The sequence below is a fragment of the Streptomyces calvus genome, assembly GCF_006782915.1.
Taxonomy (GTDB): domain Bacteria; phylum Actinomycetota; class Actinomycetes; order Streptomycetales; family Streptomycetaceae; genus Streptomyces; species Streptomyces calvus.
Genome location: NZ_VCNP01000027.1, coordinates 1 through 85,421, shown reverse-complemented (window position 1 = coordinate 85,421; position 85,421 = coordinate 1). Strand labels below are relative to the sequence as shown.

The window sequence follows — 85,421 nt, the reverse complement described above, 5'->3', positions numbered from 1 at the left end:
TGTATCGACCCGCAGCGTTGTTCACGCGGCTGATGGGTGGCTGGCCGCCGAGTGCGGTGTGGCAGCGGTGGTGGTTGTAGGTGTGGAGGAAGTCTGCCAGGGCGTCGGTGCGTTCGGTGTTGCTGGTGTAGGGCCGCAGGTAGGCCCATTCGTCGAGCAGGGTGCGGTTGAAGCGCTCGACCTTGCCATTGGTCTGCGGCCGGTATGCGCGAGTGAGCTTGCCGGCCGCATCCAGGTCGGCCAGGGCCTGCTGCCAGGCGAGGCTTTTGCGGTAGGGCCAGGCGTTGTCGGTCAGGACCCGCTCGATGCGGTCGATGCCCGACGCTGCGAAGAAGGCGGCGGCCCGGCGCAGAAAGGCCGCGCAGGTGGCGGCTTTCTCATCCGGGTGGACCTCGCTGTAGGCGAGGCGGCTGTGGTCGTCGACCGCGGAGTGGATGAAGTCGAAGCCCATGCCGTTGCGTGTGGCGCGGCCGGCCTGGCGGCCCAGGACCCTGTGGCCGCCGCCGTCGGGGATGCGGCCGAGCTTCTTGACGTCCACGTGGACCAGCTCGCCGGGGCGGTCGCGTTCGTAGCGTCGGATGACCTGGCCGGTGGGCCGGTCCAGGAAGGACAGGCGGTTCAGGCCGTGACGGACCAGGACGCGGTGCACGGTCGAGGCCGGCAGGCCCAGGATCGGACCGATGCGGGCCGGGCCGAGCTTGCGGTCCTGGCGAAGACGGCACACGCGGGCCTCGATCGCCCCCGCCGTGCGGTGCGGTGTCGTGCGCGGACGGCTGGACCGGTCGTGCAGTCCCTTCTCGCCTTCGGCCCGCCAGCGACGCACCCACTTGTGAGCGGTGACGCGGGAGATGCCCATCTCGGCGGCAACATGGGCGACAGGGCGTCCGGTGCGGACACGTTCAACCAGCAGCCGCCTGCCGTGAAGGGTCAGCCGGGCATTACGGTGGGACACGAAGGCCTCCGTGCGGTGAAGATTCGACACCTCCACCACACACGGAGGCCTTCGCCATGATCAAGCCCGGCCAGCGTTAACAACGCTCGTGATCAATACACCTAGGCGCTGTACGGGGCACGGTCGGCCGCGGCTGCTTCGTTCACGGGGTTACCCACCCGCCCCCTCACGGGTAGGACCACCGCCATGACCACACTCGGCGCAGTCTTCCGTCCCCAGCTCGCCCCCGAGCGGCTCCGGTCCGTCGCGCGGCTCGCCGACGACGTCGGCCTGGAGGAACTCTGGCTGTGGGAGGACTGCTTCCGGGAGGGCGGGATCTCGACCGCGGCGGCCGCGCTGGCATGGACCGAGCGGGTCCGGGTCGGAGTCGGGCTGCTGCCGGTGCCGTTGCGGAACGTGGCGATCACCGCGATGGAGGCCGCCGGACTGCACCGCATGTTCCCCGGGCGCGTCGTCCTCGGCGTCGGACACGGCGTACAGGACTGGATGGGGCAGGTCGGGGCGCGCGCCCAGTCGCCGCTGACGCTGCTGCGGGAGCATCTCGTCGCGATGCGCGCGCTGTTGGCCGGAGAGCGCGTCACCAGCCGGGGCCGGTACGTCACGCTCGACGACGTCGCCCTCGACTGGCCGCCCGAGACCCCGGTCGAGGTGCTCGCCGGCGCCACCGGGCCCCGGACCGTACGGCTCACCGGCGAGGCCGCCGACGGGACCATCCTCACCTGCGCCACCTCACCCGACGGGGTGCGGCGGGCGCGCCGGCTCATCGACGAGGGACGGGCCGCGGCGGGCCGCGACGACCGGCCGCACAAGGTCGTCGTCTATCTGCTCGCCGCCACCGGTGCGGGCGCCGAGGAGCGGGTGCGGGCCGACCTGATCGCCGAAGGCGCGGGCGACGAGCCGGGGGCCGGGGTCACCGGGGACGCCAAGGCCGTCGCCGAGGCGGTGCAGCGGCTGGCCGAGGCCGGGGCCGACTCGGTCATCGTCCAGCCGACCAGCGACGAGCCGGACCCCGAGGGCTTCGTACGGTTCGTGGCGGAGGACGTACGGCCGCTGGTGTCCTGAACGGGCCGCACCGGGCGCGGGCGGAAAAGCGGGCGACGGGAGCGGGCACCGTCCGGCATCGTCGACCCATGTCCGACAGGCAGACACGCACCTTCGAAGACCTCATCGCCGAAGGCGCCTCGGTGCCGACCGAGGGATGGGACTTCTCCTGGTTCGAGGGGCGGGCCACCGAGGCCCGGCCCTCCTGGGGGTACGCCACCGCGGCGGCCCGGCGGCTGGGCGAGGCACGGGCCGCCCTCGACCTCCAGACCGGGGGCGGGGAGGTCCTGCACTTCGCCCTCGGCCGAGCCCCCCGGCGCCCGCCGCTCCTCGCCGCCACGGAGGGCTGGCCGCCCAACGTCCGCAAGGCCACCGAACTGCTCCGGCCGCACGGCGTCGCCGTCGTCGCCACGCCCGAGGACGCGCCGCTGCCGTTCGCCGACGGCGCCTTCGACCTCGTCGTCAGCCGGCACCCCGTGCGGCCGCACTGGACGGAGATCGCCCGCGTCCTGGAGGACGGCGGCACCTACTTCGCCCAGCACGTCGGTCCGCAGAGCGCCTACGAACTCGTCGAGTACTTCCTCGGACCGCAGCCGGACGCGCAGCGCACCGCGCGGCACCCGGACCGCGAGCGGCGCGCCGCCGAGGCCGCCGGGCTGGAGATCATCGACCTGCGGGCCGAGCGGCTGCGCATGGAGTTCCACGACATCGCCGCGGTCGTCCACTTCCTGCGCAAGGTGATCTGGATGGTTCCCGGGTTCACCGTCGAGGCCCATCTGCCGCGGCTGCGCGCGCTGCACGAGCGGATCGAGAGGGAGGGGGCCTTCGTGGCCCACAGCACCCGGCACCTCTTCCACGCCCGCAAGGCCACGGCCGTCGGCGCCGCCCGTCCGTGAGCGACGCCGCGCGGGGCGGTAGCGCGGGGAGGGGCTGCGCGGTGCCCGGGACGTCCCGCTCGCCTCGTCCGCCGGGTCAAGCGGACGATGACGTCGGCGTCACCCGTCGGAGGGATGACCGGAAGAGTGCGGTCGTGTCGGCACGACCGTGTCACATCCTGCACAGCGTCCCCTCGACGCACTGACGGAACGCTGTTTCGCCGTATTTCGGCCATGCCGACACCCGGAATCGCACGTTCCAGGGCCCTCGGGGCGTTGCCGGGTGAATCCGGAGAGTAATTGTGGCCCGCCAATGCGCGCACCATCCCTCACGAAGGGTTATGGTGGAAACCCCCCCTCGGGCCGGTCCGTCTCCCCCCCACGGACCGGCCCGTTTTTTTGCCCGCCGACCGGCCCGCGCTCCGCCGCCCCCGCTCCGGCCCCGTCACCGGCACGCCATAGGGTCCCGTGCATGTCGAACGAGCACCCGACACCGCCCCACCAGCCCCCCGCACCGGGCCCGTACGGCCCGCCCGTGTCGCCCTCCGCACCGGGCCCGTACGGCCCGCCCGTACCGCCTCCCGGCCCCGCCGCCCACGGCGGCCAGCCCCACGGCCAGGCCCCCGCCGCCCCGGCACCCCACCCGCCGTACCCCGCGCCTCCGCCGGCGCCGCAGGGCGGCACGCCGTACGCCCCGCCCCACCCCGACCCGTCCTGGCCGCAGTACCAGCCCCAGCCCCAGCCCCCGTACGCGTCCCCGTCTCCGTACCCGCCTCAGTTCCAGGCCCAGCCGCCGGCCATGCCCGGCCCGGTGCGCGCCGCGCAGATCGTGATCTTCGCGACGACGGGGCTCGCGGTACTGCTCACCGTCCTGGTCGCCGTCGCCGCCGGAGCCGAGGCGTCCGGACGGTTCTTCGCCACGTATCTGATGTCCGCGGTGCTCTGCGTCCTGGCCTTCCGGTACCCGACGGCCGGAAACGGCGTGCGCGTCACCTCCCTCGTGCTGGCGTCCGTTCAGATCCTGTTCGCCCTCGGTGCGACGGCACGTGGTGTCCCGTTGGGCATCCTGCCGCTCGGCAGCGCCGTCGCCGTCGTCGTCCTGCTCTCCCAGGGCTCGGCGGGCCAGTGGTTCCGGCGCCACCGCACGAACGCCGTGCCGCCGCCGCACTTCTGACACTGCCGACAAACGCACCACCCCGGACTTTGGGGACCCCCGCCCCGGCGGGGGTACGCTTCGGCTTTCGGGGACCGCCACACGGACGGGTGCCGCCCGCGGCCGAGACCGGGCCGCTCGCCGCGCGAACGCGGCCGGGTGCCGCGCCTGTCCGATCCGTACGGAGGGGCTGACGATCACGTGAACCTGCGCGACAAGCTGCGGAGCCTGCTGGTCAGGCTGTACGCGCGCCGGGTGGAAGGCCACCTGGACACCGCTCAGGTGCCCAAGCACATCGGCGTCATCATGGACGGCAACCGGCGCTGGGCCAAGGCCGCCGGCTCCAGCACCGTCCACGGCCACCGGGCCGGCGCGGACAAGATCGAGGAGTTCCTCGGCTGGTGCTCCGAGACGGACGTCGAGGTCGTCACCCTCTGGCTGCTGTCGACGGACAACTTCGACCGGCCCAAGGAGGAACTGGTCCCGCTGCTCGGCATCATCGAGGACGTGGTCCGCACCCTCGCCGCCGACGGCCGCTGGCGCGTGCACCACGTCGGCACGCCCGACCTGCTGCCCTCCGGGATGCAGACCACCCTGAAGGAGGCCGAGGCGGCCACCGCGCACGTCGACGGCATAGTGGTCAACGTCGCCATCGGGTACGGCGGGCGCCAGGAGATCGCCGACGCCGTGCGGTCCATGCTCTTCGAGGCGCACGAGAAGGGCACCTCGATGCAGGAGCTCGCCGAGGCCGTCGACGTCGACATGATCGGGCGTCACCTCTACACCCGCGCCCAGCCCGACCCGGACCTCGTCATCCGCACCAGCGGCGAGCAGCGGCTCTCCGGCTTCATGCTCTGGCAGACCGCCCATTCGGAGTACTACTTCTGCGAGGTGTTCTGGCCGGCCTTCCGCAAGGTCGACTTCCTGCGCGCACTGCGCGACTACGCCGCCCGCCACCGGCGCTTCGGCGGCTGAACCCGCCCCGGCCTCCCCCTCTCCGCCCCGGTCGTCACGCGCTGTTCACCGGGGCGCCGTCATATGCCGTGGCATGGCCGCCCTCCATCGAGGGAATAAGCCAGGCAGGTCGACGCCCGAACCACGGGCGTCGGATCTCAGCGGGCGGCATCGGAGCCGTCCGCCCGGGAGGCCCTTTGCACCAGCCCCACCGTGCGGTCACGGCACGGAAGAAGCGGCACAGGGCCGGTCCCCGGCCCGCGGTGCACGGGGGCCGTCGACCGGTCCAGCTCCGCCTCGTCGCTCCCCGACCTCATCCGAGGGGGTACGTCCTTCCGTGGTGACCAGCGCAAAGCGCCACAAGCCCGACCGGCGCACCTATGTTCTCGACACCAGCGTCCTGCTGGCCGATCCCAACGCCCTGAGCCGCTTCGACGAGCACGAAGTGGTGCTTCCCGTCGTCGTGGTCACGGAACTGGAGGCCAAGCGGAACCATCCCGAACTCGGCTACTTCGCCCGGCAGGCGCTGCGCCTGCTGGACGACTACCGGGTGCGGTACGGCCGTCTCGACGCCCCCATCCCGACCGGGGACCTCGGCGGGACCGTCCGGGTCGAGCTCAACCACTCGGACCCCAGCGTGCTGCCCAGCGGCTACCGCCTGGGGGACAACGACTCCCGCATCCTCGCGGTCGCCCGCAACCTGCAGGCCGAGGGGTTCGACGTCACCGTCGTCTCGAAGGACCTCCCGCTCAGGATCAAGGCGTCCTCCGTCGGCCTCCTCGCCGAGGAGTACCGCGCGGAACTGGCCATCACGGACGCCTCCGGCTGGACCGGGATGTCCGAACTGACCCTGCCCGGCGAGCAGGTGGACGTCCTCTTCGAGGAAGGGCACGTGTACGTGCCCGAGGCCGCGCACCTGCCCGTGCACACCGGGCTCACCATCCAGTCCGAGCGTGGCAAGGCGCTCGGCCGGGTCACCGCCGAGGGCAATGTGCGGCTGGTGCGCGGCGACCGGGAGGCGTTCGGCATCAAGGGCCGCAGCGCCGAGCAGCGGATCGCGCTCGACCTGCTGCTCGACCCGGACGTCGGGATCGTGTCCATGGGCGGCCGGGCCGGCACCGGCAAGTCGGCGATGGCGCTGTGCGCGGGCCTGGAAGCCGTGCTGGAGCGCCGGCAGCACCAGAAGGTGATGGTCTTCCGTCCGCTGTACGCGGTGGGCGGGCAGGAGCTCGGCTATCTGCCCGGTACCGAGGCCGAGAAGATGAGCCCCTGGGCGCAGGCGGTCTTCGACACGCTGTCGGCGGTCACCAGCCGTGAGGTCATCGAGGAGGTCACCGCGCGCGGCATGCTGGAGGTCCTGCCGCTCACCCACATCCGGGGCCGCTCGCTGCACGACGCGTTCGTGATCGTGGACGAGGCACAGTCACTGGAACGGAACGTCCTGCTGACCGTTCTGTCCCGGATCGGGGCCAATTCGCGGGTCGTTCTGACCCATGATGTCGCCCAGCGCGACAATCTGAGGGTCGGCCGGTATGACGGTGTGGTCGCCGTCGTCGAGAAGCTGAAGGGCCACCCGCTCTTCGCGCACGTCACCCTGACCCGGTCCGAGAGGTCCCAGATCGCCGCCCTTGTGACGGAAATGCTCGAGGACGGGCAGATCTGACCCGACCGCACCAACAAGGATCGGTTACGCAAGAGTTGGCGCCGTCCGGAAAAGGCGAAAAGCCTAGCCGGGCGGCGTCGGCACGTGTGCGGATTTCCGGGAATCCCATGGGCCAAACGAGATGTGAGCTTTCACACGCAACGGGGAATTGCCTTGCACCGCCGGGTTGCGGCAGAGTCTCACTCCTGTCAGGCCCCGCATACGACACAGCCGTGCCCCTGGGGGCACCTCCCGCGCTCTTGAGGCAGTGGGGGATGTACGGCGCCACAGTGAGCACAGTTCCAACTCCATAGCGTCGTCGTATGCCGCCCGAGCTGTACGCGGCGCTCCCCTCGCGGGAGTTGCCCACCGGGCCCGTGCCTCCCGTGACCCGTAGTTGGGGAGGCCAGTGCCAGGGGCACGATTGCGTCCGCGAGGGTCACCGAAGCGGGCGATGCTGGAAGGAAACCGTGTGAGCCGGATCTCGGTCCGGGGATTCGCAGTGGCCTCGGCCACGGCGGTCACCGCTGTCGGAAGCGTCGTCGGCGTTGCCTCGGGCAGCACCGCGCAAACGAACGACGCCGAAGCGACGGCAAACGGCACCACGCTGCTCGCGGACATCCCCGCGGGCCAGCAGGCCCAGGTGCAGACCGCGTCCCTGACGCAGCAGGCCGAAACGATGGCCATCGCCGCGGACGCGACCGCGAAGAAGGACGCGGAGGAGGCCGCTCGCAAGGCCGCCGCCGAGACCGCCATCGCGAAGAAGAAGGAAGCCGCCGAGAAGGCGGAGCGTGAGGCCAAGGAACGCGCCGAGGCCAAGGCCGCCGCCAGCCGCGACGCGGCCCGGGACGCCTCCGAGATCGCCGTCCAGGCTTCGTACACGGTCGCCGAGGTCCAGGCGATCGCGCGCCAGATGGTGCCCGCCGACCAGTTCCAGTGCTTCAGCAACATCGTGAACCACGAGTCCACGTGGAACTACCGGGCCGTCAACCCCTCCTCGGGCGCCTACGGTCTGGTCCAGGCACTCCCGGGCTCCAAGATGGCCTCCGCCGGTGCCGACTGGCAGACCAACCCGGCCACCCAGATCAAGTGGGGCCTCAACTACATGAACGACCGCTACGGCAGCCCTTGCGGCGCCTGGTCGTTCTGGCAGGCCAACAACTGGTACTAGGCTGTTTCGTTTGGATCAGTCGGTCGTTGGTCCGGGTGTGCCGTTGACTGATGCGCAGTGGGCGCGGATCGAGCCGTTGCTCCCGGACCGGACACCGAAGCGTGGTGGTCGCTGGCGGGACCACCGTGAGGTGATCGACGCGATCGCCTACAAGTTCCAGACCGGGACGCAGTGGGTGCACCTGCCGGAGAAGTACGGCAACTGGCGGGGTGTCTACAACCGGTTGCGGATGTGGGCCGTCGACGGCACCTGGGAGCGGGTGTTCACCGCCCTGGTCGCCCAGGCCGACGCGGACGAGGACCTGGACTGGGCCGTCTCGGTGGACTCCACGATCGTGCGGGCTCACCAGCATGCGGCGGGGGCCCGCAAAAAGGGGCCCCGGCCGGCGAGCCGGGTGACCATGCCATCGGCCGATCCCGCGGCGGACTGACCACGAAGATCCACCTCGTGGCCGACGGCCGGTGCCGACCACTCGCGTTCGTTCTCACCGCCGGCCAAGCCGGCGACGCTCCCGCCTTCACGGACGTCATGGCCCGCTTGCGCGTTCCCCGACCTCGCGGACGGCCTCGCACCAGGCCGGACCTGGTCCTGGCCGACAAGGCGTACTCCTCCCGCGAGATCCGTGACCACCTGCGCAAACGCGGCATCCGCGCGGTGATCCCGGAACGGGCCGACCAGCAGGCCAACCGGAAACGGCGCGGACAGGCCGGCGGCAGACCACCGGCCTTCGACCGGGAGGCATACAAGCAACGCAACACCGTCGAACGGTGCATCAACCGCCTCAAGCAGTGGCGCGGCATCGCCACCCGCTACGAGAAGACCGCCACCATCTACTTGGCCGGACTCCACATCGCAGGCATCTTCCTCTGGTCCACCCGATGATCCAAACGAAACCGCCTAGAACCGCCGGAGCGCGGGACACGGGTCCCGCCTCCCGGCCGGCGCTCAACTCCGGCACAGCCCCGCACCGTCCTACGGTGCGGGGCTTTCGCCATGTACGGTCTGACCGACGACTCCAGGGGGAGTGGTGGGGAGAAACGGGGGAAGAGGACGGATCATGTCGCGAGTGCCAGGGTGGCTCGGCCGGGTCGGAGCCAGACTGACCGAGGTCAGCAAGCGGTTGGAGGAACGCCGCGCCGAGGTGGAACGGGACCGCCGGCCCGGCACCGACACCGAACACACCTCCGCCACCGACCCCGACCAGGCGCCCCCGGAGGTCGAGTACGCCGCCGTCGTCCCCACCCGGCCCGACCCCGCCCAGGCCGTGCCCTGGGGAGTGCGGGTGGCGGCCGAGGCCGGCTGGAGGCTGCTGGTGCTGGCCGGCACGCTGTGGGTGCTGATGCGGATCATCAGCGCCGTACAGCTGGTCGTGCTGGCGTTCGTGGCCGCGCTGCTCATCACGGCGCTCCTCCAGCCGACGGTGGTCCGGCTGACGCGGATCGGCGTGCCGCGCGGCCCGGCCACCGCACTGACGGCGTTGTTCGGCTTCGTCGTCATGGGACTCATCGGGTGGTTCGTGACCTGGCAGGTCATGGAGAACATCGACACCCTCTCCAGCCAGATCCAGGACGGCATCGACGAACTGCGCAACTGGCTGCTCAACAGCCCCTTCCACGTCACCGACAAGCAGATCAACGAGATCGCCAAGAACCTGCGGGAGGCGGTCGGCGCCAACACCGAGCAGATCACCTCGGCGGGCCTGGAGGGCGTGACCGTCGTCGTGGAGGCGCTCACCGGCATCCTGCTGGCGATCTTCTCGACGCTGTTCCTGCTCTACGACGGCAAGCGGATCTGGGAGTGGTCGCTCAAGCTGGTGCCGGCCGCCGCCCGTCCGGGTGTCGCCGGTGCCGGGCCGGTCGCCTGGCGGACGCTCACGGCCTACGTGCGCGGCACCGTGATAGTGGCACTGATCGACGCGATCTTCATCGGCCTCGGCATCTACTTCCTCGACGTGCCGATGGCGGTGCCGCTCGCCGTGTTCATCTTCCTGTTCTCGTTCGTCCCGCTCGTCGGTGCGGTGGTGTCGGGAGCGCTGGCGGTGGTCGTCGCACTGGTCACCCAGGGCGTGTTCACGGGTGTCATGACGCTGGTGGTGGTGCTGGCGGTGCAGCAGATCGAGGGGCACATCCTCCAGCCGTTCATCCTGGGCCGCGCGGTGCGCGTGCATCCGCTCGCGGTGGTGCTGGCGGTCGCCTCCGGCGGCATGGTGGCCGGCATCGGCGGCGCGGTGGTGGCCGTACCGCTGGTCGCGGTCACCAACACCGTCGTCGGCTATCTGCGGGCGTTCTCCCACGAGGCGGCCGTACGCCAGTCACCGCGGCCCCGGGGCGCGACGGCGATGTCGGCACCGGACGCCCCGCCGCCGGCCGCGCCCGGAACGGGGCCCCAGCCTCCGGCGCCGGAGCGGCGACCGGGCGACACCTCCTGAGCCGATCGGGCGCCCTCCTACGACAGCGGGCCCGTCCACCCCGAGGGTGAACGGGCCCGCTGTGTGCGACGGGGGCGGAGTCACTCCGCCAGGGCCGCCTCCGCGTCCAGCGTGGCGGCGACCGCCTGGATCACCGCGGCGATCTTGAACGCCTCCTGGATCACCTCGCGCTCCACACCGGCCTTGCGCAGCACCTGCTCGTGCGAGTCGAGGCACATGCCGCAGCCGTTGATCGCGGAGACCGCGAAGGACCAGAACTCGAAGTCGACCTTGTCGACGCCCGGGTTGCCGATGACGTTCATCCGCAGACCGGCACGCAGGTTGCCGTACTCGTGGTCCGACAGCAGGTGGCGGGTGCGGTAGAAGACGTTGTTCATCGCCATGACGGCGGCGGCGGCCTTGGCGGCCGTGTACGCCTCCGGCGACAGGTTCGCCTTCGCCTCCGGCTCCAGCTCGCGCAGCACGACGGCCGAGCGCGAGGCGATCGCCGTCGACAGCACCGTGCCCCACAGCTGCTGGGCCGGCAGGTCGGAGTTGCCGATGACCGAGCCCAGGTTGAGCTTCAGGTCCTTGGCGTAGTCCGGTATGCGGGACTTCAGGGAGTCGAGCGACATCTCAGGTCACTCCCCGGCCAGCAGCGCGACCGGGTCCAGGGTCTCGTCGCCCTTGGTCCAGTTGCACGGGCACAGCTCGTCGGTCTGCAGGGCGTCCAGGACCCGCAGGACCTCCTTGGGGTTACGGCCGACGGAGCCGGCGGTCACCATGGAGAACTGGATCTCGTTGTTCTGGTCGACGATGAACACGGCACGCTTGGCGAAGCCGTCCTCGCCCTCGATGCCCAGGTCGCGCATCAGCTCGTGCTTGGAGTCCGCCATCATCGGGAACGGCAGGTCGCGCAGGTCGTCGTGGTCCTTGCGCCAGGCGTGGTGGACGAACTCGGAGTCACCGGAGAAGCCGAGGATCTGGGCGTCGCGGTCGGCGAACTCGTCGTTCAGCTTGCCGAAGGCCGCGATCTCGGTCGGGCACACGAAGGTGAAGTCCTTGGGCCACGCGAACACGATCTTCCACTTGCCCTCGTAGGTCTTGTGGTTGATCGTCTCGAACTCCTTGCCCTTCTCCAGCGAGACGCAGGCGGTCAGTTCGAACTCGGGGAACTTGTCACCGACAGTGAGCACAGGCTCTCCTTGCAGCGAAGAAACACCCGGATTGCAGGTGTTTCCCATGGGTTGGACCTGATTGATGTTGGCACAGGGTGCATTGATTAGTGAAATAGCTACACTCGGTCGTGTTGATCGGAGGTAGTTATTAGTGACCGTGGGTAATAGGCGCAGGCAGCCGAGTCTCGCGCAGCTGCGGGCGTTCGCCGCGGTGGCCGAGCACCTGCATTTCCGGGACGCCGCGGCGGCGATCGGGATGAGCCAGCCGGCCCTGTCGAGCGCCGTGTCGGCGCTGGAGGAGACACTCGGTGTCACCCTCGTGGAGCGTACGACGCGCAAGGTGCTGCTCGCGCCGGCCGGGGAACGGCTCGCCGCCCGCGCCAAGTCCGTACTGGCGGAGGTCGGGGCGCTGATGGAGGAGGCCGACGCGCTGCGGGCACCGTTCACCGGGGTCCTGCGGCTCGGTGTGATCCCGACCGTCGCGCCCTATCTGCTGCCCACCGTGCTGCGGCTGGTCCACGACCGCTATCCGCACCTCGACCTCCAGGTGCACGAGGAGCAGACCGCGAACCTGCTGGACGGGCTGGCCGGCGGCCGGCTCGACCTGCTGCTGCTCGCCGTACCGCTCGGCGTGCCCGGGGTCACCGAACTGCCCCTGTTCGACGAGGACTTCGTGCTGGTCACCCCGCTGGAGCACCCGCTCGGCGGCCGGGACGGCATACCCCGCGAGGCGCTGCGCGAGCTGAACCTGCTGCTGCTGGACGAGGGGCACTGCCTGCGCGACCAGGCCCTGGACATCTGCCGCGAGGCCGGCCGGGCGGGCGTCCCGGCCACCACCACGGCGGCGGGACTGTCCACCCTGGTCCAACTGGTCGCGGGCGGCCTCGGGGTGACCCTGCTGCCGCGCACCGCCGTGGACGTCGAGACGACCCGCTCCAGCCGCCTGCTCACCGGCTGCTTCGCCGACCCGGCCCCCACCCGCCGCATCGCCCTCGCCATGCGCACCGGCGCGGCCCGGGCCGCGGAGTACGCCCAGCTGGCCGCGGCGCTGCGGGAGGCGATGCGGGACCTGCCGGTGCGTCCGGTGGCCCACTGACGCCGAACGGGGCGGGCGGACCCCCACCGGGGGAGCCCGCCCGCCCCCAAGGGCCCGGCCGTGCGGCTACTCCGTGCGCAGGCCGTCCGGGCGCATCAGGCGCAGCAGCGGCGGCAGGCTCAGCAGGGTGACCACGAGGACCACGCCGGCGCCGGCGCCGGTCATCTGCACCACGCTCGTCCAGTGCACGTCGACCGGGGTCGACGTCATCCGCAGCAGGACCGCGCCCAGCGTCGTGCCCACCACCGAGGCCAGCAGCAGCCCCAGTCCGATCGGGATCGCCGTCTGCCACAGCACCGACAGGCTCAGGGTGCGCCGCCGGGTGCCGAAGGCGACCAGGGCCGACAGCAGCTTGCGGCGTTCGCGCAACTGCTCCAGCTGGGAGACGAGCAGGCTCGCCCCGATCAGCACCAGCACGGCGGTCGCGCCGACGAACAGGCCCGTGCGGATGGAGTCGTAGCGCTCCGAGCGCTCGGTGGCGTACCACACCATCGGCTGCGCCATCGGGTCGATCGCGGCCGCCGCGTTGCGCACGTGCTCGCGGGCGTACGGCACCGAGTCGTCGATCGCCAGGTACACGCTCGCGGCGAGCGCCTTCGCGACGGCGGGCGGCACCGCGCCCGGGGTCATCAGGAAGCCGCCGCGCTTCGTGCCGGTCGGGTCGTCGACGGAGTCGGCCCGCTTCAGCTCCTCGGGCAGGGTCCACACGACGTCCTCGGCGGTGCCGTCGGCGGCGGTCGTCTCCAGGTACAGCTGCCGGCCGGGCTTGCTCAGCGCCGGGGTGTCGGTGTCGTACTCGCCGCCCCGGACCGCGAACACGTCACCGTCCTCGCACGACGGCAGCTTCGCCACCTCGCGCAGGGTCGCGCAGTCGCCGACGGTCAGCTCGGCGGCCAGCTCCGGCTCCTCGCGCCAGGGCCGGTCGCCGAGATAGCCCCCGGACAGCGCGTACACCGTGCGCACGCCCTTGGTCTCCTCGAACGCGGCCGCCGCGGAGGCGAGGTCCGTGCCGTCGGGCACCTGCACCTCCATCTGCGCCCGTGACATGTCGTAGTCCGTGCTCTCGGTGTAGTCGCGGTCGACGCCGGCGAACAGCATCTGCAGCGCGATCGCGCCGGCCACCGCCACCGCGATGCCGTTGACCATGCGGGCCGCCGCCCCGCTGCTCAACTGCAGGCGGCGCACCGCCAGCTGCCAGGAGACGCTGCCGGCGCCGAGCCGGGCGACGACCGCCTCCACGATCCACGGCAGCAACGCCGTCACCCCGACGAGCAGGCACATGACACCGCCGACGACCAGGTACTGGTTGAAGTCCCCGCCCTCCCGGCCCTGGCCCACCATGGGCAGCAGCATGCCGACCCCGCCCAGCGGCAGCAGCAGCCGCCACCACAGCCGGCGGCGCGCGGGCCGTGCCGTGCGCACCACACCCAGCGGCTCGATGACCACCCCGCGCAGCGCCAGCAGCGTCACCAGGACGGCCGCGGCCGGAACCGCCACCGCGACCAGCAGCGCCAGCAGCGGCGAGGGGTTCAGATAGCTCGGGAAGACACTGACCCCGAACACCTCGAAGGACGCCACGATCTCCCGCCCGGCCAGGAAGAAGCCGGTGCCGAACACGAGCCCGAGCAGCGCCCCGGCCAGTGCCTCGCCCGCGGCGATCCGCCGGGTCATGCCGCCGTCGGAGCCGACCAGCCGCAGCGCCGCCAGCCTGCGGTCGCGCCGCTCGCCGCCGAACCGTACGGCGGCGGCGATGAACACCGCGACCGGCATCAGCAGCACCACGAAGACGACCAGTACCAGCAGCACGAGGACCGGGTCGGTCTCCTGCTGCGCCGGCTGCGGGGACCCGAAGGCGTCGATGCGCGCCACCGTCGAGTTGTTGATGTGCTCGGCGAGGCCCTCGCTGCCCGCGTAGTAGGCGAGTTCCCGTGAGCCGATCAGTCCCTGCTCGCCGATCGTCCCGACGATGTCGTACGGCAGCCGCTCGCGCAGCAGTGCGCCGCCGTCGGAGGCGAGCAGGTCCCGCAGCGCGGGGGAGACCGCCATGTCGCCCGGCGCCGGGAACCTGTCCAGGCCCGGCGGCAGCGGCGCCTTCCCGCCCTCCGGCTCCAGCAGCCGGCCGCGCACGTCGCGGCCCTCGAACTCGGTGTCGATGTCGGCGACGACCAGGGTGTTGTCGGCCTTCGGCTTCACCTCCCGGCTGTAGGTGTAGTCCAGGCGCGCCTCCTCCCGCCGGCTGCGCTCGTCGAGCGCGCCCGGCAGGGCGGTCGTGAGCAGCAGCAGCGCCACTCCGAGTCCCACGCCCACCGCGGTGAGCAGCGCCCGGACCCATCCCTCGCGCCCGCCGGCGAAGGCGAACCGGGCCCCCATGCCCAGATCGCGAGTCCACTGCCGTGCACTCATACGACCCGCTCCATGTCCCGTGACCTGCCGTCGCGCACGACGATCTCGCGGTCGGAGTAGGCGGCCACCCGCGCCTCGTGGGTGACCAGGACGACGGCGGCGTTGCTGGACCGGGCGGCGTCGGTGAGCAGTTCCATCACGCGCTCGCCGTTGAGCGAGTCCAGCGCGCCGGTCGGCTCGTCGGCGAACAGCACGCGCGGGCCGGTGACCAGCGCCCGGGCCACGGCGACCCGCTGCCCCTGACCGCCGGACACCTCGCCGGGCCGCTTGCCGCGGACGTCGTCCACCTCCAGCCGCTCCATCCAGGTCAGCGCGGCCCGCTCGGCCTCCTTGCGGGGCGTGCCGTTCAGCCGCAGCGGCAGGGCGACGTTCTCCACGCAGGTCAGTTCCGGGACGAGCTGCCCGAACTGGAAGACGAAGCCGAACTCCGAGCGGCGCAGCGCGCTGCGCTCGGCGTCGTTCATGGCGGTCAGCTCACGCCCGTTGTAGGTGATCGACCCGGAGTCGGGCGTGACGATCCCGGCGAGGCAGTGCAGCAGGGTCGACTTGCCGGAGCCGGAGGGTCCCATCACGGCGACGACCTCGCCGGGGTGGATGGAGAAGGCGGCGCCGTCGAGCGCGGTGGTCGGGCCGTAGACCTTGCGCAGGTCCCGGGCGGCCAGCAGGGAACCGGCGGGGGGCGTGGTCATCGGGTCACCGCCGTCCGCAGCTTGTCCAGACGGGCCGCGGTCAGCTCCAGCCAGCGGAGGTCCGCCTCCAGGTGGAACAGGGCGTGGTCGCAGATGAGCTGGTCGGCGAGATCGCCCTTGCGCTTGCGGTCGGTGAGGATCCGCATGCCGCGCAGATGCTCCGAGCGCTGGGTGTCGAGGATCTCGGCGGCGTCGCGGCTGGTGAGCAGCGCGAGGACGACCTTGGTGTAGAGGGTCGACTGGAGGTACGGCTCCGGCTTCTCCGGTGTGGCGAGCCAGCGCTCGACATCGGTGATGCCGGCCTCGGTGATGGCGTACCGCTTGCGTTCGGGGCCGCCGCCGGCCTCGATGCCGTCGACCTCGACGAGCCCGTTCTTCAGCAGGCGGGACATCGTCGAGTAGACCTGGCCGTAGTGCAGCGGCCGGTCGTGACCGAACTTCTCGTCGAAGGCCCGCTTGAGGTCGTAGCCGTGGCGCGGGCCGGATTCCAGGAGCCCCAGGAGGGTGTGACCGATGGACATGCCGAGCACTCTACACACGGTGTATACGCGGTGTGTATACGCACCGTGTGTAGAGGGTGGCGGGGTGTGGGAGAGCGCAGGTCGGGGCCGATTGTCACGGTTCCGCTACGGCGCTCCGGGGTCGGCCGGGGCCGGTCGGAGCCGGTCAGTCCGACGGCGGCTTCGGCGCGGAACCGCCGGGGGGCCGGCCCCGGCGGGGCGGCGGCCCGGCGTTGCCCGGCAGCCTCCCCGCCTCGGCGAGCGCGCGCCGCAGCAGGAACTCGATCTGCGCGTTGGCCGAGCGCAGTTCGTCGTTGGCCCAGCGCGCCAGCGCCTCGTACACCGACGGGTCCAGCCGCAGCAGTACCTGCTTGCGCTGCGGCCGGCCCTGGGGGGCGGAGCCCCTGGAAGGAGTCGTCACTGGTAGAGCGTTCCGGTGTTGAGGACCGGCTGGGCGGAGCGGTCGCCGCACAGCACCACCATCAGGTTGGACACCATCGCCGCCTTGCGCTCCGGGTCCAGTTCCACGATGTCCTGCTCGGCGATCCGGGTCAGCGCCGACTCGACCATGCCGACGGCGCCCTCCACGATCTGCTGACGGGCCGCCACCACCGCGCCGGCCTGCTGCCGCTGGAGCATCGCCGAGGCGATCTCGGGGGCGTACGCGAGGTGCGTGAACCGGGACTCGATGATCTGCACGCCGGCCGCCTCCACGCGCGCGTGCAGTTCGACGGCGAGCTTCTCGGTGATCTCCTCGGCGTTGCCGCGCAGCGAGAGGCCGTCCTCGTCGTGCGCGTCGTAGGGGTATTCGATGGCGATGTGCCGGACGGCCGCCTCGGTCTGCGTGGAGACGAACTCGACGTAGTCGTCCACCTCGAAGGTGGCCTGGGCGGTGTCCTCCACCCGCCACACCACCACGGCGGCCAGTTCGATCGGGTTGCCGTAGGCGTCGTTCACCTTCAGTACGGCCGTCTCGTGGTTGCGCACCCGCGTGGAGATCTTCGTGCGCGAGGTGAACGGGTTCACCCAGCGCAGCCCGTCCTGCCGGATCGTCCCCCGGTAACGGCCGAAGAGCTGCACCACCCGGGCCTCGCCCGGCGCCACCATGTTCAGTCCGCACATCGCGAGGAACGCCGCGAGCGCGACCAGGATGCCTCCGACGATCAGTGCGGCCTTGGCGCCGGTCCCGTCCACCGCGGTGGCCGCGGCGATCAGCGCGGCGCCTGTCAGCAGTCCGGTCAGGCCGAGCAGCAGCGCCAGCCCGCCGCCGATGCTGTGGGCCGCGAACTCGCGCACGCGCGGCGCCGGCATCTCGGGCACGTCGGCCGTGACCTGCGGGTCCTGTGTGGTCATGGGTGGTCCCCCGTTTCCTCGGGGTGCCGCCCGCGCGGTCTGCGCGGTGCTAACACCTGCCTAGCTAAGTGATAGCACATTACCCGTACATGGCAACCTCATGCCCCTCTCGAACGTCGGTTCCGTTGGAGCGGGTGCTGATTGTCACGTCCGTAAAGGACTGATCGGCAGCCCTTTGTCACGGCTGGCGGTGTTAGCTTTCTGAGCTGACCTGAGCGGCGAACCTGTGTGGCGGACGAGCACACACGAGCGAAGCGGAGCGGAACGGACGCATGGGACGAGCGGAAGAAAGACGCGCACGACAGCGCGGTGGGCGCCGTGCGGCAGCCCACGGCCGCCGCTCCTCCGGCGCGGCCGGACGCACCGGCATACGCCGCCTCTTCACCTGGAAGAAGATCGTCGGCACCTTCTTCGGCCTCTGCCTGCTCGGCATGGGCGCCTTCATCGTGCTGTACATGATGATCGACATCCCGGAAGGGAACGCCGACGCCGAACGGCAGGGCAACGTCTACAAGTACAGCGACGGCTCGCTCATGGCGCGCAAGGGCTACAACCGCGAGATCGTCGACCTCGCCAGGGTGCCCAAGGACGTCCAGCGGACCTTCGTCGCCGCCGAGAACAAGACGTTCTACAAGGACTCCGGCGTCGACATCCGCGGCACCGCGCGCGGCCTGCTCAACACCCTGTCCGGCAAGGGCGCGCAGGGCGGCTCCACGATCACCCAGCAGTACGTCAAGAACTACTACCTGACGCAGGACCGGACCGTCTCCCGCAAGCTGAAGGAAATGGTCATCTCCCTGAAGCTGGACCGGGAGAAGTCCAAGGACTACATCCTCGCCGGGTACATCAACACCAGCTTCTACGGCCGCGGCGCCTACGGCATCCAGGCCGCCGCGCAGGCCTACTACCGCGTCGACGCCGAGGACCTGACGGTCGAACAGGGCGCCTACCTCGCCGCGCTGCTCCAGGCGCCGAACCAGTACGACTGGGCCATCGCCAGCGACACCGGCAAGCGCCTGGCGAAGGAGCGCTGGAACTACGTCCTGGACAACATGGTCGAGCAGAAGTGGCTGGACCGCTCCGAGCGCCAGGGCATGGAGTTCCCCGTGCCGAAGGATCCCAGGCCGGCCCCGGGCATGGAGGGCCAGACCGGGTACGTGGTCGAGGCGGCCAACAACGCGCTCAAGCAGCAACTCGTCGAACAGGGCACCGCCGAGGACATGAACCAGGCCGACGCCCTGGTCGACGCCGGCGGCTGGACCCTCACGCTCAACATCGACAAGAAGAAGCAGGCCGCGCTCGAGGAAGCGGTCAAGAAGCAGCTCACCAGCAAGCTCGACCCCGAGGCGCGCGACGTCGACGCCGACGTCCAGGCCGGTGCCGTCTCCGTGGACCCGAAGACCGGCGGCGTCGTGGCGATGTACGGCGGCGTGGACTACGTCAAGCACTTCACCAACAACGCCACCCGCGACGACTACCAGCCCGCCTCCACCTTCAAGCCGGTGATCCTCGCGGCCGCCGTGGACCAGGACGCCGAGACCCAGGACGGCGTACCGATCACGGCCGACACCCTCTACGACGGCACCAGCGAGCGCCCGGTCGTGGACGACGGCCGGGAGGTCGGCTTCGCCCCCGAGAACGAGGACGACCGGAACTACGGCGACATCACCGTCCAGACGGCGATGAACAAGTCGGTCAACTCCGTCTTCGCGCAGATGGGCGTCGACGTCGGCATGGAGCAGGTGATGGAGACCGCGGGCAAGCTCGGCATGGACGTCGAGGACCTCCCGGCGGTGCCCGCGCAGACCCTGGGCTCCATGGGCGCCAGCCCCCTGGAGATGGCCGGCGTCTACGCCACGCTCGACAACCACGGCAAGAAGACCACTCCGACGATCGTCAAGTCCGCGGAGCACCGCAGCCGGACCATCACCATGCCCGAAGCGATCGGCGAGCAGGTCATCAGCCGCGAGGCAGCCGACACGGTCACCTCGGTGCTGACCGGCGTGGTCGACGACGGTACGGCGCGCAGGGCCGTCCTGGAGAACCCGCTGCGCGACGGCCAGCAGGTCGCCGGCAAGACCGGTACCTCGGACGACAACAAGTCGGCCTGGTTCACCGGCTTCACGCCCGGCCTGGTGACCTCGGTCGGCCTGTTCGGCGAGGACGACAAGCCGCCGCACAAGCAGGTCAAGATGTACGGCGCGGGCGGCCAGCCCCGCGTCAACGGCGGCGGCTTCCCCGCGGAGATCTGGGCGGCGTACACCTTCGGCGTGATGGACGAGGTCACCGAGTTCGACCTGGACACCAAGCAGGGCGCCGCGGTGCGGCCGAGCGGCACGCCGACGGACACGCAGACGCCGTCGGGGACCCCGAGCGACGAGCCGACCAGCCAGGAGCCGACGACCGAGGCGCCGCCGGAGACGCCGTCGCAGACGCCGACGTCCGAGCCGCCGAGCCAGCCGCCGACCTCCGCGCCGCCGACCGGCACACCGCCCTCCCCGCCGCCGACGTTCGGCATCCCGGAGAACCCGGAGGACCCGCAGGACGAGGCGGAGGAGTAGACGGCGCACGACGAGGGGCGCCCGGTGCGATCACCGGGCGCCCCTCGTCACGTGCTGCAGCCGTTCAGCCGTGGTTCAGCTCGAACCACACCACCTTGCCCGTGCTCAGCCGGGTCGCACCCCAGCGCCGGGCCAGCCGGTTCACCAGGTACAGGCCGCGCCCGCCCTCGTCGGTGGCGCGCGCCTGCCGCAGCCGCGGCAGCTGCGGCACGTCGTCGCCGACCTCGCAGCGCAGCACGTCGGTGCGCAGCAGCCGCAGCGTGACCGGCCGCGTCGCGTACCGCACCGCGTTGGTCACCACCTCGCTGACCAGCAGCTCCACCGAGTCGCTCAGCTCCTCCAGGTCCCAGCGGGCCAGCGCCCGCCGGGCCAGTCGGCGGGCCCGGCCGGGAGCGGCGTCCTCCGGCTCCAGGAACCAGTACGCCACGTCGTTCGGCGCGATCCCGTCGAAGCGGGCGGCGAGCAGGGCGATGTCGTCGTCCCGGTCACCCGGGCCGAGCATGTCCAGCACCTCGTCGCACAGCGCCTCGAGGGGCGGCGGATGATCGGGCCCGGTGAGCTGCGCCGTCGCGGCGAGCTTCTCGCGCAGCTGCTCGATACCGGTCCACACGTCCCGCAGCCGGGACTCCACCAGGCCGTCGGTGTACAGCAGCAGCGTCGCCCCGGCGGGCGCGTCCAGCTCCACCGCCTCGAAGTCCACGCCGCCCACACCGATCGGGGCGCCCGCGGGCACCCGCAGCACCTCGGCCCGGCCGCCCAGGTGCAGCAGGACGGGCGGCGGATGACCGGCGTTGGCGATGGTGATGCGGTGCGATACCGGGTCGTACACCGCGTACAGGCAGGTCGCCATGCGGTCCACGCCGAGCCGCTGCGCCTGCTCGTCGAGGTGGTGCAGCACCTCCTGCGGCGGCAGGTCGAGCCCGGCGAGGGTCTGCGCGGTGGTGCGCAGCTGGCCCATGATCGCCGCGGACGTCATGGAGTGCCCCATGACGTCGCCGACGACCAGCGCGACCCGGCTGCCGGGCAGCGGAATCGCGTCGTACCAGTCGCCGCCGACCCGCGCGGTCTCCGCGGCCGGCAGGTAGCGCGTCGCCAGCCGCACACCGGTGCAGCGCGGCAGGTGCTCCGGCAGCATGGTGCGCTGCAACTCGTCGGCGATGTACGCCTCCCGCCCGTACAGCACCGCCTTGTCGATGCCGAGGGCGCTGTGCGTGGCGAGCTGCGCGGCGACCAGCAGGTCGTCGGCCTCGAACGGGATGCGTTCGGGACGGCGCAGGAACAGCGCCGCGCCGATCACCCGGCGCCGGCCGCGCAGCGGCGCGAGGATCGCCCGCTGGCCCTCGGGCACGGCGCACGCGCCGTCCTCGCCGAGGAGTTCGGGCAGCGCGGCGCGGGCGGCCGCCCCGTCCGTGAACACCGGCCGCACGCCGCGCAGCACCTCGGCGAGCGCGCTGCCGGGCCGGACCGTGCACAGCTCCGCGCCGACCGAGTCCAGCTCGTTCGGCTCCGGCGGGGCGACCGGCGTGAACCCGCCCTCGGTGTCCCGCTCCGGCGGGATCCGGTCGGTGCGGCGCAGCCGCAGCATCAGCGGGCCGGTGGGCCGCTCGTCGCCGACGGGCAGCGGGTCGCGCAGATAGACCAAGATCGCGTCGGAGAAGGTGGGCACGGTCGCCCGGCACAGCCCCATCACGATCTCGTCCAGGTCGATACCGCGGGCGATCCGCCGGGTCGCGGCGCCGACGAACCGCAGCCGGTCCCCGTCCCGCCGCATCGGCGTCGGCCTTCCGGGACGGCTGACCTGCCCGGTGCGGCGCTCCTGCCCGTCGGGTGCCGGCGCGGGCCGGTCCGGCCCGGCGGCGGGCTGCACCGGTATGCCCTCGGGTGCGGGCCGCGGCCGGTGCGCGTCCGGTTCGGCGTCCTGCCCGGCGCCCGGCTGGGAGTGCTCGGGGCCGGTGGCGGCGTCGTGGTCCGCGCCGTCCGGCGTCACGGTCTCCGGCGACGTCGTCTCCGACGGCCCCGGGGACGCGGCGCCGGGCGCGGTGGACTCACCGCCGGACCGGCTCTGCACCGGTAAGGCCGCATCCGCGTCCGGCACGTGGGCCGGTGGCGGGGTATGCAGGAGCGCCCCGCGGGGATCCACGGGGTCCACGCCCGGCTGCGGGCGCTCGAAGGAGGTCGGCTGCTCCGTCACGCGTGTCGAGTCCATCCGTCCGGCGCACGCCGTGCGCGCGGTTCGTCCCGCCGAAACTCCGATACCCGGATTACCTGCCCCCGGAACGGATTTCCCGCGTGGTCAGAGGTTGTTCGTGTGTCGCCGGCCGACCGTTCCCGGCCGGCACCGGTGTTTCCGTACCCCTCGCTCACGTCCTGCCGCCCCTCGGTGACGATCGGTCAAGCCCGGCGCGCGTCCTGCCCGTTGCTGCTGCCCCGCGCCCTTGCGGAGGACGATCCTACGTTTCCGGACCGGGGGCGCAGCAAGGGTCTCACGAGGACGCATGCGCCGGAGTGCGGTGCCAGTCCTGTGGCAGTGACGGTACCGTCCACGCCGGATCCGGGCGCCAGTTCTCCCAGCCGTCCGGGAACGGCGGCCCCCAGGACTCGATCACCGCCACCGCGGCCCGCCCGGCCGCGCGCACCCGACCGGCCAGCGCGGAGTCCACCAGGCCGTCCCGGCGGGCCTGGGCGAACTCGTCCTCGTCCCGCCAGTGCCAACCGCGGTCCGGCTGCACGGAGATGTCCAGGAAGTGGTCCTCGGAGTCCACCCCGCCCGCCCAGCGGGTCAGCGGCTCCTCCAGGTTCACGTACCAGTTCTTGAACTGCCAGCCCGGTTCCCAGAACAGCCACACCGACCACGGCTCGCCGGGCCGGGCCAGCTTCAGCACACCGGTGCCGAACCAGCGGTCCCGCTGCACCGTGCGCGCCTTGGTGTACCGGGTGCCGAGCGGTTCCTGGTGCACGGGAGTGCCGTCGGCCAGCACCGGCTTCACGCACTCGGTGCCGGGCGCCAGCCACACGGCGAGCAGGTCCGGGTCGTCGCGCACCACCGTCACGGGGCGCGCGATGTGAATGCGCGCCCCGCCGTTCTCCCGGTAGCGCCACAGGATGTGTGTGCCGGGCGCCCAGAACCCGGCCGTGCCGTCCGCTGTCCCGCGCCCCATCGCTCCGCCCTCTGCCATGCGCAGATATTAGGTACCACACCGGTACGACGCTGCGGCGGCCGTCACGGTTCACGCCCGGCGCACGAGGCTTTACGGGCGTGTCATCCGCAGGACGTCGAGCGCCCGGTCGAGCTGTTCCACGGTGAGGTCGCCGCGCTCGACGTAGCCGCCCTCCAGGACCACCTGCCGGATGGTCTTGCGCTCCGCGAGGGACTTCTTGGCGACCTTCGCGGCCTCCTCGTAGCCGATGTACTTGTTGAGCGGGGTGACGACGGACGGCGACGACTCGGCGTACTCGCGGGCCCGTTCGCGGTGGGCGACGATCCCGTCGACCGTGCGGTCGGCGAGCAGCCGCGAGACGTTGGCCAGCAGCCGCACCGACTCCAGCACGTTCTTCGCGATGACCGGCAGCATCACGTTGAGTTCGAAGTTGCCGGCGGCGCCGGCCGTGGCGACGGTCGCGTCGTTGCCGACGACCTGCGCGCACACCATGAGCACGGCCTCCGGGACGACCGGGTTGACCTTGCCGGGCATGATCGAGGAGCCGGGCTGGAGGTCGGGCAGGCTGATCTCGGCCAGACCGGTGCGCGGCCCGGAGGCCATCCACCGCAGGTCGTTGGCGATCTTCGTCAGGCCGACCGCGACGGTGCGCAGCTGGCCGCTGGTCTCCACGATGCCGTCCCGGGCGCCCTGCGCCTCGAAGTGGTCGCGCGCCTCGGTCAGCGGCAGTCCGGTGGCCCGGGCGACCTCCTCGATGACGGCGGCGGAGAAGCCCGGCGGGGTGTTGATGCCGGTGCCGACGGCGGTGCCGCCCAGCGGCAGCTCGGCCAGGCGCGGCAGGGAGGCGACAAGCCGCTCGACGCCGTAGCGGACCTGGGCGGCGTAGCCGCCGAACTCCTGGCCCAGGGTCACGGGCGTGGCGTCCATCAGGTGCGTACGGCCGGACTTCACCACGTCGGCGAACTCCGCGGCCTTGCGCTCCAGCGCGGCCGCGAGGTGCTCAAGGGCCGGGATCAGGTCACGGGTGACGGCGGCGGTGGCGGCGATGTGGATGGACGACGGGAAGACGTCGTTGGACGACTGCGAGGCGTTGACGTGGTCGTTGGGGTGCACGTCGCGTCCGAGCCGCTCGCTCGCGAGGGTGGCGAGGACCTCGTTGGTGTTCATGTTGGAGGAGGTCCCGGACCCGGTCTGGAACACGTCGACCGGGAAGTGCTCGTCCCAGCGGCCGTCGGCGACCTCGTCGGCCGCCTCCTGGATCGCCGCGGCGATGTCCTCGTCCAGCACGCCGAGCCGGGCGTTCACCTTGGCCGCGGCGCCCTTGATGCGGGCCAGGGCCTCGATGTGGGCGCGTTCCAGGCGCTGCCCGGAGACCGGGAAGTTCTCCACGGCGCGCTGGGTCTGCGCCCGCCACTTGGCGTCGGCGGGGACCCGCACCTCGCCCATGGAGTCGTGCTCGACGCGGTAGTGCCGGTCGTCGTCCGTGCTCGTCATCGTCGTACCTCCGAGGATTCACAGCAGTGGTGCCGGCCGAGCGTATTCCCGCGCGGGCCGCGCCCCGCCGCGCGCGGGCGGCGGGGCGCGGAACCGGTGCGGCGGTCAGCTCCCCTGGAGGCTCACGTCGTCGAGGACGAAGCTCGTCTGCAGGGACGCGTCCTCGCTGCCGGTGAACGTCACGGTCACGGTCCGCCCGGCGTACGCCGTCAGGTCGACCGAGCGCTGCACGTAGCCGCCGGAGGCGTCGGCGTTGGACAGCGTGGCGAGCGTGCTGCCGTCGGCCTTCACGGTGAACCTGTCGTACGCCGTAGAGCCGGTCTCGTCGGTGTCGATGCGCAGCCAGTACGTCAGCGTCGCCCGGCTGCACCCGGCCGGCACGGTCACCTGCTGGCCGATCGACTCGGTGCGGGTGGAGCCGTACCCGGCGAGCCAGGCGTACCGGGTGCCTGTGTGCGCGGACTGCCCCGAGTGGGCGCCGATGGCGCCGGTGTCGCCGGTCCACGGCGCGGTGCCGCTCTCGAAGCCGCCGTTGCCGACGACGCCGGCGGTGTCGCAGCCGCCGGTCTCGCTGCGCACGGCCCGCTGCCAGACGGTGTGCGCGATGCCGTCGGAGGCGCGGTCCAGGCCGGTGGTGTTGATGTTGGTGAGCGTGTCGCACGACCGGTGGTAACAGGGGTCGTAGGCGGAACCGGCCGTCCCGCCCCACTTCGCCGCCTGCGCCGAGGTCTTGCGGGCACTGGCGCCCATGGCGTAACCGGAGGTGGGGATGCCGTACTGCTCGAAGGAGTAGTCGTCGCTGCGTCCGGCGCCCTCGGTGTTCTCCTCGGGCTGCAGGCCCAGCGAGTCCCAGTACGCCTTCATGGGCGCGGCGGCGGCGGAGGTGATGTGGTTGATGAAGTAGCCGCCGTTCACGGAGGCCACCATGTCGAAGTTGTAATAGGCCTTGATCTTGGCGCGTTCCGTCGAGGACAGCGAACGGACGTAGAAGTCGGAGCCGTTGAGGCCCTGCTCCTCGTCGGTCCACCAGGCGAAGCGGACCCGGCCGGTCATGGCGGGGTTCTGCTGGGCCAGGGTCAGGGCGTTCTCGAGCAGGGCGGCCGAGCCGGAGCCGTTGTCGTTCATGCCGGGGCCCGCCGAGACGCCGTCGAGGTGCGCGCCGAACATGGTCACTTGGTTGGCGTCGCCCTGCGGCCACTCGGCGATCAGGTTGGGACCGGCCCCGCTGGTGCAGCCGGAGGTGCACGGCTGCTCGGTGACGGTGTATCCGGCGGCCTGGAGCTTGCCCTTCACGTAGGCGACGGAGTCGCGGTATCCCTGGCCGGTGGAGCGGCGGTTGCCGCCGTTGCGCGAGGCGATGGCGCTGAGTTCGTTCAGGTGCGCCTTCACCTTGGTCACGTCGACGTCGGGGGCGGCGCTCGCGGCGGCGGTCGGTCGGGAGTCGGCGGCCACGGCGGGGAGTGTCCCGCAGCCGAGCACGACGGCGAGCGAGACGCTCGCCACGGCCAATCTTCGTATCACCTTGTCTCCTCCGGTGGGTGGCTGTGGGGTGGAGCCACGGAAGACCCGACATGGCATGGGCATGTCGGAGCGGCGAAAGACTCACAGCGGCGGAGGGGACAGTCAACGCAACGAACGGCACGGCGGCGAGGTTGTCCGAAAGAAGTACAGGCATTCCGGTATGCGGACGCCGATGGTCCGTCCGGCGCCCCGGAGCGGGCCCGTCACGGGCCGGTGAGGGCTCCCGCCCGGGCTTCGGCGCGGCAGACGAAAGGGGCGGTGGAGGCGTCGGCTGCCTCCACCGCCCCTGCCGGACGCCTAGGCCAGCCCCGGCCCCCGCACCGGGATGCTGGTGAACGTCGGCTGCGGCGCCGGGTCCTGGAAGAAGTCGTTGCCCTTGTCGTCCACCACGATGAACGCCGGGAAGTCCTCGACCTCGATCTTCCAGACCGCCTCCATGCCGAGCTCCTCGTACTCGACGACCTCGACCTTCTTGATGCAGTCCTGCGCCAGCCGCGCCGCCGGACCGCCGATGGAGCCGAGGTAGAACCCGCCGTGCGTGCCGCACGCGTCCGTGACCTGCTTGCTGCGGTTGCCCTTGGCGAGCATCACCTTGGAGCCGCCCGCCGCCTGGAACTGCTCCACGTAGGAGTCCATGCGCCCGGCGGTCGTCGGACCGAAGGAACCCGACGCGTACCCCTCGGGCGTCTTCGCGGGCCCGGCGTAGTACACCGGGTGGTCCTTCAGGTACTGCGGCATCTCCTCGCCGGCGTCCAGCCGCTCCTTGATCTTGGCGTGCGCGATGTCGCGGGCCACGACCAGCGGACCGGTCAGCGACAGCCGGGTCTTCACCGGGTACTTGGTGAGCTCCGCGAGGATGTCGTCCATCGGCTGGTTCAGGTCGATCTTCACGACGTCACCGTCGGCGTCGAGCTGCTCGTCCGTCGTCTCCGGCAGGAACCGCGCCGGGTCCGTCTCCAGCTGCTCCAGGAACACGCCCTCGGCGGTGATCTTCGCGACGGCCTGGCGGTCGGCGGAGCAGGACACGGCGATGGCGACCGGGCAGGACGCGCCGTGCCGCGGCAGCCGGACCACGCGCACGTCGTGGCAGAAGTACTTGCCGCCGAACTGCGCGCCGATGCCGATCTTCTGCGTCAGCTCGAAGACCTTCTCCTCCAGCTCCTTGTCACGGAAGCCGTGGCCGAGCGGCGAGCCCTCGGTGGGGATCTCGTCCAGGTAGTGCGCGGAGGCGTACTTGGCGGTCTTCAGCGCGTACTCGGCCGACGTACCGCCGACGACGATCGCCAGGTGGTACGGCGGGCAGGCGGCCGTGCCCAGCGAACGGATCTTCTCCTCCAGGAACTTCATCATGGAGGTCTCGTTCAGGACCGCCTTGGTCTCCTGGTAGAGGAACGACTTGTTGGCCGAGCCGCCGCCCTTGGCCATGAACAGGAACTTGTAGGCGCCGCCGTCGGTCGCGTACAGCTCGATCTGCGCCGGGAGGTTGGAGCCGGTGTTCTTCTCCTCCCACATGGTCAGCGGCGCCATCTGCGAGTAGCGCAGGTTCAGGTTCTTGTACGCGTCGTAGATGCCCCGGGACAGGGCCTCCTCGTCGCGGCCCTCGGTCAGCACGTTCTGGCCGCGCTTGCCCATCACGATCGCCGTGCCGGTGTCCTGGCACATCGGGAGCACGCCCGCCGCCGCGATGTTCGCGTTCTTCAGCAGGTCCAGCGCGACGAACTTGTCGTTGGCCGACGCCTCGGGGTCGTCGATGATGCGGCGCAGCTGGGCGAGGTGGGCCGGGCGCAGGTAGTGCTGGATGTCGTGGATCGCCTCCTCGGCGAGCTTGCGCAGCGCCTCCGGCTCCACCTTGAGGAAGGTCCGGCCGTCGGCCTCGAAGGTGGAAACACCCTCGGAGGTCACCAGCCGGTAGGGGGTGGTGTCCTCTCCCATGGGGAGCAGATCGGCGTACTCGAACTCAGGCATCTCGCCCATTCCTCACTCGACGGAAGACCGCCCGCCTCCGTCGGCGGGCGCTGACCAGCCTAGGACCTGCCGTCGGCGGCGGGCTTGTGAGGTTGTCCTCAGTTGTCCGTCCCGAGTCGTCCGTCCGAGGGGTAGTCGCGATCTATCGCGTTTGGGTACGCTGGTGCCGTGGACCTTCAGAAGCACGTCCAGCAGCCGGACACGGCGCCGCGGCCCGACGAGCTGCGCGCCTCCGACGCCGACCGGGACCGGATCGCCGACCTCCTGCGCGAGGCCCTCGCCGAGGGCCGGCTCACCGCCGACGAGCACGCGGAGCGCGTCGAGGGTGTGCTGTCCGCCAAGACGGCCGGAGAGCTGGAGGTGTTCGTCCGGGACCTGCCGGCGGCCCACCGGCGTCGCGCGGCTCCCGTCTCCGCGCCGAGCCGCCCCACCGTCGGCGCGATCCCGGTCGACCCCGACGACAACGTGGTCGCGGTCTTCAGCGCCGCATCCCGCAAGGGCCGCTGGCGCACCGGCCGCCGCATCCACGCCTACGCGATCTTCGGCAGCGTCGAACTCGACCTCAGCGAGGCGCTCTTCGACCACCAGCAGGTCGTGATCAAGGCGTTCGCCGTCTTCGGCAGCGTCGAGGTCCGCGTCCCGGAGAACGTGTCGCTGCGCGGCATGGGCGGCGGCGTGCTGGGCAACTTCGAGACGGACACGCTCGACGCCACCGACCCCGACGCGCCCGTGGTCTACGTCGACGGCTGGGCGGTGCTCGGCAGCGTCGAGGCGCGGGCCAGGCGCGGCAAGATCGTGGCGGACATCCTCGACAAGGTGCAGCGAAAGGTCGACAGGAGCATGCGCAGGCACCTGGGCCACTGACCCCGGCGCATCGGCGCACGCGGGCGCCCCGTTCGGGACTCAGTGCATAGGCGCGCGCACATCGGGTAAGGCTTGCTGCATCGTCTCCAGGAGGGCGCCGCGGGAGTCACGCGGGGCCCGGCACGCCCGGCACGCACTCTCGCGGCGTCGCCGAAACGCCTCCGTGGCCCCGCCGCGGAGACGCCTCGGCGCCTTCGCGGCCGCAGCCCGGACGCGCCGGGCTCACTCGCGTGGTTCCCGCGGCATCGTCCAGCTCGCGAAGCCGTCGTCAGGAGTAGACCGTGCTGCAACCGCCGCATTCGTCCCTGCAGATAGCCGCTGTTCCGGCCCAGCGAGCGACAGCCCGCGACAGGGACCAGGACGCCCCCTGGCACACCGAGGCCGTGTGCCGGCGCGACGAGGCGGGGCTGTTCTTCGCGCCGTCGAAGGAGCCCACCGCCGCCCGGCTCTCCCGCGAGGAGGCGGCCAAGCGCGTCTGCGCCCGCTGCCCCGTGATGGTCGAGTGCCGTGAGCACGCCCTGCTCCAGCCCGAGCCCTACGGCGTGTGGGGCGGCCTGACCGCCGCCGAGCGCCGCGTGGTCCTCGCCCGGCGCAGGCGCCGCGAGATGGAGCTGAAGAAGGCTTCCCGCACGACCGGCCGCATCGCGGCGGCCGGCTGACACGCGCCCGCGCAGACGAGCAGGGCGCCCCCTCCGCACAGGGGGCGCCCTTTCGACGCCGGGCGGGACCGTGGCCTCGGGCCCGCGGGGAACCACGCGACCGGCCACGAGCCGCCCGCACGCGCCTTGAGTACCGCACGCCTCACGGCGCCGGGGCGGACCGGGGCGCGTGGCGCACGGCCCGGGCGAAGGCCACAGCTTGGCCGCGTGTCACTCGGCCCGCGCGAAGGTCGCACGGCCCGGCCGCGTGTCACTCCGCACCGGTCGCGCGGCACACGGCCCGGCGAAGGTCTCACTCGGCCCGTTCCGTGTGTCACTCGTCCCGGGCGAAAGTCACTGCGCCCGGCCGCCTGTCACTTGGCGCGGTCGAAGTCGATCGCGCTGTACGCCCGCAGCTTGGCCAGCCGGTGCTCGGAGTCGATCCGCCGCACCGTCCCCGACTTGGAGCGCATCACGATCGAGTCGGTCGTGGCCGTCTCCGACCGGTACCGCACCCCGCGCAGCAGCTCGCCGTCGGTGATGCCGGTCGCCACGAAGAACACGTTCTCCCCGGACACCAGGTCGTCCGTCGTCAGCACCCGGTCGAGGTCGTGCCCCGCGTCGACCGCCCGCTGCCGCTCCTCGTCGTCCTTCGGCCACAGCTTGCCCTGGATGGTGCCGCCCAGGCACTTCACGGCGCACGCCGAGATGATGCCCTCCGGGGTGCCGCCCACGCCGAGCAGCAGATCGATGCCGGTGCCCTCGCGCAGCGCCAGGATCGAGCCGGCCACGTCGCCGTCGGAGATCAGCTTGATGCGCGCGCCGGTCTCCCGGATCTCCTTGATGATGCCCTCGTGCCGCGGCCGGTCCAGGATCACCACGGTGACGTCCTCGGGGGTGACCCGCTTGGCCTTGGCGACCCGGCGGATGTTCACGTTGACCGGGGCGTTGATGTCGACGAAGTCGGCCGCCTCCGGGCCGGTGACCAGCTTGTCCATGTAGAACACGGCCGAGGGGTCGAACATCGAGCCTCGCTCGGCGGCGGCCAGCACCGCGATCGCGTTCGTCATGCCCTTGGCGGTCAGCGTGGTGCCGTCGATCGGGTCGACGGCGATGTCGCACTCCGGGCCGGTGCCGTCGCCCACGCGCTCCCCGTTGAAGAGCATCGGGGCCTCGTCCTTCTCGCCCTCGCCGATGACGACCACGCCGTTCATCGAGACGGTCGAGACCAGGGTGCGCATGGCGCGCACGGCGGCGCCGTCCGCGCCGTTCTTGTCACCGCGCCCTACCCAGCGGCCCGCGGCCATCGCCGCGGCCTCGGTCACCCGTACGAGCTCCAGGGCGAGGTTGCGGTCGGGTGCCTCGGAGGGCACATCGAGCTCGGACGGCAAGTGATGGTGTTCGGTCATCGGAGCGCACCTTTCTGTACGACGACGGCCGGATGAGGGTTGGGCACGACTCTATCGTCAGATCGACAGAATGAGCAGGGGCCCCCACGGATGAGCGCACCGGGCACCTGCGACGATAGGAGGCGTGGCAGGAACGAACAGCATGCAGAAAACGGCCCGGGACATGATCCTGTCCCTGGCTCTCATCGTGCTCGCGGCGGGAGTGGTCTGGCTGTTCATCCCGCACGAGGACGGCGAACCGCCCGTCCAGCGGGTCGACTACCGCGTCGACCTCCTCACGGCCCGCCGGGCCGCCTCCTACCCCGTGGCCGCCCCCGAGGGCCTGCCCGAGGCGTGGAAGCCCACCTCCGTCCGGTTCCGGGGCGAGGACGCCGACGCCTGGCACCTCGGCTTCCATGCGCCCGACGGCCAGTACGTGGCGGTCGAGCAGTCCGCCGGCAAGCGCGGGCCGTTCATCGAGGACGTCACCCAGGGCGCCGAGAGGACCGACGCCACCCAGCGCATCGGCGACGAGACCTGGACGCGCTACGAGGGCGACCACTACGACGCCCTGGTCCTGGAGGGCACCGAGGGTTCGACCACCGTGGTGACGGGCACCGCGTCGTTCGGGCAGCTGACGACGATGGCGCAGGCGCTGCGCACCGAGTGAGCGCCCGCACCGGGTGAGCGCCCGCACTGAGTGAGCGCCGGCACCGGGTGAACGCACGAACAGAAGGGCGGGGCCCGTCTCAGACGGTGGTGACGACCTGTTCGTACTCCAGGCGCGGCGAACGCGGGAACCAGGCGTCCGGGCCCGGGCGGCCGATGTTGACGATCATCAGCGGGGTGTGGTCGTCGTCGAGGAACTCCTTGCGGACGCCCTCGAAGTCGAAACCGGTCATCGGGCCGGCGGCCAGGCCCGCGGCACGCACACCCACGATGAAGTAGGCGGCCTGGAGGGCGGCGTTCAGCGAGGCGGCACCCTCACGCACCGGGCGCTCGCTGAAGAAGGCGTCCTTGGCCTGCGGGAAGTGCGGGAAGAGGTGGGGGAGCTCCTCGTGGAACTCGTTGTCCGCGGACAGGATCGCGACCAGCGGGGCGACGGCGGTCTTGGGCCGGTTGCCCTCGGCCAGGTGCGGGACGAGGCGCTCGCGGGCCTCGGCGGAGCGGACCAGCGTGATGCGCAGCGGCGACTGGTTGAAAGCGGTCGGGCCGTACTTGACCAAGTCGTAGATCGCCCGCACCTGCTCGTCGGTCACCGGCTCGTCGGTGAACGTGTTGGCGGTGCGCGCCTCACGGAACAGCAGGTCCTGGGCGGCGGGGTCAAGAACGAGAGACATGCGTGAACCTTCTCGGGGGGACGTCGGTCCGAGGTCGGTGCAGGGACCACGGAACCTGTTGACGAGTCGACCGTACGCGGATGAAGTTCAATGCTCAACTAAATCGGGAGCGTGGTGATCCACTTCACAGCCCGTCGGTCCCGCCCCGGCGCCCGCCGACACACACCACCGGACCCGCTCGCCCTCGACCGCCACTCGCCGCCCCGGGCGCCACCGGCTCCCCGGGACGCTCTTCATGCCCCGCCGCGCTACTCGTCCCCCTCGGACTCCGCCGCCTCCTCCTCCGCGAGCGCCGCGTCCAGCCGCGCCCGCGCTCCTTCCAGCCAGCGCCGGCACACCTTGGCCAGCTCCTCGCCCCGCTCCCACAGCGCGAGGGACTCCTCCAGCGTCGTACCGCCCGCCTCCAGCCGCCGCACGACCTCGATCAGCTCGTCCCGCGCCTGCTCGTACCCGAGCGCCTCGGCCGCCGCCGTCCGCCCGTTCTCCGTCTTGCTGGTCATTCCGCCCACCCTATGCATCGACTCGGACTGTGAACCCGCCCTCGGACACCCGCGCCCGCAACGCCTCACCGGCCTCCACCTCGCCCGGCGCGCGCACCGCGTGCCCGTCCGCCCGCTGCAGCACGGCGTACCCGCGCTTCAGCGTCGCGGCGGGGGACAGGGCCACCACGCGCGCGTGCGTATGCGTCAGCTCGGACTCCGCCCGGTCCAGCTGGTGCCGCACACAGCGCCGGGCCCGCTCCAGCAGCGCCGTGACCTCCTCGGCCCGCCCGTCGATCATCCGGTGCGGGTCCTGTATCGACGGGCGGGCCAGCGCATGGGCCAGCCCGCGCTCCTCCCGGTCCAGCAGCGCCTGGACGCAGCGCCGCGCGCGGTCGCGCAGCATCCGCACCCGCTCGTACTCCTCGCCGACGTCCGGCACCACCTTCTTCGCGGCGTCGGTCGGCGTCGAGGCACGCAGGTCGGCGACCAGGTCCAGCAGCGGACTGTCCGGCTCGTGCCCGATCGCGGACACCACCGGCGTACGGCAGGCCGCCACCGCCCGCACCACCTGCTCGTCGGAGAACGGCAGCAGGTCCTCCACGCTGCCGCCGCCCCGCGCCACGACGATCACGTCCACGTCGTCGATCGCGTCCAGCTCCTTCACGGCCTGGACGACCTGCGGCACCGCGTGCACCCCCTGCACGGCCACGTTCCGCACCTCGAAACGCACCGCCGGCCAGCGGTGCCGGGCGTTCTCCAGCACGTCCCGCTCGGCCGCCGAGGCCCGCCCGCACACCAGCCCGATCAGCTGCGGCAGGAACGGCAGCGGCTTCTTCCGCTCCGGCGCGAACAGACCCTCCCGGGCCAGGGACTTCTTCAGCTGCTCCAGCCGCGCCAGCAGCTCCCCGACCCCCACCGGCCGGATCTCCGCGGCCCGCAGCGACAGCTGCCCGCGCGGCGCGTACCACTCCGGCTTGCAGTGCACCACCACCCGCGCGCCCTCGCTCACCACGTCCGCCACGGCGTCGAACACCTGCCGGTAGCAGGTCACGCCCACGGAGATGTCGTACGACGGGTCCCGCAGCGTCAAAAACACCACTCCGGCGCCCGGCCGCCGCGACAGCTGGGTGATCTGACCCTCGACCCACACCGCGCCGAGCCGGTCGATCCACCCGCCGATGAGCCGGGACACCTCACCGACCGGGATGGGCGCTTCCGCAGACGTGTTGACAGCCATGCCGCGAGGGTAGTGCGCCCCACCGACAACGCACCGTGACCGGGCCCCTGGTACGCGGCCCTTACGATGGGACGCATGACCGCTTCGCCTGGCCGCCGTGTCCTGCTCGCCGCCCCCCGTGGCTACTGCGCCGGTGTGGACCGCGCCGTGATCGCCGTCGAGAAGGCCCTGGAGCAGTACGGGGCTCCCGTCTACGTCCGGCACGAGATCGTCCACAACAAGTACGTCGTGCAGACCCTGGAGAAGAAGGGCGCGATCTTCGTCGAGCAGACGGAGGAGGTGCCCCCGGGCAACATCGTCATGTTCTCCGCGCACGGCGTCGCCCCCGTCGTCCACGAGGAGGCCGAGCGCGGCCGGCTCGCCACCATCGACGCCACCTGCCCGCTCGTCACCAAGGTCCACAAGGAGGCGGTCCGGTTCGCCAAGGAGGACTACGACATCCTCCTGATCGGGCACGAGGGCCACGAGGAGGTCATCGGCACCTCCGGCGAGGCCCCGGACCACATCCAGCTCGTCGACGGCCCCGGTGACGTCGCCAAGGTCGAGGTGCGCGACCCGTCCAAGGTCGTCTGGCTGTCCCAGACCACCCTCTCCGTCGACGAGACCATGGAGACCGTCGACGCGCTGAAGGAGAAGTTCCCGCAGCTGATCTCCCCGCCCAGCGACGACATCTGCTACGCCACGCAGAACCGCCAGCTCGCGGTCAAGCAGATGGGCGCCGAGGCGGACCTGGTGATCGTGGTCGGCTCCCGCAACTCCTCCAACTCCAAGCGTCTGGTGGAGGTCGCCAAGCTCGCCGGCGCCCGCGCGGCGTACCTGGTGGACTTCGCCGACGAGATCGACGAGGCCTGGCTGGAGGGCGTCTCCACGGTCGGCGTCACCTCGGGCGCCTCGGTGCCGGAGATCCTGGTCGAGCAGGTCCTGCAGTGGCTGTCCGAGCGCGGCTTCGAGGACGTCGAACTGGTCAAGGCGGCCGAGGAGTCGATCATCTTCTCGCTGCCGAAGGAGCTCCGCCGCGACCTGCGCGAGGAGGCCGCCGCCCTGGTGGCCGAGCGCGGCGGCACGGGGCCGGACTCCGCATCCGGTGCGGATTCCGCGCAGTGACCGTGGTGTGAACGTGGCGGTCGCGGTGATCGACACCGTGACCGTCCGTCGTCCGTCGTAACGTGGGGCCATGCAGATCTTCGGCGTGGACATCGGCGGATCCGGGATCAAGGGTGCCCCGGTCGACCTGGACAGGGGGGACCTGGCGCAGGAGCGCTGCAAGGTCCTCACCCCGCACCCGGCCACTCCGGACGCGGTGGCGGACGGGGTCAAGCAGGTCGTGGACCACTTCGGCTGGACCGGCCCGGTCGGGGTCACCTTCCCGGGCGTCGTCACCGACGGCACCACGATCCGTACGGCGGCCAACGTCGACAAGAGCTGGATCGACACCGACGCGCGCGTGCTGCTCGGCGACCGCCTGGGCGGCCTGCCGGTGACGGTGGTGAACGACGCGGACGCGGCGGGCGTCGCCGAGATGCACTTCGGCGCCGGACGCCACCACCGGGGCACGGTCGTCATGCTGACCTTCGGTACCGGCATCGGCAGCGCCGTGTTCGTGGACGGCGTCCTCGTCCCCAACACCGAGCTGGGCCACCTGGAGCTGCACGGCCACGAGGCGGAGAAGCGGGCCTCCAGCAAGGCCAGGGAGGACCACGACCTGTCGTGGGAGGAGTGGGCGGGCCGGGTGCAGACGTACCTCGCCCACGTGGAGATGCTCTTCTCGCCCGAGCTGTTCGTGATCGGCGGCGGTGTCAGCCGCAAGTCCCACAAGTTCCTGCCCCACATCAAGGGCATCAAGGCGGAGATCGTCCCGGCGGAGCTGCAGAACAACGCGGGCATCGTGGGAGCTGCGATGCGGGCGGCGACGGCCGTGTAGGCCAGGAGGACAGCGGGGCGAGGCTTGCTCGGAGCCTCGGAGCCTCGGAGCCTCGGAGCCTCGGAGCCTCGGTGCCCCACTCCGGTCCCGGTCCCGGTGTGGGCGTCCGCGGGTCAGGGCCGGGGGCGGCTCGGTGCGGTGCGTCGGCCGGGTGTGCGGACCCGGCGCACTCGGCGGGCGATCACGATGACGCCCGCGACGAGCGTCCCGCCGTAGAGCCACCCGGCCTGCGTGGCCAGGCCCGTCACCAGCCCCATCAGCCCGCCGAAGGTGCCGCCCCCGCCGTCGTCGGCGACCGGGACCAGACCCACGGCGAAGGCGATCGGCACGACGACGGGCGCGGTGAGCAGGTCGCCCTCGCGCAGCCACACCGCCGTCAGCGCGCACACCGGAAGGAACAGCACGCCGTACACGGTCTGGGAGCCCCCGAACAGCGCCGCCGTCAGCAGTCCGAGCAGGAGCATCAGCAGCGCGCAGAACAGACCGCCGCCCAAACCGGTGAGCCGCGGGTTCGGCAGCCGCCGGACCGCGGGCGGAGGAGCGGGCCGACGCTGCGGCGTCCGGGCGGGCCGGGCGGCCTGCGCGGACCTGGCCACACCGCCGCCGGCGGCCCGCCCCGCCTGCGGGGGCAGCGGCGGCCGGGAAGGGTCGCGCGGCCCGGGCGCCGGGTCGTGTCGCGGTCCGTGCTGGGCAGGTCGCGTCCTGTGTTGCTCCACTGGACCAACTTAGGTCGTTTTATGTGCCGAACCGTCCGTCAGACACGCCGGTGACCTGAGTACGGTCAGGCGTTCGATACGTCGGCGGGGCGGTTGCGGGCACGCCGTAGACTGGTGGATCGGCCCACGTGCCCAGTCGGCCGGTCCTCGCCCCCATCCTCACGTACGGGAAGTCGCAACGTGTCGCTCACGATCGGAATCGTCGGTCTGCCGAATGTCGGCAAGTCGACCCTGTTCAACGCCCTGACCAAGAACGACGTGCTGGCGGCCAACTACCCGTTCGCCACGATCGAGCCGAACGTCGGCGTGGTCGGTGTCCCCGACCCCCGCCTGGCCAAGCTCGCCGAGATCTTCAAGTCGGAGCGCGTCCTTCCGGCCACGGTGGACTTCGTCGACATCGCCGGCATCGTGCGCGGCGCCAGCGAGGGCGAGGGGCTCGGCAACAAGTTCCTGGCGAACATCCGCGAGTCCGACGCGATCTGCCAGGTGATCCGCGCCTTCAAGGACGAGAACGTCGTGCACGTCGACGGCAAGGTCTCGCCGAAGGACGACATCGAGACGATCAACACCGAGCTGATCCTCGCCGACCTCCAGACCATCGAGAAGGTCCTGCCGCGCCTGCAGAAGGAGTCGCGGATCAAGAAGGACGTCGCGCCGAAGGTCAAGGCGGTCGAGGAGGCGAAGGAGATCCTGGAGAAGGGCGACACGCTCTTCGCGCACGGCATCGTCCAGGGCACCGAGCGCAACGAGCTCCTGCACGACCTGCACCTGCTCACCACCAAGCCGTTCCTCTACGTCTTCAACGTCGACGAGGACGAGCTGGTCGACGAGGACTTCAAGAACGAGCAGCGCGCCCTGGTCGCCCCCGCCGAGGCGATCTTCCTCAACGCCAAGCTGGAGGCGGACCTCGCCGAGCTGGACGAGGAGGACGCGATGGAACTCCTGGAGTCCGTCGGCGCCGAGGAGCCCGGCCTCGCCACCCTCGCCCGCGTCGGCTTCAACACCCTCGGCCTGCAGACCTACCTCACGGCCGGCCCGAAGGAATCCCGCGCCTGGACGATCAAGAAGGGCGCCACCGCCCCCGAGGCCGCCGGTGTCATCCACACCGACTTCCAGAAGGGCTTCATCAAGGCGGAGGTCATCTCCTTCGACGACCTGGTCGAGACGGGCTCGGTCGCCGAGGCCCGCGCCAAGGGCAAGGCCCGCATGGAGGGCAAGGACTACGTGATGCAGGACGGCGACGTGGTGGAGTTCCGCTTCAACGTGTAGTGCCCGACTCCTTGATCGGCCGAAGGGCTGGTCAAGGCAGGTAAACCCAGGTCAGGGTTCAGGGGCCAGATCTTTGGATCTGGCCCTCCCTGTTTTCTCCGGTTCGTTCCGCGCCTTTTTTGGGGGCGTGCTGATTCTGAGGCGGGGCGCTGGACCGGCGTCGCGGGAGGTCAGACGGTGCGCACGACGGGGGCGGGCTTGATGTCCAGGGCGCCGATGAGGGCGTGGATGTCGTCCGGGTCGGACGTCCAGATGATCGCGCTGAGACTGGCCGCCATGACGACGACGGTGGCGTCGACGACGTCGGCTGTACCGGCCTTGCCGCACAGGATGCCCGCGGCCTTGGCGGTTTCCAGGCCGACCGGCCTGACGTCACATCCGGCGAGGAACTTGCCGAGCCTCACCTGACGGCGCGCGTCCCGCCACGCCTGACTGACGACGACGGCGGGAACGTGGATGTCCCGGCCGTCGTCGAGGGCCAGGCTGTGGCGGGCCCACATGCGCCGGTCGTTGTTGTCGATGGCGATGAGCGCCCCGGCGTCGTACAGGTAGGGGATGTTCACGCGGCGGAGGCCCCCGAACCGCTGAGGTGTTCGGCGTCGGCAGCCGCCATGTCCGCTCGCGCGGCGGCGAGCTCCTCGGGGGTGAAGCCGCCGTGCTCGGCCTGCCACTCCCTTATGACGGCGCGGCCCGCACGCAACCGCAGTTCACGCTCGGCCGCTCCGGCGATAAGCCGGGAAAGGGGAATGCCCTCCTCCTCGGCCGCGCCCGCCAGGGCTTCGACCAGGGACTCGTCGAGGGTGATGGTCACCTTCTTGCTAGCCATACAAACACCATACCGCCGTATGGCGTCTGGATGAGGGCCTGTCGTGCTCAGGTGTCGTGGACGGTGGAGCGATGTCCGACGTTTCGCGGGACCTTGATCGGGATGCCGGGCGCAGGGTTGGCCATGCGTTTCGGCGATGATCCGTTGATCTCGCGCTCTTCCCACTCCTGGTACTTGCGCAGCACGTCGATGGAGACGACGGCCGTGACCTGCTCGCCCCGTGGGGTGATCGGGCCGGTCGGGTGTGTGGCTGCCCGTGGGGCAGGGGGTCCGGCTCGGAGTCGGACCCCCTGGGGGCTTGGGCTGCCCGGGGCGGGCGGGAGGTGGTGGTCGGTGGGTCAGCAGTTGGGGATGACGGTGCCGTTGTTGTCGCGTGCCTCGTCGTTGCCCCAGCGGGAGAGGTAGTACGCCGAGACGTACTGGTTGGCCGGGCCGACGTCGAGGTCGGTGCGCAGCCACCAGTGGTTGTAGTTGCCGGAGGCGTCGCGGATCTCCCGCCCCCAGACCTTGCAGAACACGTAGTTGGTGCCCGCGTACAGCGTGCCCGTCTGGGTGGTGCTGGTGGGGGAGGCGTATCCGGGTGCGTTGGCGAAGGTGTCGACCCAGTACTTGCCGCCACCGCCGGAGCAGCCGTTGTCGCTGGTCAGGTACTTCTGGTGGTACGAGCCCGGGTACGGGGCGAGGGACGCGCCGTTGATGCGGATGGTCTGGCCGACGCCGTTGTACAGCTGCTCGTAGTGCACGTGGGCTCCGGTGCTGGCGCCGGTGGAGCCGGTCGTGCCGATCTGCTGGCCCTGCGCGACGCCCTGGCCGTGGCTGATCGAGTAGGCGGCCAGGTGGAAGTAGTACGTCTTCCAGCCGCCGCCGTGGTCGATGACGACGTAGTTCCCGGCGCCGCCCGCCTCGTAGTAGCGGTACGCCGTTCCGGAGGCGGAGGCCAGGACGGGCGTGCCCGCGGTGGTGCCGCCGTCGGAGCGCACGAAGTCCAGGGCGAGGCGCACCTCGGCGGAGTGGTGGCTGTACGTCCACTGCTGGCCGCAGGGGTACGGCGCCTTGAAGTTCGGGGCCGCGTGGGCGGGTGTGGCGGCGAGGCCGACGAGGCCCGTGACCCCGAGGGCGCCGGCGAGGAGGACGGACAGGAGGCGTCTGAGTGACATGGCACGGAGCCCTTCGACGGGTGCTGGGCCGGCGCTCGGGTGGAGCGCCGGGCGGAGGACGCGGGCGCACGCGCGACGGTTCGCGTCGCGGCACCGCAGTGTAGAGGGGCGTGTTCATGTCATATCCGGAGCTTTTCCGTTCCAGTCGAAAACCGCAGGCAGCCCCCGTTCCGCGGAGCGCGGGAACCGGCCTTCCGCAGGACACCCGAAGCCTGTTTCATCGCAGGCATGGCCGGAACGCTCAGCATCCACTTCACCCACGCCGACTTCCGCCACGTGCGGTTCGCCCGCTCACCGGACCCCATGTGGGAGGCCATCCTCGGCCTGCACGTCCTGGCCACCCCGGCGGACCGGCTCCCGGCCCGGCTGCGCGCGTGGCGCGGCCGTGCGCGGGAACGTGTCCGGCGGGCCGAAGTGCGCGGTGCCTTCCGGCTGCTGAACGATCTCGCCCCGTCCGACGCCTCGTACTGGCCGGACTTCCTCACTCCGGCCGAGTCGGAGGAAGGGCTCGCCGTCGGCCTGCGCGTGCTCCGCGAGACCCCGCCCGCCCGGCTGGAGCGGGAGTTGCGCGAGGCGTCGCGCCACCGGCCCCTGCCCGCGTGGACGCGCCGCCTGGCCGCCGGCGACCGCGCGCTGCTCGACGACGTCGCGCACGCCCTGCACCACGTCCACGGCAGCCTGCTCGCACCCGACTGGAGCGAGGTCGAGGCCACCGGCGCGGCCGACCGCGCACGGCGCATGGAAGCGCTCGAAGGAGGACTCGGGGCGGTGTTCGCCTCGTTCACGCCCTTCGTGTGGCGGGACCCCGTCCTCAGCGCCCCGTACCCCGTGGACCGCACCATCCACCTGCGGGGACGGGGACTGCGCCTGATCCCCTCCTACTTCTGCCACACCCGGCCCGTGGCCATAGCCGACCCCCGGCTGCCTCCCGTCGTGGTCTACCCGCTGCACCCGGACGATCCGCCGGGACCGCCGCACACGGACCGTCAGGACGCCGCGCTCGCGCGGCTGCTCGGGACGAACCGGGCACGGGTGCTGGCGGCCCTGGCGACCACCCGCACCACCGGTGACGTGGCGGCGCGCCTGGCCCTGCCGGCGTCGTCGGTCAGCGGCCACCTGACGGTACTCAGGGACGCCGGGCTCGTCGCCAGTGAACGCGCCGGGTTGCATGTCATGCACCGGCTGACGGCGCGGGGGCGGCATCTGCTGGGGCGGTGAGGCGGTGAGGCGGTGTGGGTGCTGCGGGTGTGGGTGTGGGTGTGGGCAGGGGGTGTGGTCGCCGGTCCGGCCTGCACGCCCGGCAGGGGGAGGAGGAGGGGAGGGAGGCGCGAGGCGGGGCTGTCGTCCGTTCAGCCGGCGGTCGCCAGCGCGCTCTCCGCGGCCGCCACGACCGTACGCCTCTGGTGTTCCACCTGGTGGGGCACGGGCACCGGGCGCAGCCGCAGGGCGTGTGCGAAGTCCGTGCACCAGGTGGTGAAGAGGCCGGCGAGTTCGTCGTGCAGGGCCGGGGCCGCGGGGTCGTCCGCCGCCTCGAGCAGCCTCAGCAGGAGCCCCGCCGCGCGCAGCGGCTGGCGGCGGGCCACGACGTCCAGCGGGCACACCTCGGCCGTCGTCAGCGGGCGGGAGCGGTCGGCGGCCTGCCGTGCCAGAGGTGTCCAGGAGTCGGCGACCAGGTCGTAGAGGCCGCCGGCCATCCACTCCAGCACGCGCCGGGGCGCGCTGTCCTCGGGCGGCGGCAGGAATCCGCGGGCCTTGTCGAGGACGGCGGTCACCTGCCGTCCGCCCTCCCGCACCAGCGCGGACAGGTCACGCAGGACGTGGCCGGCCGCCGGGTGCGGGGCCGGGTCGTCGGCCATGTCGGTGGCCCACAGGGGCACTTCGACGATGGCTGTGACGCCGCCGTACCGCGCGGGCGCGCACCAGGTGGACAGGCCGATGTTCTCCGATCCCGCCGCCAGGCGGGCGGCACTGTCCGGCGGGGGCAGGACATGGATGCCGGGGCTGGGGTTCTCCCAGTACAGGGCGTCGAACGTGCCGTGCTGGACCGGGATGCCGACGTCGTCGGCGGACGCCTGGAACGGCCCGGCGAGCCCGGGCAGGCCACGGGTCAGCTGGACCCAGCTGCCGCCCGCGTCGACATTGTGCAGCGAGCACTGCAGGAACGGCCGCAGCTCGTCGATCACGTCGAACAGCGCCCGGCTCTCGGGAAGTTGGCGTCCCTCGATCGGCGCCCACTCCGGCTGCTCCGCCGCGACCGGACGGAAAGCCGCGCGGTAGTAGCGCTCCAGGGTGCGGTCCGGGCCGGCTGTCGCCGCTTCGATCCCCTCGCTCAGCGCGGCGCCGTCCGGGTCGAGGCAGAGGACGAAGTCCCAGGTGACGGCGGCGGGGTCGGTCGCCGCGGACGGCCCGTCACCGCGCGCCACCTGCTCGGCGAGGGCGAGCGCGGTCGCGGAGCCGACCGGCTCGTCGGGGTGCGGCCGGGCGACCACCAGGACGTGACGCGGTCCGTGTCCCACGGACAGCATCCGGAGGGGACGGCCGCCGCGGGACGTTCCGATCCGGCGCAGGCGGCCGGCCCCCGGGAATTGGGCGAGCAGCCGCCGCGCCGACTCGGTGGTTTCCGCGACCGTCGGGTAGCGGTCCGTCATGCGCGTGCTGTCTCAGGAGCCGCCGTTGCCACCGCTGTCGCCGGTGGTCTCCTTCTTGTCCAGCGGACGGATCTCGATCTTGTTCGGCATGGCACGTCCTTCCGGTGGTGAAGTGCGACGTTCCGATGTGCTCTTGTCACCCTCCGCCGACCCGGTCACAGTTGTCAACGTCCTTTTTCCATGGGGCAGTTGGTGTTGACGAGATGGGCGCGAAGATGACGGTGCACAGCATGCGACGGCCTCGGGTCAAGCCGGAGCACCGCGCCTACCGGACGGTCGACGGCCACGTACGGATCGGCAGCGTCGTCCACGGCATCGGCGCCGAGGTGAAGGATCCCGACGGCTGGGTGTGGACGCTGGTCGAGGCCATGGACGGCACACGCACCGGCGCCGACGTCGTCGCCGAGGTGTCCCGGCGCCATCCGCACCTGCGGCTGCCGGCCGAGGACATCGTCCAGGCCATGACGGACCTGACCGCGGCCGGTTACGTGGAGGACGCCGGCGCCGTCCCGCCGCCGGAGCTGTCCGAGCGGGAACGCGAACGGTACGGCAGGGGCATGACCCTGATGCGCTGGATGGACCTCCAGCCCCGGCAGAACCCCTGGGAGCCGCAGCTGCGGCTGCGCCGTGCCCGGGTCCTGCTGGTGGGCGTCGGAGGCACCGGCGGAGCCGCCGCGCGGGACCTGGTGGCCTCCGGCGTGGGCCGGCTGCACTGTGTCGAACCGGACGTCGTCGAACTGTCCAACCTCAACCGGCAGACCCTCTACCGCGAACAGGACCTCGGTACGCCGAAGATCGACGCGGCGCTGCGGGCGCTGCGCGCGCTGAACCCGCACACCACGGTCACCGGCGAGCGGCGCGAGGTACGCGGCCCGGCGGACCTCGAGGACCTGCTGACCGGAACCCACGGCAACCTCGGCCCCGCCACCTCCGGCAACCTCGCCACCGCCACCTCCGGCAACCTCGGCCCCGCCACCGCCGACGGCTTCGGCCCGTCCGCGTCCGGCCGGCCCGCCTCCGGTGGTTCCGGCACCTCCGTTCGCGGTGGTTCCGTCGCCGGACCGCGGTACGACGTGCTGCTGCTGGCCGCCGACCGTCCCGCCGCGATCCGCCGCTGGGCGAACCAGGTCTGCCTGGCCACCGGCACGCCCTGGGCCGAGGCCGGCTACCGCGGCCCGCTGGTGAGCGTCGGGATGTTCCGGCCCGGCCGGAGCGCGTGCTGGGTGTGCCTGCGCGACGCCGAGGCCGAACGGCGTGATCTGCGGCTCGCGCCCGGCCAGGACGAGGACGTCGCCTCGCCCCGTATGCCGTGGAACCCGGTCAACGCCGTGACCGCGGGCCTGTCCGGCAGCCTGCTGGCCCACGCCGCCCTCGCCCTGCTGTGCGACGTGCCGCGCATGGACGCCGGCTGCCGCTTCGGCCTCAACCTGATGATGCCCGGCGACCCGGTCATGCAGCGCACACCGAGACGCCCCCACTGCCCGGCCTGCGGAACGAAACCGTCAACCAAACGGGCCGTACCGGCACCCGAACCGGCAGCACCGGCACCGGCACCGGAAGTACCGGCAGCCGACTCCGATACGACGGCACCGGTACCGGAACCGGCCGTACCGGCAGCCGAACCGGCAGCACCGGCACCCGACCCCAATACGACGGCACCGGTACCGGAACCGGCCGTACCGGCAGCCGACTCCGATACGACGGCACCGGCACCCGATACGACGGCACCGGCACCCGATACGACCGCACCGGCCCCTGCGTCCGCCCCGCCCCCGCCCTCGGGCGGAGCCTCCTCGTGACGGACGCCACCGCCCACGACGTGCCGCGGATCGGACCCTCGACGCGTGTCGAGCTGCACGACCTGGCCGTGCGGCGCGACCGGGACGAGTGGATCGTGGGCCGCATGAGCACCCGGACCTTCGTCGCCCTGCCGGCGGCCGGGGCCCGGGCGGTGGAACTCCTCGGCGAGGGACGGAGCGTGGCCCGCACGGCGGAGCTGCTGCGGGAGGAGACCGGTGAGGAGTTCGAGATCACCGAGTTCGTCGCGGATCTGACCGCGCTGGGATTCGTGGCGCGCATCGGCGACCGTCCGGTTCCGGACCCGGTACCGGCGCGCGCGTCACTGCCCTGGCTGCGCCCGCACCACGTCCGTCTCTCCCTGCACCCGGCGCTCCCGGTGCTCGTCGCGTTGCTGCTGGCGGCCGCCGTCGTCGTCCTGGTCCGCCGTCCCGACCTGCTCCCGGGCCACCGCGACCTGCTGTGGAGCCCGCACGGCAGCGTGGTGCTGCTCAGCGGGGCGGCGGCCGGGTGGACGCTGCTGCTGGCGCACGAGCTGGCGCACCTGGTCACCGCGCGCGCCGCGGGTGTGCCGGGGCGGATGCGGCTGGGCACCCGGCTGCAGTTCCTCGTCATGCAGACCGACATCAGCGGCATCGAACTCGCGCCCCGACGGCACCGGTTGACGGCCTACCTGGCCGGTATCGCCCTGAACCTGTCCGTCGCCTCGTGCCTGCTCCTGGTCCTCGCCGCGACCGACGCCGGGACCACGGCCCACCGGCTGCTGGCCGCCGCCCTGCTGCTGGCCCTGCTGCCCCTGCCGTTCCAGTGCATGGTGTTCACCCGCACCGACCTGTACTTCGTGCTGCAGGACCTCACCGGGTGCCGGGACCTGTACGGCGACGGACTCGCCTACGCCCGGTACCGGTTCCGGCGGCTGACCCGCCCACTGCGGCCCGGCGCCGTACGGCGCGCCGACCGGGCGGACGACCCGAGCCGCCGGCTGCCGCCGCACGAGCGGCGCGCGGTGCGCCTGTACAGCGTCGTCCTGGTGGCCGGCACGGCGGCCTGCCTGGCGTTCATGGCGGCCGTCACCCTGCCCCTCGACATCGCGCTGCTGGTCGGCGCGGCGCGCGGACTGGGGCCGGAGCACGGCCTCGCGGGCAACGCCGACGCGCTGGCGGTCCTGGTCGTCCTCGGCGGGGTCAACGTGCTGTGGCTGGTCACCTGGTGGCGCAACCGCCGCTCCCGCTGACCCGGGGCGGGCCGCGCGGCCGTACCGGCTACGGCGTCAGGACGATCCGGCCGAACACCTCACCGGCGTCCATCTTCCGGTGGGCCAGCGGGGCCTGCTCCAGCGGCAGCACCTCGTGCACGACCGACCGCAGTTCGCCGCGAGCCGCCGCGTCGAACTGCTCGGCCCGCACGGCCTGCCGGTCCGACACGCGCACGGTGTCCGCGCTGAACGTGGCGAACGACACCGACTTCCGGAACGCCGCCAGCAGGCGCGCGCCGAAGTCGGCCGGAGGGTAACCGCCGACGATGCCGACGGCCACCATGCGCCCGTTCGGGCCGAGCCGGTCGACGAACGACGGCAGGTCCGCACCGGCCACCACGTCGATGACGACGTCGTACGAGCCGGGGCCGTCGCCGTCGCCGGCACGGTCCAGCACATGGGTCGCGCCGAGCCCGCGCAGCCGGTCGCCGCGCTCCGCCGAGGACGTCGTGACCGCCACCGCCCCGGCGCCGCCCCGGGCCGCGAGCTGGACCGTCATGACGCCGAGGCTGCCGGCCGCGCCGCGCACCAGCACCGACTCACCGGCCGTGAAGTGCGCGTGCGACAGCGCGAAATGCGCCACGACTCCCGAACTGCCCAGCGTCACCGCGTCCGCGTCGGACAGGTCCGCGGGCAGCGGAAGGATCTCTTCGACGGGGGCGAGGGCCTGTTCCGCGTAGCCGCCGCCCAGACCGGTGAACGCCCACACGCGGCGGCCGGTCCACGACGGGTCGACGCCGTGACCCACCGCCGTCACGGTTCCCGCGACCTCGCTGCCGGGCACGTGGCCCTCGGCGAAGCCGGGGCCGGTGACGGTGCCCCGGCGGATCACGGCGTCGACCCCGCCGACGCCGATCGCCCCGGTGGCGATCAGCACCTGTCCGGCGGCGGGAACCGGGTCCGGGAGGTCGGTCACGGTCAGCCCTTCCGGGCTGCCGAACCTCTGGATCGCTACTGCCTTCACAATCGGCTCCAGTCATGAGGAGGAACGGGGGAAGCAGGCGGGCCGGGCGCTGAGGACGGCCGGGTCCGACGTCCTCGGACGCTAACGGACGGCCCCGTCCATTTGGCTAAAGTGAGAGAGGTGACCGTGCCTTTGCCTCACCCTCTGCGCTCCGACGCCGTCGACAACCGTGAGCGCATCGTCCGGGCCGCGCGCACGCTGTTCGCCACCGAGGGCCTGGACGTCCCGATGCGCGAGATCGCCCGGCACGCCGGCGTGGGCCCCGCCACCCTGTACCGCCGGTTCCCGACCAAGCGGACACTGGTCTGCGAGGTCTTCGCCGAAGAGGTGCGGGCGTGCCACGCCGTCGTCGCGGAAGGGCTCGCCGACCCTGACCCGTGGCGGGGCTACCGCCGCGTGATCGAGAAGACCTGCGAACTGCACATCCACAGCCTGGGATTCACCGAGGCGTTCATGGCGGCCTACCCGGACGCGATGGACTTCGCCGCGGACCGCGCGCAGATGCTCGGCTCCCTCGCCGAACTGGCCCGTCGCGCGCAGCGGACCGGCGACCTGCGCCCCGACTTCGTCCCGGACGACCTGATCCTGCTGCTCCAGGCCCACCGCGGCCTGCACGCCACGTCGACGGCCACGCGGCAGGCCGCCTCCCGGCGCTTCGCCGCCCTCATGATCCAGTCCTTCCAGACCTCCCCCGAACGCACACCCCTGCCCCCGGCCCCCCGACCGGCACCGCCCCGGAACACCTGACCGGGCACGGGGCCTGCAACCAACGACGCTCTGCGCGCAGGCCGTTACCGTGCCGCGCGGTACTCCAACGACGGGCCGCACCGACGTCCGCCACCCGGCCCGCACTGACCGCCACCCGCCCACGCCGTCCCGGCCGCGATCCATCCCGCGCGGGCCCCCAACACCGGCCGCCCAGGCCCCCGCCCGTGCCGTCCCGGCCGCGATCTGTCCCGCGTGGGCCTCCGGCACGGCCCGTCCAGGCCGCCACCCGTGCCGTCCCGGCCGCTGCCCGGCCCACGCGGCCCGTTACCCGTGCCGCGCCGCCCTCCGGCACGCCTCCGCGCACCCCGAACGGAACCCAGCCCGGTGATCCGGCGAAGGCCGCCGCGCTCGTCCCGGCCGCGCTGGAGGCGGAGCGCCCGCCGTTGCGCCTGCCGCTCGGCGACGACGGTGTCGGCGCGGTCCTCGGCCACCTCGACCAGGTCCGCGAGGAGGTCCTCGGCCACCTCGACCAAGTCCGCGAGGACGTCCTGGCCTGGGAGAAGCGCACCCGGGCCACGGCCTTCGACGACTGAGCGCGGGCGCTCGCGGCGGCCGGCGGCCCGCCGTACCCGAGGGCCGCCCGCCGCCGCGCCGGGGCCCGGCGTGAACGGCGGGTGGCCGGGCGGCCGTTGTGACGGGGGGATGTCACGGCCGTGACGTTCACGCAGGCCCTCTTGTGCAATTCCTGTGGAACCCTCAATCTTTCGGCTGACGCACGTGAACGGCCGTTGCCATTGTCATGATCCCGTCAGCGGTCGCGCTCGTCCGCGTCTCCGACGCGCGCGCCCCGCGCCACCCGCGCCGCGCGTGCGCCGGACCGCACCACACCCCCACAGCACGCGCACCACCGACTGAGGAGGAACCCTCACATGACAGTGATGCGTCACCCCCGGCGAAGACTGACCGCCCTCGGCGCCGCGACCACCGCGGCCCTCGTCGCGAGTCTCGTCTCCGCTCTCCCCGCGGGTGCGGCCCCGGTCGCCCCCGAAGGCCGCATCCAGTACGCCGGCGACGCGAGCGCCGTGGCCGGCAGCTACATCGTGACCCTCAAGACGGACGAGGCCCGGTCCGGCTCCGCCGAGGGCCGCGCGCTGGCCGAGAAGTACGGCGCCGACATCGAGCGCACGTACACCAAGGCCCTGAACGGCTACGAGGTCGAGGCCTCCGAGACCGAGGCGAAACGTCTCGCCGCAGACCCGGCCGTCGCCTCGGTGATCCAGAACCGCACCTTCCACATCACCGGCACCCAGCCCAGCCCGCCGTCCTGGGGCCTGGACCGGATCGACCAGCGCAACCTGCCGCTGAACAGCTCCTACACCTACCCGGACTCCGCCGGGCAGGGCGTGACGGCGTACGTCATCGACACCGGCGTCCGCATCACCCACAGCGACTTCGGCGGCCGCGCCTCCAACGGCTACGACGCCGTCGACAACGACAACACCGCCCAGGACGGCCACGGCCACGGCACCCACGTCGCCGGCACCGTCGCGGGCACCTCCTACGGCGTCGCCAAGAAGGCGAAGATCGTCGGCGTCCGCGTGCTGAACAACTCCGGCTCCGGCACCACCGCCCAGGTCGTCGCCGGCATCGACTGGGTGGCGCGCAACGCGGTCAAGCCGGCCGTCGCCAACATGTCGCTCGGCGGCGGCGCCGACAACGCGATCGACACGGCCGTCCGCAACGCCATCGGCACCGGCGTCACCTTCGTCGTCGCGGCCGGCAACGAGTCCACCGACGCCTCCACCAAGTCACCGGCCCGCGTGAGCGAGGCGATCACCGTCGGCGCCACCACCTCCGGTGACGCCCGCGCCAGCTACTCCAACTACGGTTCCGTGCTGGACCTGTTCGCACCGGGTTCCTCCATCACCTCCGCCTGGCGCACCAGCGACACGGCCACCAACACCATCTCCGGCACCTCGATGGCGAGCCCGCACGTCGCCGGCGCGGCCGCCCTCCACCTGGCCGACAACCCCTCGGCCACGCCCGCCCAGGTCTCCTCCGCGCTGACCTCCGCCGCCACCACCGGCGTCGTCGGCAGCCCGGGCAGCGGCTCGCCCAACCGCCTGCTGTACGTGGGCGACGGCGGCACCACCGAGCCCCCGACCGGCGACCGCTTCGAGAGCACCACCGACTACACCATCGCCGACAACTCCACCGTGGAGTCCCCGGTGACGGTCTCCGGCGTCTCCGGCAACGCGCCCTCGAACCTGGCCGTCGACGTCGACATCACCCACACCTACATCGGCGACCTCCAGGTCCAGCTGGTCGCCCCCGACGGCACGGCCTACACCCTCAAGGGCTACGGCACCGGCGGCAGCGCCAACGACATCAGGACCACGTACACGGTCGACGCCTCCTCCGAGACGGCGAACGGCACGTGGAAGCTGCGCGTCAGCGACAACGCGTCCTGGGACACCGGCCGGCTGAACGGCTGGGCCCTGCAGTTCTGACCCGGTCCCCGCACCGCACGGCCCGATCCCCGTCCCCGGGACGGTGAACGGGCCGGGCGGCCCGGCCCGCCCCGTGGACGGGGCAGGGCCGGGCCGCGCTTACGATGCGCCTCGTGTCCATACCTCCGCCCTCCGGGCCCCAGCCTCCGCACGACCCGCGGGACTTCGGGGGTCCGTACCCCGGGCTCCCGCCGCAAGGCGCCCACCCGCCGCAGCAGTTCCCGTACGGAGGGCAGCAGGGCCTCGCACCGTACGGGCTCTACGGCCCCTACGGTCCCCGGCCGCCGGCCGCCGTCAACGGTGTCGCCGTCGCCGCCCTGGTCTTCGGCGTCCTGTGCTTCCTGCCCGCCGTCGGGCTGGTGCTCGGACTGGTGGCGCTGTGGCAGATCCGACGGCGCGGGGAGCGGGGACGGGGGATGGCGATCGCGGGAGCGGCGCTGTCGTCGCTCGGGCTCGCGCTGTGGACGGTGTCGCTGGCGACCGGGTTCGCGGCCGACGTCTGGGAGGCCGTCGAGGACGGGGCGCGCGGCAACAGCGTCCTCACCCTGCGCAAGGGCGACTGCTTCGACTCGCCCGGCGGACTGGAGGGCTGGGCCGCCGACGCCGACCCGGTGCCCTGCGCCGGCGAGCACGACGGCGAGGTCTTCGCCGTCGTCACCGTGCCCGACGGGGCCTTCCCCGGCGAGGACGACCTGTCCGCCACCGCCGACGACCGGTGCTACGACCTCCGGGACGCCTATGTGATGGACGGCTGGGCGCTGCCCGCCGAGGTGGACGTGTACTACCTCCTGCCGTCCCGGGAGAGCTGGCGCTTCGGCGACCGCGAGATCACCTGCGTCTTCGGCAACCGGGACGCGCAGCAGACCCTCACGGGCTCGCTGCGCAGGGACGAGACCACGCTCGACGCCCACCAACTGGCCTACCTGGAGGCGGCGGACGTGCTCAACGACGCCCTGGACCGCGCCCCCGAGGCCGAGTACGTGGAGGACGACCTGCCGGGGCACAAGGAGTGGGCGGCGGAGATGGCGACGGCGCTCGCCGAGCAGACCCGGCTGCTGCGCGAGCACCGGTGGCCCGCCGACGCGCAACGGCCGGTGCGGGAACTCACCGCCGACCTGGACGAGGCCGAGGAGGAGTGGGCGAAGGCCGCGGCCTCCGGCGACGTGGACACCTACTACGAGCACTACGACAGGGGCTGGGACCTCGTCGACCCCGACGGCTCGGTCACCGCGCGCAAGGCTCTGGGGCTGGCCACCGCGCCGCCCGTGTACGACGAGGAGGCCGAGCGCGACACCGACAGCGGGGGCATGCAGGTGTGAAGACGAACACAGCGGGGAGAAAGTGCCTGCGTGAAGGCCTCACCCCGCGAATGTCATCACATCGAGTGATTCTCTGGCCTTCGCTTGCCTGGCACAACCTACGGTTGCGACGCTGTTGCTGTCTGTACAACCTGATGGGAGCGGCCCGTGACATTCGGTGAGCAGCCGGCGTACCTGCGCGTCGCGGGTGATCTCCGCAAGAAGATCGTCGACGGCCGGCTCCCGCCGCACACCCGGCTGCCCTCCCAGGCACGGATCCGCGAGGAGTACGGCGTCTCGGACACCGTCGCGCTGGAGGCGCGCAAGGTGCTCATGGCGGAAGGGCTCGTGGAGGGCCGCTCCGGCTCGGGCACCTATGTGCGGGAGCAGCCGGTGCCCCGGCGGGTCGCCCGCTCCGGCTTCCGTCCCGAGCGCGGGGCCACGCCCTTCCGTCAGGAGCAGGCCGACGGGGGCGTCCGGGGCACCTGGGAGTCGCACAGCGAGCAGACCGACGCCGGCGCCGCCGTCGCGGAGCGCCTCGCCATCGAGCCCGGCGACCGCGTGATGCGCACCAAGTACCTCTTCCGCGATGCCGGCGAGCCGATGATGCTCTCCACCTCCTGGGAGCCGCTGGCCCTCACCGGCCGGACGCCCGTGATGCTCCCCGAGGAGGGGCCGCTCGGCGGCATGGGCGTGGTCGAGCGCATGCGCGCCATCGACGTCATCGTGGACAACGTCACGGAGGAGGTCGGCGCCCGCCCCGGTCTCGCCGAGGAGTTGCTGGTGCTGGGCGGCGTCCCGGGCCATGTCGTGCTGGTCATCCAGCGCACCTACTTCGCCTCCGGCCGCCCGGTGGAGACCGCCGACGTGGTCATCCCCGCCGACCGCTACCGGGCCTCCTACCACCTCCCCGTGAAGTAGCGCTTCCGGCCCGTCGCGCCTCGTCGCCCTCACCCGCGCACTCCCGCGCACTCCCTTCCGCACCCTCGCCGTGCCTCCGCTCCGGCGCACGGCTCGTGCGCGCCCCTGCCCCGGCGCCGTAGCAATCTGGCCGTTCTCCCTGGTCGCCCCTGGAGCGGGGCGCACCCGGGGGTACGCCGCTGACCGGACGCGTCGGCCTTCATGCACGGCGCGTCCGCCCCCGTGCGCCCCCTGTGTTCTGGCTGGTTACGTGCCTCTTTGTGAAAAGCCGTATTCGCTCAGTGAAGGTAAGGCGTAGGCTCGGGCATATGCGGACTGGGGTTTCCTTATCGGGCGGGGTGCGGCGCGGGCCGCAGGGGGGAAGTGGAGGGGAGCGATGAGCGACGGCACGGTGACTCTTCCCTGGCTCGTCGTGCGTCAGGACGACAACGGCAACCGCTACCGGGTCGGCAGGTACGCCACCCGCGCGGAGGTCGAGAGGATCGCCAACAGCCTCGACGAGCGCGGCCACCAGCAGCTCTACTGGGTCGAACGGGTCGGCCCGAACGGCGCGTCCGCCGGCTGACCCGGACCGCCTCGCCGGACGGCCGCGGCCCGGCCCTGCCGTAGGCTCCGGCGCATGAGCGAGCGGATCGTGGTGGTCGGTGCGGCCCTGTGGCACGAGGGGCGGCTGCTCGCCGCCCGGCGGAGCGCGCCCGCGGACCTGGCCGGGCGCTGGGAGCTGCCCGGCGGCAAGGTGGAGCCCGGCGAGAGCCCGGAGGCGGCCGTCGTACGGGAGTTGCGCGAGGAACTCGGGGTCGACGCCGCGGCCGGCGAGCGCGTCCCGGGTCAGTGGCCGCTGCGGCCGCCGTACGTGATGCAGGTGTGGACCGCGAGCCTGCGCCCCGGATCCCCCGCCCCGCGACCGCTCGAGGACCACGACGCGCTGCGCTGGCTCACCCCCGACCGGATCTGGGACGTCGACTGGCTCGACCACGACGTCCCCGCCGTCCGGGACACCCTCAGCCACGCCGCACGGCATCCGTGACCCCCCATCAGGGGCAGGGCGCGTGAGGCGCGGCGCGGGCGCGCGGGGGCAGCGCCGACATGGTGTGGGCGCCGTCCTGCGCCGCCGGTGCCACGATGCGCCGTCGAGCGCGGTACGCCCTCCGGATTACCGGGTATGTCCCCATTAACCCCATGAAAACGGACAAGGGTGGGTTCCCTCGGCGGGGAAGTGATCCGCGTGAGCGACACCGGCGGCGACTGGGCCGCGTGGACCTTCTCCGCGGACCCGGGTGCCGTGCGCGCCGCCCGCTCCGCCGTACGGGACCAACTGCGCCTGTGGGACCTCGACTGCGTCGGCGACCTGGCCGCGCTGCTGGTCAGCGAGCTGGTCACCAACGCCCTGCGGCACGCCACGGGCCCCATAGGCGTCCGCCTGGTACGGCCCGGCGGCCACTCCGGGGTGCTCCTGGTGGAGGTCTCCGACCCGCTGCCCGACCTCCCGCGCGCACGCGACGCCCGGCCCGACGACGAAGGCGGGCGCGGACTGCGGCTGCTGGCCTCCACCACCCGGCGCTGGGGGGCGCGTCCGGGCGCCACCGGCAAGACCGTGTGGTTCGAGCTCGTGGTGCCGCGATGACCCGTCGCACGGGCGTTCAACGGCGCACGGACCGCCCCTCACGAAGGGTGACCGGTACGGCCCCGTGGCGGTTGTCGAAGAAAGGGGTTCGATGACGTGTGCGCTGGTTAGAAGTCTGGAAGTGTTCTCACGGCACGGACCGAAAAGCATCGGGACCGTGCTGTGATCGTGAACACCGTGTCGTGCGGCGCCGTAGTGCTGGATACTGCGGGCAGCCGCCCCCGGTGACCGGTGCCGGACGCGGTGAGCTGGAGGGGACGGTTCGCGTGAGCGAGATACCAGCGAAGGCCACGGAGTCCGAGGACTCGTCGGGCGGCGCGAGGACAAGGGCCGCGGAGGGCCTCGCCTTCGGCGACGCTCCGTCCGCCGACACGATGTGGCAGACCAGTCCGCCCGGCTCGATGTACGACTACATCAAGGTCGCCTCCTTCTCCATCGGCCCCGACGGACTGGTCGACCAGTGGAGCCTGCGCGCCGAGCAGATCTTCGGCATCCCCGCCGAGCGCGCCGTCGGCATGGACCCCATCGAGGCGTTCGTCGAGCCCGTCCGGCGGGAGCGCGGCCAGCGCAAGATGGCCGAGATCCTCGACGGACGGGAGTGGACCGGAGTCGTGCCGTTCCGGCTGCCGGACTCGGCGGCCGTGGACGAGCGCGACCGGGAGGGCCTGGCCGAGGTGTACGTCATGCCGACGCGCACCGAGGAGGGCGAGAAGGCCGCCGTCTGCATCGTCGTCGACGTCCGCACGCTGCGCCGCATCGAGACGGACCTCGCCGCGTCGCAGGCCATATTCGGCCAATCTCCGTTCGGCTTCCTGCTGATCGACCCCGACCTGCGGGTACGCCGCGCCAACCAGCGGTTCGCGTCCATCTTCGGCGGCAGCCCCGACGACCACCGCGGCAAGGGCGTGCACGACTACCTGCCGCGCGGCGAGGCCGATCGGGTCGCCGCCACCCTGCGCCGGGTCCTGGAGACCGGCGACTCCATCACGGACATGCACGTCACGGGGTTCGTGCCGGGCTCCGACGACCGGCGCCACTGGTCCGTCAACCTCTACCGCGTGCACAGCGGCAGCGGCCGGCCCATCGGCATCGCCTGGCTCGGCACGGACATCACCGCCCGCCGCGCCGCCGCCCGCGAGGCCGCCGCGGCACGGCGCAATCTCGCCCTTCTCAACGAGGCGGGCGCCCGGATAGGGAACTCCCTCGACCTGGAGACCACCGCCCGCGAACTCCTCGACGTCGTCGTCCCCGGCTTCTGCGACCTGGCCACCGTCGACCTGTACCAAGGGCTGCTGGCCGGTGACGAGACCCCGCCCGGCCTCGCCGACGGCAGCGCCGAGGTGCGCCGCGTCGCCATTGCCAGCGCCGTCGCCGGCGCGCCGTTCAGCGGCACCAAGGAGCCCGTGAAGCTCGGCGCCGTCCACCACTACCCGTTCAACTCGCCCTGCGCGGACGCCCTGCGCACCGCCCGCCCGCAGGCCGTGCCCGGCGAGGAGGGCGGCCTGGTGCAGTCCACGCTCGCCGTGCCGATGGTCGCCCACGACACGGTGGTGGGCCTCGCGCAGTTCGCCCGCACCAAGGGCAGCGAGCCGTTCGGCGACCGGGACCGCGACCTCGCGGTGGAACTGGCCGCGCGGGCCGCCGTCTGCATCGACAACGCCCGCCTCTACCGGCGCGAGCACGAACGCGCGCTGATACTGCAGCGCTCCCTGCTCCCGCCCGGCGACCCCGAGGCCTCCGGACTCGACATCGCCTGCCGCTATCTGCCGGGCAACGCGGCCACCGGCCGGCCCAGTGAGGTCGGCGGCGACTGGTTCGACGTCATCGAACTGCCGGGCCACCGCACCGCGCTCGTCGTCGGCGACGTCATGGGCCGCGGCCTGCGCGCGGCCGTCGCGATGGGCGAACTGCGCACCGCCGTGCGCACCCTGGCCCAGCTCGACCTGGAACCCGCCGAAGTGCTCGCCCAGTTGGACGAGATCGCCCGCGGCCTCGGCGCCCCCGGCGGACCCTCGCAGGGCTTCGGCACCGCGGGCGGCGTCCGGCAGGCGACCCGTGCCGCCCGCCGCCCCCGCGAGGCCGACCTGTCCGAGGTCTACCTGGCGACCTGCGTGTACGCCGTGTACGACTCGGTGAGCAGGCGCTGCACCTTCGCCAACGCCGGTCATCTGCCGCCCGTCCTGGTCGAACCGGGCGAGCCCGCGCTGATGCTGGACGTGCCGCCCGGCATGCCGCTGGGCGTCGGCGGTGAGCCCTTCGAGGAGGTGGAGGTCGAACTGCCCGAGGGCGCCCTGCTCGCCCTCTACACGGACGGCCTGGTGGAAAGCCGCGACCACCCCCTCGACGAGGGCCTCCAGGCCTTCGTGGGCGCCCTGACGGACCGCTCCCACCCGTCGCCCGGCCGCCGCTCCCCGGCGACGGCGACCGCCGCCGACACCCGGCCGAACCTGGAGGACGTCTGCGACCACGTCCTCAACACCCTCGACACCCACCACGGCGAGGACGACATCGCCCTGCTGATGGCACGTGTACAGGGACTGCCCGCCGAGTCCGTCGGCGACTGGACCCTGCCCCGCGAGCCGCGCAGCGTGGGCCGCGCCCGCGAGTACGCCCGCGCGCAGCTGATCGGCTGGGACATGGAGCCCCTGGTCGACACCACCGAGCTGCTGGTCAGCGAGCTGGTCACCAACGCCCTGCGGTACGGCGAGGGCGAGATCAGACTCCGCCTGCTCCTCGACCGCACCCTGGTCTGCGAGGTCTGGGACTCCGGCCTGGTCCAGCCCCGCCGCCGGCGCGCCCGCGACACCGACGAGGGCGGCCGGGGCCTGCAGCTCGTCGGCCTGCTCAGCGCGGCCTGGGGCTCACGCCGTACGCCCCGGGGCAAGACGGTCTGGTTCGAACTCCCCCTGCCCGGCACGGACACCACCCTCACCGACCCGGCGGAGGCACTGCTGAGCCTGTTCTGACCGCACCGCCCGCGCACCGCTTCCCGCGGGCCGCAACCGGAACACCTGTTCCCCTCGTCCTCACGGTCACCACCGTCGGCGAGGGGAACACCGCGCGGCGTCGCGGGAGTTACGGAACGGACGGCCGACGAGGAAGACTCCGAACCGGCCCCTGCCGAGCGGAAACGGCGCGGCCCCCAACGCCGGTGGGCCGTCCGCACCACCCTCGCGGCGGTCCTCCTGCCGCTGGTGCCCCTCCGCGCCGCCGAGACCGCCCCGCGGACCAACCCGTCGGCGAACCGGGCGAACGGCACCCGCAACTCCTTCCGGCTCGGCCCCGCCTGGGGCGACGGGCGCGAGCGGGACGCCGACATCGCCGCGACCGCCCGCCGCCCCGACGGCACCGGCACCCGCGCCCGGTACGTCCACTCCGGCCCACTGGAGCACGACGGCAGCCCGTCGAACTCGGCCCACCCCGGCACGCGTTGGGCGATCGACTCCGTGCACCGGGAACTGCCCGGCGTCCGCGTGCAGGCCCGGCCCGGCGACGTCCTCGCCCCCGACCACCCCGCGGCACGGTGCCACGCCGCTCGTCGGCATCAGGACGCGTGTGGCTGCCGAAGTCCCTGGAGGAGCAGAGCGATCAGGCGTCGGGGGTCGTAGCGGGGGTCGTTGTCGCGCCCGATGCAGAGGTTGCCGATGCCGCGCATCAGCTCGTACGGCTGCGTACCGGGTCTGATGTCGCCGGCCTCGACCGCAGCCTCGAGCAGTTCGGCGCAGACGGGCAGCAGGCGGTCGAGGAAGTAGTCGTGCAGCGCGGCGAAGCGGTCGTTGTCGGACTGCAGGGCGTCGGCGAGTCCGTGCTTGGTGACGAGGAAGGCGACGAAGAGGTCGATCCACTCACGCAGCGCATCGAACGGGGAGTCGGCACTGGCCAGCAGGTTCGGGCCGGCCTCGGCGCATGCCTCGATCTGGTGGCGGTAGACGGCCGTGACGAGATCCGCCCGGGTCGGGAAGTGGCGGTAGATCGTGGCCATGCCGACGCCCGCCCGGGCTGCGATCTGGCGGATCGGCGCGTCGACGCCGGAGGTGACGAACACCTCGGCGGCGGCGGCGAGCACCGTCTCCCGGTTGCGCCGGGCGTCGGCCCGCTTGCCCGGGGGCGGCGACTTCCCCGCAGGGCTGTCGGTGGTCACCGCGTACTCCCTCCACACCGATTGACAAAGCGGAGCGGCGCTCCGGATACTAAGTGGAGCATCGCTCCGCTTCACTTTAGCGGAAGCGGCTGCCCTTGTCCGCCTTGCCCGTCGCCGGTCGCAGGAGACCGGCGGACGGCAGGTGCCACCGAAAGGGAACCCCATCGTGACCGCATCCACTGCCACCGACTCCGACGTCTTCGGCGCGCCCGCCCCGGTCCTCTCCTTCAGCCCCGTAGTCCTCTCGGTGCCCGGACGTCCCGTAGACCTCCAGGCACGTGTCTCCGCACCCGCGACCGGAACCGGACTCCCCGTCATCCTCCTCTCCCACGGTCACGGCTACTCCAACAACCTCTCCTCGCTCAACGGCTACGCGCCCCTCGCCAACCTCTGGGCCGCCCACGGATACGTCGTCATCCAGCCCACCCACCTCACCTCCAGGACACTGAGCCACCTGGTAGCCGACGCACCCGGCGCACCCGACTTCTGGCGATCCCGAGCCGAGGACATGACCCACGTCCTCGACCGGCTCGACACGATCGAGCGCACCGTGCCGCAGCTCGCCGGGCGGATCGACCCGACCAAGGTCGCCGTCGCCGGACACTCTCTCGGCGGTTTCACCGCCGCCCTCCTGCTGGGCGCCGGGCTCAACGACCCCGACACCGGGAACCCGGTGCACGTCACCGAGCCCCGGATCAAGGCCGGCGTGCTGCTTGCCGCGCCCGGCAGGGGTGGCGACGCCTTCAACGGGCCCATGGCCGAGCAGTGGCCGGTCATCGGCGCCGTCGACTTCTCCACCATGGCCGCACCCGCGCTGGTCGTCGCCGGTGACAAGGACGACTCCCGGCACTTCACGGACATCGGGCCGGATTGGCATGCCGACCCCTACACCCTCGCCCCCGGTCCCAAGAGCCTGCTCACCCTGTTCGACGCGGAGCACGGACTCGGCGGAATCGCGGGATACGACGCCGCCGAGACCACCGACGAGAACCCTCGGCGCGTCGCCGCTCTCGCCCGGCTCACCGCGGCCTACCTCCACACCGAGTTCCACCCCGGTGCCCGCACGTGGCAGGCCGCGTGCGAGGAACTGACCACCGGCCCCCACGCCGTGGGACGAGTCGAAGCGAAGTGAGCCCTCGCGGCCGCGTCCCCACCGGGCGGACGCGCCGTGACCGTGCTCAGGTGCGCCGCCGGATCCTGTTCCCCAGCCACACCAGCGGGTCGTACTTGCGGTCGACCGCCCGTTCCTTCAGCGGGATCAGCGCATTGTCGGTGATCCTGATGCCCTCGGGGCAGACCTCGGTGCAGCACTTGGTGATGTTGCAGTAGCCGAGGCCGTGTTCGTCCTGGGCGGCGCGCTTGCGGTCCAGGCCGCTCTCCTCGGCCGCGTCCAGCGGATGCATGTCCAGCTCGGCGACCCGCATCAGGAACCGCGGACCGGCGAACGCCTGCTTGTTCTCCTCGTGGTCGCGGACCACATGGCAGGTGTCCTGGCACAGGAAGCACTCGATGCACTTGCGGAACTCCTGCGAGCGGTCCACGTCCTCCTGCATCATCCGGTACTCGCCCGGACCGACCCCCTCCGGCGGCACGAAGGCCGGCACCTGCCGAGCCTTGGCGTAGTTGAAGCCGACGTCCGTCACCAGGTCGCGGATCACCGGGAAGGCCCGCAGCGGTGTCACGGTGATCGTCTCGTCCCGCTCGAACACCGACATGCGGGTCATGCACAGCAGCCGGGGGCGCCCGTTGATCTCCGCCGAGCACGAACCGCACTTGCCGGCCTTGCAGTTCCAGCGCACGGCGAGGTCGGGGGCCTGGGTGGCCTGGAGGCGGTGGATGATGTCGAGCACCACCTCGCCGTCGTTCACCTCGACGGCGAAGTCCTCCAGGCCGCCGCCCCGCACGTCCCCGCGCCACACCTTGAAGCGGGCCTCGTAGCTGCTCACTCGTACAGCTCCTCTTCGGCGAGGTACTTGACCAGCTCCTCCTTCTCGAAGAGGGCGAGCAGGTCCGGGCGGATGGGTTCGGTGGTCTCGCGGGTGAGGGCGATCCGGCCGCGCACCGGGTCGCCGTCCGTGAGCCCGTCGGCGGGATCGGCGAGCGCGCACAGCAGGTTGACGTTGCGCCAGGCGCGGTCCATCGCCGCGTGGTCCTCCCGGGTGTGGCCGCCGCGCGACTCGGTGCGCTCCAGCGCCGCCCGGGCCACGCACTCGCTGACCAGCAGCATGTTCCTGAGGTCCAGGGCGAGGTGCCAGCCCGGGTTGAACTGCCGGTGCCCCTCGACGCCGGCCCGCCGGGCCCGCGCCCGCAGCTCGGCCAGCTTCTCCAGGGCGCGCTCCATCTCGTGCTCGCGCCGGATGATGCCCACCAGGTCGTTCATCGTCTGCTGGAGTTCCTGGTGCAGGGTGTACGGGTTCTCCGGCGGCCCGTCGTCCGGCTCCTCGCTCTCCGCCGAGAACGGACGCAGCGCCTCCGCCGCGGCCGAGTCGACCTGCGCGTCGTCCACCCGGGGCCGCGCGGCCCCCGCCCCGCTCGCGTACTCGGCCGCGTGCCAGCCGGCCCGGCGCCCGAACACCAGCAGGTCGGACAGCGAGTTGCCGCCGAGCCGGTTGGAGCCGTGCATCCCGCCGGCCACCTCACCGGCCGCGAACAGTCCCGGCACGCCGCGCGCCGCCGCCGAGTCGGAGTCGACGGCGATGCCGCCCATCACGTAGTGGCAGGTCGGCCCGACCTCCATCGGCTCCGCCGTGATGTCGACGTCAGCCAGCTCCTTGAACTGGTGGTACATCGACGGCAGCCGCCGCTTGATCACCTCGGCCGGCATCCGCGTGGACACGTCGAGGAAGACCCCGCCGTGCGGGCTGCCGCGGCCCGCCTTCACCTCGGCGTTGATCGCGCGGGCCACCTCGTCGCGGGGGAGCAGCTCGGGCGGGCGCCGGTTGTGGTCCGGGTCGTCGTACCAGCGGTCGCCCTCCTCCTCGGACTCGGCGTACTTCTCCTTGAACACGTCCGGGATGTAGTCGAACATGAACCGCTTGCCCTCGGAGTTGCGCAGCACCCCGCCGTCGCCGCGCACCGACTCGGTGACGAGGATGCCCTTCACCGACGGCGGCCAGACCATGCCCGTCGGGTGGAACTGCACGAACTCCATGTTCAGCAGCGGCGCCCCGGCGAGCAGTGCCAGCGCGTGGCCGTCGCCGGTGTACTCCCACGAGTTCGACGTGACCTTGAACGACTTGCCGATGCCGCCGGTCGCGATCACCACGGCGGGCGCCTCCAGCACGAAGAACCGCCCGGACTCCCGCTCGTAGCCGAAGACCCCGCTCACCTGGTCGCCGTCCTTCAGCACGCGGGTGACCGTGCACTCCTGGAAGACCTTCAGCCGGGACTCGTAGTCCCCGGTCTCCCGGAAGTCCTCCTGCTGGAGCGCGACGATCTTCTGCTGGAGCGTGCGGATCAGCTCCAGACCGGTGCGGTCGCCGACGTGCGCGAGGCGCGGGTACTCGTGGCCGCCGAAGTTGCGCTGCGAGATCCGGCCGTCCTTCGTCCGGTCGAACAGCGCGCCCCAGGTCTCCAGCTCCCACACCCGCTGCGGTGCCTCCTGGGCGTGCAGCTCGGCCATCCGCCACTGGTTGAGGAACTTCCCGCCGCGCATGGTGTCGCGGAAGTGGACCTGCCAGTTGTCCCCGGCGTTGACGTTGCCCATCGCCGCCGCGATGCCGCCCTCGGCCATCACCGTGTGCGCCTTGCCGAACAGCGACTTGCAGATCACGGCCGTACGGGCGCCGCGCTCGCGCGCCTCGACGGCGGCGCGCAGTCCGGCGCCGCCCGCACCGACCACGACGACGTCCCATTCCTGCCGGTCGACCACGGGCATCAGTGAAGTCCCCACTCAGCTAGAAGAAGCGCGGATCGTCGAAGGCACCGGACGCGACGAGGTACACGTAGAGGTCGGCCAGGGCCACGCTGAGCAGCGACGCCCAGGCGAGCTGCATGTGCCGGGCGTTCAGCCGGCCCACCCACTGCCACATCCGGTAGCGCACCGGATGCTTCGAGAAGTGCTTCAGCTTCCCGCCGACGATGTGCCGGCAGGAGTGGCAGGAGAGGGTGTACGCCCAGATCAGCACGATGTTGACGAGGAAGACCAGCGTGCCGAGGCCCATGTGGCCCCACGCGTAGTGCTCGTCCCGGAAGGCGAGCACGGTGTCGTAGGTCAGGATGCCCGCCACCGGGAGGGCCGCGTAGAAGAAGTACCGGTGGATGTTCTGCAGGATCAGCGGGAAGCGGGTCTCCCCGGTGTACCTGCCGTGCGGTTCGGCCACCGCGCAGGCCGGCGGGGAGGCCCAGAAGCCCCGGTAGTAGGCCTTGCGGTAGTAGTAGCAGGTCAGGCGGAAGCCGAGCGGGAAGATCAGGATGATGATCGCCGGCGAGATGCCCCACCAGCTGCCGAAGAGGTCCCAGTTCGGTCCGGCCTTCATCGGTTCGCAGTTCTCCGCCAGGCACGGCGAGTAGAACGGCGAGACGTACGGCGCCGCGTAGTAGTCGGCGTTCGCGAAGGCCCGCCAGGTCGAGTAGACGACGAAGGCGAGCAGCCCGGCCGCGGTGGCGGCCGGGGCCAGCCACCAGCGGTCGGTCCGCAGGTGCGGGGCGCTGATCGCGGCGCGCGTAGCCGTTCGTACGCCGCCGCCTCGGCGATGGGGTTCTGTGGCGGGTGGTTCGGTACCTGTGGCCACGTGTCCACTCCGGAGGGGTCAGGGGGCGCGACGGTCGCGGGCGCCGAGACCCTCGTCGTCCGTGTCCACCCACAGCGACGGGTCGTACGGCGTGTCGGAGATGGTCACGAGATCGGGCCGCTTCTGCGGGGCCGTGCCGGCCGTGGCCGTCTCCCGCAGCAGCGCGACGCTCTCGCGCAGGTGGTTGGTGTCGGCGCGGACGCGGCGCATCTCCAGGCCGCCGCTGCCCATCTGCTTCTCCAGCCGTCCCACCGACCGGATCAGGTCGTCGAGGCAGCGCTGGACGGTTGTCAGTTCCTCGTGCACGGACATGACGTGACCTCACTTCCACGGGTCCTTCAGGCCCAAGGCGGCAACGGTCATGCGCCTGCGAGTGTTGCGCGTCACACCTTGCGCTGTGAAGGGATGTGCATCGATTGGCCGAGGAGTAGGGGTGCACCGGTGGGTGCGTTGCGCCGCACGAGTGGGCTTGCCGCCCGTGGCCGCCGTGTCGCCCCTAGTAGCCGAACCCTTTCCTCTTCAGTGGGCCGCATACATCGGATGAACTCCAAATACCACCAAAAGTGAGCGTAACGCCCGCTGCTTCCCGGAGGTAACCAGAGATGTCCCACGACGGCGTCGGCCCGCGCGCGGTCAAGCGCTCGGTCGCCTTCCTCACCGCGAGCGCCCTCGCGGTGCCCGCGCTGGCCGGCTGCGGCTCCGACGACCCCGCGGGCAAGCCCCTCGCCGCCGGGGACGTGGCACGCGCCGACCGGGCCCGGATCGCCGACGGGGGCACGCTCCGCTGGGCCGTGGACACCGTCCCGGACACCCTGAACACCTTCCAGTCGGACGCCGACGCCACCACCTCCCGGATCGCGCAGGCCGTACTGCCGTCGATGTACCGGACGGACAGCCGCGGCCGGCCGGTGCGCAACCCCGACTACCTGGAGTCCGCCGAGGTCGTCGAGACCGAGCCCAAGCAGGTCGTCCTGTACCGGCTGAACCAGCAGGCCGTCTGGAGCGACGGCCGCGAGATCGGCGCCGCCGACTTCGCCGCCCAGTGGCGCGCCCTGTCGGGCAAGGACACCGCCTACTGGACCGCCCGCAACGCCGGCTACGACCGCATCGAGAAGATCGAGCGGGGCAAGGGCGACCTGGAGGTCAAGGTCACTTTCAGCCGTCCCTACGCCGACTGGCGGTCCCTGTTCACCCCGCTGTACCCGAAGGAGGTCATGGGCACCCCGGACTCCTTCAACGACGGGGCCCGCAAGAAACTGAAGGTCACCGCCGGGCCCTTCCGGGTGAAGAAGGTCGACGGCAAGAAGGACGAGGTCACGCTCACCCGCAACGCCCGCTGGTGGGGCGACCCGGCCAAGCTCTCCACGATCGTGCTGCGCGCCGTGCCCCGCGACAAGCGGATCTCCGCGCTCAGCGCCGGCACCGTCGACCTCGCGGAGATCGACCCCGCGGCCGCCCGCCGCATCACCGTCGCCGCGCTCCCGCAGAGCGCGAGCAGCCCGCTGATGGGTCCGGGCGCCCGCCGGTCCGTCGCGGACGCCCTGCGCTCCTGGGCCATCGCCAACGGCTCCGACGAGGAGGCCGCCGACGAGGAGATCTCCGCACGCCAGAAGCTGCGCCGGAAGGCAGCCAAGTACGCCCGCCAGCAGAAGGCCCTCGCCGGCTTCGAGGTGCGCAGGTCGCTGGAACCCGCGTACACCCAGCTCGCCCTCAACGGCGCCGAGGGCCCCCTCGCCGACGAACGGGTGCGCCGTGCCGTGGCCCGCGCCCTGGACCGCCGGGACATCGCCGAGGCCGTCCTGAAGCCCCTCGGGCTGCCCGCCGAGCCGCTCGGCAGCCACCTGGCGCTGTCCGGCCAGGCCGCGTACGCCGACAACAGCGGCGCCCTCGGCCGGCAGGACACCGAGGAGGCCCGGGCGCTGCTCGCGGACGCCGGCTGGGTGCCGGGCGGGCCGGTGAAGAAGAAGGACGAGGCCAAGGACGAGGCGGAGAAGGCGGCGGGTCCTGAGGGCGAGGAGGACGACGGCTCCGGGCAGGACTCCGACGGGGACTCCGGGGACGAGTCGGAGGGCGGCGACGACGGTACGTACATCGTCGGCGAGGACGACGACGCCGCCGACGCCGACGCCGACGAGGCCGACGCCGACGACGACGGCGGGGACGAGGGAGACAGCGGGGACAGCGGGGACAGCGGGGACGAGGGAGACAGCGGGGACAGCGGGGACGACGACAAGGCGCCGCAGGACTCCGGCACCGGCAGCCGGCCGCTGCACCGGGGCAGCGCCCCCGGCGCCTACGCCCCCAAGGGCACCGCGGCTCCCGCGCGGGCCGAGGCCGCTCCTGTCGCCAAGGACGGCAAGGCGCTCGCCCTGCGCTTCGTCCTGCCCTCGGGGCCCGGCTCGGACACGCTGCGCACCGTGGCCGACCGGATCTCCCGGATGCTGGAGCGGATCGGCATCCGCACGGAGATCTCCAAGGTCGACGACGAGAGCTACTTCAAGGACCACATCGCCTCCGGCGCGTACGACCTCGCGCTGTACTCCTGGCCCGCGACCGCCTTTCCCGCCACCGACGCCCGACCCGTCTACGCCAAACCGGTCCCGGCCGCCGACGGCTCGCTGAACGTGGAGCAGAACTACACCCGCGTCGGCACCGACCAGGTCGACCAGCTCTTCGACCAGGCCGTCACCACGCTGGACGACTCCGAGCGCCGGGACCTGCTCCGCAAGGCCGACGCGCGCATCTGGGCGGCGGCCGGCTCCATCCCGCTCTACCAGCGCCCGCAGCTCACCGCGGCCCGCAAGGACCTGGCCAACGCGGGTGCGTTCGGCTTCCGCACCCCGGTGTACGAGGACATGGGCTTCCTGAAGAAGTCCGCGCAGGGGCCGACCGGGACCCCCGGCAGGAACTGACGCACCCGGCGCGGCAAACGGCAAGCGGCACACCCCGGGCGGGGTGTGCCGCTTGTGATGTCCGTCGGCCGGGCCGGGATCAGCCGTGCTTGGCGCGGCTGGCGGCGCGGGCCCGCTCGCGGGCGTCCAGGTTGACCTTGCGGATGCGGACGGCCTCCGGGGTCACCTCGACGCACTCGTCGTCGCGGCAGAACTCCAGGGACTGCTCCAGCGACAGCTTGCGCGGCGGCACGATCGACTCGGCCACGTCGGCCGTGGACGACCGCATGTTGGTGAGCTTCTTCTCCTTGGTGATGTTGACGTCCATGTCGTCGGAGCGGGAGTTCTCACCGACGATCATGCCCTCGTACACCTCGGTGCCGGGCTCGACGAACAGCACGCCGCGCTCCTGGAGGTTGGTCATCGCGAAGGCGGTGACCGCGCCGGAGCGGTCGGCGACCAGGGAGCCGTTGTTCCGGGTGGTGAGGGTGCCGAACCAGGGCTCGTGGCCCTCGTGGATGGAGTGGGCGATGCCGGTGCCGCGGGTCTGCGTCAGGAACTCGGTGCGGAAGCCGATCAGACCGCGGGAGGGCACCACGAACTCCATGCGCACCCAGCCCGAGCCGTGGTTGGACATGTTGTCCATGCGGCCCTTGCGGACGCCCATGAGCTGGGTGACGGCACCCATGTGCTCCTCGGGGACGTCGATGGTCATGCGCTCGACCGGCTCGTACACCTTGCCGTCGACTTCCTTGGTGACCACCTGCGGCTTGCCGACGGTGAGCTCGTAGCCCTCCCGGCGCATGGTCTCCACCAGGATGGCCAGCGCCAGCTCGCCGCGGCCCTGCACCTCCCAGGCGTCGGGGCGGTCGGTGTCCAGGACGCGCAGCGAGACGTTGCCGATGAGCTCGCGGTCGAGGCGGTCCTTGACCTGGCGGGCGGTGACCTTGCGGTCCTTGACGGCCGCCTTGGCGTCGGCGCCCTTGCCGGTGCCGCCACGGCCGACCAGCGGGGAGGTGTTGGTGCCGATGGTCATGGAGATCGCCGGCTCGTCCACCGTGATCAGCGGCAGCGGAACCGGGTTCTCCGGGTCGGCCAGGGTCTCGCCGATCATGATGTCCGGGATGCCGGCGACGGCGCAGATGTCACCCGGGCCGGCCTTCTCGGCGGGCTTGCGGGTGAGCGCCTCGGTCATCATCAGCTCGGAGATGCGGACGTTGGAGACCGAGCCGTCGCGCTTCATCCAGGCGACGGTCTGCCCCTTCTTCAGCTCGCCCTGGTGGACGCGCAGCAGGGCGATACGGCCGAGGAAGTTGTCCGCGTCGAGGTTGGTGACGTGGGCCTGGAGCGGGGCGCCCTCCTCGTAGGTGGGGGCCGGGATGTGCTCCAGGATCGTGGAGAAGAACGGCTCCAGCGAGTCGGAGTCGCCCGGGACCGTGCCGTCCTCCGGCTTGGTCAGGGAGGCGATGCCGTCGCGGCCGCAGGCGTAGACGATCGGGAACTCGATCTGCTCCTCGTCGGCGTCCAGGTCGAGGAAGAGGTCGTAGGTCTCGTTGACGACCTCGTCGATCCGGGAGTCCGGCCGGTCCGTCTTGTTGATGCACAGGATGATCGGCAGCCGCTGCTGGAGCGCCTTGCGGAGCACGAAGCGGGTCTGCGGCAGCGGCCCCTCGGAGGCGTCCACCAGCAGCACCACACCGTCGACCATCGACAGGCCGCGCTCGACCTCGCCGCCGAAGTCGGCGTGGCCGGGGGTGTCGATGATGTTGATCGTGATCGGGTCCCCGCCGTCCTTGGGGTGGTACTTCACCGCCGTGTTCTTGGCGAGGATCGTGATGCCCTTCTCACGCTCCAGGTCGTTCGAGTCCATCATGCGGTCGTCGACGGAGTCGAGCTGGTGGGCGGCGAAGGCGCCGGCCTGCTTGAGCATGCCGTCGACGATGGTGGTCTTGCCGTGGTCGACGTGGGCGACGATGGCGACGTTGCGGATGTCATGACGCGTAACAGACGGAGCCATAAAAGGCGTACTCCCGGGAGTGCTGAGGAATGCCCCGCACGAGCATCGGTGGTGTGCGGGCCCTGCCGGGCTGAACACGCCTCGGCCTCACCCCATGGTACGGGGCCGCCGCGAGGTCCGCCCTCGCGCGCCCGTCGGCACCCCGGTGCCGGGAGAGCCAGGAGTATCTGTTCGGATACCGGTGTAGGCGCCAACACGTTTCGGACATGTAAACAAAATGGTGACTGCATTTGTCCGATTCGCCGGAATGCATCCAGAGGTGTCAAGCGCGCGCAGATGTCAATCTTTGCAATTTTTGCTCAAAATATGGACGGTAGGGAGATCCCTATGTCTTCCGCCCTTGACGCGCGTTGACTCGTTTGGCGAAAGTTCCCCCAAACCACAGAACCTGCCGGTATCTGTGCTGCGCTCAACTCTCCAACCCCCCGGGGGACGAACAAGATGACCAGTCCAATCAAGGCCGAGGACTCCGGGTCCGCGGCTGTCTTGGACCCTGAGCTCGCAGCGACCACCGAGAACGAGGTCGCCAAGGGCGAGAAGCAGCCCGAGGGTCGTTCCCCCGGCCAGTTGATGTGGCAGCGCTTCAAACGCGACCGTACCGGAGTCGTTTCCGCGTGCGTAGTGATTTTCTTTTTCGCGGTCGCGGCGCTGGCTCCGCTCATCGCGAAGGTGTACGGCAAGAACCCCTACACGCTGTACGCCCAGGAGCCGGACTACCCGTTCCTCCTGGACGACTTCGCCATGCCCACCGGTGCCTTCGGTGGCATGTCGGGCGACTTCTGGTTCGGCGTGGAGCCCAAGCTCGGTCGTGACGTGTTCACGATGCTCCTGTACGGCATGCGCACCTCGCTGTACATGGCGGTCGTCGTCACGACGCTCTGCGTCGTCACCGGCGTGATCATCGGCATGGTGAGCGGCTTCTTCGGAGGCCGCGTGGACTACTGGCTGGGCCGGGTCACCGACTTCTTCCTGGCCTTCCCGAGCCAGCTCTTCTTCATCGCCTTCATGCCCGTCGTGACCGCGATGTTCGTCTCCCCCGCAGACGAGACCCCCACCTATCTGCGGGCCCTGGCGATCGTCCTGGTGATGTGGTTCCTGGGCTGGATGGGCCTCGCCCGTCTCGTGCGCAGCTCCGTGCTGTCGCTGGCGGACCGGGAGTTCGTGGAGGCGGCCAAGGTGTCCGGTGCCTCTCCCTGGCGCATCGTGCGCAAGGAGATCCTGCCGAACATCGTGACCCCGATCCTGGTGCAGGCCACCTACATCCTGCCCAGCACGATCCTCTCCATCGCCTTCCTCTCGTTCATCGGCGTCGGCTTCGTCGAACCGACACCGGACTGGGGCCGCATGTTCGCCATCGGCGCCGACGTGTACGAGCAGGACCCGATGTTCATGCTCTTCCCCGGCGCGGCGTTGGTGATCTTCGTGCTCGCGTTCAACCTTCTCGGCGACTCCGTCCGGGACGCATTCGACCCCAAGACCGGACGCTAACCGTCCATTGGTGGTGGGGGAGCTGCCGCCCCCGTGCCGGGCTTCCGGACCGTCAGGCAGCACTCGTGGACAACTATCGACAGGTAGGTGCATCGGCATCATGAAGCCCATCAGAACGCGCACTGCGCGCGCCATCGCCGTGGCCGTCGTGGCCGGCTCGCTGGCGCTCACCGGCTGCTCCGGCGGTAACGGCGGCGGCAGCAAGGGCAAGGACGACTCCAAGTCCCAGAAGGACGCCGCCGAGCAGCAGGATCCGGTCGCCTACGGTGACGCCGCCGCCTCCACCGGCCCGGCCGAGGAGATCGCCGGCGCCAAGTCCGGTGGCTTCATCAACGTCTACATGCAGTCGGACCTGACCCACATGGACCCGGGCCAGATCTACGTCTCCGACGCCGGCCAGTTCGCCAACCTGGTCCACCGCGGTCTGACGAACTTCCAGGAGGACGACGAGGGCAACCTGACCGTCGTCGGTGACATCGCCACCGACTCCGGCCAGTCGTCCGACGGCGGCAAGACCTGGACGTACAAGCTCAAGGACGGCATCAAGGACGAGGACGGCAACGAGATCACCTCGGCCGACGTCCGCCACACCATCGAGCGCCAGTACTCGAAGGTCATCTTCGACGGTCCGACCTACGTCCAGACCTGGCTGTCGGGCCCCGACTACCGCAAGGCGCTGCCGGACGGCCCCTACAAGGGCAAGCACCTGCCGGACTCCGTGCTGGAGACCCCGGACGACAAGACCGTCGTCTTCCACTTCGACCAGCCGCGCCCGGACCTCCCGCAGGCCCTGGCCATGGCCGGTTACGCCATCGTGCCCGAGAAGCAGGACACGAAGGAGAAGTACGACGACGCCCCGGCGGCGCTCGGCCCCTACAAGATAGCCGAGTACAAGTCGGGCAAGTCGATGAAGCTGGTCAAGAACGACCAGTGGGACCCGAAGACGGACTCGGTGCGCCACCAGTACGTCGACGGCTACAACTTCACCAGCACCATCGACCAGCCCAGCCAGACCAAGCGTCTGATCGCCGACCAGGGCGAGGCCAAGAACGCCATCCAGTTCACGGACTCGGTGGACCCGGCCCAGATGTCCACGGTCATCGGCAACGCGGAGACCAAGAAGCGCACCATCCAGGGCTACCAGCCCTACGTGTGGCAGCTGACCTTCAACCTCGACCGGCTGAAGGACAAGAAGATCCGCGACGCGATCACCTACGCCATCCCGAACCAGTCCATGGTCCAGGCGGACGGCGGTCGCTACGGCGGTGAGGTCGCCGGTGGTCTGCTCGCCCCGACCCTGCCGGACTTCGACCCGACGTACGACCCGTTCGGCAAGCTGAAGAAGCCCAACGGCGACCCGGAGAAGGCCAAGGCGCTGCTGAAGGAGGCCGGCTTCAAGGAGGGCACGAAGCTCACCTACGCCTACTCCAACACCCCGCGCGGCCAGGCCCAGATGGTCATCATCAAGGACGCGCTCAACAAGATCGGCTTCGACGTCCAGGCGAAGGAGATCGACCGGGCCAGCTTCTACGAGCAGGTCGGCAAGCTGAAGAACCCGTACGACCTGTACATGACCGGTTGGGGCCAGGACTGGCCGTCCGCCGGTACGGTCATCACCCCGGTCTACGACGGCACGCAGGTCCAGGACGGTGCGTCGAACTACTCGCACATCGACGACGCCCAGGTCAACGAGCTGATCGAGAAGGCTCTGACGCAGGAGCCGGAAGAGGCCGCCAAGACCTGGGAGCAGGCTCACCACCGCATCGTGGAGGAGATCAACCCGGCCGCTCCGGTCTACTACTCGAAGCAGATCCAGCTCTACGGGTCCAACATCGGTGGCGCCCGGTACAGCAACGAGTCGAGCTACATCGACATCAACGACCTGTACCTGAAGAAGCCGTAACCCGTCAGCTCGGCTGACCGCGGGGGTGTGCGCCAGGCGGAGCACACCCCCGCGGACGGTACCCCCTCCCTGCCGCCGCGTTTCGAAGAGAGCATCCACCCGCCATGCTTCAGTTCCTCATCCGCAGGCTGACCGGCGCCGTCGTCATCATGTTCCTGATCGGCGCCTTCACGTTCTTCCTGTTCTATACGATCCCCCAGGACTTCGCTGCGCTGTCCTGCGGCAAGAACTGCTCGCCGGAGAACCTCGCGGTGATCCGCGAGAACCTGGGCCTGGACAAGCCCATCACCACCCAGTTCTGGGAGTTCATGTCGGGCATCGTGGCCGGCCGTGACTTCCCGCAGGGGCACTGCTCCGCGCCGTGCCTGGGTGTCTCCTTCGACAGCGGCGACTTCGTCTGGGACTCCATCGTCGACCGCTTCCCGCTGACGCTGTCGCTGACCGTCGGCGGTCTGGTCATCTTCCTGACCCTGGGCCTCGGCTCGGGTCTGCTCGCCGCCTGGAAGCGCGGCACCATGATCGACAAGCTCGTCAGCGGTGCCTCGATCGTGCTCAGCTCGTTCCAGATCTACCTGCTCGGCCCGATCGTGCTCGGCATCCTGGTCTACAGCACCGGCCTCATGGAGAACCCCAAGTACCACCCCTTCACCGAGAACCCGGCCACCTGGGCGCTCGGCCTGCTCATCCCCTGGGCGGTGATGGCCACCATCTTCACCGCGCAGTACACGCGTATGTCGCGCTCGACCATGATCGAGCAGCTCCAGGAGGAGCACGTCCGCACGGCGCGCGCCAAGGGCATGTCCCAGCGGTACGTCTTCTTCCGCTACGCCTGGCGCGGCTCGCTCATCCCGATCGTCACCATCCTCGGCATCGACCTGAGCGCGCTGCTGGCCGGCGCCGTGGTCACCGAGTTCACCTTCGACCTGCCCGGCCTCGGCCGTCTCGCGGTCGAGTCCTCGGTGACGAAGGACCTGCCGCTGACGATGGGCATCATGCTGTTCGGGGCCTTCTTCATCCTGCTCCTGAACATCGTCGTCGACCTCGCGTACGCCTACATCGACCCGCGCGTGCGGCTCAGCTAGGAGAAACACCGTGACCACTCTGACCAAGACCGAAGGTGAGAAGGCCCCGACCGGGCCGGATTCCTTCCTCTCGGTCCGCGACCTGCGGGTGCGGTTCTCCACTGAGGACGGCATCGTCAAGGCGGTCGACGGGCTGTCCTTCGACGTCGAACGCGGCAAGACCCTCGGCATCGTGGGCGAGTCGGGCTCCGGCAAGTCCGTCACCAACCTGACGGTCCTCGGCCTGCACAACCCCAAGACCACCACCGTCGAGGGCGAGATCCTCCTCGACGGTCAGGAGCTGGTCACCGCCTCCGAGAAGGAGATGGAGAAGCTCCGCGGCAACAAGGTCGCGATGATCTTCCAGGACCCGCTGACGGCGCTCTCGCCGTACTACACGGTGGGCCGGCAGATCGCCGAGCCGTTCATGAAGCACACCGGCGCCTCCAAGAAGGAGGCCCGGGAACGGGCGATCGAGATGCTGACCAAGGTCGGCATCCCGCAGCCCAAGACCCGCGTGGACGACTACCCGCACCAGTTCTCCGGCGGTATGCGCCAGCGCGCCATGATCGCCATGGCGCTGGTCTGCGACCCCGACCTGCTGATCGCGGACGAGCCGACCACGGCCCTGGACGTGACGGTACAGGCGCAGATCCTGGACCTGCTCAAGGACCTCCAGCAGGAGTTCGGCTCCGCGATCGTCTTCATCACCCACGACCTCGGCGTCATCTCCGACATGGCCGACGACCTGCTGGTGATGTACTCGGGCCGGGCCGTGGAGCGCGGCAGCGTCCGCGAGGTGCTGCGCGAGCCCAAGCACCCCTACACCTGGGGCCTGCTCAGCTCGATGCCGCGCCTCGGCGGCGACACCTCCCAGGCCCTCAACCCGATCCCCGGATCCCCGCCCAGCCTGCTGAACCCGCCCTCCGGCTGCCCCTTCCACCCGCGCTGCGCCTTCACCGGCGAGGTGCAGGGCAGCCTGTGCAGCACCGAGCGTCCCGCGCTCGGCGAAGGCCGCGCCAGCGCGTGCCATCTGACGGCGGAGCAGAAGCAGACCATATTCATCGACACGATCCAGCCCCGGCTGCGCTAGGGAGAGATCCGAGACATGAGCGACAACCTCACCCTCCCCGCACAGCAGGGCTCCACCGGCGCGTCCACCGAGGCGCTGCTGACGGTGGAGGGCCTGACCAAACACTTCCCGATCTACGGCGGCTTCCCGATCAAACGGAAGGTCGGCGCCGTGCAGGCCGTCGACAACGTCGACCTGACCGTCGGCGTCGGCGAGAGCGTCGGCCTGGTGGGTGAGTCGGGCTGCGGCAAGTCGACCACGGGCCGGCTCATCACCCGGCTCCTGGAACCGACCGGCGGCAAGATCCTCTACGCGGGCCAGGACATCACGCACGCCAAGCGCAGGCAGCTGGCGCCGGTCCGGTCCGAGATCCAGATGATCTTCCAGGACCCGTACTCGTCGCTGAACCCGCGGCAGACCGTCGGCACGATCATCAAGTCGCCGATGGAGGTCAACGGGATCAACCCGGCGGGCGGCCGGGAGAAGAAGGTCCGCGAGCTGCTCGAGCTCGTCGGCCTCAACCCGGAGCACTACAACCGCTTCCCGCACGAGTTCTCCGGCGGCCAGCGCCAGCGCATCGGCGTCGCCCGCGCCCTGGCGCTCAACCCGAAGCTGATCGTCGCGGACGAGCCGGTCTCCGCGCTGGACGTGTCGATCCAGGCGCAGGTCGTCAACCTGCTGCAGAAGGTCCAGGAAGAGCTGGGCATCGCCTTCCTGTTCATCGCCCACGACCTGGCGGTGGTGCGGCACTTCTCGCAGCGCGTGGCCGTGATGTACCTCGGCAAGGTCGTCGAGGTCGGTGACCGGGACTCCATCTACAACCGGCCCCGGCACCCGTACACCCACGCGCTGCTGTCGGCCGTGCCCGAGGTGGCCATGGACGACGAGACGGAGAACCGGGAGCGCATCCGGCTCTACGGCGACGTCCCCTCGCCGATCATGCCGCCGTCCGGCTGCCGCTTCCGCACCCGCTGCTGGAAGGCGCAGGACAAGTGCGCGACCGAGGAGCCGCCGCTGGTGCAGATCTCCGGCAACCGTGAGGGCCACCTGACGGCCTGCCACTTCCCGGAGGAGCCGAGCACCGGGGCCCGTACCGAGGACATCGTCCTCGACCCGGCCCTGAAGGCCCTGGAGGACGTCGAGAAGGACTGACGCCCCGTCGTACGCAGCGGCTGCCGTCCGCCTCCCCGTGAGGCGGACGGCAGCCGTTCGTCGTCCGCGTGCCCCGTACGTACATATGGCTGGTGTCCGGCACGGACAGGTGCCGTGCGTGTGCGGGACGGATCTCTTGCGCCGATATTGGCGTCAGGGACCAGCGCACGTACGAGGAGGCACCCATGCGCGGAGCCATGCACGCCCGATGGGCCGCCTGTGCGGTGGCGGTCGCTCTCGCCGCGACCGCCTGCGGCGGCGGGAACGGCGGCGGCAGCGGCGACGCCGGTGCCGTGCTGAGCGCCTCCTGGGGCGACCCGCAGAACCCGCTGGAGCCGGCCAACACCAACGAGGTGCAGGGCGGCAAGGTCCTCGACATGATCTTCCGCGGGCTGAAGCGCTACGACCCGGAGACCGGCGAGGCGAAGGACATGCTCGCCGAGAGGATCGAGACCTCCGACTCGCGGAACTTCCGCATCACCGTCAAGGACGGCTGGACCTTCAGCAACGGCGAGAAGGTCACCGCCCGCTCCTTCGTGGACGCCTGGAACTACGGCGCGAGCCTGAGGAACAACCAGCGCAACTCCTACTTCTTCGGCTACATCGAGGGCTACGACAAGGTCCACCCCGAGGACGGCGGCAAGCAGACCGCCGACACCCTCTCCGGGCTGAAGGTCGTCGACGAGCGGACCTTCACCGTGAAGCTCACCCAGACCTTCTCGACCTTCCCCGACACCCTCGGCTACAACGCCTTCGCCCCGCTGCCCCGCGCCTTCTTCGACGACCACGACGCCTGGGTCAGGAAGCCCGTCGGCAACGGCCCGTACCGGGTCGAGTCCTACACCCGCGGCTCGCAGATGTCCCTGCGCACCTGGGAGGACTACCCCGGCGAGGACAAGGCGCAGAACGGAGGCGTGGACCTGAAGGTCTACACCGACAACAACACCGCCTACACCGACCTGATGGCCGGCAACCTCGACCTGGTGGACGACGTCCCGGCGGCCCAGCTGAAGAACGTGAAGAACGACCTCGGCGACCGCTACCTCAACACGCCCGCCGGCATCATCCAGACCCTCGCCTTCCCCTACTACGACGACGCCTGGAACAAACCCGGCACGGAGAAGGTCCGCAAGGGCCTGTCCATGGCGATCGACCGGAAGCAGATCACCGACACGATCTTCCAGAAGACCCGCACCCCCGCCACCGACTGGACCTCACCCGTCCTCGGCGAGGACGGCGGCTTCGCGGAGGGCCTGTGCGGCGAGGCCTGCGAGTACCGGCCCGACGAGGCGAAGAAGCTCATCGAGGAGGGCGGCGGCCTGCCCGGCGGCCGGGTGACGATCACCTTCAACGCGGACACCGGTTCGCACCGCGAATGGGTCAACGCCGTCTGCAACTCCATCAACAACGCGCTGGACAACGAGCGCGCCTGCACCGCCAACCCGGTCGGCACCTTCGCCGACTTCCGCAACCAGATCACCGGCCGGAAGATGGGCGGCCCGTTCCGCGCCGGCTGGCAGATGGACTACCCGCTCATCCAGAACTTCCTCCAGCCGCTCTACTACACCAACGCCTCCTCCAACGACGGCAAATGGTCCGACAAGGAGTTCGACCGCCTCGTCGACCGCGCCAACCAGGAGACCGACACCGCCGAGGCGATCAAGCTGTTCCAGCAGGCCGAGGAGGTCGTCCGGGACAGGATGGCCGCCATCCCGCTCTGGTACCAGAACGGCAGCGCCGGCTGGTCGGAACGGCTCTCCGACGTCAAGCTCAACCCGTTCAGCGTCCCCGTGTACGACCAGATCAAGGTGAGCTGATCCGCCATGGGACGCTATGTCGTCCGGCGTCTGCTCCAGATGATCCCGGTGTTCGTCGGGGCCACGCTGCTGATCTTCCTGATGGTCAACGTGATGGGCGACCCCATCGCCGGCCTGTGCGGGGAACGCCGCTGCGACCCGGCGACCGCCGCCCAGCTGAAGCGCGAGTTCGGCCTCGACAAACCGGTCTGGCAGCAATACCTGACGTACATGGGGAACGTCTTCACCGGCGACTTCGGCACGGCCTTCAACGGCCAGGAGGTCACCGAGCTGATGTCGACGGCGTTCCCCGTCACCATCCGCCTCACGCTGATCGCGATCCTCTTCGAGATCGTCATCGGCATCACCCTCGGCGTGGTCACCGGGCTGCGCCGGGGCCGCCCCGTGGACAGCGGCGTCCTGCTGCTCACCCTGGTCGTCATCTCCGTGCCCACCTTCGTCACCGGCCTGCTGCTCCAGCTGCTGCTCGGCGTGAAGTGGGGATGGATCCGGCCGTCGGTCTCCTCCGAGGCGCCCTTCGACGAGCTGATCCTGCCCGGCCTGGTGCTGGCCTCGGTGTCGCTGGCGTACGTCACCCGGCTGACCCGCACCTCCATCGCCGAGAACCGCCGCTCCGACTACGTCCGCACCGCCGTCGCCAAGGGCCTGCCCCGGCACCGGGTGGTCGTGCGGCACCTGCTGCGCAACTCGCTCATCCCGGTGGTCACGTTCATCGGCGCCGACATCGGCTTCCTCATGGGCGGCGCGATCGTCACCGAGCGGATCTTCAACATCCACGGCGTCGGCTACCAGCTCTACCAGGGTATTCTGCGGCAGAACACCCAGACGGTGGTCGGCTTCGTCACCGTGCTCGTGCTGGTCTTCCTGGTCGCCAACCTGGTCGTGGACCTCCTCTACGCCGTACTCGACCCGAGGATCCGCTATGCCTGACCAGCACCACGAACCCGAGCACGCCGTCGCGGGAACCGGGATGGGGGGCACCATGGACCTCGGCGTGGACGAGGCCGAGACCCTGGAGCGGCGGCCGACCGGCCCGGACGGCACCGGACCGCAGGGCAGACCGCGCTCGCTGTGGTCCGACGCCTGGCGCGACCTGCGCCGCAACCCCGTCTTCATCGTCTCCGGCCTGGTCATCCTCTTCCTGGTCCTCATCTCGCTGTGGCCCTCCGCGATCGCCTCCGGCAGCCCTCTCGCCTGCGACCTGTCCAAGGCCCAGCAAGGCTCCAGCGCCGGCCACCCCTTCGGCTTCGACGGCCAGGGCTGCGACGTCTACACCCGCACCGTCTACGGCGCCCGCACCTCCGTCGCGGTCGGCGTCCTCGCCACCCTCGGCGTCGCCGTCCTGGGCAGCGTCCTGGGCGCCCTGGCGGGCTACTTCGGCGGCATCTGGGACTCGGTCCTGTCCCGGATCACCGACGTCTTCTTCGCCATCCCCGTCGTCCTCGGCGGACTGGTGCTGCTGTCCGTCATCACCAGCAACACCGTCTGGCCGGTCATCGGGTTCATCGTGCTGCTCGGCTGGCCGCAGCTCTCCCGCATCGCCCGCGGCGCCGTCATCACCGCCAAGCAGAACGACTACGTGCAGGCCGCGCGGGCCCTCGGCGCCTCCCACTCCCGGCTGATGCTGCGGCACATCGCGCCCAACGCCGTCGCCCCCGTCATCGTCGTCGCGACCATCGCGCTCGGCACCTACATCGCCCTGGAGGCGACCCTGTCCTACCTCGGCGTCGGTCTGAAGCCGCCCAGCGTCTCCTGGGGCATCGACATCTCCGCGGCCTCCCCGTACATCCGCAACGCCCCGCACGCGCTGCTGTGGCCCTCCGGGGCCCTCGCGGTGACCGTGCTGGCGTTCATCATGCTCGGCGACGCGGTGCGCGACGCCCTCGACCCGAAGCTGAGGTGAGCCGCCGTGCTGCTCGAAGTCCGTGACCTGCACGTGGAGTTCCGCACCCGGGACGGGGTCGCGAAGGCCGTCAACGGCGTCAGCTACGGCGTCGACGCCAGCGAGACGCTGGCCGTGCTCGGCGAGTCCGGCTCCGGCAAGTCGGTGACCGCCCAGGCCGTCATGGGCATCCTCGACATGCCGCCCGGCCGCATCACCGGCGGCGAGGTCGTCTTCCGCGGGCGGGACCTGCTGCAGCTCAAGGAGGACGAACGCCGCAAGGTCCGCGGCGCCGAGATGGCGATGATCTTCCAGGACGCGTTGTCGTCCCTGAACCCCGTGCTCACCGTCGGCGACCAGCTCGGCGAGATGTTCACCGTGCACCGCGGGATGTCGCGCAAGGACGCGCGGGCCAAGGCAGTCGAGCTGATGGACCGGGTGCGCATCCCCGCCGCCCGGGAGCGCGTGAAGCAGTACCCGCACCAGTTCTCCGGCGGCATGCGCCAGCGCATCATGATCGCGATGGCGCTGGCCCTCGAACCGGCCCTGATCATCGCCGACGAACCGACCACCGCGCTCGACGTCACCGTCCAGGCACAGGTCATGGACCTGCTCGCGGACCTCCAGCGCGAGTACCACATGGGTCTGATCCTCATCACCCACGACCTGGGTGTGGTCGCCGACGTCGCCGACCGCATCGCCGTGATGTACGCGGGCCGCATCGTGGAGTCGGCCCCCGTGCACGACATCTACAAGGCCCCCGCCCACCCCTACACGCGCGGCCTGCTGGAGTCCATCCCCCGCCTGGACCTCAAGGGTCGGGAGCTGTACGCCATCAAGGGCCTGCCGCCCAACCTCACGCAGATCCCGCCGGGCTGCGCCTTCCACCCGCGCTGCCCGCTGGCCCGGGACGTCTGCCGCACCGACGAGCCCCCGCTGTACGAGGTCTCGGCGACCCGCGGGAGCGCCTGCCACTTCTGGAGGGAGTGCCTGGATGGCTGAGCCGATCCTCGAGGTCAGCGACCTGGTCAAGCACTACCCGCTCACGCAGGGCGTCGTGTTCCGCAAGCAGGTCGGCGCCGTGCGCGCGGTCGACGGGGTGGACTTCCGCCTCGGCCGGGGCGAGACGCTGGGCATCGTCGGCGAGTCCGGCTGCGGCAAGTCGACGGTCGCGAAGATGCTGGTCAACCTGGAGCGGCCGACGGCCGGTTCGATCCGCTACAAGGGCGAGGACATCACCCGGCTGTCGGGCCGGGCGCTCAAGGCGGTCCGCCGCAACATCCAGATGGTCTTCCAGGACCCGTACACCTCGCTCAACCCCCGGATGACGGTGGGCGACATCGTCGGGGAGCCGTTCGACATCCACCCGGAGGCGGCTCCCAAGGGCGACCGGCGCCGGAAGGTCCAGGAGCTGCTGGACGTCGTCGGCCTCAACCCGGAGTACGTCAACCGCTATCCGCACCAGTTCTCCGGCGGCCAGCGCCAGCGCATCGGCATCGCCCGCGGGCTGGCGCTGCGCCCGGAGGTGATCGTCGCCGACGAGCCGGTCTCGGCGCTGGACGTCTCGGTGCAGGCCCAGGTCATCAACCTGATGGACCGGCTGCAGAGCGAGTTCGACCTGTCCTACGTCTTCATCGCGCACGACCTGTCGATCGTGCGGCACATCTCCAACCGGGTCGCGGTGATGTACCTCGGCCGGATCGTGGAGACCGGCACCGACACCGAGATCTACGAGCACCCCACCCACCCGTACACCCAGGCGCTGCTGTCCGCCGTGCCCGTGCCGGACCCGGAGGCCAGGGAGCACCGCGAACGGATCATCCTCAGCGGCGACGTCCCGTCCCCGACGGACATCCCTTCCGGCTGCCGCTTCCGCACCCGCTGCTGGAAGGCGCAGGAGCGCTGCGCGCGGGAGGTGCCGGCGCTGGCGGTGCCCGCCTGGTTCCGTACGGAGGGCGGCCCGGCGGCGCACGACTCGGCCTGTCACTTCGCGGCGGAGAAGCAGGTGGTCCCGGTGGAGCCACACGGCAGCGGGCCGGGGTGACATGGCGCACCCCGGCCCGCTCAACGGCACCCGCACGGCCGTACGCTGAACAGCCTCGCGTGTCCGTATATCGGTACCGCTTCCGTGAAGTTGCCTGTGTGTTAACGCACTTCGTCCCCGTTTGCCGGGGCGAGCGCCCGCTTGAGGAAGTCCAGCTGGAGGCGGAGCAGGTTCTCGGCGACCTCCTCCTGCGGGGTCATGTGCGTGACGCCGGACAGGGGCAGCACCTCGTGCGGCCGGCCCGCCGCCAGCAGCGCCGAGGACAGGCGCAGTGAGTGGGCGACCACCACGTTGTCGTCCGCCAGCCCGTGGATGATCATCATCGGGCGGTGCGGCTCGGCGGCGTCGACCAGGCCCGCGTCGTCGATCAGCGAGTTGCGGCGGTAGACCTCCGGCTGCTCGCCCGGGTGCCCGAGGTAGCGCTCCTGGTAGTGGGTGTCGTACAGGCGCAGGTCGGTGACCGGGGCGCCCACCACGGCCGCGTGGAAGACGTCCGGGCGGCGCAGCACCGCGAGGGCCGCGAGGTAACCGCCGAAGGACCAGCCCCGTACGGCGACCCGGCTCAGGTCGAGCGGGAAGTCGGCGGCGAGCGCCCGGAGCGCGTCGACCTGGTCCTGGACGACGGTCGCGGCCACGTCGTCCTTGATGGACTTCTCCCAGGCGGGGGAGCGGCCCGGTGTGCCGCGGCCGTCCGCGACGATCACGGCGAAGCCCTGGTCGGCGAACCACTGCGAGGTCAGATGGGCGTTGTGGGTGGCCACCACCCGCTGTCCGTGCGGGCCACCGTAGGGGTCCATGAGGACCGGCAGGAGGGTGTCACCGGCGTAGTCCCGAGGCATAAGCACGGCGCACGGGATTCGGCGTGCGCCCCCCTGTGTCAGGGTCACGCGGGGGGACATACCGGGGTGTTCGGCGTACGACGGGACAGTCGCCGTCGGTTTCCCGTCACGCAGGATCCGCACCCGCGCACCCGGCACGTCCGGCGTCGCCGAGACGAGCACGGTCACCCCCGCCGCCCGGACCGCCGAGTGCACGCCGGGCTCCTGCGAGACGCGCTCCACGCCCAGCTCGTTCACCCGGTACACGTGCACCTCACCGGTCTCCGGCGCGGCCGCCTCCTCGCCCGCCGACGCCGAGACCAGCACGTCGTCGTCGGAGACGTCGAGCACCGCCCGGATGTGCAACTGCGGGCCGGTCAGCGGGCGTTCACCCACGGCGAGTCGTCGTGCGCCGGCCTCGTCCGCGATCCGCACCAGCTGCCCGGAAGGGCTCCAGCACGGAACCCCGGGGAAAAGTTCAAGCCAACTTGGATCTTCGTCGGCGTGCACCATCCGGGTCTGCCCGGAGTCCGGGTCCACGGCCAGGATCAGCTGACTGCGCTGGTCGCGCGCCTGGACGAGCAACAGCGGGGCACCCGCCGCTGACCAGTGCACACGCGCGAGATAGGGGTAGCGGGCACGGTCCCAGGAGACCTCCATGCGCTCCCCGTCCAGCCCGATCACGAACAGCCGTACGTCCGCGTTCGCGGTCCCCGCCGCCGGGTAGCGGACGCGGCTCGGCTCACGGTCCGGGTGGGCCGGATCGGAGATCCACCACCGCTCCACCGGCGTGTCGTCCACGCGCGCCACCAGCAGCCGGTCCGACTCCGGAGACCACCAGAAACCCCGCGAACGCCCCATCTCCTCGGCCGCGACGAACTCGGCCAGGCCGTAGGTGACGTCCTCCGCCTCCGGCGTCGCGAGCGCGCGGTCCTCCGCGCCCTCCGCGCCGACCACCCGCAGCGCACCGCGCGCCACATAGGCGATGTGCCGCCCGTCGGGCGACGGCCGGGGGTCGATCACCGGCCCCGGCGCGGGCAGTTCACGCGCCGTCCCGGCCCGCAGCTCGGCCGTGAAGAGCCGCCCCGACAAGGCGAAGGACGCCAACTCCACGGCCGTGTCGGTGGCGTAGCCGACGATGCCGGCACCACCCTCCCGGCTCCGTTCGCGCCGCGCGCGCTCCTGCGCGGAGAGCTGCTCGGAGGCGCCGCCCAGGAGGGTGTGCGGGTCGGCGGCCACGCGCTCCCCGCCCCCCTCCGTATCGAGGACCCACAGCGAATTCGCCCGGTCCGTACCGGAAGTGGAGCGCAGGAACACGACGCGCGAGCCGTCGGGCGCCACGGTGAACGAACGCGGCGCGCCGAGCGTGAAGCGCTGGGTGCGGGCGTGCCGTCGGGGGAAGGAGTCAGCCTCGGTCGTCATGCCCTGACCATATTGGCCATGCGCCCCCTTGTGCGGCCGTGCGCCGATCGATGCGCACGTACGGAAAGTTATGATCGTTAGCGCATAGTGGGTATGAACCTGCTGGCCGCTGTGTGAATTTATCTGCCCCCATATTCCTACCCCCCCGCGTCCTGGGATCCTTGGAGGTGAGCCGCCGTGGCACTCTCGATTTCGGCGGTGGTGCTGCTGGCGATCATCGTCTTCCTGCTGATCAAGAAGTCAGGACTGAAAGCAGGGCACGCCGTGGTGTGCATGCTGCTCGGCTTCTACCTCGCCTCCTCGACGATGGCGCCCACGATCAGCGAGCTGACGAGCAACATCGCGGGGATGATCGGCAGCATAAACTTCTGATCACGCGCCCGGCCGCCCGGCCGGGACGGTGCCGTGGGCCCCGGCGACGGGGCCTCGTAGGGTGATCCCATGACGGACATGCCCGACCGGCGTCTGCTGCTGGTGCACGCTCACCCGGACGACGAGTCGATCAACAACGGCGCGACGATGGCCCGGTACGCCGCCGAGGGTGCGCACGTGACGCTGGTCACCTGCACCCTGGGTGAGCGCGGCGAGGTCATCCCGCCGGAGCTCGGTCACCTGAGCGGGGCAGCACTCGGCGGGCACCGGCTCGCCGAGCTGAAGGACGCCATGGGTGCGCTCGGCGTCGCGGACTTCCGGCTGCTCGGCGGCGCCGGACGGTACTGCGACTCCGGCATGATGGGGCTGCCCGACAACGACGACCCCGCCTGCTTCTGGCGGGCCGACGTCGACCAGGCCGCCGGACTGCTCGCCGAGGTGATCCGCGAGGTGCGCCCGCACGTCCTCGTCACCTACGACGACAACGGCGGCTACGGCCACCCCGACCACATCCAGGCGCACCGCGTCGCCATGCGCGCCGTGGAACTCGCCGCCGGCACCGGCTGGGACATCCCCAAGGTCTACTGGAACCGGGTGCCCCGCTCCGTCGCCGACGCGTCCTTCGCGCGCCTGCACGCCGACCTGCCCGGCCTGCCCTTCGAGCGGGCCGCCACCGTCGACGACGTACCGGGCGTCGTCCCCGACGAGCAGGTCACCACCGCGATCGACGGCACCGCGCACGCCGCCGCCAAGGCCGCCGCGATGCGCGCCCACGCCACCCAGATCACCGTGGCCGAGCCGTACTTCGTGCTCTCCAACGCACTCGCCCAGCCCCTCTTCACCACCGAGTACTACGAGCTGGTGCGCGGCGAACGTCCCGAAGAGCGCGAGAACGACCTGTTCGCCGGGCTCGTCCCCGGGGAGGCGTCATGAGCGGCGACCGGACACCCCTGATGGCGCAGCCGCTGCGTGCGCCCTCCGCCGGACGGATCGCCGCCTTCCTGGGACTGTTCGTGCTCGGTGCCGTCGTGGGCGTGGCGGGCGCGCTGGTGCAGCCCGCCTGGTTCCCCGGCGGGCTGCTGCTCGCCCTCGCCGGTGAGGCCGGACTGTGCCTCGGGGCGTCCCGCGCCCTGGGCAGCCGGGCCGGGGCCGCGTCGGCGGCCGGCGGCTGGATGCTCGTCGTCGTCCTGCTCACGGCCAGCCGTCCGGAGGGCGACTTCTTCTTCGCCGCCGGCGGCGGTTCCTACCTCTTCCTGCTCGGCGGCATCGCCGTCGCTGTGATCTGCGCCACCCTCGTTCCAGGGCGGCAACCGGACGGCCGTCCCGCCCGACTTGGCAAGTGACGTACCACTTCGCCGTGTCATGGGCGTGGGGGTCCCGTGTGGGTTTCGCCTGCGGTCCTGGGATAAGGGCCGTATGCGGCCAGTAAGGTGGTGCGCGCCGCCGAGCCTCCCCCGCACTCTCGGCTCCGTTCCGAGTTGGGGGACCCCTACCGTGAGGTCGTGACGGGCGGCGGAGCCAACCGGGAGAACCTGCCTTGAGTCGTGAAACTGACACTCCGTCCTCCGGGCCCAACGGGCACGGCGGAGCCGCCTACCCGTCGGGCACCCCGCCCTACGGCATCCCGGCGGTTCCGGACGAGGGCACGGGCGCGGGCCGGCCGGCCACGCGGCCGGAGGACCGCAAGACCGAGACCACGCTGACGACCCGCATCCGGATCAACATCCCCGGATCGCGGCCCATTCCGCCGGTCGTCGTGCGCAAGCCGGTCACCGACGCGGAGAGCAAGGACGCCACCGACGGCGAAGCGCCGGCCCCCGCTCCCGCGCCGTCCGCCGACGCGGCCCGGCCCGCCGCACCGCCGGCCCGCCCCGCACCGCAGCCGGCCGAGGACAAGCCGGCCAGCGACTGGTTCGCGCCGCGCAAGTCGGGCGCGGGCAAGGGCGGTCAGGGCGGCGCCTCCGGCAACGGAGCGAGCGCGTCCGGCGGTTCCGGCACGGGCGGCGGGACCCAGGGAGGCTCCGCACCCGCAGGAGCCCCCGGCGCCGCGTCTCCCGGTGCCCGTCCCGGTGCCGGGCGCCCGGGCGGTGTGGTCGGCTCCATGAGCGCGCCGGGCGGCGCCCGTCCCGGCGCCGCGAAGGGCCCCGGCGCCACCGGGCCCACCGGCGGGCCGGTCGCCCCGGGACACGGCGGCGGCACCGGCTCCTTCGACGTCACCGAGGCGCTGGCGGGCGGCGCCCGTCCCGGCACGGGGCACGGCGGCGAGCCGCGCCGCGACGATCCGCCGTACTTCCCGGACGAGGCGCCCGGCGGCCACAACGGACAGCGTCCCGCGGCCGGACCGGGCGGTGGGCCCGGCTACGGCGGTCAGGGCCACCCCGGCGGCTCGCAGGCCCCGGCGGGCCCGACCGGCGGTCCCGTCACCGGCGACGGCCCGATGACCCCGCCGGGCGGTCCCGGCGCGCCGTCCGCGGCGGGCGCCGCGATCTTCGCCGAGCCGGGCCGGCCCGGCGGTGCCGGCAACCCCGGCGGCGGACTGAGCGACGACACCGCCGTCCTCACCCCGCAGAAGCCCGCCGAACCGGGCACCCCGGGCTACGGCCCCCGCCACGACAACGTCTCCGGGCACACCGTCACCAGCGGCATCCCGGTCGTCCCGCCGGGCCCGTCCTTCGGCGCGGGCGGCGCACCCTCGGACGGCCCCCTGCCGCACACGCCGCCCAAGCTGCCCGAACCGGTCTCCCCGCCCCCGGCCGGCTCCTCGAAGCCGGCGAAGAAGAAGGGGCGCAACAAGCTGGTCCTGCTCTGCGGCTGCGTGGTCTTCCTCGGCGGCGTGGCCTACGGCGCGGGCCTGCTGATGAACCACTCCGACGTGCCCAAGGGCACCGCCGTGCTCGGCGTCGAGATCGGCGGCGGCACCCGCGACGAGGCC

Annotated in this window: 74 protein-coding genes and 3 pseudogenes; 45 read left to right on the top strand and 32 right to left on the bottom strand. The window is 71.6% G+C overall.

Annotation, left to right across the window (positions count from 1 at the left end; all coding sequences use genetic code 11):
- The coding region (locus tag FGW31_RS12040; RefSeq protein WP_142193405.1) for an IS481 family transposase at positions 1-952 on the bottom strand (952 nt) is incomplete at its 3' end.
- 186 nt (positions 953-1,138) lie between these two features.
- Here FGW31_RS12040 and FGW31_RS12035 point away from each other — a divergent pair.
- The 8 genes from FGW31_RS12035 to FGW31_RS12000 all read left to right on the top strand — a co-directional run bounded on the left by FGW31_RS12035 (position 1,139) and on the right by FGW31_RS12000 (position 10,216).
- Positions 1,139-2,014 (top strand): LLM class flavin-dependent oxidoreductase, encoded by an 876-nt coding sequence (locus FGW31_RS12035; RefSeq protein WP_142193404.1) that lies wholly within the window; start codon positions 1,139-1,141, stop codon positions 2,012-2,014.
- Positions 2,015-2,082: 68 nt separating this feature from the next.
- Positions 2,083-2,889, top strand: a complete 807-nt coding sequence (locus FGW31_RS12030) for a methyltransferase domain-containing protein (protein WP_142193403.1) — start codon at positions 2,083-2,085, stop codon at positions 2,887-2,889.
- Between the two features lie 451 nt (positions 2,890-3,340).
- On the top strand, positions 3,341-4,042 hold the full coding sequence (locus FGW31_RS12025) for a hypothetical protein (RefSeq protein WP_142193402.1): 702 nt from the start codon (positions 3,341-3,343) through the stop codon (positions 4,040-4,042).
- A 180-nt stretch (positions 4,043-4,222) separates the two neighbouring features.
- The gene (locus FGW31_RS12020) at positions 4,223-4,996 is read left to right on the top strand and encodes an isoprenyl transferase (RefSeq protein WP_142193401.1); all 774 of its coding nucleotides are present in this window, start codon (positions 4,223-4,225) and stop codon (positions 4,994-4,996) included.
- A 316-nt stretch (positions 4,997-5,312) separates the two neighbouring features.
- On the top strand, positions 5,313-6,638 hold the full coding sequence (locus FGW31_RS12015; RefSeq protein WP_142193400.1) for a PhoH family protein: 1,326 nt from the start codon (positions 5,313-5,315) through the stop codon (positions 6,636-6,638).
- Positions 6,639-7,089: 451 nt separating this feature from the next.
- The gene (locus FGW31_RS12010; RefSeq protein ID WP_142193399.1) at positions 7,090-7,788 is read left to right on the top strand and encodes an aggregation-promoting factor C-terminal-like domain-containing protein; all 699 of its coding nucleotides are present in this window, start codon (positions 7,090-7,092) and stop codon (positions 7,786-7,788) included.
- Positions 7,789-7,825: 37 nt separating this feature from the next.
- Positions 7,826-8,670 (top strand): IS5 family transposase gene (locus FGW31_RS12005; RefSeq protein WP_373303487.1). Its coding sequence is split into 2 segments (ribosomal slippage): positions 7,826-8,159 and positions 8,159-8,670, totalling 846 coding nucleotides; the frame shifts between segments, so codons are not numbered across the junction.
- Positions 8,671-8,845: 175 nt separating this feature from the next.
- Positions 8,846-10,216, top strand: a complete 1,371-nt coding sequence (locus tag FGW31_RS12000) for an AI-2E family transporter (RefSeq protein WP_142193398.1) — start codon at positions 8,846-8,848, stop codon at positions 10,214-10,216.
- A gap of 80 nt (positions 10,217-10,296) precedes the next feature.
- On the opposite strand, the gene FGW31_RS11995 is transcribed toward FGW31_RS12000, so the two are convergent.
- A complete protein-coding gene (locus FGW31_RS11995; protein ID WP_142193397.1) occupies positions 10,297-10,830 on the bottom strand; it encodes an alkyl hydroperoxide reductase in 534 nt (177 codons plus the stop codon).
- A gap of 6 nt (positions 10,831-10,836) precedes the next feature.
- Positions 10,837-11,391 carry a peroxiredoxin gene (locus FGW31_RS11990; protein ID WP_142193396.1) on the bottom strand — a complete coding sequence of 185 codons (555 nt, stop codon included), beginning with the start codon at positions 11,389-11,391 and terminating at the stop codon, positions 10,837-10,839.
- Between the two features lie 133 nt (positions 11,392-11,524).
- On the opposite strand from FGW31_RS11990, the gene FGW31_RS11985 reads away from it, so the two are divergent.
- Positions 11,525-12,469, top strand: a complete 945-nt coding sequence (locus tag FGW31_RS11985) for a hydrogen peroxide-inducible genes activator (RefSeq protein WP_373303454.1) — start codon at positions 11,525-11,527, stop codon at positions 12,467-12,469.
- 66 nt (positions 12,470-12,535) lie between these two features.
- Here FGW31_RS11985 and FGW31_RS11980 read toward each other — a convergent pair whose 3' ends face one another.
- The 5 genes from FGW31_RS11980 to FGW31_RS11960 form a co-directional block, all read right to left on the bottom strand.
- Positions 12,536-14,872 (bottom strand): ABC transporter permease, encoded by a 2,337-nt coding sequence (locus FGW31_RS11980; protein ID WP_142193395.1) that lies wholly within the window; start codon positions 14,870-14,872, stop codon positions 12,536-12,538.
- Positions 14,869-15,561, bottom strand: a complete 693-nt coding sequence (locus FGW31_RS11975; protein ID WP_142193394.1) for an ABC transporter ATP-binding protein — start codon at positions 15,559-15,561, stop codon at positions 14,869-14,871. The genes FGW31_RS11980 and FGW31_RS11975 overlap by 4 nt, the downstream gene beginning before the upstream one ends.
- Entirely contained in the window at positions 15,558-16,082 is a 525-nt protein-coding gene (locus FGW31_RS11970; RefSeq protein ID WP_142193393.1) for a PadR family transcriptional regulator, read from the bottom strand. The genes FGW31_RS11975 and FGW31_RS11970 overlap by 4 nt, the downstream gene beginning before the upstream one ends.
- A 145-nt stretch (positions 16,083-16,227) precedes the next feature.
- Complete coding sequence (locus FGW31_RS11965) at positions 16,228-16,482, bottom strand: type II toxin-antitoxin system antitoxin (RefSeq protein ID WP_142193392.1); 255 nt, start codon at positions 16,480-16,482, stop codon at positions 16,228-16,230.
- Complete coding sequence (locus FGW31_RS11960) at positions 16,479-17,414, bottom strand: SPFH domain-containing protein (RefSeq protein ID WP_142193391.1); 936 nt, start codon at positions 17,412-17,414, stop codon at positions 16,479-16,481. The genes FGW31_RS11965 and FGW31_RS11960 overlap by 4 nt, the downstream gene beginning before the upstream one ends.
- Positions 17,415-17,686: 272 nt before the next feature.
- Here FGW31_RS11960 and FGW31_RS11955 point away from each other — a divergent pair, with 272 nt between their 5' ends.
- Positions 17,687-19,975, top strand: a complete 2,289-nt coding sequence (locus tag FGW31_RS11955) for a transglycosylase domain-containing protein (RefSeq protein ID WP_142193390.1) — start codon at positions 17,687-17,689, stop codon at positions 19,973-19,975.
- Between the two features lie 64 nt (positions 19,976-20,039).
- Here the strand turns inward: FGW31_RS11955 and FGW31_RS11950 are convergent, their stop codons facing one another.
- The 5 genes from FGW31_RS11950 to FGW31_RS11930 form a co-directional block, all read right to left on the bottom strand.
- Positions 20,040-22,181, bottom strand: coding sequence for a SpoIIE family protein phosphatase (locus FGW31_RS11950; RefSeq protein ID WP_142193389.1), 2,142 nt, complete (start codon positions 22,179-22,181; stop codon positions 20,040-20,042).
- Positions 22,182-22,458: 277 nt separating this feature from the next.
- Positions 22,459-23,151, bottom strand: coding sequence for a cytidylyl-2-hydroxypropylphosphonate hydrolase (gene fomD, locus FGW31_RS11945; RefSeq protein WP_142193388.1), 693 nt, complete (start codon positions 23,149-23,151; stop codon positions 22,459-22,461).
- A 72-nt stretch (positions 23,152-23,223) separates the two neighbouring features.
- Positions 23,224-24,627: a class II fumarate hydratase gene (locus FGW31_RS11940; protein ID WP_142193387.1), complete on the bottom strand. Its 1,404-nt coding sequence runs from the start codon at positions 24,625-24,627 to the stop codon at positions 23,224-23,226.
- 105 nt (positions 24,628-24,732) lie between these two features.
- Complete coding sequence (locus tag FGW31_RS11935; RefSeq protein WP_233288581.1) at positions 24,733-26,148, bottom strand: M20/M25/M40 family metallo-hydrolase; 1,416 nt, start codon at positions 26,146-26,148, stop codon at positions 24,733-24,735.
- A 297-nt stretch (positions 26,149-26,445) separates the two neighbouring features.
- Positions 26,446-28,113 carry a fumarate hydratase gene (locus tag FGW31_RS11930; RefSeq protein WP_182675218.1) on the bottom strand — a complete coding sequence of 556 codons (1,668 nt, stop codon included), beginning with the start codon at positions 28,111-28,113 and terminating at the stop codon, positions 26,446-26,448.
- A 168-nt stretch (positions 28,114-28,281) separates the two neighbouring features.
- Between FGW31_RS11930 and FGW31_RS11925 the strand changes: the two genes are divergently transcribed.
- Both FGW31_RS11925 and FGW31_RS11920 read left to right on the top strand, forming a co-directional pair.
- Complete coding sequence (locus FGW31_RS11925; protein WP_142193384.1) at positions 28,282-28,977, top strand: DUF1707 SHOCT-like domain-containing protein; 696 nt, start codon at positions 28,282-28,284, stop codon at positions 28,975-28,977.
- 281 nt (positions 28,978-29,258) lie between these two features.
- A complete protein-coding gene (locus FGW31_RS11920) occupies positions 29,259-29,636 on the top strand; it encodes a WhiB family transcriptional regulator (RefSeq protein WP_142193383.1) in 378 nt (125 codons plus the stop codon).
- A 353-nt stretch (positions 29,637-29,989) separates the two neighbouring features.
- Here the strand turns inward: FGW31_RS11920 and glpX are convergent, their stop codons facing one another.
- Complete coding sequence (glpX, locus tag FGW31_RS11915; protein ID WP_142193382.1) at positions 29,990-31,024, bottom strand: class II fructose-bisphosphatase; 1,035 nt, start codon at positions 31,022-31,024, stop codon at positions 29,990-29,992.
- A 142-nt stretch (positions 31,025-31,166) separates the two neighbouring features.
- On the opposite strand from glpX, the gene FGW31_RS11910 reads away from it, so the two are divergent.
- Complete coding sequence (locus FGW31_RS11910) at positions 31,167-31,673, top strand: DUF4245 domain-containing protein (protein ID WP_142193381.1); 507 nt, start codon at positions 31,167-31,169, stop codon at positions 31,671-31,673.
- Between the two features lie 79 nt (positions 31,674-31,752).
- On the opposite strand, the gene FGW31_RS11905 is transcribed toward FGW31_RS11910, so the two are convergent.
- The 3 genes from FGW31_RS11905 to xseA all read right to left on the bottom strand — a co-directional run bounded on the left by FGW31_RS11905 (position 31,753) and on the right by xseA (position 34,062).
- Positions 31,753-32,343 (bottom strand): malonic semialdehyde reductase, encoded by a 591-nt coding sequence (locus FGW31_RS11905; RefSeq protein ID WP_142193380.1) that lies wholly within the window; start codon positions 32,341-32,343, stop codon positions 31,753-31,755.
- Between the two features lie 248 nt (positions 32,344-32,591).
- Entirely contained in the window at positions 32,592-32,843 is a 252-nt protein-coding gene (locus FGW31_RS11900) for an exodeoxyribonuclease VII small subunit (RefSeq protein ID WP_142193379.1), read from the bottom strand.
- A gap of 10 nt (positions 32,844-32,853) precedes the next feature.
- Entirely contained in the window at positions 32,854-34,062 is a 1,209-nt protein-coding gene (gene xseA, locus FGW31_RS11895) for an exodeoxyribonuclease VII large subunit (protein WP_142193378.1), read from the bottom strand.
- 66 nt (positions 34,063-34,128) lie between these two features.
- Between xseA and FGW31_RS11890 the strand changes: the two genes are divergently transcribed.
- Together FGW31_RS11890 and ppgK are read left to right on the top strand one after the other, a co-directional pair.
- Complete coding sequence (locus FGW31_RS11890) at positions 34,129-35,166, top strand: 4-hydroxy-3-methylbut-2-enyl diphosphate reductase (protein WP_142193377.1); 1,038 nt, start codon at positions 34,129-34,131, stop codon at positions 35,164-35,166.
- Positions 35,167-35,236: 70 nt separating this feature from the next.
- Entirely contained in the window at positions 35,237-35,983 is a 747-nt protein-coding gene (gene ppgK, locus FGW31_RS11885) for a polyphosphate--glucose phosphotransferase (protein WP_142193376.1), read from the top strand.
- Positions 35,984-36,096: 113 nt separating this feature from the next.
- On the opposite strand, the gene FGW31_RS11880 is transcribed toward ppgK, so the two are convergent.
- A complete protein-coding gene (locus FGW31_RS11880) occupies positions 36,097-36,699 on the bottom strand; it encodes a DUF6542 domain-containing protein (RefSeq protein WP_142193375.1) in 603 nt (200 codons plus the stop codon).
- A gap of 180 nt (positions 36,700-36,879) precedes the next feature.
- On the opposite strand from FGW31_RS11880, the gene ychF reads away from it, so the two are divergent.
- Entirely contained in the window at positions 36,880-37,968 is a 1,089-nt protein-coding gene (gene ychF, locus FGW31_RS11875) for a redox-regulated ATPase YchF (RefSeq protein WP_142193374.1), read from the top strand.
- A 170-nt stretch (positions 37,969-38,138) separates the two neighbouring features.
- Here ychF and FGW31_RS11870 read toward each other — a convergent pair whose 3' ends face one another.
- The 4 genes from FGW31_RS11870 to FGW31_RS11855 all read right to left on the bottom strand — a co-directional run bounded on the left by FGW31_RS11870 (position 38,139) and on the right by FGW31_RS11855 (position 39,951).
- Positions 38,139-38,531: a type II toxin-antitoxin system VapC family toxin gene (locus FGW31_RS11870; RefSeq protein ID WP_142193373.1), complete on the bottom strand. Its 393-nt coding sequence runs from the start codon at positions 38,529-38,531 to the stop codon at positions 38,139-38,141.
- Entirely contained in the window at positions 38,528-38,794 is a 267-nt protein-coding gene (locus FGW31_RS11865) for a hypothetical protein (protein ID WP_142193372.1), read from the bottom strand. Before FGW31_RS11865 ends, FGW31_RS11870 begins: the two co-directional genes overlap by 4 nt.
- Before the next feature lie 47 nt (positions 38,795-38,841).
- Positions 38,842-39,024 (bottom strand): type II toxin-antitoxin system prevent-host-death family antitoxin, encoded by a 183-nt coding sequence (locus FGW31_RS11860; RefSeq protein ID WP_142193371.1) that lies wholly within the window; start codon positions 39,022-39,024, stop codon positions 38,842-38,844.
- A 108-nt stretch (positions 39,025-39,132) separates the two neighbouring features.
- Positions 39,133-39,951, bottom strand: a complete 819-nt coding sequence (locus FGW31_RS11855; protein ID WP_142193370.1) for a M23 family metallopeptidase — start codon at positions 39,949-39,951, stop codon at positions 39,133-39,135.
- A 228-nt stretch (positions 39,952-40,179) separates the two neighbouring features.
- Here FGW31_RS11855 and FGW31_RS11850 point away from each other — a divergent pair, with 228 nt between their 5' ends.
- Positions 40,180-41,169, top strand: a complete 990-nt coding sequence (locus FGW31_RS11850) for an ArsR/SmtB family transcription factor (RefSeq protein WP_142193369.1) — start codon at positions 40,180-40,182, stop codon at positions 41,167-41,169.
- Between the two features lie 131 nt (positions 41,170-41,300).
- On the opposite strand, the gene FGW31_RS11845 is transcribed toward FGW31_RS11850, so the two are convergent.
- Together FGW31_RS11845 and FGW31_RS34985 are read right to left on the bottom strand one after the other, a co-directional pair.
- Positions 41,301-42,599, bottom strand: coding sequence for a M14 family zinc carboxypeptidase (locus FGW31_RS11845; RefSeq protein ID WP_142193368.1), 1,299 nt, complete (start codon positions 42,597-42,599; stop codon positions 41,301-41,303).
- A 12-nt stretch (positions 42,600-42,611) separates the two neighbouring features.
- The gene (locus FGW31_RS34985; protein ID WP_167529970.1) at positions 42,612-42,758 is read right to left on the bottom strand and encodes a hypothetical protein; all 147 of its coding nucleotides are present in this window, start codon (positions 42,756-42,758) and stop codon (positions 42,612-42,614) included.
- A 56-nt stretch (positions 42,759-42,814) separates the two neighbouring features.
- On the opposite strand from FGW31_RS34985, the pseudogene FGW31_RS11840 reads away from it, so the two are divergent.
- Both FGW31_RS11840 and FGW31_RS11830 read left to right on the top strand, forming a co-directional pair.
- Positions 42,815-44,089 (top strand): annotated as a pseudogene (locus tag FGW31_RS11840) (HesA/MoeB/ThiF family protein); the annotation flags it as partial.
- A gap of 305 nt (positions 44,090-44,394) precedes the next feature.
- The gene (locus FGW31_RS11830) at positions 44,395-45,630 is read left to right on the top strand and encodes a hypothetical protein (RefSeq protein WP_142193406.1); all 1,236 of its coding nucleotides are present in this window, start codon (positions 44,395-44,397) and stop codon (positions 45,628-45,630) included.
- 28 nt (positions 45,631-45,658) lie between these two features.
- On the opposite strand, the gene FGW31_RS11825 is transcribed toward FGW31_RS11830, so the two are convergent.
- The gene (locus FGW31_RS11825) at positions 45,659-46,615 is read right to left on the bottom strand and encodes a zinc-binding dehydrogenase (protein ID WP_142193367.1); all 957 of its coding nucleotides are present in this window, start codon (positions 46,613-46,615) and stop codon (positions 45,659-45,661) included.
- A gap of 120 nt (positions 46,616-46,735) precedes the next feature.
- Between FGW31_RS11825 and FGW31_RS11820 the strand changes: the two genes are divergently transcribed.
- The 10 genes and pseudogenes from FGW31_RS11820 (at position 46,736) to FGW31_RS11775 (ending at position 57,284) form a co-directional block, all read left to right on the top strand.
- On the top strand, positions 46,736-47,362 hold the full coding sequence (locus FGW31_RS11820) for a TetR/AcrR family transcriptional regulator (RefSeq protein ID WP_182675216.1): 627 nt from the start codon (positions 46,736-46,738) through the stop codon (positions 47,360-47,362).
- A gap of 329 nt (positions 47,363-47,691) precedes the next feature.
- A pseudogene (locus FGW31_RS11815) lies at positions 47,692-47,916 on the top strand (hypothetical protein); the annotation flags it as partial.
- 336 nt (positions 47,917-48,252) lie between these two features.
- Positions 48,253-49,833: a S8 family peptidase gene (locus FGW31_RS11810; RefSeq protein WP_142193365.1), complete on the top strand. Its 1,581-nt coding sequence runs from the start codon at positions 48,253-48,255 to the stop codon at positions 49,831-49,833.
- A gap of 113 nt (positions 49,834-49,946) precedes the next feature.
- A complete protein-coding gene (locus FGW31_RS11805) occupies positions 49,947-51,152 on the top strand; it encodes a DUF4190 domain-containing protein (protein ID WP_233452467.1) in 1,206 nt (401 codons plus the stop codon).
- A 147-nt stretch (positions 51,153-51,299) separates the two neighbouring features.
- Positions 51,300-52,052 carry a GntR family transcriptional regulator gene (locus tag FGW31_RS11800; RefSeq protein ID WP_142193363.1) on the top strand — a complete coding sequence of 251 codons (753 nt, stop codon included), beginning with the start codon at positions 51,300-51,302 and terminating at the stop codon, positions 52,050-52,052.
- A 376-nt stretch (positions 52,053-52,428) separates the two neighbouring features.
- Positions 52,429-52,617, top strand: a complete 189-nt coding sequence (locus tag FGW31_RS11795) for an SPOR domain-containing protein (RefSeq protein WP_142193362.1) — start codon at positions 52,429-52,431, stop codon at positions 52,615-52,617.
- Positions 52,618-52,671: 54 nt separating this feature from the next.
- Complete coding sequence (locus FGW31_RS11790) at positions 52,672-53,079, top strand: (deoxy)nucleoside triphosphate pyrophosphohydrolase (protein WP_142193361.1); 408 nt, start codon at positions 52,672-52,674, stop codon at positions 53,077-53,079.
- A 168-nt stretch (positions 53,080-53,247) separates the two neighbouring features.
- Positions 53,248-53,676, top strand: a complete 429-nt coding sequence (locus FGW31_RS11785) for an ATP-binding protein (protein WP_142193360.1) — start codon at positions 53,248-53,250, stop codon at positions 53,674-53,676.
- Positions 53,677-53,942: 266 nt separating this feature from the next.
- Positions 53,943-56,642 carry a SpoIIE family protein phosphatase gene (locus FGW31_RS11780; protein ID WP_142193359.1) on the top strand — a complete coding sequence of 900 codons (2,700 nt, stop codon included), beginning with the start codon at positions 53,943-53,945 and terminating at the stop codon, positions 56,640-56,642.
- A gap of 228 nt (positions 56,643-56,870) precedes the next feature.
- Positions 56,871-57,284, top strand: coding sequence for an ATP synthase subunit c family protein (locus FGW31_RS11775; protein ID WP_142193358.1), 414 nt, complete (start codon positions 56,871-56,873; stop codon positions 57,282-57,284).
- Here FGW31_RS11775 and FGW31_RS11770 read toward each other — a convergent pair.
- Positions 57,221-57,817, bottom strand: coding sequence for a TetR/AcrR family transcriptional regulator (locus FGW31_RS11770; protein WP_142193357.1), 597 nt, complete (start codon positions 57,815-57,817; stop codon positions 57,221-57,223). The genes FGW31_RS11775 and FGW31_RS11770 overlap by 64 nt on opposite strands.
- Positions 57,818-57,983: 166 nt before the next feature.
- On the opposite strand from FGW31_RS11770, the gene FGW31_RS11765 reads away from it, so the two are divergent.
- Entirely contained in the window at positions 57,984-58,949 is a 966-nt protein-coding gene (locus FGW31_RS11765; protein ID WP_142193356.1) for an alpha/beta hydrolase family protein, read from the top strand.
- A 46-nt stretch (positions 58,950-58,995) separates the two neighbouring features.
- On the opposite strand, the gene FGW31_RS11760 is transcribed toward FGW31_RS11765, so the two are convergent.
- The 4 genes from FGW31_RS11760 to FGW31_RS11745 are packed head-to-tail and all read right to left on the bottom strand — an operon-like array spanning position 58,996 to position 62,862.
- Positions 58,996-59,763 carry a succinate dehydrogenase/fumarate reductase iron-sulfur subunit gene (locus FGW31_RS11760; protein ID WP_142193355.1) on the bottom strand — a complete coding sequence of 256 codons (768 nt, stop codon included), beginning with the start codon at positions 59,761-59,763 and terminating at the stop codon, positions 58,996-58,998.
- The gene (locus FGW31_RS11755; protein WP_142193354.1) at positions 59,760-61,694 is read right to left on the bottom strand and encodes a fumarate reductase/succinate dehydrogenase flavoprotein subunit; all 1,935 of its coding nucleotides are present in this window, start codon (positions 61,692-61,694) and stop codon (positions 59,760-59,762) included. Before FGW31_RS11755 ends, FGW31_RS11760 begins: the two co-directional genes overlap by 4 nt.
- Before the next feature lie 19 nt (positions 61,695-61,713).
- On the bottom strand, positions 61,714-62,550 hold the full coding sequence (locus FGW31_RS11750; protein ID WP_142193353.1) for a hypothetical protein: 837 nt from the start codon (positions 62,548-62,550) through the stop codon (positions 61,714-61,716).
- Positions 62,551-62,568: 18 nt separating this feature from the next.
- Positions 62,569-62,862 (bottom strand): hypothetical protein, encoded by a 294-nt coding sequence (locus tag FGW31_RS11745; RefSeq protein WP_142193352.1) that lies wholly within the window; start codon positions 62,860-62,862, stop codon positions 62,569-62,571.
- A 290-nt stretch (positions 62,863-63,152) separates the two neighbouring features.
- Here FGW31_RS11745 and FGW31_RS11740 point away from each other — a divergent pair, with 290 nt between their 5' ends.
- Positions 63,153-65,462, top strand: coding sequence for an ABC transporter family substrate-binding protein (locus FGW31_RS11740; RefSeq protein ID WP_142193351.1), 2,310 nt, complete (start codon positions 63,153-63,155; stop codon positions 65,460-65,462).
- Positions 65,463-65,541: 79 nt separating this feature from the next.
- Here the strand turns inward: FGW31_RS11740 and typA are convergent, their stop codons facing one another.
- Positions 65,542-67,458: a translational GTPase TypA gene (typA, locus tag FGW31_RS11735; protein ID WP_142193350.1), complete on the bottom strand. Its 1,917-nt coding sequence runs from the start codon at positions 67,456-67,458 to the stop codon at positions 65,542-65,544.
- A gap of 441 nt (positions 67,459-67,899) precedes the next feature.
- Between typA and FGW31_RS11730 the strand changes: the two genes are divergently transcribed.
- From FGW31_RS11730 to FGW31_RS11685, 10 genes are all read left to right on the top strand, one after another.
- Entirely contained in the window at positions 67,900-68,946 is a 1,047-nt protein-coding gene (locus FGW31_RS11730; protein WP_142193349.1) for an ABC transporter permease, read from the top strand.
- Positions 68,947-69,046: 100 nt separating this feature from the next.
- A complete protein-coding gene (locus tag FGW31_RS11725) occupies positions 69,047-70,849 on the top strand; it encodes an ABC transporter substrate-binding protein (RefSeq protein ID WP_142193348.1) in 1,803 nt (600 codons plus the stop codon).
- A 104-nt stretch (positions 70,850-70,953) separates the two neighbouring features.
- Positions 70,954-71,931, top strand: a complete 978-nt coding sequence (locus tag FGW31_RS11720) for an ABC transporter permease (protein ID WP_142193347.1) — start codon at positions 70,954-70,956, stop codon at positions 71,929-71,931.
- A 10-nt stretch (positions 71,932-71,941) separates the two neighbouring features.
- Entirely contained in the window at positions 71,942-73,003 is a 1,062-nt protein-coding gene (locus FGW31_RS11715) for an ABC transporter ATP-binding protein (protein WP_142193346.1), read from the top strand.
- A gap of 15 nt (positions 73,004-73,018) precedes the next feature.
- A complete protein-coding gene (locus FGW31_RS11710; RefSeq protein WP_142193345.1) occupies positions 73,019-74,134 on the top strand; it encodes an ABC transporter ATP-binding protein in 1,116 nt (371 codons plus the stop codon).
- Between the two features lie 185 nt (positions 74,135-74,319).
- The gene (locus FGW31_RS11705; protein ID WP_142193344.1) at positions 74,320-75,951 is read left to right on the top strand and encodes a peptide ABC transporter substrate-binding protein; all 1,632 of its coding nucleotides are present in this window, start codon (positions 74,320-74,322) and stop codon (positions 75,949-75,951) included.
- A gap of 6 nt (positions 75,952-75,957) precedes the next feature.
- The gene (locus FGW31_RS11700; protein WP_142193343.1) at positions 75,958-76,881 is read left to right on the top strand and encodes an ABC transporter permease; all 924 of its coding nucleotides are present in this window, start codon (positions 75,958-75,960) and stop codon (positions 76,879-76,881) included.
- A complete protein-coding gene (locus FGW31_RS11695) occupies positions 76,874-77,854 on the top strand; it encodes an ABC transporter permease (protein WP_142193342.1) in 981 nt (326 codons plus the stop codon). The genes FGW31_RS11700 and FGW31_RS11695 overlap by 8 nt, the downstream gene beginning before the upstream one ends.
- A gap of 6 nt (positions 77,855-77,860) precedes the next feature.
- Positions 77,861-78,835, top strand: coding sequence for an ABC transporter ATP-binding protein (locus FGW31_RS11690; protein WP_142193341.1), 975 nt, complete (start codon positions 77,861-77,863; stop codon positions 78,833-78,835).
- Complete coding sequence (locus FGW31_RS11685) at positions 78,828-79,877, top strand: ABC transporter ATP-binding protein (protein WP_142193340.1); 1,050 nt, start codon at positions 78,828-78,830, stop codon at positions 79,875-79,877. The genes FGW31_RS11690 and FGW31_RS11685 overlap by 8 nt, the downstream gene beginning before the upstream one ends.
- A gap of 101 nt (positions 79,878-79,978) precedes the next feature.
- Here the strand turns inward: FGW31_RS11685 and FGW31_RS11680 are convergent, their stop codons facing one another.
- Positions 79,979-82,117 (bottom strand): S9 family peptidase, encoded by a 2,139-nt coding sequence (locus FGW31_RS11680; RefSeq protein ID WP_142193339.1) that lies wholly within the window; start codon positions 82,115-82,117, stop codon positions 79,979-79,981.
- A gap of 177 nt (positions 82,118-82,294) precedes the next feature.
- Here FGW31_RS11680 and FGW31_RS11675 point away from each other — a divergent pair, with 177 nt between their 5' ends.
- The 4 genes and pseudogenes from FGW31_RS11675 to FGW31_RS11660 form a co-directional block, all read left to right on the top strand.
- Positions 82,295-82,489 carry a hypothetical protein gene (locus FGW31_RS11675; RefSeq protein WP_142193338.1) on the top strand — a complete coding sequence of 65 codons (195 nt, stop codon included), beginning with the start codon at positions 82,295-82,297 and terminating at the stop codon, positions 82,487-82,489.
- Between the two features lie 69 nt (positions 82,490-82,558).
- A complete protein-coding gene (gene mshB, locus FGW31_RS11670) occupies positions 82,559-83,422 on the top strand; it encodes an N-acetyl-1-D-myo-inositol-2-amino-2-deoxy-alpha-D-glucopyranoside deacetylase (RefSeq protein WP_142193337.1) in 864 nt (287 codons plus the stop codon).
- On the top strand, positions 83,419-83,832 hold the full coding sequence (locus tag FGW31_RS11665) for a DUF6113 family protein (protein ID WP_142193336.1): 414 nt from the start codon (positions 83,419-83,421) through the stop codon (positions 83,830-83,832). Before mshB ends, FGW31_RS11665 begins: the two co-directional genes overlap by 4 nt.
- A gap of 194 nt (positions 83,833-84,026) precedes the next feature.
- A pseudogene (locus tag FGW31_RS11660) lies at positions 84,027-85,421 on the top strand (hypothetical protein); the annotation flags it as partial.

Bases quoted from the DNA above. Each gene is read 5' to 3' on its own strand.
- FGW31_RS11930 (WP_182675218.1), bottom strand. From the start codon at position 28,113: ATGCCTGAGTTCGAGTACGCCGATCTGCTCCCCATGGGAGAGGACACC.
- FGW31_RS12000 (WP_142193398.1), top strand. From the start codon at position 8,846: ATGTCGCGAGTGCCAGGGTGGCTCGGCCGGGTCGGAGCCAGACTGACC.
- FGW31_RS11725 (WP_142193348.1), top strand. From the start codon at position 69,047: ATGAAGCCCATCAGAACGCGCACTGCGCGCGCCATCGCCGTGGCCGTC.
- FGW31_RS11680 (WP_142193339.1), bottom strand. From the start codon at position 82,117: ATGACGACCGAGGCTGACTCCTTCCCCCGACGGCACGCCCGCACCCAG.
- FGW31_RS11955 (WP_142193390.1), top strand. From the start codon at position 17,687: ATGGGACGAGCGGAAGAAAGACGCGCACGACAGCGCGGTGGGCGCCGT.
- FGW31_RS11695 (WP_142193342.1), top strand. From the start codon at position 76,874: ATGCCTGACCAGCACCACGAACCCGAGCACGCCGTCGCGGGAACCGGG.
- FGW31_RS11865 (WP_142193372.1), bottom strand. From the start codon at position 38,794: ATGGCTAGCAAGAAGGTGACCATCACCCTCGACGAGTCCCTGGTCGAA.
- FGW31_RS11720 (WP_142193347.1), top strand. From the start codon at position 70,954: ATGCTTCAGTTCCTCATCCGCAGGCTGACCGGCGCCGTCGTCATCATG.
- FGW31_RS11980 (WP_142193395.1), bottom strand. From the start codon at position 14,872: ATGAGTGCACGGCAGTGGACTCGCGATCTGGGCATGGGGGCCCGGTTC.
- FGW31_RS11845 (WP_142193368.1), bottom strand. From the start codon at position 42,599: ATGACGGACCGCTACCCGACGGTCGCGGAAACCACCGAGTCGGCGCGG.
- FGW31_RS11795 (WP_142193362.1), top strand. From the start codon at position 52,429: ATGAGCGACGGCACGGTGACTCTTCCCTGGCTCGTCGTGCGTCAGGAC.
- FGW31_RS11685 (WP_142193340.1), top strand. From the start codon at position 78,828: ATGGCTGAGCCGATCCTCGAGGTCAGCGACCTGGTCAAGCACTACCCG.
- FGW31_RS12025 (WP_142193402.1), top strand. From the start codon at position 3,341: ATGTCGAACGAGCACCCGACACCGCCCCACCAGCCCCCCGCACCGGGC.
- FGW31_RS11960 (WP_142193391.1), bottom strand. From the start codon at position 17,414: ATGACCACACAGGACCCGCAGGTCACGGCCGACGTGCCCGAGATGCCG.
- FGW31_RS12035 (WP_142193404.1), top strand. From the start codon at position 1,139: ATGACCACACTCGGCGCAGTCTTCCGTCCCCAGCTCGCCCCCGAGCGG.
- fomD (WP_142193388.1), bottom strand. From the start codon at position 23,151: ATGGCAGAGGGCGGAGCGATGGGGCGCGGGACAGCGGACGGCACGGCC.
- FGW31_RS11710 (WP_142193345.1), top strand. From the start codon at position 73,019: ATGAGCGACAACCTCACCCTCCCCGCACAGCAGGGCTCCACCGGCGCG.
- FGW31_RS11755 (WP_142193354.1), bottom strand. From the start codon at position 61,694: ATGCCCGTGGTCGACCGGCAGGAATGGGACGTCGTCGTGGTCGGTGCG.
- FGW31_RS11740 (WP_142193351.1), top strand. From the start codon at position 63,153: ATGTCCCACGACGGCGTCGGCCCGCGCGCGGTCAAGCGCTCGGTCGCC.
- glpX (WP_142193382.1), bottom strand. From the start codon at position 31,024: ATGACCGAACACCATCACTTGCCGTCCGAGCTCGATGTGCCCTCCGAG.
- FGW31_RS11665 (WP_142193336.1), top strand. From the start codon at position 83,419: ATGAGCGGCGACCGGACACCCCTGATGGCGCAGCCGCTGCGTGCGCCC.
- FGW31_RS11905 (WP_142193380.1), bottom strand. From the start codon at position 32,343: ATGTCTCTCGTTCTTGACCCCGCCGCCCAGGACCTGCTGTTCCGTGAG.
- FGW31_RS11700 (WP_142193343.1), top strand. From the start codon at position 75,958: ATGGGACGCTATGTCGTCCGGCGTCTGCTCCAGATGATCCCGGTGTTC.
- FGW31_RS11810 (WP_142193365.1), top strand. From the start codon at position 48,253: ATGACAGTGATGCGTCACCCCCGGCGAAGACTGACCGCCCTCGGCGCC.
- FGW31_RS11950 (WP_142193389.1), bottom strand. From the start codon at position 22,181: ATGGACTCGACACGCGTGACGGAGCAGCCGACCTCCTTCGAGCGCCCG.
- FGW31_RS11940 (WP_142193387.1), bottom strand. From the start codon at position 24,627: ATGACGAGCACGGACGACGACCGGCACTACCGCGTCGAGCACGACTCC.
- FGW31_RS11970 (WP_142193393.1), bottom strand. From the start codon at position 16,082: ATGTCCATCGGTCACACCCTCCTGGGGCTCCTGGAATCCGGCCCGCGC.
- FGW31_RS11705 (WP_142193344.1), top strand. From the start codon at position 74,320: ATGCGCGGAGCCATGCACGCCCGATGGGCCGCCTGTGCGGTGGCGGTC.
- typA (WP_142193350.1), bottom strand. From the start codon at position 67,458: ATGGCTCCGTCTGTTACGCGTCATGACATCCGCAACGTCGCCATCGTC.
- FGW31_RS11730 (WP_142193349.1), top strand. From the start codon at position 67,900: ATGACCAGTCCAATCAAGGCCGAGGACTCCGGGTCCGCGGCTGTCTTG.
- FGW31_RS11900 (WP_142193379.1), bottom strand. From the start codon at position 32,843: ATGACCAGCAAGACGGAGAACGGGCGGACGGCGGCGGCCGAGGCGCTC.
- mshB (WP_142193337.1), top strand. From the start codon at position 82,559: ATGACGGACATGCCCGACCGGCGTCTGCTGCTGGTGCACGCTCACCCG.
- FGW31_RS12030 (WP_142193403.1), top strand. From the start codon at position 2,083: ATGTCCGACAGGCAGACACGCACCTTCGAAGACCTCATCGCCGAAGGC.
- xseA (WP_142193378.1), bottom strand. From the start codon at position 34,062: ATGGCTGTCAACACGTCTGCGGAAGCGCCCATCCCGGTCGGTGAGGTG.
- ppgK (WP_142193376.1), top strand. From the start codon at position 35,237: ATGCAGATCTTCGGCGTGGACATCGGCGGATCCGGGATCAAGGGTGCC.
- FGW31_RS11850 (WP_142193369.1), top strand. From the start codon at position 40,180: ATGGCCGGAACGCTCAGCATCCACTTCACCCACGCCGACTTCCGCCAC.
- FGW31_RS11890 (WP_142193377.1), top strand. From the start codon at position 34,129: ATGGGACGCATGACCGCTTCGCCTGGCCGCCGTGTCCTGCTCGCCGCC.
- FGW31_RS11745 (WP_142193352.1), bottom strand. From the start codon at position 62,862: ATGTCCGTGCACGAGGAACTGACAACCGTCCAGCGCTGCCTCGACGAC.
- FGW31_RS11995 (WP_142193397.1), bottom strand. From the start codon at position 10,830: ATGTCGCTCGACTCCCTGAAGTCCCGCATACCGGACTACGCCAAGGAC.
- FGW31_RS11790 (WP_142193361.1), top strand. From the start codon at position 52,672: ATGAGCGAGCGGATCGTGGTGGTCGGTGCGGCCCTGTGGCACGAGGGG.
- FGW31_RS11855 (WP_142193370.1), bottom strand. From the start codon at position 39,951: ATGTCACTCAGACGCCTCCTGTCCGTCCTCCTCGCCGGCGCCCTCGGG.
- FGW31_RS11910 (WP_142193381.1), top strand. From the start codon at position 31,167: ATGCAGAAAACGGCCCGGGACATGATCCTGTCCCTGGCTCTCATCGTG.
- FGW31_RS11975 (WP_142193394.1), bottom strand. From the start codon at position 15,561: ATGACCACGCCCCCCGCCGGTTCCCTGCTGGCCGCCCGGGACCTGCGC.